Here is a 110,637-nt window from a genome sequence, read left to right as displayed (position 1 = left end):
CGCTGAGCAGGCCATCGCGGACCGGCTGCGCGGCAGTGGCCAGGCGGCCGCTGAGCGGCAGCAGCACGGCCATCTTCACCGGCGGCCGGTAGCCATCGCTCATCGCCGGCGGGCGCTTGCTGGTATCGAACTGCGAGGCACCTTCGCGATCGAACGGACGCGGCAGCGGCAGGCCGCGGGCGATCAGCGCACGGCCGGCGAAGTTGTACAGCGGCTCGTTGGCCGGCAAGGCCGCGGTGCGGGCGCGCAGGGTGGCATCGTCCAGCGTGCCAAGCAGGCCGGCGATGGCCTGCTGGTTGTCAGCGCGCGCCTTGCCGGTCAGCGCGGCGTGGGCACGGGCGCGCTCGAGCGCGGCACCGAGGTTGTCGCCGGTGGCCTGCAATGCGTTGGCGCGGGCCAGCTGCCAGCGCGTACGCAGCGCGGGCGTCACTGCTTCGGACGGTTCTTTCAGCGCGGCCAGCGCCTGTGCCGGCTGCTTGTCGGCCAGGGCCAGTTCGGCGGTGGTCAGCTGGTAACGCTGCAGGCTGGCGCCGCTGAGCTGGCGCGCGGTGACCTGGGCCAGCAGGGTGCGGGCGCGGGCGGCATCGCCGGCTTCGTGCCAGGCGAACGCGGCATCGGCCAGGGCGGCGCTGCGGGCACTGCCGCGCAGGGTATTGGCCAGCGCTTCCAGCTGGACCGCCGCATCGCGCGGCTTGCCCTGCTCGATCAGCGCCAGGGCCTGGCTCTGGGCCGGCGATTCCGGCGCACTGGTGAAGCTGGTCGTGGCGCAGCCGGCAAGCAGCATCAGCGACAACGAAAGGGCGGAGATCCGTACGACGGGCTTGTTCATGATCAGGTCCATTCGATGGGGGCAGCGGCCGTGGCCGGGGAACGGTACGATTCTACCCTTGACCATGGAAGAGCCGCTGATGAGTGCTGTCCCCACGCTGTATGTCGTTGCCACCCCGATCGGCAACCTCGCCGATCTGACCCCGCGGGCACAGGACGTGCTGCGTTCGGTGGCCGCGATCTGCGCCGAGGACACCCGCCGCTCCGGCCAGCTGCTGGCCCACTTCGGCATCCAGCAGCCGCTGGTAGCGCTGCATGACCACAATGAAGAAGCGTTGTCGCAGCGGATCGTGGCGCGCCTGCTGGCCGGCGAATCGTTGGCGCTGGTCAGTGATGCCGGCACGCCGCTGGTCAGCGATCCGGGCTATCGCCTGGTCCGCGCCGCGCGCGAAGCCGGGATCAAGGTCAGCCCGATTCCCGGCGCCTGCGCGGCGATCGCCGCGCTCAGCGTGGCCGGCCTGCCCAGCGATCGTTTCACCTTCGAAGGCTTCCTGCCGGCCAAGGCCTCCGGCCGCCGCGAGCGCCTGCATGCGCTGGCCGGTGAAACCCGCACCCTGGTGTTCTACGAATCCTCGCACCGGATCACCGAATCGCTGGCGGACATGGTCGCTGCGTTCGGGTCCGAGCGGCCGGCGGTGCTGGCGCGCGAGCTGACCAAGCTGTTCGAGACCGTGCTGGACGGTGACCTGGCCTCGCTGCTGCAGCAGGTCGAGGCGGACGACAACCAGCGCAAGGGCGAGTTCGTGGTGATGGTGCAGGGCGCGGCCGACGACGAGGAAGCCCAGCTGGCCGCCGGCCGCCGCATGTACGCCAAGCTCAGCGAACACCTGCCGCCATCCACCGCGGCCAAGCTCGCCGCGGAACTCACCGGCGCCCCCAGAAAAGCCCTGTACGGCGGTTGATCGCCCCACGTGGGCGGGTAGAGCCACCCCATGGGTGGCTGCACGTGGTGCCAAAGAAGGTAGAGCCACCCCATGGGTGGCTGCACGCGATGCCAGAACGTAAGGCAGCCACCCATGGGGTGGCTCTACCGCGCGTGCAGATTGAATGCCGCCCTACGCCAACCGTCTGGAGGCACAGCCCTCTTTAATAAAGGGGGCGCGGCGACAGCCGCGGGGAATTGGACGCTGGTGGCGCCCGGGGCCCACGGTTTGCATCGCAAACCGTGGAGCTTCTTCGCGGCATCGCGAAGAAAGGGCGGAGCCGGCCGATAAGCCGGGTTTTGTCGTGGACAGTCATTCTTCTAGGCGCTGCGTCACCGCAGCGCTCAAGCAACCTACCCGGACCCGACGCGGGCCACGCCATTAGGTCCCTATTTGGTCTTGCTCCAGGTGGGGTTTGCCGTGCCGGTCTGTTACCAGACTCGCGGTGCGCTCTTACCGCACCATTTCACCCTTACCGGCTTCCCGAAGGAAACGTAGGCGGTATCTTTCTGTTGCACTTTCCGTCGGCTCGCGCCGCCCAGGCGTTACCTGGCACCTTGCCCTGTGGAGCCCGGACTTTCCTCGGCATCCGCAAGGGATGACGCGACTGTCTGGCCGACTCCGCCGCGCGCATTGTCCCACATTCCCGTCACCTCGGCGCAGACAGCCGTGCGGTCGTCAGCCGGGTCTCGCCGCTGCAGTTGCCCTCCGCATCGAACCGCCGCTCGGCGATGAAGCCCTGGCCGTCGGCGTCCAGCGCGATGATCGTGCTGGCGCGGGTGCCGTACTCGGGGCTGCGGATGAAGGCGGACGACAGCCAGCGCTCGCGGTCCAGGCCGATCCCCGTATCCGGCAGCGCGCTGTCGTCGGCGCGGGTCTCATCGCGCAGGGCGTCCCACAGCGGGCTCAGGTCGTCGCTGGCCAGGTCCACCCATGCGCGCAGGGTGGCGTTCAATGTCACGGTTTTCGGCCACGGCGCGTCCAGCGGGCCGTTGGACATGCCGTGGATGCCCGGGGCCAGCGATTGCCGGTGCAGCGGGTGGTTGCCGAGGAACTGGCAGCTGCCGCGGTCGGCCAGCAGGAGGTTGAAGGGAGCGAACTCGACCGCCCGCCGGGCAAGCTGGTCGGCGAACAGGGCGGCGGGCGCGTCGTCGCGCAGGTAATCGGCCACCAGCGCTCCCCGGGACGGGCCGGTCTGCCGGGCGAGCGGGTCACGCACGTTGGTCACCACCGCCATGCGGCCGCCGGGTCCGACCCCGGCCCAGGTGCCGCCCGAGCGCAGGTCGCGTCCGGCGGCGATGCCGTCGTCCGGCGAGGCCCAGTGGTGCAGGGCGGCGGTAGGCCGCGCGTGGAATTCATCGCGGTTGCCGGCCATCACCAGCTGCCAGCGGGGGTGCGTTTTCCAGGCAAGGGCGAGCAGACACATGCCTCACATTGTGCCGGTTCTGCGCAGCACCGAGGCGATGACGACCCGGCCAGGACTGAATACGGGCCGATGTTTCACGCGGTCTCCACAGGCCTGAACTTCGGCGAAATCTCAAAAAATGAGACGAAACAGCAACTTGTGGATAAGCCTTGAACAAGTCTCTAAACATTGCTGCAAGCCCTTGATGTTCAAAGTGATTTCCCCTTCGCAAAGTTGTTGACAACCCAATCGGCACTGCTAAGGTGGGCATCAGAGGGGAAACCGGGTTTTTTGTGGTTTTTCGTGGTTCAATGTTTCACCGGGCGAAGGAAAGGTGAAAACGTCGTGTTTCAAGGCGAGACGGCCATCACTGTTGACGACAAAGGGCGCATGGCGGTTCCGACCGCGCATCGCGACCTTGTCGCGCGTGTGAGCAACAACCGTCTGGTCCTGACCTACAACCCGTTCGAGTCCGGCTGTCTGTGGCTGTACGCCGAACAGGAATGGGAACGCGTCCGTGACGACGTCATGTCCAAGCCCAACACACAGCGCGTCGTGCGTCTGCTGCAACAGAAGCTGGTCGGTTCGGCCGCGCATCTGGAGCTGGACGCCAACGGCCGCATCAGTATTCCCGCCAGCCACCGTGGTGCCGTTGGCATTGAAAAGAAGGCGGTGCTGCTCGGTATGGGCGACAAATTCGAATTGTGGAGCGAGCAGGCTCATCGCGCGTTGATCCAGCAGACGTTGTCTGACGAGGATCTCGGCGATGGGTTGCTCGACCTGAAGTTGTGAGCCGGGGTGCCCGGATGCGCGGAGCAGCGCAGACCGGTCACCTTCCGGTGTCGCAGTCGCCGGCGGGCCACCTGCCGGTCCTGTACACGCAGGTCCTGGATGGCCTGAAGGTGATCGAAAACGGAGTGTATCTCGATGGCACGTTTGGTCGTGGCGGTCACGCCCGCGGCGTGCTCGAGCAACTCGGTCCTGGAGGCCGGCTGCTGGTCATGGACAAGGATCCCGAGGCGATTGCGGTAGCCGAGCGTGATTTCGCGCCGGACCCGCGCGTCTCGATCTTCCGTGGCAGCTTCGCCGATCTGCTGCACTGGGACGCCACCGCCGGGGGACTGGACGGCGTGCTGTTCGACCTGGGCGTGTCCTCGCCCCAGCTGGATGTCGCCGAGCGCGGTTTCAGCTTCGGCAAGGACGGCCCGTTGGACATGCGCATGGACCCGGACAGCGGCGAAAGCGCGGCGCAGTGGCTCAACCGCGTTGAAGAGCGCGAGCTGATGGACGTGCTGTGGACCTACGGCGAAGAGCGCCAGGGCCGCCGCATCGCCAAGGCCATCGTCGCCCGCCGCGACAAGCAACCCTTCACCCGCACCGCCGAGCTGGCCGAGTTGATCGCCTCGGTGATGCCGCGTGGCAAGGACAAGATCCACCCGGCCACGCGCAGCTTCCAGGCGATCCGCATCCATATCAACCGCGAACTGGCCGACCTTGAGGCGGGCCTGGACGCGGCGATGGCGCGGCTCAAGCCCGGTGGCCGGCTGGCGGTGATCAGCTTCCATTCGCTGGAAGACCGTATCGTCAAACAGTTCATGAACCGCCACGCCAAAGCCCCGCCGAGCAATCGCCGGCTGCCCGAGCTGGCCGCGTTCGTGCCGACGCTGGACCTGCACGGTGGCGCCATCAAGGCAGAAGACGATGAGCTGGCGGTCAATCCGCGCTCGCGCAGCGCCGTGCTGCGCGTCGCCGAGAAGCGCGGGGTGGCCGGATGAGCCGCCTGCTGTTGATCGTGCTGCTGGCCTGCACCATCGCTTCGGCGATCGGCGTGGTGTTCATGCGCCATCGCCACCGCCAGACCTTCGTGGAGTTGTCGCGGGTCGAGCGTGCGCGCGATGAGATCAACATCGAGTTCGGTCGCCTGCAGCTCGAGCAGGCCACCCTGGCCGAGGCGACCCGGGTCGACCGCGTCGCGCGCGAGCGCCTGGGCATGAAGTTCCCCGAAGCCGCCGATGTCGTGGTGATCCGGCCATGAACAAGTCCGGCCGCAACCGTGCGCGCAACAGCTTCAACCTCCGCCAGCGCCTGAAGTGGGTGGGGCTGGCGCTCGGCCTGTGTTCGGTCTCGCTGGTCGGCCGCGCCGCCTACGTGCAGATCATCAACAGCGAGTTCTACCAGCGCCAGGGCGAAGCCCGTTACCTGCGCGAACTGCCGATCAACACCTCGCGCGGCATGATCACCGATCGCAATGGCGAGCCGGTGGCGGTGTCCACTCCGGTCGCCTCGATCTGGGTCAACCCGCAGGAACTGCTGCGCTCGCCGGACCGCATCCCCGAGCTGGCCACCGCGCTGGGCATGCCGCTGGACGAGCTGACCTCCAAGCTCTCGCAGAAGGCGGACAAGGAATTCATGTACCTGCGCCGCCGGATCAATCCGGACGACGCGGAAAAAGTGGTCGCGCTGAAGATTCCGGGCGTGGCCTCGCAGCGCGAGTTCCGCCGCTTCTACCCGCAGGGTGAGGCGATGGCGCACGTGCTCGGCTTCACCAACATCGACGACCGCGGCCAGGAAGGGCTGGAGCTGGCCTTCGACGAATGGCTGCGCGGCAAGGCCGGCGCCAAGCGCGTGATCCGCAACCGCAAGGGCGACACGGTGGAGAGCGATCTGCTGCGCGCCGCCGAGCCGGGCAAGGACCTCACCCTCAGCATCGACCGCCGCATCCAGTTCCTGGCCTTCAAGGAGCTGCGCAACGCGCTGATCGAGAACAAGGCCGCGGGTGGCTCGATGGTGATCATGGACGTCGCCACCGGCGAGATCCTGGCCATGGTCAACCTGCCGACCTACAACCCCAATGCCGTGGGCGGCGCGGCACCGGACACCCGTCGCAACCGCGCGGTGACCGACCTGGTCGAGCCGGGTTCGACGATGAAGCCGCTGACCATCGCCTCGGCGCTGCAGTCCGGCGTGGTCACCAAGGACACCACGGTGGACACCAACCCGGGCTACATGGCGCTTGGCCGCTACACCATCAAGGACGTGCCGCGGAACAATGGCGTGCTCAACGTCACCGGCGTGATCACCCGCAGTTCGAACATCGGCGCGGCCAAGATCGCGGCCAAGATGCCGGACCAGGTCTTCTACGACCACATCCACAGCTTCGGCTATGGCGTCGCCCCGCACAGCGGCTTCCCCGGCGAATCGGCCGGCGTGCTGCCGCGCCCGGCGCGCTGGAGTGGTCCGTCCAAGACCACCATGTCCTACGGCTACGGCCTGAATGTCAGCCCGCTGCAGATCGCGACCGCCTATTCGGCGCTGGGCAACGGCGGCAAGCTGATCGCGCCGACCTTCGTCAAGGGCCAGCGCAACGAAGGCAAGCAGATCATCGACGAGAACATCGCCAAGGATGTGGTGGCGATGATGGAAACCGTGGTCACCCAGGGCGGCGCCAAGCAGGCGGCGGTGCTGGGTTACCACGTGGCCGGCAAGACCGGTACCGCCCGCAAGGCGGGGCCGGGAGGGTACGAGCGCGGGCATTACAACGCGCTGTTCGCCGGCGTGGTGCCGGCCACCAATCCGCGCTTCGCCACGGTGATCGTGATCAACGACCCGCAGGGCGGCAAGTACTACGGCGGCCTGGTGTCCGCGCCGGTGTTCCACAACGTCATGGAGGGCGCGCTGCGCCTGATGGACGTGCCGCCGGATGACATCGAGTCGTGGCTGGCCGCGCAGCAGTCCGGAAAGCTGGGGCATACCGCCTCGTCGTTGCCGACGCCGCCACCGGAAACGGTGATCGCGCCCGACGCCGCCGCAGAATTCGATGCCGCGCTGCCCAGCGCGCACGCCACAGTGCCGCCCGCGCAGGGAGGCACGCAATGAGCCAGATGATGTTGCTGTCGCAGTTGCTTCCCGATGTGGCGCTGAGCCACGACCCGACCATCACCGGCCTGGTGCTGGACAGCCGCGCGGTGCGCCCGGGCAATGCCTTCGTGGCGATCGCCGGTTTCGGCGCGCACGGGCTGGGCTTTGTCGACCAGGCCCGCGCCAATGGCGCCGGGGCGATCCTGTTCGACCCGCCGGCCCCGGCCGAGCTGCCTGCGCCGGTCGATGCGATTGCCGTGCCGGGCCTGCGCCACCGCATGGGGGCGATGGCCGACCAGTTCCATGGCCATCCCTCGCGCGCGATGACGATGGTCGGCGTGACCGGCACCAACGGCAAGACCTCCACCGTGCAGCTGCTGGCCCAGGCCTGGCACCTGCTCGGCACCCGCAGTGGCAGCATCGGCACGCTGGGCGTCGGTCTTTATGGCGATGTCGTGCCGACCGGTTTCACCACGCCGCTGGTGCTGCAGATGCATGACGTTCTGGCCCAGCTGCGCGATGGCGGGGCACAGGCCGTGGCGATGGAAGTCAGTTCGCACGCGCTCGACCAGGGCCGCGTGGATGCCGTCCATTACGACGTGGCGGTGTTCACCAATCTCACCCGCGACCATCTGGACTATCACGGCGACATGGCGCAGTACGGCGCGGCCAAGGCCAAGCTGTTCCATCGCGACGGACTCAAGGCCGCCGTGGTCAATCTGGATGACAGCTTCGGCAGCGAACTGCTGCGCACCGTCGGCGACAGCGTGCGCCCGATCGGCGTGAGCTCGCGCGGTGCCGCGCAGGCCACTCTGCGCGCTGATTCGCTCACCCTGGACGGCCGCGGCATCGCCTTCGACCTGATGGTCGACGGCCAGCGGCATCCGGTGCAGTCGCCGCTGCTGGGGCGTTTCAATGTCGACAACCTGCTGGCGGTCGCCGGTGCGCTGTATGCGCTGGACCACGCCCCGGCCGCGATCGCGGGGCTGCTCTCGCAGCTGCAGCCGATCGCCGGCCGCATGAACCGCCTGGGCGGTGAGGGCGGCCTGCCCACCGTCGTGGTCGATTACGCCCACACCCCGGATGCACTGGAACAGGCCTTGACCAGCGTGCAGGGCCATCTGGCCGGGCGGCTGGTCTGCGTGTTCGGCTGCGGCGGCGAACGCGATACCGGCAAGCGTCCACAGATGGCCGCCATCGCGGAACGGCATGCCGACGTGGTCATCGTCACCGACGACAACCCGCGCGGCGAAGACGGCGACGTGATCGTGGCCGACATCCTCAAGGGATTTGATGCACCCGCTGCCGTCACCGTGCAGCGCGACCGCGCCGCCGCGATCGCCACCGCGATCGGCCAGGCCGGCGCGGGCGACATCGTGTTGATCGCCGGCAAGGGCCACGAGCCCTACCAGGAGATCCACGGGGTCAAGCACGCCTTCGATGACACCGAAGTGGCCGGCCGTGTGCTGGCCGCGCGCGCGGGGGTGAACGAATGAAGCGCACCCCGCTGTCGCTGATCGCCCACTGGGCCGGTGGCGAGATCCATGGCGAAGACACCGCCATCGATGCCATCAGCAATGACACCCGCACGCTCGCCCCGGGCAGCCTGTACGTGGCCCTGCGTGGCGAGCGCTTCGATGGCCATGACTTCGCGGCCGACGCGTTGGCGCGCGGTGCCTCGGCGATGCTGGTCGAGCGCCTGCTGGATGTGGCGCTGCCGCAGATCGTGGTCGCCGACAGCGAGCATGCCCTGGGGCGCATCGCCGCCGGCATGCAGCGCGACCGCGACACCGCGGTGTTCGCGATCACCGGCAGCAACGGCAAGACCAGCGTCAAGAGCCTGCTGCTGGCGATCCTGGAACAGGTCGCGCATGACGACCGCAAGGTGGTCTACGCCAACCCGGGCAACCGCAACAACGAGATCGGCCTGCCGCTGGCCGTGCTCGATGCGCCCGAAGACGCCGATTTCGCCGTCTACGAGATGGGCGCCGGCAAGCCGGGCGACATCGCCTACCTGACCGAGATCGTGCGCCCGCACTACGCGCTGGTGAACAACATCGCCCCGGCGCATCTGGAGCGCATGGGCAGCCTGCAGGGCGTGGCCACCACCAAGGGCGCAATCTATGCGGCGCTGCCCTCCGATGGCGTGGCCGTGATCAATGCCGATGACGCCTTCGGGATCTGGTTCGAACAGCACATCGTCGGCCAGCCACCGCGCTGCCGCGTGCTGCGTTACGGCCTGGACCACAGCGCCGATGTCAGCGCGCGTGCGATCCGTCCGGCCGCGCAGGGCAGCCAGTTCGTGCTGTCCACGCCGCAGGGCGATGCAGAGATCACGCTGGGCCTGCCGGGCCGGCACAACATCAGCAATGCGCTGGCCGCCGCCTCGCTGGCGCTGGCCGCGGGCATCACGGTGGCCCAGATCGCCGCCGGGCTGGCCCGCGCCGAGCCGGTCCCGGGCCGCCAGATCGCGCACCAGCTGCCGAGCGGTGCGGTGCTGGTCGATGACAGTTACAACGCCAACCCGGGCTCGCTGGCGGCCGCCATCGATGCCCTGGCCGGCGCGAAGGAAGAAGGCTGGCTGGTGCTGGGCGACATGCGCGAACTCGGCCCGGACGGCGAGGCGCTGCATGCCCAGGCCGGCCGCCGTGCCCGCGAGGTCGGCCTGAAGCGGCTGTACACGCTCGGCCCGCTGAGCGCCGCCGCGTCGACCGCCTTCGGTGAGGGCGGCCAGCATTTCCAGAGCCACCAGGCCCTGGCCGCCGCGCTCGCCAGCGAACTGCATGCCGGCGTGCGCTGCCTGGTCAAGGGCTCGCGTGGCAGCGCCATGGACACGATCGTCAAAGCGCTGCTCGCGCAAGGAGAGGAAACCCCCAATGTTGCTTGAACTGGCCCGATGGCTGCAGCAGTTGGAGAGCCTGTTCGGGCTGTTCGGCTACCTGACCCTGCGCGGCATCCTCGCGGCGCTGACCGCCCTGTTCCTGTCGCTGTGGCTTGGCCCGGCGATGATCCGCAAGCTCGCCCAGTTCAAGGGTGGCCAGCCGATCCGTACGGATGGTCCGCAGACCCATTTCGCCAAGGCCGGCACCCCGACCATGGGCGGCTCGCTGATCCTGCTGACGATCACGTTGTCGGTGCTGCTGTGGGCTGACCTGCGCAACCGTTATGTCTGGCTGGTGCTGGCCGTGATGCTGTGCTTCGGCGCGATCGGCTGGTACGACGACTGGATCAAGATCGTCCGCCGCGACCCGAACGGCCTGAAGTCGCGCTGGAAGTACCTGCTGCAGTCGATCTTCGGCCTGGCTGCGGGTCTGTTCCTGTTCTACACCGCCGATGTCCCGGCGGCGATGACGTTCTACATCCCGATGTTCAAGTCGATCGCGCTGCCGCTGGCCGGCATCAGCTTCGTGGCCATCGCGTATTTCTGGATCGTCGGCTTCTCCAACGCGGTCAACCTGACCGACGGCCTGGACGGGCTGGCGATCATGCCGACGGTGCTGGTCGCGTGCGCACTGGGCGTGTTCGCCTATGCCTCGGGCAACGTGGTGTTCTCCAGCTACCTGCAGATCCCGCAGATTCCGGGTGCCGGTGAGCTGGTCATCATCTGCGCGGCGATCGCCGGTGCGGGCCTGGGCTTCCTGTGGTTCAACACCTATCCGGCCATGGTCTTCATGGGCGACATCGGCGCGCTGGCGCTGGGTGCGGTGCTGGGCACGATCGCGGTGATCACCCGCCAGGAACTGGTGCTGGTGGTGATGGGCGGCGTGTTCGTGATCGAGACCCTGTCGGTGATGATCCAGGTCGCCTCGTTCAAGCTGACCGGCAAGCGCGTGTTCCGCATGGCGCCGATCCACCACCACTTCGAACTGAAGGGCTGGCCGGAGCCGCGCGTGATCGTGCGCTTCTGGATCATCTCGGTCGTCCTGGTCCTGATCGGCCTGGCCACGTTGAAGGTCCGCTGATGAACGACCTGTCGCGCCAAGCCACCCGCCTGGAAGCCATCGGAGGCCACTTCGACAAGTGGCTGCTGGGCGCGATCATCACGCTCACCGGGCTGGGCGTGGTGATGGTCGCGTCGAGCTCGATCGCGCTGATGAGCAGTCCGTTCTACTACCTCAACCGCCACCTGATCTTCCTGGCGGTGGGTATCGGCCTGGCGATCATCGCCATGCGCACCGAGCTCAAGAGCATCGAGCAGTACAACCAGATCCTGCTGCTGGGCTGCTTCGCGCTGCTGGTGGTGGTGTTCATCCCGGGCCTGGGCAGCAGCGTCAACGGTGCCCGCCGCTGGATCAACCTGGGCATCTCCAAGTTCCAGACCGTCGAAGCGGTCAAGGTGCTCTACATCGTGTGGCTGTCCAGCTATCTGGTCCGCTTCCGCGACGAGGTCAATGCCACCTGGCCGGCGATGCTCAAGCCGCTCGGCGTGGCCGGCGCGCTGGTCGTGCTGCTGCTGCTGCAGCCGGACTTCGGCTCCTCCACCCTGCTGCTGGCGATCACCGCCGGCATGCTGGTGCTGGGCGGGGTCAACATGCCGCGCATGTCCATGCCGGTGATCATCGGCATGGTCGGCATGAGCGCACTGGCGATCATCGAACCGTACCGCATGCGCCGCATCACCTCCTTCCTGGACCCGTGGGCCGATCAGCAGGGTGACGGCTACCAGCTGTCCAATGCGCTGATGGCCGTGGGCCGTGGCGAGTGGACCGGCGTGGGCCTGGGCAACTCGGTGCAGAAGCTCTATTACCTGCCCGAAGCACATACCGACTTCATCTTCTCGGTCACCGCCGAGGAGCTGGGCTTCCTCGGCACCTGCCTGATCATCTCGCTGTATGCGCTGCTGGTCGGCCGCACCTTCTGGCTGGGCATGCGCTGCGTGGAAATGAAGCGCCACTTCTCCGGCTACATCGCCTTCGGCATCGGCCTGTGGATCAGCATGCAGAGCTTCGTCTCGATCGGGGTCAACCTCGGCATCCTGCCGACCAAGGGCCTGACCCTGCCGCTGATCTCCTCCGGCGGCTCGAGCGTGCTGATGACCTGCGTGGCGATGGGCCTGCTGCTGCGCGTGTCCTATGAACTGGATCGCGCCGAGCGCCGCCAGGCCGTGCGCATGGGCGCCGACCAGGATGGCCCGCTGCCGGGCGACGTGCACAAGGCCGACAGCGCCAGCGCGATCGCCGCGGCGATGCAGGACAGCGCCGCGCGCGATGCCGCACCGCGTGACAGCGCGCCCCGTGGCACCAGCCGCATGCAGCAGCGCATCGAACCGACCCTGGGGAGGATGGGATGAGCACGCCTCGCCTCGATCCCTCTCAGCGCCCGGTCATGATCATGGCCGGCGGCACCGGTGGGCACATCTTCCCCGGCCTGGCCGTGGCCAAGGTGCTGCGCGAACGCGGCGTGCCGGTCACCTGGCTCGGTGCCGATGGCGCGATGGAAACGCGCCTGGTGCCGCAGCAGGGCATCCACATCGATACGCTGGCCATCGGCGGCCTGCGCGGCAAGGGCAGGCTGTCCCTGCTCGGCGCGCCGTTCCGCCTGCTGCGCGCGGTCCGCGCGGCCGGCTTCCTCATCCGTGATCGCCAGCCGCGTGCCGTGATTGCGTTCGGTGGTTACGCCTCCGGCCCCGGCGGCATCGCCGCGCACCTGCACGGCCTGCCGCTGCTGGTGCACGAACAGAACCGCGCCCCGGGCTTGACCAACCGCGTGCTGTCGCGCGTCGCGCGGCGCGTGTTGGCCGGCTTCCCGGGCAGCTTCGCGAAGCGGGAGGAGGCGGTCGGCAATCCGGTCCGCGCCGAGATCGCCGCGATCACCCCGCCCGAGCTGCGCCTGGCCAACCGGCAGGGCCCGTTGCGCCTGCTGGTGCTCGGTGGCAGCCAAGGGGCACGCGTGCTCAACAACGCGGTGCCCAAGGCCCTGGCCGCGCTGGGCACCGGCATGCCGGTGCAGGTACGCCACCAGAGCGGCGAGAAGCTGCACGCCGAAGCGCTGCAGGCGTACGCCGATGCCGGCGTGCAGGCCAGCGTGGAACCCTTCATTGCCGATATGGCCGAGGCATTCGCCTGGGCCGATCTGGTCGTGTGCCGCTCCGGCGCCTCCACCCTGGCCGAGCTGTGCGCGGTCGGCGTGGGCAGCGTGCTGGTGCCGTTCGCGGCGGCCGTCGACGATCACCAGACCCGCAATGCGGAGTATCTGGCCGAGCGCGGCGCTGCCGTGTTGCTGAAGCAGGATGAAACGCTGGCGACACAGCTGGAAGGCGTGTTGCGCGAATTGTCCGAACATTCCGCCCGACGCATGCAGATGGCCAACGCCGCGCGTGCCCTGGCCAAGGTCGATGCCGCTGAGCGCATCGCCGACATCATTCTCGAGGAATCCAAATGAACACCGCTACGCGCGCCAGCCTGGCGCGAGGCCGCGCATGATCCGCCGCCTCCACGACACCAACGACCTGGTACGCGCGTTCCCGCGCGTGCACTTCGTCGGCATCGGCGGCACCGGCATGAGCGGCATCGCCGAAGTGATGCTGACGCTGGGCTATGAAGTCTCCGGTTCGGACAACGCCGACAACGCCGCGACCCGCCGCCTGGCCAGCCTGGGCGCGCGCGTGATGCGCGGCCACTCGGCGGCCAACGTGCTCGGCACCGACTGCGTGGTCGTCTCCAGCGCGATCCGCGATGACAATCCGGAATTGATGGAAGCGCGCAGCCAGCGCATTCCGATCATGCCGCGCGCGGCGATGCTGGCCGAACTGATGCGGTTCCGCCGCGGCATCGCGGTGGCCGGTACGCATGGCAAGACCACCACCACCAGCCTCACCGCCGCGGTGTTGAGCGAAGGCGGGCTGGACCCGACCTTCGTGATCGGCGGCCAGCTGCTCGCCGCCGGTGCCAACGCCAAGCTCGGCGGTGGCCAGTGGCTGGTGGCGGAAGCCGACGAAAGCGATGGCAGCTTCCTGCGCCTGAACCCGCTGGTGTCCGTGATCACCAACATCGATTCGGACCACCTGGAAAACTACGGCAACGATTTCGCCCGGGTCCAGGCTGCGTTCGCCGAATTCCTGCAGCGCCTGCCGTTCTACGGGCTGGCGGTGCTGTGCATCGACGATCCGGAAGTGGCCGCATTGGCCGCGCAGACGCCGCGCCATGTCATGAGCTATGGCATGAGCAGCAACGCCGATGTGCGTGCCGAAGACGTGGTCCAGGACGGCCCGCGCATGCATTTCACCCTGCGCCTGCCGGAAGGCAGCAGCCACCCGGTAACGCTGGCCCTGCCGGGCGCGCACAACGTGCTCAATGCCCTGGCCGCCGCGGCCGTGGGCTGGCAGCTCGGCGTGGCGCCGGAAGCGATCGCGCGTGCGCTGGAAAGCTTCGCCGGCATCGGCCGCCGCTTCAATGACCTGGGCATCGTCACCACGCACACCGGCGCCAAGGTCCGCGTGATCGACGACTACGGCCACCATCCGCGTGAGCTGGCCGCCGTGTTCGCCGCCGCCCGTGGAGGCTGGCCGAGCCAGCGCCTGGTCGTGGCGTTCCAGCCGCACCGTTACAGCCGTACCCGCGATCAGTTCGATGCCTTCGCCGCGGTGCTGTCCGAAGTGGACGCGCTGGTGCTGAGCGAGGTCTACCCGGCCGGCGAAGCGCCGATCCCGGGCGCCGATTCGCGTTCGCTGGCCCGCGCCATCCGCGCGCGCGGCCGCAGCGAGCCGGTCGTGGTCGGCAATGCCGCCGAACTGGCGCACGTGCTGCCCGACGTACTGCAGGACGGTGACCTGCTGCTGATGATGGGGGCGGGTGACATCGGCTACATCGCCCAGCAGATCGCCGGCGAAGGCTTCCAGGAGACCCCGGCGGCATGAACGCGCTGATCTTCCCGCCGCTGCGAATCACCGACCCGGCCCTGTTCGGCCGCGTCGCCGTGCTGCTGGGCGGCACCTCCAGCGAGCGCAATGTCTCGCTGGATTCCGGCCGCAACGTGATCGAAGCGCTGCGCGCGCGCGGCGTCGATGCGATCGCGGTCGACGGCATCCCGGCCCTGGCGCTCGCGCTGGTCGAGAAGCGCTTCGACCGCGTGTTCAACATCCTCCACGGCCACAACGGCGGTGGCGAGGACGGCATCGTGCAGGGCTTGATGGAAGCCTTCGGCGTGCCGTACACCGGCTCGGACGTGCTCGGCTCGGCGCTGAGCATGGACAAGATCCGCACCAAGCAGGTGTGGTTGTCGCACGGCCTGCCGACCCCGCGCTTCATCGCGCTGGACGAGGCCGCCGATGTCCACGCCGCCGCCGCCGAACTCGGCCTGCCGGTGGTGGTGAAGCCGGCCAACGAAGGGTCCAGCGTCGGCATCAGCCGGGTCACCGAAGACGCCGGGCTGGATGAGGCGGTCGCGTTGGCGGTGCGTTACGACGGCCAGCTGCTGATGGAGCAGATGGTGGTCGGCGACGAGCTGACCGTGGCGATCCTGGGCGACCAGGCGCTGCCGTCGATCCGCATCGTGCCCAAGGGCCAGTGGTACGACTACAACGCCAAGTACATCGCCGAGGACACCCAGTACCTGTGCCCGGGCCTGGACGGCGAAGACGAAATCGAGATCCGCCGCATCGCACTGGCCGCGTTCCGCGCCGCCGGCTGCCGTGGCTGGGGCCGGGTGGACGTGATGCGCGACCGCGGCACGGGCCGCTTCCACCTGCTGGAAGTGAACACCGCGCCGGGCATGACCAGCCATTCGCTGGTGCCCAAGTCGGCGAGCCAGGCCGGGATCGGCTTTGAAGAGCTGGTCTGGCGCGTGCTCGAGCAGACCCTGCCGGGTCACGCAGCGCAGGAGAACAGCCACGCATGAACGCGGTGCTGCGCATCTTCGTCTGGTTGCTGGCCCTGTCGGTCGTGGCACTGCCCGTGGTGGCGGTGCTCAACGGCTGGGTCGGTGCCGAGCGGTGGCCGTTGGCCAAGCTGCGCGTGCACGGTGAGTTCAAGCGGGTGCCGGCCGAGCAGCTGCAGCAGGTCGTGCTGCCGTATGCGAAGTCCGGTTTCTTCGCGGTCAAGCTGCAGGATGCGCAGGACGCGATCGAAACCCTGCCGTGGGTCGAAAGCGCGCAGGTCCGCAAGCAGTGGCCCGACGTGCTGGAAATCACTCTGGTCGAGCACAAGCCGTTCGCGCGCTGGGGCAATGACCGCCTGCTCTCCGAGCAGGGCAAGCTGTTCGCCACGCCGAAGAAGCTGCAGGACCTGGAGCTGCCCGACCTCGATGGTCCGGACAGCCAGACCGAAGAAGTGGTGGCGCTCTACAACGACGCGCGTGCGCTGTTCGCGCCGGCCGGGGTGGACGTCAAGCGGGTCACCATGGACGCACGCGGCAGCTGGTCGCTGGTGTTGAGCAACGGCACCGAAGTGGTCGTCGGCCGCGACGATGCCCGTTCGCGCCTGCAGCGCTTCGTGCGCGTGCTGCCGCAGCTGGCCAACCAGGCGGCGCCGATCGAGCGCGCCGACCTCCGATACACCAATGGTTTCACGCTGAGCTGGGGTACCCCGGCTCCGGCCGCACCGGCCGCGCCGGCCAATGTGGCGCACAGGACGCAGGACAGGACATGAATCGCAAGGGTGACAAATCACTGATCGTCGGTCTGGATATCGGCACCTCCAAGGTGGTGGCGCTGGTCGGCGAGTATTCGCCGGGCAATCCGATCGAGGTCATCGGCATCGGCTCGCACGAATCGCGCGGTCTCAAGCGCGGCGTGGTGGTCGATATCGAATCGACCGTGCAGTCCATCCAGCGTGCGGTCGAAGAGGCCGAGCTGATGGCCGGCTGCGAGATCCGCTCGGTGTACGCCTCGATCTCCGGCAACCACGTGCAATGCAAGAACTCGCCCGGCATCGTGCCGATCCGCGACGGCGAAGTGACCTGGGGCGACCTGGATCGCGTGCTGGACGCGGCCAAGGCGGTGGCGATCCCGGCCGACCAGAAGATCCTGCATGCGATCCCGCGCGAGTATGTGCTGGACGATTCTCAGGAAGGCATCCGCAACCCGGTCGGCATGACCGGCGTCCGCCTGGAAGTGCACGCCCACCTGGTGGTGTGCGCACAGTCGGCCGCGGCCAACATCTCCAAGTGCGTGCAGCGCTGCGGCCTGCAGGTCGATGACCTGGTGCTGTCCTCGCTGGCCTCCAGCGTGGCCGTGCTGACCGCCGACGAGCGCGAGCTTGGCGTGGTACTGGTCGACATGGGCGCCGGCACCACCGACCTGGCCGTGTTCGTGCAGGGCGCGATCTGCCACACCGCGTCGTTGCCGATCGCCGGCGATCACGTCACCAACGACATCGCGCACATGCTGCGCACGCCGACCCCGGAAGCCGAGCAGATCAAGGTGCGCTATGCCTGCGCCCTGGCCCAGCTGGCCACCGCCGAGGAAAGCATCCAGGTGCCCAGCGTCGGCGATCGTCCGCCGCGCCGGATGCCGCGCCACGCACTCGCCCAGGCGGTGCAGGGCCGTTACGAGGAAATCTTCGAGATGGTGCAGGCCGAACTGCGCCGCTCCGGCTTCGAGGAACTGGTGCGCGCCGGCATGGTGCTCACCGGTGGCGCCTCGAAGATGGAAGGCGTGGTCGAACTGGCCGAGGAAATGCTGCAGATGCCGGTGCGCGTGGGCATCCCGCAGCACGTCACCGGGCTGGGCGAAGTGGTCGGCAACCCGGTGCATGCCACCGGCGTCGGCCTGCTGCTGATGGGCAGCCAGATCGAACACCCGCGTCGCCCGTCGCTGCCCACCGGTCGCGCCGGCAGCATGTTCAAGAAACTCAAAACCTGGTTCCGCGGCGAATTCTGATCGCGGTCGCAACACGCAGTACACATGCAATACGCGATAAGCAGTTCCCGAAAAATCCACGTAGTCCACGCAACACCGGCACCACCCGCAACGCGATGCAGCACCACCGGCCCCCGGGTCGTTCATTGAAGCAGGCAACACCGCCGCGGTTGGCTCTATCCGGCCCGGCATACCAACTACAACTCGCCGGCACGACGGTGGGGAGGACAGGAGAAGGATTCTCCGAAGCCCCCGTCCCGCGTAAACGGCAACAAGAGGACACGGACATGGCGCATTTCGAACTGATTGAAAAGATGGCACCCAATGCGGTGATCAAGGTGATCGGCGTGGGCGGCGGCGGCGGCAACGCCGTGGCGCACATGGTCAGCACCAGTGTGGACGGCGTGGAATTCATCACTGCCAACACCGACTCGCAGGCCATCAAGAACTGTGGTGCCAAGCTGCAGCTGCAGCTGGGTACCAACGTCACCAAGGGCCTCGGCGCAGGCGCGAATCCGGAAGTCGGCCGCCAGGCCGCGCTGGAAGACCGTGAGCGCATCATGGACGCCCTGCAGGGTGCGGACATGGTCTTCATCACCGCCGGCATGGGCGGCGGCACCGGTACCGGCGCAGCCCCGGTCGTGGCGCAGCTGGCCAAGGAGATGGGCATCCTGACCGTCGCCGTGGTCACCAAGCCGTTCCCCTTCGAAGGCCGTCGCCGCATGCAGGTCGCGCTGAAGGGCATCGAAGAGCTGAGCCAGCATTGCGACTCGCTGATCACCATCCCGAACGAAAAGCTGATCACCGTGCTGGGCCGCAACGCCACCATGATCCAGGCCTTCCGTGCCGCCAACGACGTCCTCCAGGGCGCCGTGCAGGGCATTGCCGACCTGATCGTGCGTCCGGGCCTGATCAACGTCGACTTCGCCGACGTCCGCACCGTCATGTCCGAAATGGGCCTGGCGATGATGGGCACCGGTACCGCGCGTGGCGATGACCGCGCCCAGGCCGCGGCCGAAGCCGCCATCCAGAACCCGCTGCTGGACGATGTGAACCTGGCCGGTGCCAACGGCATCCTGGTCAACATCACCGCCGGCGCCGACTTCACGATGGCCGAGTTCGACGAGATCGGCCGCACCATCGACGGCTTCGCTTCCGAAGATGCCACCGTGGTCGTGGGTACCGTGCTGGATCCGGACATGCAGGACGAAGTCCGCGTGACCGTGGTCGCCACCGGCCTGAACCGTGCCGTCACCGCCAAGACCCAGCGTCCGGGCGAGCGCGCACCGATCAAGCTGGTCCGCAACGCCACCACCGGCCAGCCGGAGTTCGGCGAGTTCGACAACGGCGGCGATGCGGTCTCCAAGGCCGTGGGCGGGATGGGCATGGGCATGGGCCTGCGTCGTCCCAGCGCCGACACCGTGGCGCCGACCGCCCCGAGTGCGTCGGGTCCGGCCGCTGCTGAACTGCCCAACGATTACCTGGACATCCCGGCGTTCCTGCGCCGCCAGGCGGACTGAGCCACGCATGCCGGGGCCTTGTCCTCCCCGGTAAGCGCCTCCATGTCCCATGCTGCCGGGCCAGGATCGGCCCGGCATCTGACCGCCGTCGTGCATCACGCACGTCCGGGCAGTGCTGTCGACGCACCACGGTTCACGGAAGGGACAGCGGTAGTGCGTGTTATTCTTGTTTGTCACAGCCGCGCTGACCGCGCGCTTTCTGGTCCTGCCCCCCGATGATTCCGCAACGCACCCTCAAGAACACGATCCGCGCCACCGGCGTTGGCCTTCACAGCGGTGACAAGGTCTACATGACCCTGCGCCCGGCCCCGGTCAACCATGGCATCGTGTTCCGTCGCGTCGATCTGGACCCGGTGGTGGAAGTGCCCGCACGCGCGGACCTGGTCACCGAAGTCACGCTGTGCACCGGCCTGACCTATCACGAGGCCAAGATCCAGACCGTCGAACACCTGATGTCGGCCCTGGCCGGCCTGGGTGTGGACAACATCATCGTGGAGCTGTCCTCGGCCGAGTTGCCGATCATGGACGGTTCCTCCGGCCCGTTCGTGTTCCTGCTGCAGTCGGCGGGCATCGCCGAACAGGACGCGCCGAAACGTTTCCTGCGCATTCTCAAGACGGTGGAAGTCACCGATGGCGACAAGGTCGCCCGCTTCGAGCCGTACGAAGGCTACAAGCTCGGTTTCACCATCCAGTTCAACCACCCGATGATCCCGGCCAAGCAGTCGCGGGCGGAAATCGAGTTCTCGACCCTGGCCTACACCAAGGAAATCTCGCGCGCCCGGACCTTCGGCTTCATGCGGGATCTGGAATACATGCGCGAGCGCAACCTGGGCCTGGGCGGTTCGATGGACAACGCCATCGTGCTCGACGAGTTCCGGGTGCTCAACGACGACGGCCTGCGCTACGCCGATGAGTTCGTGCGCCACAAGATCCTCGACGCGATCGGTGATCTGTACCTGGCCGGCGGCCAGGTGCTGGGTGCCTACGAAGGCTTCAAGTCGGGCCATGCGCTCAACAACAAGCTGGTGCGTGCCCTGCTGGCCGATGCCAGCGCCTGGGAGTGGGTCAGCTACGAGTCTCCGGCTGCTGCGGCGCCGGTGGTCTACGGCCTGCCGGCGTACGCCTGAGCGCGGTTTCGCTGCAACCCATTGATTTGGAATAAAAAAAGACGGCGCCCAAGGCGCCGTTTCTGTTTCCAGCGGTCACGGCGGGCTGAAACCGGCGTGATCTTGACGTCAATGAACCGTAGGGGTGCACAGCGCACAGATTTGTGAACCTCATCAAGGTTCTCGCCAGATTTAACGTTAATTTAATAAAACACTAACGACTGGCGGCGGTTCGGCCGCTACAGTGCAGACCGGCTCCCAGCCAAAGTTCACGTGATCGTGACGCGGCCGGGAAGGGGCGGGATGCCCCGATGGCTTCACGATTTGGAGGAATCCACATCGCGCAGACAAGCCAACGCGTCGCGTAGCCCTTTGTGCGTGGCGGCTGAAACAGCGTGGGGGCCATTCCTGTTGTCGATCGCTGGGGAGCGTGGGGGAGGGGCAGATGCTGTTTTGACGGTCACCTTGGTGACCTTCAGCCCGATGGACCGGGCCGCGTCGATCAACTGTGCTTCGGCAAGCCGGACCTTGGCGTGCCACACGGGAGATTCGACGAGAAAAACGAGGTGCTCGCCGTTTACATTCGCCAGCCGGCAACGGGTGGCCAGTGCAGGCGGCAAATGGGGGCGCAATTGACGGTCCAGCGCGTCGAGCCACAGGGCACGACGCAGCGGGTTACCGGCTTTGTCCGCCATGACCGCATCCAGCGCCGGCTTCGGCGTGGATGGGGAACGGGCACTGGATTTCGGCTCAGACATGAAAACTCACTGATGGCATTCAAAAAGATCGTAATCAAAACGCGTGAAGGACAGGCCAAGACGCCGCTGGCGCGTTTGCGTTTCTACTTCGAAGATTCCCCCCGTGCCCTGCTGGGCAGTGTGCTGGGGGTGGGCTGCCTGATCGGCTTCGGTGCCGGTATCGGTGGCAGCATGTTCAACGATTCCCGGCTCCACGCCAAGGTCGCACAGCAGGAACGCGAACTGGCGCAGGCCCAGAAGGACGCTCAGACCCAGGTCAACGCGCTGGCTGCGCGGATGGGCGAGCTGCAGGCGCAGGCCACCCGTCTCAATGCCCTGGGCGAACGACTCACCCAGATGGGCAAACTGGAGGACGGCGAATTCGACTTCAACGAGACCCCCGGCCTCGGTGAAGGCGAGCCCGGCCCGACCCAGGACATCCCGGTCAGCGCGGTCAACGCCGACTTACAGGTGCTGGAGCAGCGCTTCGCTGCTTCAGGCCGCCAGCTGTCGGTGATGGAATCGCTGATGTTCGACCACCAGCTCGAACAGAACGCGGTGCCCTCGCGCATGCCGATCCGCAATACCTACATCACCTCCAACTTCGGCACCCGCAGCGATCCGTTCGGTCGCGGTGCGGCCACCCACAAGGGCATGGATTTCCACGCCAAGGTCGGTGACCCGGTGATGTCGGTGGCCGACGGCGTGGTCAGCTTCGCCGGCGTGAAGGGCGGCTACGGCAACGTGGTCGATGTGGACCATGGCAACGGCTATGTGACCCGCTATGCGCACAATTCGCGCCTGGTGGTGAAGCCGGGCGACCTGGTCCGGGCCGGCCAGGAAGTGGCCAAGGCCGGTTCCACGGGCCGTTCCACCGGTGCCCACGTGCACTTCGAGGTCTGGGAACGCGGCCAGGTGGTCAATCCGCGCAAGTTCCTCGGTGATGGCGGCAACACCCCGGTCGGCCGCGTTTCGCGGGGCTGATCACGGTAACGAACTTGAACGGGGGTGCTTGAAACGCCGGACCCCCGTCCCAAGCTACAATGGGTGTTGCCATAGACAGGGCGCAGTGCGCCCTGTTTCGTTTGCGGCGTGCGCATCCCCCGGGGAAAGCGCCGCCGTTGGGGCGTCTCATTCCAACCGGTTCCTTCAATGATCAACAGCCTGCTTACCCGCGTCTTCGGCAGTCGTAATGAACGACAGCTGCGCCAGCTCAACCGCATCGTCGCCAAGATCAATGCGTTGGAGCCGGAAATCGAAAAGCTCTCCGACGAGCAGCTCAAGGCCAAGACCCCGGAGTTCAAGCAGCGCATCGCTGACGGTGAGGCCCTGGACAAGGTGCTGCCCGAAGCGTTCGCGGTCTGCCGTGAAGCCAGCCGCCGCGTGCTGGGCATGCGCCATTACGACGTCCAGCTGATCGGCGGCATGGTCCTGCACCTGGGCAAGATCGCCGAAATGCGCACCGGTGAAGGCAAGACCCTGGTCGCCACGCTGCCGGTGTACCTCAATGCGCTGGAAGGCAAGGGCGTCCACGTGGTCACCGTGAACGACTACCTGGCCCGCCGTGACTCGGCGCAGATGGGCAAGCTCTACAACTGGCTGGGCATGAGCGTGGGCGTGGTCTACCCGGGCATGCCGCACGGTGACAAGCGCGAGGCCTATGCCAGCGACATCACCTACGGCACCAACAACGAATTCGGCTTCGATTACCTGCGCGACAACATGGCGCTGTCCCGTGCGGACCGCCACCAGCGCGGCCTGCACTACGCGATCGTCGATGAAGTCGACTCGATCCTGATCGATGAAGCCCGTACCCCGCTGATCATTTCCGGCCCGGCCGATGATTCCCCGGAGCTGTACATCCGCGTCAACCGCATCGTCCCGAACCTGATCAAGCAGGAGGCCGAGGAAGGCGAGGGCGATTTCTGGGTCGACGAGAAGGGCAAGCAGGTCCATCTGTCCGAAGCGGGCATGGAGCATGCCGAGGCGCTGCTGGTCGAGGCTGGCATCCTCAATGCCGAGACCGAAGGCCTGTACGCCGCGCAGAACCTGACCGTTGTGCATCACCTCAATGCCGCCCTGCGCGCGCATGCGATCTACCAGCGCGACGTGGATTACATCGTGCGCGATGGCGAAGTGGTGATCGTCGATGAATTCACCGGCCGTACCCTGGCCGGCCGCCGCTGGTCCGATGGCCTGCACCAGGCGGTGGAAGCGAAGGAAGGCGTGCCGGTCCAGCGCGAGAACCAGACCCTGGCGAGCATCACCTTCCAGAACCTGTTCCGCATGTACAAGAAGCTGTCCGGCATGACCGGTACGGCCGATACGGAAGCCTACGAATTCCAGAGCATCTACAACCTGGAAGTGGTGGTGATCCCGACCAACCGCCCGACCATCCGCAAGGACGGTTCGGACCAGGTGTTCCTCAACCGCAACGGCAAGTTCAACGCGGTGCTGGCCGATATCCAGGCCTGCAACGAGCGTGGCCAGCCGGTGCTGGTGGGCACGACCTCGATCGAGACGTCGGAGATGCTGTCCGAGCATCTGCGCAAGGCCGGCGTGCACCACGAAGTGCTCAACGCCAAGCAGCATGACCGCGAAGCGACCATCATCGCCAACGCCGGCATGCCGGGCGCGGTGACCATCGCGACCAACATGGCCGGCCGTGGTACCGACATCGTGCTGGGTGGTTCGCTGGAAGCGCAGCTGCATGAGCTGGGCGAAGACGCGACGCCGGAACAGCGTGCCCAGGTCAAGGCCGAGTGGCAGGTCCGCCATGATGCCGTCAAGGCCGCCGGTGGCCTGCACATCGTCGGCACCGAGCGCCATGAATCGCGTCGTATCGACAACCAGCTGCGTGGCCGTTCGGGCCGCCAGGGCGATCCGGGTTCGTCCCGCTTCTACCTGTCGCTGGAAGACAACCTGATGCGCATCTTCGCCTCGGACTGGGTCCAGAAGGCGATGCGCATGATGGGCATGAAGGAAGACGACGTCATCGAGGATCGCCTGGTCAGCCGGCAGATCGAGAAGGCGCAGCGCAAGGTCGAGGCGCACAACTTCGACATCCGCAAGAACCTGCTGGACTTCGACGACGTCAACAACGATCAGCGCAAGGTGATCTACAGCCAGCGCGATGAGCTGCTGGATGCGGAGTCGGTGAAGGACAACGTGGATGGCATCCGCGGCGACGTGATCTTCGACGTGGTGGCGCGTTTCGTGCCGCCGAACTCGATCGACGAGCAGTGGGACCTGCAGGGCCTGGAAGCGACGCTGGCCTCGGACTTCGGCATCGACATGTCGCTGACCGAGCTGGTCAAGGCGCACGAGGAGCTGGATGCCGAGGGCATCGCCGAGAAGGTGCAGGCCAAGGTCGACGAGCACTTCGCCGCGAAGGAAGCCGGCGTGGGCGACGAGACCATGCGTGCGCTGGAGAAGCACGTGATGCTGACCGTGCTGGACCAGAGCTGGAAGGAGCACCTGGCGCGCATGGATTACCTGCGCCAGGGCATCTACCTGCGTGGTTACGCGCAGAAGCAGCCGAAGCAGGAATACAAGAAGGAAGCGTTCGAGCTGTTCTCGGAGATGCTGGAGAACGTGAAGCGCGAAGTGGTGACGTTGCTGGCGCGCGTGCGCATCCGCAGCGAAGAGGAAGTGGCGGCGCTGGAACAGGCCGAGCGCCAGCAGGCGGAGGCGCGTCTGCTGCAGTCGCAGTTCCAGCACCAGGACGCCGGCAGCTACAGTGCGGACGAAGAGGCAGCACAGGTGGAGGCGGCGCAGAATGGCGTGCCGCAGGTCACCCGCGACGAGCCGAAGGTCGGCCGCAATGATCCGTGCCCGTGCGGCAGCGGCAAGAAGTACAAGCACTGCCATGGTCAGCTGAGCTGATCGGCTGATTGGACGTGCCGAAGAAGCCCCGCCTTGTGCGGGGCTTTTTTTTGGTTCTTCTGCCCTCTGCAGGGAAGGCATGTGGGGCGTTCTGACCTTCTCCAGGGGCGGCGGTCGATGGGTCGGGCGCTGGGGCGCGATGCCGTTGTCGGCGACGCCCCCGGTGCCGGCCTGCGGCCGTCCCCTCCTCCTTGATTTCGCCCACAACGGCATCGCGCCCCACGTATCGAGACTACTGGCGCCCAACAGCAAGGTCCGCTTTTCCGCACTCCTACCGCGCGCGAGCCCCGTAGCGGCCGGCAGGCTCCTGGGCAAAATCAAGGAGGAGGCCGTCGCCGCCAGGCGGCGGCCGGGGGACATTTGCCGAGGGGCCTGCCGGTCGCTGCGGGGCCCTTGCGCTCGCGGCAGCTCCGAGCGGAGACGCCACCACGAGCCACAGCGAGCCCCCACAACTAACCGCAGGGGCATTGCGTCACGGGCCCCGGTTTGGGCATCCTCCGGGTATGTCATCTCCCCTTCGTTCGATCCATGTCGTGGCCGGCGTCATCACCGATGCCCGCGGCCGCATCCTGCTCAACCGTCGTACCGAGAACCGCGATATGGCGGGCCTGTGGGAGTTCCCGGGTGGCAAGCGGGAGCCCGGCGAGACCTCCGAGGAGGCGCTGGTGCGGGAGCTGCGCGAGGAGCTGGGGATCGAGGCCGAGGTCGGTGAGTGGATCATGGATGTACCGCAGATCTATCCGGACAAGCGGCTCCGGCTGGAGGTGCGCCGGATCCAGGGCTGGAAGGGCTCCCCGCGTGGCCGGGAGGGCCAGGCGATCACCTGGGTGGCGCCGGACAAGCTGCACCGGTATTCGATGCCGCCGGCGGACCTGCCGGTGGTCGCGGCGTTGCGGCAGCCGGACCGGTACCTGATCACGCCGGAGCCGGAGGGCGAGGAGGACAGCGTCCACCAGGCTTGGCTGGGGCGCCTGGCGCAGGCCCTGGAGAGCGGGGTGCGCCGGGTACAGCTGCGCACGCCGTCCAGCCCGGCGCGGGTGGCGCTGGCCGAGCGCGTGATCCAGCAGCATGGAGCGCGCACCCAGTGGCTGCTGAACCGGGACATCGACCTCGCCGGACGGCTGGGGGTCGGGGTGCATCTGGGCAGTGAGCAGCTGCTCGCGCTGGATGAGCGGCCGCTGCCGGCGGGTCAGCTGGTGGCGGCATCCTGCCACGATCTGGCGCAGCTGCAGGCAGCGCAGCGGCTGGGCTGTGATTTCGCGGTGCTGGGGCCGGTGCAGGCGACGGCCAGCCACCCGGACGCCACGCCGCTGGGCTGGGAGGCCTTCGAGGCGCTGCGCGAGCAGGTGTCGTTGCCGCTGTACGCGCTGGGCGGAATGGCCCCCGGCGATATCGGCGAGGCGCGCCGGCATGGCGCACAGGGCATCGCGGCGATCCGGTCGCTGTGGCCGGCTACAGCGTGATCCAGAAGCAGCCGTACTGACGGCGCAGGCCGAATACCGTGCGGGCCGGGGTGGCCGCGCTGCCGAGCGTCTGTTCGAGCCGCAGGCCGACCGGCCGCGGTCGTGCCGGTGCCTCCGTCGTGCCCACGGCGACGAGCCCGGGGTCGAGCGGCACCGGGGCGGCATCCGGGTAGACCGGGGCGATGTCGACCAAGGGGCGCTGCACGACGGATTCCAGCCGCCCGATGATCTGGTTCGCGGTGGCGTTGGAGACGTTGCTCCAGAGGTAGATCGAGGACAGCCGGTTGACGTCCTGGGCGCTGACCGCGTCGCGGATCTGCCCGGTCAATTCACTGAGCCGGCGCGCGCAGCCGGCGCGGTAGATGCCGGTGTTGCCCACGCTGGCCGTGCGCGCGGGAAGCCGCGAGGTCGCGCCCAGGGCATCGCAGCGGCGGTCGGTGAAGACGGTATCGCCCTGCGCGGTGGTGCAGCGGTTCACGCGCTGCACTGCCTGCGCCAGCGCAGGCGGCGAGGGCAGGGACAGCGCACACAGCAGGAGCCACACGAGCGGTTTCATCGCAGCAGCGTAGCGGCGTACGCGTTATCTGCAAGCGATGCGTCGCAGGCTCAGCTGCGCAGGAGTTTCAGCACCTGGGTGGTCGGCTTGGCCAGGTTGAGGGTGTAGAAGTGCAGGCCGGGCGCGCCGCCGGCGACCAGCCGTTCGCACAGGCTGGCCACCACCTCGGCACCGAATGCGCGCACCGATTCGGCATCATCGCCATAGGCCTGCATGCGCTTGCCGATCCAGCGCGGGATTTCCGCGCCGCACTGCTCGGAGAAGCGCCGCAGCTGGCTGAAATTGGAGATCGGCATGATGCCCGGCACGATCGGCACGGTGACGCCCAGCTTGCGCACTGCATCGACGAAGTGGAAGTAGGCGTCGGCGTTGAAGAAGTACTGGGTGATCGCCGCATCGGCGCCGGCGTCGATCTTGGTCTTGAAGTGCTTCAGGTCCAGCAGCGCGTCGTTGGCCTGCGGGTGGGTCTCCGGATACGCGCCCACTTCGATCCGGAACGCATCGCCGTGCTCGGCGCGGATGAAGCTGATCAGTTCGGAGGCATAGCGCAGGTCGCCGGGATGGCCCATGCCCGAGGGCAGGTCACCGCGCAGGGCGACGATACGGCGGCAGCCGATCGCGCGGTACAGCTTGAGCAGTTCGCGGATCTCCTCGCGGCTGCCACCGACACAGGACAGGTGCGGAGCCGCGTCGAAGCCATGGTGCTGCTTGAGGTGACGGACGGTCTCGGAGGTGTAGCTGAGCGTCGAGCCGCCGGCACCGAACGTACAGGACACATATTCCGGCGCGAACACCTTGAGCCTGGCCGCAGTCCGGTCCAGCTGGGCACGCTGCTCGTCGGTCTTGGGCGGATAGAACTCGAAGCTGATGGCAGTCATGGGCGGGGCGCGTCGGCGGGTGTGGGTGAATCATATCTCTTCATCGCGATGAATGTGAAGTACGTGGCATGTCGTCTGCACATGGCGCCGGGTACAGTGACGGTGAACTTCAACGGAGCACGACCATGCAGATTCTCGTCACCGGTGGCACCGGGTTCATCGGACGCCGCCTGTGCACGCGCCTGCTGGCCGACGGCCACGAACCGATCGTCCTGACCCGCCGCCCCGGCCATGACCCGCAGCCGGGCGTACGCAGCGTTGCGGCGCTGGCGGAGGTCGGCCCCGTCCAGGCCGTGGTCAATCTGGCGGGCGAGCCATTGATGGACGGCCGCTGGACCGATGCACGCAAGCAGGCGTTGCGCGATTCCCGGATCGGCACGACGCAGGCGCTGCTGGCGTGGATGGCCGCGCTGCCCGAGCGCCCCAGGGTGCTGGTGTCCGGCTCGGCGATCGGCTGGTACGGACCGCGCGACAGCGCACCGCTGGACGAGACCGCCTCGCCCGGCCATGACTTCGCCGCGATGCTGTGCCGGCAGTGGGAGGCCGAGGCGCTCAAGGCCGAGGATCTGGGCGTGCGCACCTGCGTGCTGCGGACCGGGATCGTGCTCGAACGCGAGGGCGGCGCGCTGCTGAAGATGCTGCCACCGTTCCGGATGGGGCTCGGCGGGCCGATGGGCGATGGCCGGCAGTGGATGAGCTGGATCCATCGCGAAGACCTGGTCGGGATGATCCTGTGGCTGCTGACCCGCGATCAGGCGCGCGGCGCCTACAACGGCACCGCGCCCGGCACGGTCACCAACCGGACCTTCGCCACCACGCTGGGCGAGGTGCTGCATCGTCCCGCGCGGCTGACCACGCCGGCCTTCGCGCTGAAGCTGGGCTTCGGTGAAATGGCCGGGTTGCTGCTGACCGGACAGAACGTGCAGCCGGTGCACGCCTTGGCCGAGGGCTTCGCGTTCCAGTATCCGACGCTGCCGGAGGCGCTGCAGGCGATCGTGGGCGCGCCGGAGCGCTGAGGCGCGGATGTTCATCCGCCTCACGCGACCGCTCATCGCCTGTCCACGGCCGCTGCTCATGTAATTACCCCCGCCGCCTCGACCCGCGCCAGTCTCCCTGCTCACCCAGCAGGAGCCTGCCATGTCGACCGTCCGCCACCGCCGTATCCACTCCCTCGCGCCGTTGGCCGCGCTTGCCCTCACCGCGTGGGCCACGCTGGTCAGCCCGGCCCACGCGGCGACCGAGCGCTTCCAGGATCTGCAGGTCGAGGTGATCGGCAGCGGCCGGCCGGTGCTGATGATCCCGGGCCTGAACAGCGGCGCCGAGGTCTGGCGCGAGACCTGCGTCGCGCTGCAGCCGCAGGTGCAATGCCATCTGATCCAGCTGCCGGGCTTTGCCGGTGCGCCTGCCGTGGCCAGCGCTGATTTCCTGAGCGCCATGCGTGACCGCCTGCTGGCCTACAGCGCGGACCGCAGGCTCGATCATCCGGCCGTGATCGGCCACAGTCTCGGCGGCGTACTGGCACTGCAGATGGCGATCGCGGCGCCACGGAAGATCGGGCCACTGGTGATCGTCGATGCCCTGCCGTACTTCGGCGCGGTCCAGAATCCGGCGGCAACGCCTGCGACGCTCAGGCCGATGGCCGAGCAGATGCGGGCCGGCATGCTCGCCGCCGACGCCACGCAGTACGCGGCACAGACCGATGCCGCGGTCGCCAACATGGCGCACGCCCCCGGGCAGGTCGCGACCTTGAAGCAGTGGGGGCGCGACAGTGACCGCGCCGCCACCGCCAACGCGATGTATTCGATGACGATGACCGACCTGCGCGAGCCGATCGCCGGCATCACCACGCCGGTGCTGGTGCTGGGCGCGTGGGCCGCCTATCAGCCGTTCGGTGCGACCGAAGCCAGCACGCGGCAGGTGTTTGCGACCCAGTACGCCGCGCTGCCCGGCGTGCGGATCAAGATGAGTCGGGCCGGCTACCATTTCCTGATGTGGGATGATCCCCGCTGGCTGCAGACGCAGATTCGGGGCTTCCTTGATCTGCCTGTGGCGCCCTGACCGGTAGCAGCGTGGAGACGATGAGCGAGAAGCGGACAGCACGCGATACCGGTTTCTGGTGGCGCAACAGCGCGTTCTGGTTGGTCTACCTTGGCGTGAGCCTGCTGCTCGGGTTCACCTACGGAGGGCACTGGTCCGGCATCGTCCTGATCTCTGTGATGGTGTCGCTTTCCCTGTGGGCGGGCAGCGCGTTCATCCGCGGCTGGGCGCTGCGGCATGACTGGTTGCAGCGCGATCTGCTTGGACTGACGTGGCGGCTGCTGCTCGCGGTGGTGATCGTGGCGGCGGCTACCCAGTTGCTCACCGCCACCGCGCTGTTGCCCGCGCTGGCCTGGGACTGGGTACAGCTGCCGGGACAGCGTGCGAACTATCGCCCGGCCGCGGTCTTCGGTTACTGGTTCAATACCGCCATCGTGCTGGGCGTGTGGTGCGCGCTGTGGACCGGCCGCCGCGCGCTGCAGCGTGCGCGGCACAGCGAGATGGCGCAGCTGCGCGCCGAAGCGCAGCGGGCGACGCTGGAGCACCAGGCGCTGCGTGCGCGGCTCAATCCCCACTTCGTGTTCAATGCCCTCAACAACCTGCGCGCGCTGATCAACGAAGATCCGGCACGGGCACGCGACATGGTCACCCATCTGTCCAGCACGCTGCGCCATGCTCTGGTGCATACCGATGGCGGCTGGGTCACCCTGGCCGAGGAGTGGCGCGTGGTGCAGGACTACCTGGCGGTGGAGTCGATCCATTACGAAGACCGCCTGCGGGTGCACACCGACATCGATCCGGCCGCGCTGTCCGCACGGCTGCCACCGATGGCGCTGCAGCTGCTGGTGGAGAACGCGATCAAGCACGGCATCGCGGTCCATCCCGGCGGTGGCGAGCTGCATCTCCGCGCGTACCTCGAGGGCGGCCGGCTGCGGGTGGAGCTGGACAATCCCGCCGCGCACGACGCCGGCAGCGAAGGCCACGGCATCGGGCTGGCCTATCTGCGCGCGCAGCTTGGCATCGATGCGGTGCCATCACCCTCCGGCCGGGGCACGTTCCTGCTGGAGCGTCAGGGCGAGCGCATGCTGGCCCGGTTGGAGGTGCAGCAATGAGTGCTTCACTGCGCGTGTTGATCGTGGACGATGCGCGGCTGGCGCGCCGCGAGCTGCGCACCCTGCTGGCGGCGATCCCGTGGGTGGAGTGTGTCGGCGAGGCCGACGACGTGCCCGCGGCACGCGAGGCGATCCTGCGCGAGCAGCCCGACCTGGTCCTGCTCGATGTGCAGATGCCCTCGGGCGAAGGCTTCGACGTGCTCGACGGACTGGAGACGGTGCCGATGGTCGTGTTCGTCACGGCCTACGACCAGTACGCGGTGCGCGCCTTCGAAACCAACGCGCTCGACTACCTGGTCAAGCCGGTGGAAGCAGGCCGCCTGCAGGCGGCGCTGGAACGCGGTCGGGAGCGCCTCCCGGCGCCGGCCGCCCCCGCTGCGACGGACAGTGTTCGCGATGCGCTGGGCGCCGACGATCAGGTGTTCCTGCGCGACGGCGAGCGCTGCTGGTTCGTCGCACTGGGCGAAATCCGCAAGGTCGTGGTCGACGGCAACTATGCACGGCTGTGGTTCCGCGACCAGAACGCGGTGCTGGCGCGCAGCCTCAGTACGCTGGAAGCGCGGCTGTCGCCGGCGCTGTTCTTCCGCGCCAACCGCAACACGCTGGTCAACCTGCGTCGCGTGCGGGCGATCGAGCCATCCCTGGGCGATGGCTACGACCTGACCCTGGATGACGGCAGCCAGGTCGAGGTGTCGCGGCGGCAGGCGCGCGAGCTGCGTGAGCGGCTCGCGCTGTAGGGCCCGCGCCGCACGCGTTACCCTGTGCGGGATCTCCACCGCCTGACCGTGCCCATGTCCATCGTCCTTACCGCGTTCGCCCGTCCCCGCCTGTTCCCGCGTGTCCCGCGCGGCAACACCATCCAGGACTGCAGCGCCGAGCAGTTCGAACAGCACCTCAATACGCATGCGCCGTTCAAGGTGCTCGATGGCTACGCGCCGTTCTGCAAGCTGCATGTGTATGAGAACTGGACCTCCACGCGTTGCCTGACCGTGCCGATCACCGACGCCAACAGCCACCAGCTGCGCAGCGGGTATGAGGCGCGCAACCGCGAGGAACTGCCGGTGCTGGTGCGCTGGTTTGAAGGCGTGGAATCGCCGCGTGCGAACTACCTGGTCGTCATCCTGTACAGCGCCGGGCAGTTGGCCAAAGAGGGCTCACCCATCGACGCGGACTGGGGCATCGTCGGCTGCATCTACACCGCCGAACCGGAAGAAGTGCCGATGGCGCCGATCACCATGATGCGCAATGCGCTGGGCGTGGAAGAGGGCGGCTCGGGCGTGCCGCTGGATCGCGAGGCGTATCAGCGCGCGGTGACGTTCTGGGACCGCAACGCCAACTGGCGGCCTTGAGGCGCAGGAGCCCGCAGTCGGGTAGTGCCGGCCGCTGGCCGGCTCCTCGCGTCCCTTGCTTCGTTCGTCAAACAGACTGAGGAGCCGGCCAGCGGCCGGCACTACCGTTCAACGTGGTTTTCCGATGGTCGCGTAGCTGCCCTCGGTGAGCTGCAGCAGATCGGCCGGTGCCAGCGCCACCTCCAGCCCACGCCGCCCGGCGCTCACGTGCACGTTGGGCAGCAACTGCGCACTCGCATCGAGGAAGGTGCGGTGCCTCTTCTTCTGCCCCAATGGGCTGATGCCCCCGACCAGGTAACCGGTCGCGCGCTGCGCCGCCTCGGCGTTGGCCATCCCGCACTTCCGGGAGCCGGCCGCGGCGGCGAGTGCCTTGAGGTCCAGGATGCCGCTCACCGGTACGATCGCCACCAGAAGCTCGTGCGTCTCGGTGCTTGCCAGCAGCGTCTTGAACACCTGCGCCGGATCCAGCCTAAGCTGCTGCACTGCCTCGCCACCGTAGGATTCGGCGGCGGCGTCATGGTGATAGGACAGCACGCTGTGCGCGATGCCGGATTTCTTCAATAGATTGATGGCGGGGGTCATGGCGGCATCGTAGCGTGGGGTACGGCCTGTCGGCTTGACCCAGGCTATCGGAACAGCCGTACCGACCAACGGTCGGTACCTACCGTGTTCTGCGCGCCGACCAACGGTCAATGTCCGCCACCTGGTAGGTCACGACCGTTGGTCGTGACGGCGTTCAACCCAACAAAAACGGGCGCCTTTCGGCGCCCGTCTGTTTTCAACGCAACTGGACCGGCATGCCGATCAGTAGCGGTAATGCTCCGGCTTGAACGGACCATCCACCGGTACGCCGATGTAGTCGGCCTGTTCCTGGCTCAGGGTGGTCAGCTTCACGCCGATCTTTTCCAGGTGCAGACGCGCGACTTCCTCGTCCAGCTTCTTCGGCAGCAGGTACACCTTCTTCTCGTAGCTGTCCTTGTTCGCCCACAGGTCGATCTGCGCGAGCGTCTGGTTGGCGAACGAGTTGGACATCACGAAGCTCGGGTGGCCGGTGGCGCAGCCCAGGTTGACCAGGCGCCCTTCGGCCAGCAGGAAGATCGCGTTGCCGTTCGGGAAGACGTACTTGTCCACCTGCGGCTTGATGTTGACGTGCTGCACGCCCGGGAAGCCGACCAGCGCATCGACCTGGATCTCGTTGTCGAAGTGGCCGATGTTGCAGACGATGGCCTGGTCCTTCATCGCGCTCAGGTGCTCGATGCGGATGATGTCCTTGTTGCCCGTGGTGGTGACGTACAGGTCGGCACGGCCCAGGGTAGATTCGATCGTGTTGACTTCGAAGCCTTCCATCGCGGCCTGCAGGGCACAGATCGGATCGATCTCGGTGACCACGACGCGCGCGCCGTAAGCACGCAGCGAAGCGGCGCAGCCCTTGCCCACGTCACCGTAGCCGCAGACCACGGCGACCTTGCCGGCCAGCATCACGTCCATCGCGCGCTTCAGGCCATCGGCCAGCGACTCGCGGCAGCCGTACAGGTTGTCGAACTTGCTCTTGGTGACCGAGTCGTTGACGTTGATCGCCGGGATCAGCAGGGTGCCGGCCTGGGCCAGCTGGTACAGGCGGTGCACGCCGGTGGTGGTCTCTTCGGAGACGCCCTTCCAGTCCTTGACCACGCGGCCCCAGTAACCCGGGCGCTCCTTGGCCACGCGCTTGAGCAGGTTCTTGATGACCTGTTCTTCGTGCGAGGCGGCCTTTTCATCGACCCAGGTGCTGCCGTTTTCAAGCTCGTAGCCCTTGTGGATCAGCAGGGTCACGTCGCCGCCATCGTCCACCACCAGTTCCGGACCGGTCAGGGTGCCGTCGGGCAGGGTGAAGGTCAGCGCGTCCAGGGTGCAGTCCCAGTATTCCTCCAGCGACTCGCCCTTCCAGGCGAACACGGGAGTACCGGACGCGGCGATCGCCGCAGCGGCGTGGTCCTGGGTCGAGAAGATGTTGCACGATGCCCAGCGCACGTCGGCGCCGATGTCCTTCAGGGTCTCGATCAGCACCGCGGTCTGGATGGTCATGTGCAGCGAGCCGGTCACGCGCACGCCCTTCAGCGGCAGGGTGGCGGCGTGCTTGCGGCGGATCGACATCAGGCCCGGCATTTCATGCTCGGCGATGTCCAGCTCCTTGCGGCCCCAATCGGCCAGGGAGATATCCGCAATCTTGTAATCGCCTTCGGTGGAGAAGGTCTTGGCAACAGCGTTCATTCAAAGCTCCGGTGTAATGACGAGTCGATACTCGTGTTCGCCGGGCGCCGTTGGAACCAATCCTGGCCACCGAGCCTGGCCGCCCCCGGACAAGGTCCGGAACGGTCGCAGCGCCCCTCGGTGGAGGGTCGCCCATTATATCGCGGCCCGCTGCATTGGCATGAATCGGCCCCTGCCCCCAACCATCGGCAGGGGGGCGATCGGCGCCCGGCTGTTAAGGTCGGGGGTTTGTATCAGCATAGGGACGGAACATGACACGCAACCATGGTCGACGCGCACCGCAATGGCGCCATACCTTGATCCTCGGCCTGGCCCTGCTGGCGGTGCCGCCGCTGGCGCTGGCCGCCGCCCCGGCCGCCAGGACCGCCGCGCAGGCCGTGGCCGCCAAGGGCGATCAGGGCGGCTACCAGCTGCCGTCGCCGGCCCTGCAGGCCGTGGTCGATGCGCCGCGTGCCCCGACCCTGAGCCTGTCCCCGCGCCGTGACCTGGCCGCGCTGCTGCAGACCCCGCCGCTGCCGTCGATCAACGACGTCGCCCAGCCCGAACTGAAGCTGGCCGGCCTGCGCATCAACCCGGCCACGCATTCGGCCAGCCGCTTCAGCTTCGCCGACAAGCTGTGGCTGATGAGCGTGGCCGACGGCAAGGAGCGTCAGATCACCGGACTGCCGCAGCCGTTGTCGATCGCCACGTTTGCCTGGTCGCCGGACCAGAAGTACATCGCCTTCAACCAGGTGCACGCCGCCACCGGGACCAATGAGCTGTGGATCGTCGATGTCGATGCCGGCTCGGCGCGCCGTCTGGTAGGTGATCTGAACACGGTGATGGGCGATGGCTACAGCTGGCAGCCCGACAGCCGCGGCCTGCTGGTGATGCAGCAGCTCAAGGGCCAGGGTCCGGCACCGGCCGCCGGCGGCATTCCGACCGGCCCGGCGATCCAGCAGACCGAGGCCGACGCCGGCGTCCGCACGATCCGCACCTACCAGGACATGCTCAAGAACGAGGCCGACGCGCGCCTGTTCGATTACTACGCCAGCGCGCAGCCGGCCAAGGTCGCGCTCAACGGCGTGACCACGCCGCTGTCCAGCGGTGGGGTCTACTGGGATGTCACCCCATCCCCGGATGGCCGCTACCTGCTGAGCGAGCGCGTCGTGCGCCCGTACTCCTACCTGGTGCCGGCGAGTGCGTTCGCGCGTCGCATCGAAGTGCTGTCCGCCGTGGACGGCAAGCTCGAACACACCGTCGCCAACCTGCCGTTGAAGGAAGGCCTGCCGACCGGCAACGATGCGGTGGCCACCGGCGTGCGCCGGATCGACTGGCGCGCCGATGCGCCGGCGACCCTGGTCTGGGCCGAAGCGCAGGACGGCGGCGACCCGAACCGCGAGGCCAAGGTGCGCGATGCGGTGCTGATGCAGGCCGCCCCCTTCGACACGCCGCCGGTCACGCTGGCGCAGCTGGGCAGCCGCTATGCGGGCATCCAGTGGGGCCGTGGCGATCTGGCCCTGCTCAACGAATCGTGGTGGAAGAACCGCGAGGTCAAGCAGTGGCGGATCGCACCAGATCAGCCGGAGAAGGCGGCCGAGCTGCTGTCGGCGCGCTCATCGCAGGACCGCTACAACGACCCGGGCCGCCCGGGCCTGGTGCGCGACGTCAACGGTCGCTCGCGTCTGCAGGTCAGTGCCGATGGCCGCAGCATCTTCCTGTACGGGCTGGGCGCCTCGCCGGAAGGCGACCGTCCGTTCGTGGACCGTTTCGATCTGGACAGCAAGCAGACCACGCGTCTGTTCCACTCGCAGGCCCCGTCCTATGCCGCGCCGGTGGCACTGCTCGACCAGGAAGGCACCTCGCTGCTGCTGACCCGTGAATCGCCCGATGAGCCGGCCAACTTCTACGTGCAGTCGCTGGCCGATGCCACCGCGGCGCCGACGGCGTTGACCCACTTCCAGCACCCGCTGCCGCAGCTGCGTGGGGTGAGCAAGGAGCAGATCCGCTACAAGCGCAACGATGGCGTCGACCTGACCGCCACGCTGATGCTGCCGCCGGGCTACAACGCGAAGAAGGACGGTCCGCTGCCGTTGCTGATGTGGGCCTACCCGGGCGAGTTCAAGACCGCCGAAGCCGCCAGCCAGGTGACTGACTCGCCGTACCGTTTCAACGCGATCAGCTACTGGGGCCCGCAGGCGTTCCTGGCCAAGGGCTACGCGGTGCTGGTCAGCCCGTCGATGCCGATCATCGGCGAGGGCGACAAGGAACCGAACGACACCTACCTGCCGCAGCTGATCGCCAATGCCGAGGCGGCCGTGAACGAAGTGGTGCGGCGTGGCGTGACCGATCGTGAGCACATCGCGATCGGCGGCCATTCCTATGGGGCGTTCATGACCGCCAACCTGCTCGCGCACACCCGCCTGTTCAAGGCCGGCATCGCCCGCAGCGGCGCGTACAACCGCACGCTGACCCCGTTCGGCTTCCAGGCCGAAGAGCGCAACTACTGGCAGGCGCAGGACGTCTACCAGAAGATGTCGCCGTTCAACTACGCCGACAGGATCAAAGACCCGATCCTCTTCATCCACGGCGTGGACGACAACAACTCCGGCACGTTCCCGATCCAGAGCGAGCGCATGTTCGCCGCGGTGAAGGGGCTGGGCGGCACCTCGCGGCTGGTGATGCTCCCGAACGAATCGCATGCCTACCGCGCGCGCGAATCGATCATGACCATGCTGGCGGAAAGCGAGCGCTGGCTGGAGCAGACCGTCGGCGAGGGCAAGCCGGTCAAGAAGAAGCGCTGACCACACCCGGCCGGTCCCGCCGCGGCGGGACCGGCTACGAGCCGATGCAGATCATGATCGTGGATGCCGACCGGTTGGCCGGCACGGAAAATGACGGGTAGGTACCGGCCGTTGGCCGGTACCAGAAATGATCGGCACCTGCCGGCCAGCGGCCGGCACTACCAGATGTAACTATTTGCGCGACGCAGCAACGACCCCAATGTGGGGTAGGCTTGAGCGGATTCCGTTCCCGAGGCCAGTGCGTCGCAGATGAACGAGTACCGTAGCAGCATCGTTTTTGCCACTCCCGATATTCCCCTGCGTGACGATGTACGCCGACTCGGCGCACTGGTCGGCGACCTGCTCGCCGAGCAGGTCTCCACGCAGTTTTTCGATGATGTGGAACAGGTGCGTACGCGCGCCATTGCCCGCCGCGAAAGCGACGCCCCCCTGTCCGATCTCAACGATGCACTGACCGGCCTGCCGCCGGCGCGCGCCGAAGCGATGGTGCGTGCGTTCAGTACCTATTTCCAGGTGGTGAACATCGCCGAGCGCGTGCACCGCATCCGCCGCCGACGCGACTACCAGCGCGCCGGTACTGCTACGCCGCAGCCGGATGGCCTGCAGGATGCACTGGTCAACCTCAAGGCGCAGGGCGTGACCCTGGCCGAACTGGCCGAGTGGCTGCCGCGCATCGACATCGAGCCGGTGTTCACCGCGCATCCGACCGAAGCGGTCCGCCGCGCGCTGCTGGAAAAAGAGCAGTTGATGGTGGCCAGCCTGGTCGACAACCTCGACGGCCAGCGCACGCCGGGTGAAGCCGCCGCCGATGCCGCGCGCTTCCGCATGGCGCTGACCGCCTCCTGGCAGACCACCGATTCTTCGCCGGTGCGCCCGACCGTGGAAGACGAGCGCGAACACGTCGGCTTCTATCTGGTGCAGGTGCTGTACCGGGTGATCCCGGTGCTGTACGAATCGCTGCAGCAGGCGCTGCTGGATACGTATGGCGAAGAACTGCCGCTGCCACGCCTGCTGCGCTTCGGCACGTGGGTGGGCGGCGACATGGACGGCAATCCGAACGTCGATGCCGGCACCATCCGCAATACGCTCGATGCCCAGCGCCAAGCCGTGCTCGGCCGCTACCAGAAAGACCTGCTGCAGCTGGCCAGTCTGCTCAGCCAGTCCACCGAACGGGTGGCAGTCAGCGATGAACTGCAGGCGCGCGTGGATCATTACAAGGCATTGCTGCCCAAGGTCACCTCGCGGCCGCGGCATGCCGACATGCCCTATCGCCTGCTCAACGACCGCATGCGTGCGCGCGTGCAGGCGACGATGGAGGACGCGGACGGTGCGTATGCATCGCCACAGGAACTGACCGACGACATCGAGCTGATCCTGCGCAGCCTGCACGACAACAAGGGCGACCACGCCGGCGGCTTCGCGGTGCGCCGCCTGCTGTGGCGGGTACGCACCTTCGGCTTCCACCTGGCGCGGTTGGATGTGCGCCAGGAATCCAGCGTGCATGGCCGCGCGCTGGCCAGTGTGCTGGATGGGCAGGACGCCTGGGACGCCGCCGATGCGGTTACCCGCGCGGCGCGCCTGGCCCCGTTCGCCAGTGGCGAGCAGGCACTGCCGGCGAGCAGCGAAGAGGGCGGGCAACGCCTGGATGCGGTGTTCGCGGCATTGGCCGATGCACGCCACCGGCACGGTGCCGACGCGCTGGGCAGCTACATCATCTCGATGGCGCATGACCGCAGCGATGTGCTCGCCGTTCTCGCGCTGGCGCGCCGCGGTGGCCTGGTGGATGACGCCGGCGCGGTGCCGCTCGACATCGCCCCGCTGTTTGAAACGGTGGACGATCTCAAGCGCGGCACGGATACCCTGCGTGATCTGCTCGCCGATCCGGTCTACCGCACGCACCTGGCGTCACGTGGCGATGTGCAGATGGTGATGCTCGGCTATTCGGACAGTGGCAAGGATGGTGGTATCGCGGCCTCGCGCTGGGGCCTGCAGCGCGCCCAGGTGGAACTGCTGGACGTCGCCGCCGAGAACGACATCCGGCTGACCTTCTTCCACGGCCGTGGCGGCTCGATCAGCCGCGGTGGCGGCAAGACCACGCACGCCGTGGATGCCTCGCCGCGCGGCAGCATCGATGGCCGCCTGCGCGTGACCGAACAGGGCGAAGTGATCCACCGCAAGTACGGCATCCGCGCGCTGGCGCTGCGTTCGCTGGAGCAGTCCACCGGTGCGGTGCTGCGCTCCAGCCTGCGGCCGCGCGCAGCGGAACCGCGCGAGGACCAGTGGCGCCCGGTGATGGACCTGATCGCGCAGAAGAGTGCGGAGGCGTACCGCGCGTTCGTCGGCCAGAAAGACTTCATGCAGTACTTCCGCCTGGCCACGCCGATCGACGTGATCGAGCGGATGACCTTGGGCTCACGCCCCTCGCGCCGTCTGGGCGAGGATGCCGCACTGACCAACCTGCGCGCGATTCCGTGGGTGTTCGCCTGGAGCCAGGCGCGTGCCGTGATCCCGGGTTGGTATGGGGTCGGCAGTGGCCTGCAGGCGGCGATCGACGCTGGCCACGAAGACATCCTGAAAGAGATGGCGCGCGACTGGCCGTTCTTCAGCACCTTCCTGGACGACATTGCGATGGTGCTGTCCAAGGGCGACCTGACCATCGCCGAGCAGTTCTCGCAGCTGTCCGGCGCGTTGCATGGCCGCTTCTTTCCGCAGATCCGGGGTGAACTCGAGCTCACCTCGCAGTGGATCCTCGCGCTGACCGGGCAGGACGAGCTGCTCCAGCACGATCAGCGCCTGGCGCTGTCGATCCGGCTGCGCAACCCCTACATCGATCCGATCAGCGTGCTGCAGGTGGACCTGCTGCGGCGCTGGCGCGACAGCGGGGGCGAAGACGATGACGTGCTGCGTGCGCTGGTGGCCTGCGTGAATGGTGTCTCGCAGGGCGTACAGAACACCGGGTAACCCATGACCGGTAGTGCCGGCCGCTGGCCGGCAGCCCGCGCCATCTGGCATGCATCGACCAACGGTCGATACCTACCGGGTAGGCCATGACCGTTGGTCATGGCGCATCGCCCGGCGCAGGCGGATTGGACGCCAGCAGCTCCAGGTGGCGCTGCTCCATCTCCTCGCGCAGCTGGCGGCGGATCAACGCGGCGGCGTGCCGGCGGCGTTCGTCGCTGGTGTCCAGTTGCAGTGGCGGTACCGGCGTGGGCTTGCCGTCCTCGTCCACCGCGACCATGGTGAAGAAGCAGCTGTTGGCATGGCGCACGCTGCGCTTGAGGATGTCCTCGGCCACCACCTTGACCCCGATCTCCATCGAGGAGGTGCCGGTGTAGTTCACCGAGGCCAGGAAGGTGACCAGCTCGCCGACCGCGATCGGCTGGCGGAACATCACCTGGTCCACCGAGAGCGTGACCACGTAGCTGCCGGCATAGCGGCTGGCACAGGCGTAGGCGACCTGGTCGAGCAGGCGCAGCACCGCACCGCCGTGTACCTTGCCGGAGAAATTGGCCATGTCCGGCGACATCAGCACGGTCATGGACAGCTGGTTGGATTTGAATTCGGGCATGGGCCGATTGTAGCGGCCGATCGGAGGCCCGGTAGTGCCGGCCGCTGGCCGACAACCAGGCAGATCCTGCCGGACGTCACGAGGTTGCCGGCCAGCGGCCGGCACTACCGCAAAAGATGAAGGGCCGCTTGCGCGGCCCTTCGTGTTTCTTATTTCAGCTTCGCATCCGCGCGCAGGGCGGCGGCGCGATCGGTCTTCTCCCAGGAGAAGGCGGTCGCGTTGACCTGTTCGCCAGCACCGTTGGTGTAGCTGAACTCCTTGGCCTTGCGGCCGAAGTGGCCGTAGGCGGCGGTCTGCTGGTACATCGGGTGGATCAGGTCCAGCATCTGGATGATGCCGTACGGGCGCAGGTCGAAATGCTTGCGGATCAGCTTTTCGATCTTGTCATCGCTGATCTTGCCGGTGCCGAAGGTGGTGACCGAGATCGAGGTCGGCTCGGCCACGCCGATGGCGTAGGAGACCTGCACTTCGCAACGGTCGGCCAGGCCGGCGGCAACGACGTTCTTGGCGACGTAACGGGCCGCGTAGGCGGCCGAACGGTCGACCTTGGACGGATCCTTGCCCGAGAACGCACCACCACCGTGACGGGCCCAGCCGCCGTAGGTGTCGACGATGATCTTGCGGCCGGTCAGGCCACAGTCGCCCACCGGGCCGCCGATCTCGAACTTGCCGGTCGGGTTGATGTGGAACTTGGTGCCCTTGTGCAGCCACTTGGCCGGCAGCACCGGCTTGATGATCTCTTCGCGGACGGCCTCGATGAGGTCCTTCTGCTTCACGCCCGGGGCGTGCTGGGTCGACAGCACCACCGCGTCGATGGCCGAGACGGCGCCGTTTTCATAGCGCAGGGTGACCTGGCTCTTGGCGTCCGGGCGCAGCCAGGACAGCGGCGAGTTCTTCTTCTTGCGGATCTTGGCCTGCTGCTCGACCAGGCGGTGCGACAGGTGGATCGCGGCCGGCATGTAGCTGTCGGTCTCGTTGGTGGCATAGCCGAACATCAGGCCCTGGTCGCCAGCGCCCATTTCTTCGGGCTTCTTGCGGTCCACGCCCTGGGCGATGTGCGGCGACTGCTTGCCGATCAGGTTCAGCACGCCGCAGGTCGCGCCGTCGAAACCGACGTCGGAGCTGTCGTAGCCGATGTCCAGGATCACCTTGCGGGTCAAGGCTTCCAGGTCGATCCAGGCGCTGGTGGTGATTTCACCGGCGACGATCGCCACGCCAGTCTTGACCATGGTTTCGCAGGCCACGCGCGCACGCTTGTCCTGGGTCAGGATCGCGTCCAGCACCGCATCGGAGATCTGGTCGGCAATCTTGTCCGGATGGCCTTCGGAGACCGATTCGGAGGTGAACAGGTAGCTGGACATCAGGCGTAATATCCTTTGATTCGGATGGAAAGATGGGCGCGAATGATACACGGCAAGTCGCGCACTTGCATTGTGCGCCAGCACGGGTTGCCCGTGGTTAAGCCCGCGTGCCCGTCGCAGGGCCCGGTGTGACGGGATTGAGGGCCAGCGTCACCGCCCAGTGTTCCACCAGCGTGACAGTGGGCGGCAGCGGTCCGCAGCCCGGGCCTCCCGGCGCCCAAGGGCCGCGCAGCCGGCGCACAAGCCGCGGCCGATCGTCATCCCGCTGTCGTTGAACCGCCATCGGCTTGTCGTGCGTCTGGCGCAGGCTTCGGCGCATCCGGCCGCCGGGCATGAGGAGTACGCCATGCAGGATTTCGAGCAGCGCGACGTGCGGGAGGCCGCCAAGCGGCCCGTGACGACCCTGGCGCCCCATCGGCGGGCCGTCTTCCTTTCCGACGTGCACCTGGGCTCACGCCACTGCCACGCCGCCGAACTGGCCCGGTTCCTGGCCGACCTGCGCTGCGAGCGCCTCTATCTGGTGGGCGACATCATCGACCTGTGGTGGATGGCACACCGCCGGGCCAGTTGGCGGCCGGCCCACAGCGACGTGATCCAGGCCCTGCACGCGCTGCAGCGGGCGGGCACCGAGATCATCTACATCCCCGGCAACCACGATGCCTCGCTGCGCAAGGTCTGCGGGCTGATGCTGCCGGCCATGCAGGTGCGTCGCCGGGCGATCCACGTGACCGCCGACGGGCGGCGTCTGCTGGTCGTGCACGGCGACGACTACGACGGCATCACCCACTTCGGCGGCCTGCAGGAAAAGTTCGGCGACTGGCTGTATTACCGCATCCTCACCGGCAACCACCTGCTCAATGCGGCGCGGCGGCGGCTCGGCCAGCGCTACTGGTCCCTGTCCGAATTCCTGAAGAAGCGCAGCGGCGCGGCCGAGCGCTACATCGAGCGCTTCGTCCAGGCCGGGCTGGACGACGTGCGCCGGCGCGGCCTGGATGGCATCGTCTGCGGGCACATCCACCGCGCGGCGCTGGTGGAGCGCGACGGACTGATCTATGCCAACGACGGCGACTGGGTCGAAAGCCTGACCGTGCTCGCCGAGGATCCGGACGGCACCCTGCGACTGCTGGATCACACCGGGCGGACCCTGGTGGCGCTGCCCGGCAACGCCGCATGGGCCAGAGCCGCCTGAGCACGACGCCCCCGGCGCACGCACGCTCGCGGCTGCTAGCATCGGCCGATGGACTCCTTTACCCAGATCGTACTCGGCGGCGCAGTGGCCGCCGCCATCGCCCCGGCCGGCCATCGCCGCGCTGCTCTGTTGGCCGGTGCCGCACTCGGCACCCTGCCGGACCTGGACGCGCTGGTGCTGGCCTTCACTGCTGCCGATCCGGTGGCGCTGATGGTCGAGCACCGCAGTTACAGCCACTCGCTGCTGGTGCTGCCGTGGGTCGCCGCGCTGATCTGGTGGCTGTTCAAACGCTTTGGTCACGGCCGCGTGGCGCAGGCGCCGGGCCGCTGGTTCTGGGCGATCCTGCTGGCGCTGATCACCCATCCGCTGCTGGATGCCTTCACCGTCTACGGTACCCAGCTGTGGTGGCCGTTCACCCCGCACCCCACGATGTGGGCCAGCGTCTTCATCATCGACCCGCTGTACACGGTGTGGCTGCTGATCGCCTGCGCGGTGGCGTGGTTCGCGCGGGCGCGGCCGTTGGCGCAGAAGGCGCTGGTGGCCGGCCTGGTGCTCAGCAGTGGCTACCTGGGCTGGTCGCTGCTGGCCAAGCACACCGTTGATCGTGAAGCTGATCGTGTGCTGGCCGCGATGGGGCTGGGCGATGCGCCGCGCTTCTCGGTGGCGATGCCGTTCAACACGCTGCTCTGGCAGGTCGTCGCGATGACGCCCAACGGCTACGTGATCGGCGAGCGCTCGCTGATCGCCGACCGTGGCCCGATGACCTTCGAGGGCCATCCCTCCAACGTGCAGGCCCTGCGCCAGGCGGCCACGCTGCCGGCCGTGCAACGACTGAACTGGTTCAACCGCGGCTTCATGCGTGCGCAGGTGGTCGATGGCGAGCTGCGGCTCAGCGACCTGCGCATGGGCCTGGAGCCGGACTACACCTTCACCTTCGCGGTGGCGCGGGCCGACGGCGAAGGCTGGGCGGCGATCACGCCGCGACAGCTGCGTCCGGCGTATGAAGGGGAGCAGGGCAGGGCGATGGTGAAACGCCGGTTCGCGGCGATGTGGCAACGCATCTGGCACGCACCGACGAACGCCGAGGTCATCGCACCCAAGGCAGGATGGACGGAGGCACCGTGACCGAGCGGTTCGACATGGAAATCAATGGCACGCGCTACACCCGGCTGGCCGATGTGCCGCCGGAGTATCGCGCCCTGTTGCTGGAGCTCACCCCGGGCCGGTCCGCCGAGCAGCCGGCGGTGCCGTTGCGCGAGATCATGCGCAAGGCCAAGGCGCAGCCGGACCGCGAACGCCAGCAGCAGGTGCTGCTGGACGAGCTGCGCAAGGTCGATCCCGAACGCGCGCGACGCATGCAGAACAAGATCACCGAGCGCAGCCAGCGGCCGGCCACCGGTACGCTGGAAGTGGGCAGCACGCCGACCGCACGGCCGCGCGAAGGCGCCCGCAACACCGTCGGTGGCAGCACGGTGGCCCCGGGGGACCGGGGCGGACTCGGTATCTGGTTGCTGCTGGCCGCTGCGGTCGTGGTGACCGTGATCGCCTGGGCCACGCGGTAGGTCCGCGACGCGATCAGTACACGGTCGCGCGGGCCTGCACGAAGGAGAAGAAGAACACCGCGTTCGGGTCGTTCTGGACCAGGCTGAACTCGCGGCGCATGCCGTCCACCGTCTCCTGGTCGACCAGACCGGCTTCCAGCAGCGGATCGGCGGCCGACAACAGCAGCTGCTCCCAGAACGCGATCATGGTCTTGCGACGCGCCGGTTCGCGGTTGTCCAGGTGGATGGTCTTGATCTCGGTGTGCACGTCGCGGAAGCCGCCGGCCAGCAGCAGGTTGCCGAGCTTGGCGCCGACGAACGGATCGCCCCCGTGGTCGTACTGGAAATCATTGAAGGCCATCCAGTAGCGCCAGATGTGCGGCGAATACGGATCGAGCAGGAACGAGGCGTTCATCACTTCGGTGACATACACCGGCGAGCCGGGCACCAGCACGCGGCGCACTTCGTTGAGTACCCGCGCCGGTGACGGCACATGCTCCAGCACCCAGCACAGGAACGCCGAGTCGAACTCGCGGGCGCCGAACGGCAGGTTGCCGGCATCGGCCTGCAGCAGCGTGTAACGCTCGCGGCACCACGGCGTCTTGGCCAGGTTGGTGGCGGCGGTGGCGAGCTGCGTCTCGCTCAGGTCCACGCCGGTGACATGCAGCTCCGGGAAGCGCCGCAGCAGGATGTCCGTCTGTGCCCCGACGCCGCTGCCGACTTCCAGCAGACGCTGCGCGCCGCTGTAATCGATGCCGCTGAAGATGCTCGATTCGAACAGGCGCGACTGGGTGACCAGGCGGTGCTGCTCGGTGTCGGAGAAGCCGTGGAGGTAGGTCGGTGCAGTGATCGGCGGGGTCATGGCGGAAGGCTCAGGCAGCGGACGACAACGGCTCGCCGGCAGCGAGGGCATCGAAATAGTCGGTGGTCAGGGCGACCTGGCTGGCGGCGTCCTCGGCGCGGTTGACCACCGCACGGAAGGCGGCGTTCTCCGGCCGGTCCTTGGCGTACCAGCCCAGGTGCTTGCGCGCGATGCGCACGCCCTGCTGCTCGCCGTAGAAATCGTGCAATGCGTGCAGGTGCCCCAGCAGCAGGTCGCGTACCTCGGCGATCGAGGGCGGCGCCAGCAGCGCGCCGGTGGCCAGGTAGTGCGCCACCTCGCGGAAGATCCACGGGCGCCCCTGGGCGGCACGCCCGATCATCACCGCGTCCACGCCGGTCTGCTTCAGCACCTGCGCGGCTTTCTGCGGTGAATCGATGTCGCCATTGGCGATCACCGGAATGCGCAGCGCGGCCTTGATCGCGGCGATGGTCTCGTATTCGGCGGTGCCGGTGTAGTGCTGGTCGCGGGTACGGCCATGCACGGCCAGCGCGGCGATGCCGCTGTCTTCGGCGATGCGCGCGATCAGCGGGCCATTGCGGTGGTCGCAATCCCAGCCGGTGCGGATCTTCAGCGTGACCGGCACGTCCACCGCGTTGACCACGGCGGTGAGGATGCGCGCGACCAGGTCTTCATCGCGCATCAGGGCCGAGCCGGCCCAGGCGTTGCAGACCTTCTTGGCCGGGCAGCCCATGTTGATGTCGATGATCTGCGCGCCGTGGTCCACGTTGTAGCGCGCCGCCTCGGCCAGCTGCTGCGGCTCGGTACCGGCGATCTGCACGCTGATCGGGTCCGGCTCGCCGGCATGGTCCATGCGGTGGAGCGATTTGCGGGTGTTCCAGAAGCGCGGATCGGAGATGGTCATCTCCGAGGCGGCCAGACCCGCGCCCAGCCGTTTGCACAGCAGGCGGAAGGGCTTGTCGGTGACACCGGCCATCGGCGCCAGCACCACGTTGGGCTGGATGTTGTAGGGGCCAATCTGCATGTGCGCATTGTAGTGCCGGCCGCTGGCCCGCAACCAAGCAGACACCGACGCGCGTTCAGGCCGATCCGGAAGGGCCTGATGCGCTCCAGTCATGAGCATATGCTTGACGATTGCTTCCACCGCCCCCAGCGGCGGCTGATGCTGGCGGGTTACCGGTCGCGGTCATGCGCAAAAACGTACCGACCAACGGTCGCGCTCAGGGCGCCGGACCACAGGCATAGGCCAGCACGGCCAGATGCCGCTGCGGGTCGAGCCCGAGCAGGGCCAGCACGGCGGCGTCCTCGAACGAGCCGATCGCGCAGCCGGCGGCATGCATCGCCGCCACTTCCTGCCCCAGCGCCCCCAGCCAGACCCCGGCCTCGATCAACACGAAGCGGCCACCGCGTTCGCCGTACTTGGCCAGCGTGCCGGCCGGTTCGGCGATCAGGAACAGCACGGCCGCCGGCCGCTCCGGCCAGTCCACGCCGAGCAGCGTGGACAGCGCCGGCCATGCCGGGCAGGGCGCCACCGGCACCAGCGCATGCCCGATCGGGTCGTACCAATGGATGCCCGGTTCTGCGGCGATCGCATCGTCGGTGCCGTAGAGCGCGGCATACGCCTGGATCGGGTACTTGGCACCGCCGGACGGCAGCCGCCGCGTGTCACTGTCGCCGGGCCGGGCCCGCAGCGGGGCAAGCACGCGCCCGAGTTCCTGCGCGCCCCAGCGTGCGTCACCGAAACGACGGCCACTGTGGCGCTGCGCCAGGGCATCGCCGGGGTGTACCGGGTCTGGCAGGGCGACGCCGGCCGCTGCATGCAAGGGCCGCGGCGGCGACCAGGCGCGTGCGGCATCCTCGGCGATGCGCGCGCGCATCACTTCAGCGCGCGCGGGATTGAGCTCGCCGTTGTGCCAGAACAGATGGAACAGCGGGGCATCCTGCCAGGGGGAAGGCGGTGACGGCATGCGGTTCTCGGGGATCAGCCCAATGGATGCGGGAAGGGGTTCGGAAACGCGCCGCTGTGCGGCACGCCGGGGTACCGCCAGGCCACGTCCTGGCAACGGCCGCCGAGGAACGGCGCACGCTCGTCGGCATGCAGGCCGCTGAGCTGCGGCGACAGCACCCGCATCACCCGCAGGCCGGCCGCGGCCACATCGGCGGTGGTCAACTCGCGGTAGTACAGCGTGATGCCGGCATGGCCCAGCCGGCGCCGCAGCAGATCGAGCTCGGCGATGGCGCGCGGCGCAGCGGGACGCATCACCTCGCCTGGTGGCGGCAGCTGCAACGTGCTGTCGCCCGCCTCCCGCAGCAGCGGCAGCTGCGGCCACAGATCCGGGCGCAGAGTGTAGAACGCGGCATGTTCGTCAAAGCTGCGCAGTGCCGCCGGTTCACGCGGAAGCCGCGCGCTTTCGCGGCCACACAGATGCGCGGCGAAGGTCAGCGCCTGCTGCCATTCCAGCAGCGCCTTGTGCAGCGCCTCACCCGGATCGGCGCGGCAGGCGATGCCGAGGACGTGCCGGGCGCGGCCTTCGAACGGGATGCCGCCCGCGACCGCGATCACCGGGTGCGGGTTCCAGTGCTGTGTCAGGTCGAAGGCCCGCAGTTCGCCCCCGCGCGCGTCTGCGAATGCCTGCCATTGGGCGGGCAGCGCGATTCTCCGGCCGGCCACGCCGTTGAGCCAGGTCACCGCCAGCGCATCGCGCTCCAGCAGCTCCTGGGCCGCGCGCAGCAGCGCCAGCCAGGCGCCATCGCGGCCATCCCGCCAGGCCGCCAGGCCACTGGACGTCGACGGCAGTCGCGCCTGGCCGCTGCGCGGCCCCAGTCCGACCAGTTCCTGCGGCACCCAGGCCACCCGGTTGTCATCCAGCGCATGCACCGCCGCGAACAGATCGTCGTCGCGTTCGGGCATCGGCCATGGAAAACCCGGCGTTGCACGTTGGCGGGCCGAGAACAGCGCGAAGGCCGATTCGTCCAGGCGTTGTGCGGGCGTCAGCGCATCGCGGCGCCGCACTTCCAGGCTCGCCTGCGCCGCCGCCAGTCGCTCCAGGGCTTCGGCGACCGCGCCATCGGCGGCCGCATCGGCCTCCAGCGCGACCGCCCCCGAAACGCCCTGCCAGGGATTGGCCGGGTCGGCCGGGGTGGCGGCATTGTGTACGCGCCGTCCCTCGAACAAGGGGCCGGTGGCATCGCAGGGGTTGGCCTCGATCGGCTGGGCCGGGCGCACCAGACCGCAGCGCGGACGCGCCGCGCCATGCAGCAGGTGCGACGACAGCGTGGGCGTGTCCAGCGCCGCCGCCTGCTCGGCGGCGCGGCTCATTTCAACACGCTCAGCCAGAGCATCATCTCGAGCGCGCCGACGGCGAACAGGCCCAGCAGCAGCCCGATGGCGATGCCGATGCCGCGCCCGAGCGAACGCCCCGCGCGTTCGTAGACGAGGGCATAGATGCCCAGATACAGCCCGACGGCGACGAACAGCCCGAAGATCGGGTTGGAGGTGCTCATGAAAATGCCACCGCCGATCGCGGCCAGCGGCAAGGCAAACAGGCCCAGCAGCACCCGGCTCGTGCGGCTCAGACCGGCCGTCGGCACTGTAGGCGTGGCTGACGCTGATGCCGTCTCCGGACGGTCCGGCTCCGCAGCAAGCGGCGGCTCCGGGAGCGGGGGAGGCTGCGGGGCGTGAACACCGGTGCCGGTATCGACGGGAACTGCCGTGGCGTGCGCTTCGCTGCTGTTGGCGGCGGGCGCAACGGGGTCCAGCCTGCCGAGCACCACGGCGGACAGCACCGAGGTGCCGAGCAGGGTGACGACGCAGGAACTGCAGGTGGTCGAGGTCGAGCCGCCGCCTGCGGCGGCAAGGTCCTGGCGCGAAGCACTGGCATCGAACTGGGTCGGCAGGCGATACATGGGGTCACTCCCTTGACCGAGGCGGAAACGCCCGGCGCGGGAGGCACATTATCACGGGCGCGCGGCGTCCCAAGGCAGCGGCAGCGGTGCCGGCAGCGACGCCTCGCCGCCCTGGCAGGCAGGGCACCACGGCAGCCGCAGCACCCGGTCGCGCTCCCCGTGCAGGCGATGCAGGTCGAGCCAGACGCTGCGTTCGAGATAGCCCAGCAACAGCTGGGGCTGATCCAGCAAGGGGGCGACCAGCGCCGCGATCCGCGCCGGCTGCGCCGCGACGGCGGGCAGCGCCGGCACCACGGCGTCGCCCCAGCGGCGCAGCACCCGGTTGCCCAGGCAATACACGCAGGCGCTCTGGCCCGGCACCACATAGGGCCCGAGCGCGAGCGTGTGGTGATAACTGAGGTCGAGCAGCAGATGCGGCTGTGCCGGCATCCGTGCGCGGTAACGGGTGAGGGCCTGTTCCCAGCCGAGCCCATGCCGGACCAGGACCAGCAGATCGGCGTCCGCAACGGCATCCACGCGCTGCAGATCCGCGCTCGCGTGCTGGTCGAAGGCGTCGGCCAATCCGGGCAGGGGTTCGCCGAGCCAATCGATCGCATAGCGGCGCACGCTGCGCACCGCCTGCAGCGGCACCAATACACCGAGGCGTATCAACTGGCGGACCGCCGGGCCACAGTCGGGATCGTTCTCGAGTATCGCCAGCGTGTCGTCCTGCCAGTGGCCGAGGATTCGATCGACGACCGTCGGCGTATCCGCCTCATCGACCACGTAGAGCTCGTCGGCGCCACCGGAGACCAGCAGCAGCGGGCGCTGCGCATGGGTCTGCGAGAACACGGCCCAGGCCGGATTGCGCGTCCAGCGCAGTGCGTCCGCGTGTGGGCCTGCGTGTTGCTGACTGCCTGCTGCTGCCACTGCGTACAGTCCCTGTATCCGCGAAAGCGCAAGGATAGCGGCAAACAGGCGTGCCACGTTCTGCTAGGGTGCGCGCGTGCCCCTACCGCCCCATGCCAACCCTTCGGTCTCCCAGCCGCCCTGGCGCGAGGCCATGCTGTGGATGCTGCTGCTCGGCGCGATGTTCATCCACGGCTACAGCTGGACCAACCACTGGGCCGCCAGCCAGGCGCAGACGTACAGCCTGCACGGTCGCTGGGACGAGGTGATGCCGTTCTGGGCCTGGACGATCTTGCCGTACCTGGCGCTGAACCTGCTGTACCCGCTGACGTTCTTCCTCTGCCCGACCCGATCCGCCCTGCGCCGCCATGCGCTGGCCATCGCGCTGGTGCAGGCCGCCTGCATGCTCGCCTTCGTGTGCTGGCCGACCGGCAACGTGCGTGTTTTGCCGCAGCCGGATGGCGTGAGCGGGCTGTTGTTCGCACAGCTGCGCGCGTTCGAGGCGCCGTTCAACATGGCGCCGTCGCTGCATGCCGCGGTATTGGTGGTGGTCTGGCAGGCATGGCGGCAGTGGCTGCAGGCCGATGCGAGGGCACTGCGCTGGCTGTGGCACGGCGCGTGTGGGCTGATCCTGCTCTCGACGCTCACCACCTGGCAGCACGATCTGCTGGACGTGCTTGCCGGACTCCTGGTCGGCGCGCTGGCGCTGTGGATCACGCGCTGTATGCCGACGTCGCGCGGGCCTGATAGCTGACCGGCGCGAGACGGCGAGGCACAAAAAAGGCCAGCGCGAACGCTGGCCTCTCGGTATGCACCTCGGTGACGCTTACTTGCTTTCGGCGTCTGCCGGGGTGAAGTGCGGCATCGCCGCGGCGGCGCCTTCCTTCTCGGTCGAACGGCCCGCGAACTGATTGGCGAAACGCACATGGCGGGCAAACGCCGCCTCCGGGTCCTGGGCGATCGAAGCGACCAGGGCGCCGTTGAACGCATCGCCCGCACCGGTGGTGTCCAGCACCTGCACCTGCTCGGCGCCCACGCGGTAGTACGGCTGGGTGTCGCCACGCAGGTTCTCTTCGGCGTGCGAAACGAACACCCCGACCGAACCCAGCGTCACCACCACGGTGCCGTTGCCGACCAGCTTGCGGCACAGCGCATGCAGGCTGGCGCCATCCAGCGCGGCAACGTCGTTGGCCTCCACGCGCTCGCCGACATGACGGCCGAGCAGGGCGGCGAACTCGGTCTCGTTCGGGGTCAGCACGTCCGCCAGCTTGAGCAGGCCGATGCTGGAGGGCGCATCGGCGGGGGCCACGTTGAGCACGGTGGTGGCACCGGCCTCACGCGCGATCGCCAGGGCGGCCTCGATGGTTTCCACCGGCGATTCCAGCTGTGCCAGCACCACCTTGGCGCCGGCCAGCAGCGCGCGCTGCTGTTCGACGAAGTCCAGGCTCAGCGCTGCGTTGGCACCCGGGCCGATCACGATGGTGTTGCGGCCACGGCTGTCGACATAGATGCCGCCGGTGCCGGTCGGCTCGCTGCTGGCCTCGGCGGTCAGCGCGAAGCCGTCCTGCTCGGCCAGCCCACGGGCCATTGCACCGCCGGCGTCATCGCCCAGCGCGCACAGGAACGTGGTCGGCGCGCCGGCACGGCAGGCGGCCACGGCCTGGTTGAAGCCCTTGCCGCCGGGACCGGTGCTGTAGCGGCCGGCAATGGTCGCACCCGGGGCCGGGAGCGACTCACAACGCCAGACATGATCCACATTGAAGGAACCGATTACGACGACACTGCTACTCATAAAGACTGTTTCTCAAGGAACGGATATCAGCTGAAATGCGTCAGCACGCCGGCGATGGTCGCCGTCATGAAGGTGGCAATGGTACCGCCGAGCACCGCGCGCAGGCCGAACTTGGCCAGATCGTGGCGACGCTCCGGCGCCAGGCCACCAATACCACCGATCTGGATCGCGATGGAGCTGAAGTTGGCAAAACCGCACAGCGCGTAGGTCGCGATCAGGCGGCCCTCGTCGGAAAGCACCATCCCCGGCACCTGGCCGTTGACGATCTTGGACAGCTCCGAGTACGCCACGAACTCATTGATCACGACCTTCTGGCCGATCAGCGAACCCACGGTGGTGGCATCGGCCCACGGCGTACCGATCACCCAGGCGATCGGGGCCAGCAGGTAGCCGAACAGGGTCGACAGGTCGGTCGGGCGGCCGATGATCGCGGCCAGGCCGGTCACGTCGCCCAGCCAGGTCAGCGGGGCGTTCAGCAGTGCGATCAACGCGATGAAGGCCAGCAGCATCGCACCGATGTTCAGCGCCAGCTTGAGGCCGTCGCCGGCACCGGCCGCGGCGGCGTCGATGATGTTGCTGGAGGTCTTCTCCACTTCCATCTTGACCGTGCCGCGGGTAAGCGGGGTGCCGGTTTCGGGCACGAGCAGCTTGGCCACCACCAGGGTCGCCGGGGCGGCCATGATGCTCGCCGCCAGCAGATGCTTGGCGTAGAACGCCTGCTGCACCGGGTCGTTGCCGCCGAGCATGCCCACGTAGGCTGCCAGCACGCCGCCGGCGATGTGCGCCATGCCGCCGATCATCATGGTGATCAGCTCGGACTGGGTCATCTTGGCGATGTACGGGCGGACCGTCAGCGGCGCCTCGGTCTGGCCGATGAAGACGCTGGCGCAGACGCTGGTGGTTTCCGCACCGGACACGCGCATGATCTTGGTGATCGCCCAGGCCATGCCGCGCACGATCATCTGCATCACGTTGAGGTGGTACATGACCCCCATCAGCGCCGAGAAGAAGATGATGGTCGGCAGCACCTGGAAGGCGAAGATGAAACCGAACTGGCTGGTGTCCATCAGGCTGCCGAAGATGAAGCCGGAGCCCTCGTTGACGAAGCTCAGGATCTTGACGAAGCCCTTGCCCAGCGCGTCGAACACGTCACGGCCACCCGGGACCAGCAGCACCACCGCCGCGAAGGCGATCTGCAGTGCGATACCGGTGACGACCAGGCGCCAGTCGACAGCCCGTTTGTTGTTCGAGAACAACCAGGCAATGCCGATCAGCACTGCCAACCCGAACAGGCCGAAGCCAATCCTGCCTAAACCTTCGACCATGAGACTTCCCTTGGGGTGCCGCGAAAAACGGGAAGCCTAGAGCAGCGGCAAGGGCGGGGCAAGGAAAAGCAGCGTCCGCGAGCCGATCGGTCGTGATCGGGCCTGTATCGGCAAGGGATGGCCCGGTTTCCGCGAGGCGTGTCATGGGCCATGAGATCAGGGCGTGCGGCCTGCGCGCGCTGCGCGCCACCCTCTACACTTACCGGTATCGATCCGGCCCGGTCGCGGGCCCGCAGCAGGAGAACCACATGCTCTATCGCCGTCTTGGCTCCACCGGCCTGAAGCTCTCGGCCCTGTCCTTCGGGGCCTGGGTGACCTTCGGCGATCAGATCGGCCGCGACGAGGCCCGCAAACTGATCGCCACCGCCTGGGATGCCGGGGTCAACTTCTTCGACAACGCCGAGGGCTATGCCCGCGGTCGCGCCGAGCAGGTGATGGGGGATGTGATCGCCGACCTGCGCCTTCCACGCGACGGCTTCTGCGTCTCCAGCAAGGTGTTCTTCGGTGCGGTCGACGACCCGCGTCCGACCCAGCACGGCCTGTCGCGCAAGCACGTGACCGACGCCTGCCACGCCGCGCTCAAGCGCCTGCGGGTGGAATACCTGGATCTTTATTACTGCCATCGCCCGGATCCGGACACCCCGATCGCCGAGACCGTGCAGGCGATGGATACCCTGATCCGCCAGGGCAAGGTGCTGTACTGGGGCACCTCGGAGTGGTCGGCCGCGCAGATCCAGGAGGCGGTGGACATCGCCCGCGCGCGCAACCTGCATGCGCCTTCGATGGAGCAGCCGCAGTACAACCTGCTGCACCGTGAGCGGGTCGAGCGCGAGTACGCCCCGCTGTACGCGGAGGCCGGCCTGGGCACCACGATCTGGTCGCCGCTGGCCTCCGGCCTGCTGACCGGCAAGTACAACGCGGGGATCGACCCGCAGTCCCGGCTGGGCCAGGAACAGCTGGGCTGGTTGAGGACGCAGGTGCTCGACGACGGCAGCGACCGCATGGAACGGGTGCGCCGCTATACCGCACTGGCCGCGCAGCTCGGTGTTTCACCGGCGCAGCTGGCGATCGCCTGGTGCCTGCGCAACCCCAATGTGTCCAGCGTGATCCTCGGCGCCAGCCGGGTCAGCCAGCTGGAAGAAAACCTGGGGGCGCTGGCCCTGCTCGAACAGCTGGATGAGAGCGTGTGGCAGCAGGTGGATGCGGTGTTTGGTTGATCGGTCGGTTTGGATGCGGGGGAGCCGGCCAGCGGCCGGCACTACCGGTCCGGGTGCGGCGGGACATCGAGGCCCCTGCATGTGGGAGGGAAGTGCCGGCCGCTGGCCGGCTCCCAACCCTCAGAAACAGCACGCCTCCCTCAGTGCGATTGACAAAACCTATTGATAGCTGGAGTTCGATCATTAATGCCATCTATCAAAGTGAGAATGGTTGTTGATTGTCAACTGAGAATCATTATCATTTGACTCGCCCCTCGCAACGAGTCCAGACGATGAACACTCAAGCTGCTGTACTGCTGCGCCCCGAAACGCTGACCCTCCGCGACCGTCCGGTCCGCGTCGTCCCGCCGGAAGAAGTGATCGACAGCGAAGCCCTGCTCAAGGGACGTCGCGAAATCCTGATCCAGCACGGCGACCGGTTCTATCGCCTGCGCCATACCAGCAACGACAAGCTCATTCTGACCAAGTAATGCCGGCCCGCTGGCCGACTGCTTCAGCGGTCAGCGACCGTGGTCCACATCCATGCGGGTCCCGCACCTCCCCCCGCGACTCGGCATGGTCCCAGCTCTCTCCCCCTCGACACTCCGCCGTCGACTCCGGTCTCCGGCGTTGGTCGAGGGTCTCCCCCGCAACCGCCGATTGCAGGTAGATCGCCATGAGCCGCGCCCTCTCCGTCGGCCGCCCACCGGGCCGCCATCCCATCGCCGGTCTACCCTCGGCCACGCAATTGGCCTCGCTGGGTACCGTGCTGTGCCTGTACCGTCCCGACAGCAGTGAACTCGGTGGCTGGAAACACGCCGTCTCCGCGCATGCCTGCCAGGGCATGGACAGCGAAGGCATCCGCGAAAGCCTGTGCTTCGTCGATGCCCGCGGGCGCTGCTGCTGGCGCCTGTATCTGCTGCCGGACAGCGACTTCCTCGCCTGGGACCGCCTGGTCTCCGCGTTCCCCGCGCGGCCCGAACCAGTCAACGACGCGGGTGTCGCCGAACGTCTGTGGCGCCGCCTCGCGGTGCGCCTGGGCAACGACGCCTGGCGCATGTGCGCGCTGCGCCTGCAGGTGGGGGAAGGCCGCGAACTCGCCGCCAGCCTGGCCTCGTTGTCGTCCCTGGGCGCCACCACCGCACGCCGGATCGGCAACGTGGAAGGTGCCGAAGGCGAGCTGTGGGTCGATGACTGCTGCTGCGCCATCGCCGCCCGCCGCGGCGGACCGTGGACTGCCGATGGCATGCCGGTGATCCAGCTGTAATGACGCACTCACTCGCCCTCGCAGGGCTGCTGCTCGCGCTCACCGCCAGTGCGCACGCCGTACCGGCCGACCCTGCGCGCGACCACGCCAGCATCCTGGCGATGCAGGGCGAATACACCGTCGACTTCGCCTTCGACGAAACCGTCCTGCTCGCACCCGACTACGAACGCGCGCCGGCCGTGCGAACCGGCGGCAACGAAGTGGTGATCGTGGTCGAAGACACTCCGACGCGGGTGGTGCTGCAGCACCTGCTGGTCGAACCCAAGAGTGGCCACGTCACCAAGCACTGGCGTCAGGACTGGGTGTACCAGGCACCGCACCGGTTCGAGTTCAGCGCCGAACAGACCTGGCAGGTGCGCCCGATTCCCGCAGCGCTCACCCGCGGCGCCTGGACCCAATGCGTCTATGAAGTCAGCGACGCACCGCGCTACTGCGGCACCGGCCGCTGGACCTACGACAACGGCATCACCGCTTGGACCAGCGACCTCAGCTGGCGCCCCCTGCCGCGCCGCGAATACACCCGCCGCAGCGACTACAACGCGCTCGCGGTGATCAACCGGCACACGCGCACACCGAACGGTTGGACCCACGAGCAGTTCAACACCAAGATACTGCGGCGCCCCGACGGCACGCAGACACCGATCACGCGTGAGTTCGGCTTCAACGATTACAACAAGACCACCGAGGTGGACTTCAAGCCCGCCTACGATTACTGGGCAGCCACCGCGGGTTACTGGGCGAAGGTGCGCCAGCGCTGGGACGGCTTCCTCGGGCAGGCACCGGGCGTGCACCTGAAAACCACACCCGACGGCATGTCCATGATCATCCCGCTGTTCACCCAGGCCCAGGACATCCAGGACGGCAAGACCGTGGCGGACACCGAGATCGACGCCGTCTTCCAGCAGTGGGTGGAAAAAGCACCGACAGAACGCGCGCGCTGACGCAGACGCAACCGGCGGCGCTTGCCTCCATCGCCAAACGTCGAAGCAGCACACTGCCCGATCGATTGTCGTGCCAACTGCGGACCAAACGCTTGCCTGTCCGCCCAAGGCTATCCATCGGGAAGGATGGCGGGTAGCCCTGCCCAGGACCGTCAGGGCGCCAAGGATGGCGCCCACGAGCCCCCAGGGATGGGTTCACGGCGCGTCCTGGGCAGGGCTGCCCGCCAGCCTTCAGGCCATGAACGCCAAGACGCCGTCGCTTTCGCTTTGACGCCGTCGCTTTCGCTTTCAGTGCAACGGCGCCCCAAACTCACGCCTCCCGAAGCGCCAACGCCGGCGGCGTATGCAGGATCCGCCGCGTGCCCCACCAGCCGGCCAGCATGCTCAACCCAACCCCCAGCGCGCCGCCCACCATCAACGGCACCCACGGCGGGCTCAGCGTCAACTCGAACACCTGCCGTGCCACCACGCTGCCCAGCAGCGCCGCCGTGCCCACGGCCAACAACGCCGACAACAGGCCGAGCGCACCAAACTCCACCAGCACCGCACCGCGCAGCTGACGGCGCGTCGCCCCCAGCGTACGCAGCACCGCACTGTCGTAGCGCCGCTCGCCGGCCGTGGCCTGCAACGCCGCCAGCAACACCAGCAGACCGGCCAACAGGCTGAAGCCCATCACCAGCTGCACCGCCTGCGTCACCCGGTTGATCACTTCGCGCACCCGCTCCAGGATGCCATCGATATCCAGCAGCGAAATGTTCGGGTACTCCCGCGTCAGCCCGGCCAGTGCCGGCGCCTGCGCGCGCGGCAGATGGAACGCGGTGATCAGGTTGTAGGGCGCATCGGCCACCGCGCCTTCGTTGAGCAGCAGGAAGAAATTGACCCGGAACGAATCCCAGTCCGCCTTGCGGATGCTGGTGACCGTGAAGCTGCGCTCCTGGTCGCCCATCTGCAGCGTCACCGTATCGCCCAGCTTCATCCCGTAGCGCTCGGCCCAGCCCTGCTCGATCGAGGCCTCGGCGGCCGTGCTTCCAGCCTTCCAGAACGTTCCGCTGAGCAGCGTATTGGCCGGCGGGAAATCGTGCCGCCACGAGAAGTTGACCGGCCGGTTGGCATCGTCATCCTCGTTGCTGTTGTCCTCGCGCGCCTGCCGCTGCGGCGGCCGGTCGTTGACCGCCAGCAGGCGGCCGGTACTGAACGGCTCGATGCCCGGCGCGACCACCCCGAGCCCACCCAACGTGGCCAGCACCGCGTCGCGCTGCTCGGGCTGGATGTTCATCAGGAAGTAGTTCGGCGTATCGGTCGGCAGACGGTCGCGCCACTGCGCCAGCAGCCCCGGGCCGATCACCGACAGCAACAACAATGCACACAGCGACAGCGACAGGCCGACCAACTGCATCACCGCCAGCCCGCGCCGGCGCGTCAACGAGGCCAGGCCCAGCTTCCAGCGCCCACGCAGGCGTGGCTGCAGCCCACGCAGCAGCCACAGCAGCAGCGCGCCGAGCGCACCGGCGAGGGCCGCCAGCGCCGCCAGCCCACCCAGCACCCACGTCGCCAGTTTCACATCGCCGGTGGCCTGCACGGTCAGTGCCACGGTCGCGGCCAGCGCGGCGGCATAGACCAGCATGGAACTCGGCGGCAGCGCGGCGAAGCTGCGGTTGAGCACGCGCATCGGCGGCACGCTGCGCAGGCGCAGCAGCGGCGGCAGGCCGAAGCCCAGCAGCAGCACCAGTCCGATGCCCGCTCCACTCAGCGCCGGTGTGGCCTGCGGCAGCGGCAGGCGGTTCGGAATCAACCCGCCCAGTGCCTGCACCAGCCCGGCCTGTGCGGCCATGCCCAGGCCGATGCCGACCAGGCACGCCGGTACCGCCAGCATCACCAGCTGCAGCGCCATCGCCGAAAGGATGTCGCGCTGGCGCGCGCCCAGGCAGCGCAGGATCGCGACCTGGTCGATGCGTCGCATCGCGAAGCGGTTGGCCGCCAGTGCGGTGGCGACACCGGCCAGCAACACCGCCAGCAACGCGGCCAGCGAGAGGAAGCGCCCGGCCAGATCGAACGCGCCGCGTACACCGCGCTGGGCGTCGGCGATGCCGACAATGCGGTAGCCCTTGGCCTGCGGTGTGAGCCATTCGCGGAAGGCCTCGATCTGCGCCTGGTCACCCGCGAACATCATGCGATAGGACGCGCGGCTGCCCGGCCCGAGCAGGCCGGCGCGATCGACATCGATGCGGTTCACCAGCAGCGGCGGCGACAGCTGCATGAGCTCACCGGAGGTGTCCGGCTCGGCTTGCAGCACCCGGGTCACGGTCAACGCGCCCGCACCGAACTCCAGTGCATCGCCCACCTGCAGGCCAAGCGCCTGCATCAGCCGTGGATCGGCATACGCTTCGCCCGGCGGCGGCGTTCCCGCGGTTTCACTGGCGCTGTCGTGCAGGGTGCGGCTGACCCGCAGTTCGCCACGCAGCGGATAGCCGTCGGCGACCGCCTTGATGTTGGCCATCTGGCTGTCATCGCCGTGGAACAGCACGCTGGGGAAACTGACCATGCGCGTCGTGGCCAGGCCGCGCTCGCGCGCTGCATCGGCGAAGGTCTGCGGAACATCCTCGCGCCCGCTCAGGCCGAGGTCGCCGCCGAGCATTTCCGCCGCGCTGCTGGTCAATGCCAGCGTGACCCGGTTGACCAGGGTCCCGACCGCGGTCATCACCGCCACGCCCAGCACCAGCGCGGCGAACACGGTCAGCAGGTCACCGGCGAGGAACTCGCGGCGCAGCGCACGCGCCGCGTGGCGCACGACGTTCATGCGCCCGCGCCGGCAACGGTGTCGGCCAGGCGGCCACCGTCGAGCTGGTAGATGCGCTCGCAGCGCCGGGCCAGGCGCAGGTCGTGGGTGACCAGCACCAGGGTGGTATCGCTGGTCGCGTTGAGCGCGAACAGCAGGTCGCTGATCTGCTGCCCGGTGGCCTGGTCCAGGCTGCCGGTCGGCTCATCGGCGAACAGGATGCGCGGCCGCGCCACGAACGCGCGGGCCAGCGCCACACGCTGCTGCTCGCCGCCGGAGAGCTGGCGCGGGTAATGGCGTGCACGGTGGCCCAGGCCGACCTGCTCCAGCACCTCGCGCACGCGCGCGGCATCCTCGCGGCCGGCAAGTTCCAGCGGCAGCGCGATGTTCTCTTCGGCGGTCAAGGCCGGCAGCAGGTGGAAGCTCTGGAAGACGAAGCCGACCTCGCGGGCGCGCAGCTGCGCGCGGGCTTCCTCATCGAGCGTGTTGAGCTCGGCACCGGCCAGCGCGATCGTGCCGTGGCTGGGCAGGTCCAATCCAGCGAGCAGGCCGAGCAGGGTGGTCTTGCCCGAACCTGAAGCGCCGACGATCGCCACGCTCTCGCCTTCATGGACGGTCATGTCAATGTTGTCCAGTATGTGGACTTCACCCTCCGGGCCACGTGCGGACTTGCCCACGTTGTGGGCGGCGATGGCGACGGGCGCGCTGCGGGGGGACAGGCTGTCGATGAGGATTCTCCAATGAACCAAGCAAACGGAAGGGGCCGCGCGGCCTCGATGGGCTGGCTGCTGGCATGGTTGCTGCTGATGCCGATGCTGGCCTGTGCCAAAGGTCCGGACACCCGTGCGGCGGTGCTGGTGGTCGGCGACAGCCTCAGTGCCGCCCACAATATCCCGGCCGCGTCGGGCTGGGTAAACCTGCTTCAGCAGCGGGTCAAACAACAGATCACGCCCCCGCCGGCGATCATCAATGCCAGCATCAGCGGCGAAACCACCGCCGGCGCGCTGACCCGCCTGCCCGGGTTGCTGGAGAAGCACCGGCCGTCCGTGGTGGTGATCGAGCTGGGCGGCAACGATGCGCTGCGCGGGCTGACCCCGGCGCAACTGCGCGGCAACCTGGAAAAGATGATCGTGGCCAGCCAGAAGGCGGGCGCGAAGGTGCTGCTGCTGGGCATCGACGTGCCGCCCAACTACGGCCCGGCCTACCGCCAGCGCCTGCGCCAGACCTATGCGGAGCTGGCCAAGGCGTACAAGGTGCCGCTGCTGCCGTTCCTGCTGGAAGGCGTGGCGTTGAAGCCGAACCTGATGCAGGCCGACGGGTTGCACCCCACCGCGGCTGCGCAGCCGCAGGTGCTGGAGAACGTCTGGCCGCTGCTCAAACCCCTGCTGTGATCGATGTGCGGTGAACTTCACGCCGCGTCCACCGGCGATGCGGCATGTTTCACAAAGCTGAAGAAAGAGGGAATCCCATGCGTCAGACAAAGGAGACCTCCGGCCTGGTGCTGGTGGTCGAAGACAACCGTAATATTTCCGAGATGATCGGCGAGTACCTGGAAGGGCGCGGCTTCGAAGTCGACTACGCCCAGGATGGGCTGGACGGTTATCGTCTGGCGGCCGAGAACAGCTACGACGTGGTCGTGCTGGACCTGATGCTGCCGCGTCTGGACGGCATCGAAGTCTGTCGCCGGCTGCGCAACGACGCCCGCAAGTCGACGCCGGTGCTGATGCTGACCGCGCGCGACACGCTGGACGACAAGCTCACCGGCCTGGGGTTCGGCGCCGATGACTACCTGACCAAGCCGTTCGCGATCCAGGAACTGGAAGCCCGCCTGCGCGCGCTGATCCGCCGCGAGCGTCGCCAGGTCGGCTCGGAAGTGCTCAAGGTCGCCGACCTCGTGCTCGATCCGGTCAGCATGCGCGCCACCCGTGCCGGGACCGAACTGCAGCTCTCGCCGATCGGCCTGCGCCTGCTGACGATCCTCATGCGCGAATCGCCGCGCGTAGTGACCCGCCAGGAAATCGAACGCGAGATCTGGGGCAATGGCCTGCCCGACTCGGACACCCTGCGCAGCCATCTGTACAACCTGCGCAAGATCATCGACAAGCCGTTCGACCGCCCGCTGCTGCACACCGTGCAGAGTGCCGGTTACCGTATTGCCGATATCGCCCAGCCGATGAGCTGATGGGCGGTCGATCGCCGCTCGGCCGCCTGCGGGCGGCATGAGCGATCCGATCCTCCGGGACCCTCTGGAGCATGACGGCCCGGCGTTTGCCGGGCCGTTGTCATGGTTTGCACGATGGACTCACGGCAAGCTTTCCTATAATCGCCGCGAACCGCCCTGGACCCCGTAATGCCGCACGGTCTGCCGCGCAAGATCCGTATCGTCTTCATCCTCCAAGCCGTGCTCGCCAGCCTGGGCATCCTGCTGGGCGCCTGGCTGGTATCGCTGGTGATCAAGCACAGCCTGGTCAGCAGCGCACTGAAGGAAGAGGCCGGCTACTACTGGCAACTGCACGAGGCCTCGCCGGTGCAGCCGCCGCCCAATACCCAGAACATCCGCGGCTACCTGCTCGAGACAGGTCAGTCGCCGCTGAGCCTGCCGGCCAATCTGCGCACGCTTACCCCCGGCTTCCATGAGCTCAAGGACGACGACCAGCTGGTACTGGTCGATGCGCGCCCGGAAGGCCGCCTGTACCTGGTGTTCCTGCGTTCGCGCGCGGAGATGCTGGCGTTCTGGTTCGGCATCGTGCCGGTGCTGCTGACGCTGCTGGCCGTCTATGGCGCCTCGTGGATCACCTACCGCGCGTCCAAACGCCTGGTGTCACCGGTCAACTGGCTGGCCCGGCGCGTTTCGCGCTGGGATCCGGGGCACCCGGAAGCGGCCGACCTGGCCCCGGCCAAGCTGCCCGCCGACATGCAGGGCGAGACCCGCCAGCTCGCGGCCGCGCTGCACTCGCTGGCGACCAAGGTCACCGCGCATGTCGCGCGCGAGCGCAACTTCACCCGCGATGCCAGTCACGAACTGCGCACGCCGCTCACCGTGATCCGCGTGGCCAGCGACATGGCGCTGGGCGACCAGGACATGACGCCGCGGCTGCGTCGCGGCCTGCAGCGCATCCAGCGCGCCGGACGCGACATGGAGGCGGTGATCGATGCCTTCCTGATCCTCGCCCGCGAGGCCGATGTCGAGCCGCAGGTCGAGCTGTTCGACGTCAACGAGATCGTCCGCTACGAGGTGGACAACGCCCGCGAGCTGATCGCCGGGCGGCCCGTGGAAATCCATCTGCACAGCAGCGGCCCGGTGATGCTGCACGCACCGCCGCGGGTGCTGCAGGTGGTGGTCAGCAACCTGCTGCGCAACGCCTGCAGCTATACCGACGAAGGCCGCATCGACGTCGACGTCGAAGCCGACCGCGTGGTCGTGCGCGACACGGGGATCGGCATGTCCGCCGAAGCGCTGGGCCGTGCCTTCGAGCCGTTCTATCGCGCCGAGCCCAGCCGCCCGCAGGGCACCGGGCTGGGGCTGTCGATCGTGCGCCGGCTGTGCGACCGCTTCGGCTGGAAGATCGGCCTGGCCAGCGAGCCCGGGCAGGGCACGCAGGCCACGATCCACTACCGCTGAGCCGCGCTCAGTCGCACTGCACCTTGGGCGCCAGCGCGGCCCGCCAGATCGCATAGCCTTCCGACGTCATGTGCAGCATGTCCTCGCGGAACAGCGCGGCACGCGGCTGGCCGTCGGCACCGAGCATCGGCGTGTAGACATCGGTGTAGCCGGTGTTGGGCAGGGTGGCCAGCGCCTTCCTGATCAGCCCGTTGGCCTCCACCACCGCCGGCAGCAGCTGCGCGCGCGAGGGGCTGGGCTTGATCGAGATGATCTCCACCGTGGTCTTCGGCAGGTCGCGGTGCACGCGGTTGACGAAGGCCACCACGTCGTCGCGGACCTGCGCCGGGCTGCGGCCGCTGTTGAGGTCGTTGTCGCCGGCGTAGAAGAACACCTTGCACGGCGCATACGGGATCACGATGCGGTCGGCATACCAGGTGCTGTCACGCACTTCCGAACCGCCGAAGCCGCGGTTGAACACCGGCTGGCCGGGGAAATCCGCGGCCAGGCTCTCCCACATCCGGATCGACGAGCTGCCGATGAACTCGATGCCGCCGCGCGGCGGCGGATTGGCCGCGTCCTGTGCCGCGAACTGCGCCATGTCGCCGGCCCAGGCTACGTTGGAGACCTGGGTCGGCACCTGCGGCGCGGCAGGGGCCGGCGTGCGCGCCAGTGCGGGCAGGGTGGCGCCCAGGGCAAGGGCGAGCAGAAGGGGGCGGGCACGGCGGTGCAGCATGAACGACTCCTGTGGTGGGGCACCGAAGGCGCCCGGACGGGTAGGTGTTCATCATAGAAGCTGCCGCCGGGCCGCGCTTTACCACGGACGGGCGTTGGCCGCCTTCGACAATGCCCCGACCGGCTTATGGCAAAATGAGGGATTGCCTGCCCCATTCAGCGATGCCCATGACCGTCTGCCGTGTGCTGTTCCTGCCGTTCCGGCCCGCGTTGTCGACCGGGGTGCCTGCCCATGGCGGATGAAATCGGGCACCTGCCGCGCGGCCCCCGGCGCATCTTCAAGGCGGCGGTCTGGTCCTGGCAGGGGCTGCGTGCGGCCTGGCTGCACGAGTCCTCGTTCCGGCTGGAGGTGTACCTGCTGATCGTGCTCGCCCCATTGGCGCTCTGGCTCGGCCAGACCCCGGTGGAGCGCGCGCTGATGATCGGTTCGTTGCTGCTGGTGCTGGCCATGGAACTGGCCAACTCGGCGATCGAGGCGGTGATCGAACGCTACGGCGCCGAGTTCCACGAGCTCGCCGGGCGCGCCAAGGACATGGGCTCGGCCGCCGTGTTCGTGCTGATGATGAACGTACTGGTGTGCTGGACCCTGATCCTGCTGCCGCAGATTTTCTGACCTAAAACTTCTGGCGCGTCACCCGCGTCATCCCCCCTGTAAGGATGGAAGTCCATGTTTCTTGAGTTGTTGTCCGACCCCAATGTCTGGTTGACCCTGCTGACCCTGAGCGCACTGGAAATCGTGCTGGGCATCGACAACCTGGTGTTCATCTCGATCGCGGTGAGCAAGCTGCCCGAAGCGCGTCGTCCGTTCGCGCGCAAGCTCGGCATCGCCGTGGCCTGCATCACCCGCATCCTGCTGCTGGTGTCGCTGGCGTACCTGGCGCACATGCAGGCCAACCTGTTCACGGTAGCCGGGATGGGCATCTCGATCCGCGACCTGGTGCTGATCGTCGGTGGCCTGTTCCTGATCATCAAGGGCGGCATGGAAATCCGCGAGCTGATCACCGGCGGCGAGGATGAGGATCCGACCACCACCAAGGCGTCGGCCGTGTTCGGCATGGTCATCGCGCAGATCGCCATCATCGACATCGTGTTCTCGCTGGACTCGGTCATCACCGCGGTCGGCATCGCCGAACATGTGCCGGTGATGGTCGCCGCGATCCTGTTGTCGGTCGCCGTCATGCTGCTGGCCGCCAATCCGCTGGGCCGCTTCATCGACGCCAACCCGACCGTGAAGATGCTGGCGCTGGCCTTCATCCTGCTGATCGGCGCGGTACTGATCCTGGATGGCCTGGACGTCCATGTGCCCAAGCCCTACATCTACGCCGCGATGGGCTTCTCGGTGCTGGTGGAGTGGCTGAACCTGCTGATGCGCCGTCGCGCCGTGGCCCACCACGTGCCGGGTGCCGGCAACTGGTAAGGGGGTAGGTGCCGACCGTTGGTCGGCACTCCCTGGGTACCGACCCACCGTCGTTACCACATCTGCTTTACCCAAGACGTGGCATGCTCCGGATCCCGTTCATCGAGATCCGGAGCCGGCCATGCGATCGTTCTCCCGTTTGTTGTGCCTGGCCGTGCTGGCCTCCCTGTTGTCCGGTTGTGGCTACAACGCCATCCAGCAGAAGGATGAGCAGGTCAAGGCCGGTTGGGCCGAGGTGCTCAACCAGTACAAGCGCCGCGCCGATCTGATCCCCAACCTGGTGCAGACCGTGGAAGGCTATGCCAACCAGGAACGCCAGGTCCTGACCGATGTCACCAACGCCCGTGCGCGCGTGGGGCAGGTCAACGTCAACGCCGACGATGCCGACTCCCTCAAGCAGTTCCAGCAGGCCCAGGGAGAGCTGAGCGGTGCGCTGTCACGCCTGCTGGTGGTCACCGAGAACTACCCGAACCTCAAGTCCGACCAGGGCTTCCGCGATCTGCAGGCGCAGCTGGAAGGCACCGAGAACCGCATCACCGTGGCGCGCGGCCGCTATATCCAGATGGTGCAGGACTACAACACCTACATCCGCCAGTTCCCGCAGGTGATCACCGCCAAGCTCTTCGGCTATGCGACCAAGCCGAACTTCACGGTGGAGAACGAAGCGCAGATCTCGCAGCCGCCGGCGGTCAAGTTCGGCTCGCAGGCCCCGGCGCCGGCCCAGGCCCCGGCGCCCGCACCGCAGCCGCCCGCGCCGCAGCCGCAGCCGCAGCCGCAGCCGGCGAACTGAGCCCGTGACCACGCGCCTGCTGCGCTGCTTCCTGCTGCTCTGCCTGGCGCTGGCGTTGCCGGCCTGGGCGCAGCGCCAGGCCGCGATCCCGCCGATGTCCTCGCCGGTGGTGGACACCACCGGCACCCTGGACGCGGCGCAGATCCAGGCGTTGGAGGCGCAGGCGCTGGCCCTGCAGCAGCGCAAGGGCAGCCAGCTGCAGATCCTGATGGTGCCGGGCACCGCGCCGGAAACCATCGAGCAGTACACCCAGCGCGTGTTCGAGCAGTGGTCCATCGGCCGCAAGGGCGTGGATGACGGCGTGCTGCTGGTGGTGGCCAAGGACGATCGCCGGGTCCGCATCGAGCCGGGCTACGGCCTGGAAGGCGCGATCCCGGATGCGATCGCCAACCGGGTGATCCAGGAGTACCTGGCCCCGCGGTTCCGCAGCAACGACTACGCCGGTGGCCTCACCGATGCCAGCGCTGCGCTGGTCAAACTGATCGACGGCGAGGCGCTGCCTGCGCCGGTCAGCACACATCGCGCCCAGGACGCCCCTGCGGGTGGCAACTGGACGATGGCGCTGGGCATCGGCCTGTTCGCCGGCCTGTTCCTGCGCGGCATCCTGGGCTGGCTGCCGCGCCCCCTGCGCGCGCTGGCGAGCGGTGCCGGGGCCGGGGTGGCCGCGTTCCTGTTCACCTCGCTGGTGGTCGCCAGTGGCGCGGCCGCCGTGGTGGGCCTGCTGGTCGGCCTGACGTCGGCCGGTCGCGGCGGCGTGTTCGCGCGTAGTGGCGGCTGGGGTGGGGGTGGCTGGGGCGGTGGCGGGTTCGGTGGCGGCGGGGGTGGCTTCGGCGGCGGTGGAGGCGGCTGGGGCGGGGGTGGTGGACGTTCGGGAGGCGGTGGCGCCTCGGGAGGCTGGTGATGCGCTGGCTCCGGCACGTGTTCTCCCCATCGGTGCGGCGCGCCTTCCCACCCGCACATCTGCAGGCGATCACCGAGGCGATCACGGCGGGCGAGCGCCGTCACGGTGGCCAGGTGATGTTCGCGGTGGAAGCGGATCTGCCGCTGGCCGCGTTGTGGCAGGGCATCACCGCACAGCAGCGCGCCGGGCAGGCCTTCGCCCAGCTGCGGACCTGGGATACCGAACACAACAACGGCGTCCTGATCTACCTGCTGCTGGCCGACCATGCGATCGAGCTGGTCGCCGATCGCGGCCTGCGCGGGCGGATCGGCGAGGCGCAGTGGCTGGCCATCTGCGCGCACATGCAGCAGCGGCTGCGCGAGGGCGCCCTGCAGGAGGCCGTGCTGCTGGCGATCGAAGAGGTCTCGGACCTGCTGGCCGGGCACTATCCGCCCGTTCCGGGGTCACAGGGTGACGGCCTGCCGGACACGCCGCAGATTCTGGGCTGAAGCCCGGCAATCGCGCGATCGCGGCCGCCGCGAGGCCGCTCCCGGGCGGCGCTAGAATATCCGCATCCCTGCAAGGCGCCCTTCATGATCTATTTCCACGATATCGACCCCATCGCCATCTCGCTCGGGCCGATCAAGGTGCACTGGTACGGCATCATGTACCTGCTCGGCTTCACTGCCGCCTGGTGGCTGGGGCGCAAGCGGATCGCGGCCGGGCGCCTGCCCGGGGTCGATGCCAACGGCTTCTCCGACCTGCTGTTCTACGCGATGCTCGGCGTCGTCGTCGGTGGGCGCGTGGGTTACATGCTGTTCTACGCGACCTCGGAATTCCTGCACAACCCGCTGCTGCTGTTCAAGGTCTGGGACGGCGGCATGAGCTTCCATGGCGGCCTGCTCGGCGTGCTGTTCGCCTCGTGGTGGTGGTCGCGCAAGCATCGCCTGCATCTGTTCGACACCCTCGATTTCATGTCGCCGCTGGTACCGCTGGGCCTGGGCTTCGGCCGCATCGGCAACTTCATTGGTGCCGAACTGTGGGGCAAGTACACCGATGGCAGCTGGGGCGTCGTGTTCCCGAGCGGCCTGCCGGCCCCGTTGAACGGGCTGGACCTGGCCACCCTCAAGGCCGAGTTCGCCACCGGCGCGCTCAACCAGTACGCCCGCCATCCGTCGCAGCTGTATGAAGCGCTGCTGGAAGGCCTGGTGATGTTCGTGGTGCTGTGGGCGGTGTCGGCCAAGCCGCGCCATCGCTACGTGATCGCCGGCCTGTTCGCGCTGATGTATGGCCTCTTCCGCTTCGCGGTGGAGTTCGTGCGCATGCCGGACAATGGCGTCTACCTTGCCTTCGACTGGTTCACCCGTGGCCAGCTGCTCAGCCTGCCGCTGGTGGCCTTCGGCCTGGTGTTGCTGGCGCTGTCGCGTCGCGCACCGGTGCTGCAGCCGGTGCTGCCGGTCGCCGCTGCCGGAGCCAAGGCATGAAGGCCTATCTGGACCTGCTCGCGCATGTGCTGGAGCACGGCACGGAAAAGTCGGATCGCACCGGCACCGGTACGCGCAGCGTGTTCGGCTGGCAGATGCGCTTCAACCTCAACGACGGCTTCCCGCTGGTTACCACCAAAAAACTGCACCTGCGCTCGATCATCCACGAGCTGCTGTGGTTCCTGAAGGGCGATACCAACATCGGGTACCTCAAGGACAACCAGGTGCGGATCTGGGACGAGTGGGCCGATGCCAACGGCGACCTCGGCCCGATCTACGGCAAACAGTGGCGCAGCTGGGGCACCGCCGATGGCGGCGCGATCGACCAGATGCAGTGGCTGGTGGACGAGATCAAGCGCAACCCCGATTCGCGCCGGCTGGTGGTCAGCGCCTGGAACGTGGGCGAGCTGTCGCAGATGGCCTTGATGCCGTGCCACAACCTGTTCCAGTTCTATGTGGTGGACGGCAAGCTCAGCTGCCAGCTGTACCAGCGCAGCGGCGACATCTTCCTGGGCGTGCCGTTCAACATCGCCAGCTACGCGCTGCTCACCCACATGGTGGCGCAGGCGACCGGGCTGGGCGTCGGCGATTTCGTGCATACCCTCGGCGATGCGCACCTGTACTCGAACCACTTCGAGCAGGCGCGCGAACAGCTCGCGCGTGAACCGCGCGCGCTGCCGAAACTCTGGTTGAACCCCGAGGTGACAGATCTGTTCGGTTTCCAGTTTGACGATATCCGCATCGACGGCTACGACCCGCACGCGGCGATCAAGGCCCCGGTGGCGGTGTGAGCGGCACGCCCCTGAAGCTTTCGCTGATCGCCGCGCTGGACACCGACCACGGCATCGGCCGCGACAACGACCTGCCGTGGACGCTGCCCGATGATCTCAAGCGCTTCAAGGCGCTGACCGTCGGCAAGCCGATCCTGATGGGGCGCAGGACCGCGCAGTCGCTCGGGCGGGCCTTGCCCGGCCGGTTGAACCTGGTACTGACCCGCAGCGGGCAGGTGCCGTTCGACGGCATGCAGGCGGTGGCCTCGATCGAGCAGGCGCTGCAGGCAGCGGCGGACACCGACGCGGAAGAACTGTGCGTGATCGGCGGCGGCGAAATCTATCGCCTGGCGATGGCCCAGGCCACCGATCTGCACCTGACCTGGGTGCACACCACCGTGCCGGCCGATACCCACTTCCCGCCGGTCGATCCGGCGCTGTGGGTGGAAGTGGCGCGCGAACACCACGCGGCCGACGAGCGGCACGCGTACGCGTTCGATTTCGTGGATTACCGCCGCGCCTGAGCGGGCGCTGCAGGCAGGCCGGTCGCACTGACCGGCCTGCGGCTCATTCGGCGTCGCTGGTGACGTCGTTTTTCTGCGGCTGTTGCTGCGGCTGCTGCTCGGCGTTCTGCGCGGGCTTCGCACCACCGCCCTGGCGGCCCTGGCCACCCCGGCCACGATCACGGCCCTGGCCTTGACCCTGACGCGGTGGACGCCCGCTCGGCGGCGCACCCTCGGCGGCCGGCCGGCGTGCCGGCGGACGCGGCGCGGAGACCGGCTTGGGCACATCGCGGCCCGGCACCTGCACCACGCGCAGTTCTTCGGTATCCAGCTGCAGCGCGGTGAGCTTGCCTCCCCATACGGCACCGGTATCGATCGCGTGCACGCCCTGGGTGATGGTGAGGCCCAGCGCGGACCAGTGTCCGCAGACGATCTTCAGATCGCGCTCGGCGCGGCCCGGCACTTCGAACCAGGGATACAGCCCCTGTTCCTGGGTGCCCGGCGTGCCCTTGTCCTCGATCCCGATCCGGCCCCGCGGCGTGCAGTAACGCATGCGCGTGAACAGATTGATGATCGCGCGCGAGCGGTCGTAGCCGGCCAGGCCGGGTGACCAGCTCGGCTTGTCGCCGTACATGTTGCGGAACAGCTTGCGGTAGCCGCTGCCGTGCAGCTGCTGCTCGACCTCGCGGGCGTGCTTCTCGGCCAGCTGGGTGGTCCACTTCGGGGCCAGCCCGGCGTGGATCATCATCCAGCCCAGCTCACGGTCCACGTGGGCCAGCTTCTGCAGGCGCAGCCACTCCAGCAGCTCATCGCGGTCCTCGGCCTGCACGATCCGCAGCAGATCCGGGTTGACCTTGCGCTGCTCTTCCTCGGTGCGGGCACCGACGGCAAGCAGGGACAGGTCGTGGTTGCCCAGCACGATCACGCTGCTCTCGCGCAGCGAATGGACCAGACGCAGGGTTTCCAGCGATTGCCCGCCCCGGTTGACCAGGTCGCCGCAGAACCAGAGTTTGTCGACCGCGGGGTCGAACTTGATTTTTTCCAGCAACCGCTGGGTGACGTCGTAGCAGCCCTGCAGGTCGCCGATGGCCCAGACACTCATGCGTGCGCCTCCATCAGTGCAGTGTGCGCGGAACGGTCAGGACGAACGGCGCGATGGCGGCGGCGAACTCGGTGCCGTCGTCGGCCACCATGTCGTAGTGCCCCTGCATCGTGCCGTGCTCGGTCTCCAGCATGACACCGGAGGTGTAACGGAAGTCTTCACCGGGGCGCAGCCGCGGCTGCTCGCCGATCACTCCATCCCCGTCGACATGCTCGATGCGGCCGTTGGCATCGGTGATCCGCCAGTGGCGGGCCACCAGCCGTGCCGCGACGCGGCCCCGGTTGAGGATGCGGATCGTGTAGGCGAACGCGTAGCGGCCGTCCTCCGGCGTGGACTGGTCATCGAGGAAGCGGGGGGCGACCTCGACGGAGATCGCGTAGTTTGCAGCGTCGTTCATGCAGGCAGTTTAGTGAATGTTGTGCACGATGAGATGAGTGCCGCCCGGCCGGGTGGCGCTCCCGTCATGAAGGTCGGGCGGTTCCACGTGCGCGCGGCCGGTCAGGGCCGCCGGCGGCGCGCTCACTCTTGCGGAGCGGCATCACCGTCGGCGCAGGGTACGTTCGCCAGCGCGATGAACTGCGCCACGTCCAGCTGCTCGGCGCGCGCATCGCTGCGCACGCCGGCGGCGTCGAACTGCTCGGGCGTGCACACGTTCTGCAGCGCGTTGCGCAGGGTCTTGCGGCGCTGCCCGAAGGCGGCCTTGACCACGTGGGCGAAGCGCTTGCGGTCCAGGATGCCGACCGTGGCCGGATCGCGCGGGACCAGCCGCACCACGGCCGAATCGACCTTCGGCGGCGGCCGGAACGCACCCGGCGGCACCACGAACAGCGAGGTCACCTTGCAGAAGGCCTGCAGCATCACGCTCAGCCGGCCGTAGACCTTGCTGCCCGGATCGGCGGCCATGCGGTCGACCACTTCCTTCTGCAGCATGAAGTGCATGTCGGTGATCACCGCCGCGTGGTCCAGCGCATGGAACAGGATCGGCGAGGAGATGTTGTAGGGGAGATTGCCGACCAGGCGGATCGGGCTGCCCGCGGCCAGTTCGGTGAAATCCACCTGCAGCACGTCGCGGTGGATGATGGTCATCTCGCCCAGCGGTTCGGCGGCGGCGGCCAGCGGCCCGACCAGATCCCGGTCGAACTCGATCACGGTCAGCTTCGGGTGGCGGCGCAGCAGCGGCAGGGTGATGGCGCCCTGGCCCGGGCCGATCTCGACCAGGCGGTCGCCGTCCTTCGGGTTCACCGCCAGGACGATCTTGTCGATGTAGCTGCGGTCGGCGAGGAAGTGCTGGCCGAGCTGCTTCTTGGCGGGGCCGGAGAAACCGGGCGCGCCGGAGGAGGAATACGAAGAAGTCATGGCACCAGTGTACGTTGGCGCGCCAGCCGGGCACACAGCGCGGTGGCAGCGAGGAGGCTGGAGGGGTCGGCGATGCCGCGGCCGGCCAGATCCAGGGCGGTGCCGTGGTCGACCGCGACGCGCGGGTAGGGCAGGCCCAGGGTGATGTTGACGGCCTGCTCGAAGCCGCTGTACTTGAGCACCGGCAGGCCCTGGTCGTGGTACATCGCCAGCACCGTGTCGAAGCCGGCCAGCTTGGCCGGCAGGAACGCGGTATCGGCCGGCAGCGGCCCGACCAGGTCCATGCCCCGGGCGCGCAGGCGCTCCAGCAGCGGGATGATCAGGTCGAGCTCTTCACGGCCGAGATGGCCGTCTTCGCCGGCGTGCGGGTTGAGGCCGAGCACGGCGATACGCGGCGAAGCGAGGCCGAAATCGCGCTGCAGGGCATCGTGGATGATCTGCAGGGTCAGCGCCAGGCCATCGGCGGTGATCGCATCGGCCACCGACCGCAGCGGCAGGTGGGTGGTCGCCAGGGCGACCCGCACGATCGCGTTGGCCAGCATCATCACCACCGGGGTGCGGGCCTGGTCGGCCAGCAGTTCGGTGGTGCCGCTGTAGGCGATGCCGCCTTCGTTGATGACCGCCTTGTGCACCGGGCCGGTGACCACTCCGGCCAGTTCACCGGACAGGCAGGCCTGGCCGGCCTGGCGCAGGGCACCGATCACCGCGCCGGCGTTGGCCGGGTCCGGGGTGCCGAAGCGCGAGGGGACGGCATTGCGCACCGCGCGCAACGGCAGATCGCCCGGCTGGCGGGCGATGGCGTCTTCAGGCAGGAGCTGCAGCGGCAGCGACAGCGCGGCGGCGGCAGCCTGCAGCGTGTCCGGGTCGGCGAAGGCCAGCAGCCGGCAATCAGGGCGCGGCTGCTGGATCAGTCGAAGGCAGAGCTCCGGGCCGATCCCCGCCGGCTCGCCCGGTACCAGCGCGAGCTGCGGGAGCATGGATCAGGACTGCGGCGGGGTGGCGGCCGCGGCGCCGCCCGGGGCGTAGCCGCGCATGTCCACGTAGGCTTCGCCACGCAGTTCCTGCAGGAAGCGGTTGTACTCTTCTTCCAGCTTGCGGCGGCCGATCGTTTCACGGATCTGGGCGCGCTGGTTGTCGGTGGTGGCATCGGTCTGGCGCGTGGCGACGCGCTGGACGATGTGCCAGCCGGCATCGGTGCGGAACGGCTGGCTCACGCCGCCGTCGGCGACGCCTTCAACCTGCTTGCCGAAGTCCGGGCCGAACGCGTCGGCCGGGAACCAGCCCAGATCGCCGCCCTGGCCCTTGCTGTTGTTGTCTTCCGAGGATTCCTTGGCGACCGCGTCGAACTCGGCGCCGCCGGCGATGCGGGCGCGCAGGGTATCGATCTTGGCCTTGGCCGCGGCATTGTCCTGCTGGTCGGTGATGCGGACCAGGATATGACGGGCGTGGTACTCGGTGATGGTGTGACCACCGCCGGCGGCGGCGCTGGCATCACGCACTTCCACCAGCTTCAACAGCTGGAAGCCACTCGGGCCACGCAGCGGACCGACCACGTCGCCGGACTTCATGTCTTTCATCATCTGCGCGAACGCGTTCGGGATTTCGTCCAGCGAACGCCAGCCGAGGTCGCCGCCTTCCAGCGCGTTCGGGCTGTCCGAATAACGGACGGCGGCCGCGTTGAAGTCGATCTCGCCTTTGTCCAGCAGTGCCTTGACGCCATCGGCCTTCTTCTGGCCGGTAGTGATCTGCTCGGCGGTGGCGCCTTCGGGCAGGCCGATCAGGATATGGGCCAGGTGGTACTGGGTACCGACCGCCGCCTGCTGCTTGAGCGCGCCATCCACTTCACCCTCGCTGACGCTGATCCGGCTCTGCGCGAAGCTCTGGCGCAGGCGCTGGACGGTGATCTCGTCGCGCACCGAATTGCGGAAATCATTGAAATCCAGGCCATCGCTGGCCAGGCGCTGGCGCAGGGCGTCCAGCGTGGAGCCGTTCTGCTGGGCGATGGCGTTGATCGCCTGGTTCAGTTCCTGGTCGCTGACCTTGATGCCGCTGCTCTCGGCGCGCGCCACCTGCAGCTTGACCAGGACCAGACGCTCGAGCACCTGGCGGCTCAGCACGTCATCGGGCGGCAGCTGGTTTTCACGACCGGCGTACTGGGCCTTGATGTTCTGGACGGCGCGGTCCAGTTCGCTCTGCAGCACGACGTCCTCATCGACGATCGCCGCGATGCGGTCCAGCGGCTGACTCTGCTGGGCCAGCACCTGCAACGGGGCCGTCGCGGAGGAGACCGCCAGCAGGGAGGCGAGGAGTACGGGAAGGGTCTTGGTCATGGGATCTGATTCGGATCGTAGTCGTCGCGGGCTGCACCGGTGTTGCTGGGCGGCACCAGATAGAGGTCGTCTCGGTAGTACCCGAGAATAGCACGGCGCAAGGTGCGGTCCGTGTTCTGGCCGATGGAGCTCAGGCCCTTGAGCACGAACTCGATCTGGAAGGAGTTGTTGAGTTCACCCTCGCGGTTGCGCACGTAGCGGCGGGCGATCGCGCGGACGGCGAGGCAGCAGCTGTCCCACTGCACGCCGCCGATGATTTCCAGCGGGGCGCGGTCCTGGATGGAGTAGTAGTAGCGGCCGACCAGGCTCCAGCGCTCGTTGAGCGGGTAGAGGAAGGACAGGTCGGCCTGCTCCAGCAGCGTCCGGTCGCGGCGGGTCGCCGTGGTCGACGCCTGCGGGTTCAGACGGCTGCGGTAGGTCAGGTTGACGATGCCGTCGTTGGACATCAGGTAGCGCGCACGAACGCTGGCCAGGTCCTCGCGCTTGTACTTTGGATCCCACTGATAGGTGGCGCCCAGCGTCCAGCGGTCGTTGATCATGTAGTTCGTATCGGCGATCCAGGCCGACTTGCCCTGCTCGACCGGGGTTTCCCCGCTGTTGAGCGTGACCCGGGAATCATCGAAGTACAGGATCTGGCCGATGCTGCCCGAGAAGCGTTCCTTGCCCGTGTCCTGGTCGATGAAGCGGGTGCTCAACGCCAGGGTCAGCTGGTTCGCATCGTTCTGGCGGTCGGCGCCGGAGTAGCGCGAATCGCGGAACAGCTGGCCCCAGCTGAAGGTGAAGTCACGCGTATCGAAGACCGGCAGGTCGCTCTGGTCGCGGTAGGGCGTACGCAGGTAGAACAGGCGCGGTTCCAGCGTGTGCAGGAAGCGGGTGTCGCCGATGGTGGTCTCGCGGTCGAAGAACAGCCCGGCGTCGATGGTGCCGATCGGCAGGCTGCGGCTCGGCGAAGTGTTGCCGCGCAGCTGGTCCGGGGTGGCGGTGGCCGGGTCGATGCCGGCCGCGATCAGGTTCTGCCGGCGGATGTCGTCGGCCAGCCCGCGCTCCAGGTCGTACCCGGTGTAGCGGTAGGCCAGGGTCGGGGTGACGTACCACGCCGCGCCACTGAAGGGCATGGACACATACGGTTTGATGTCCAGGCGGGAGCCGCCGTCCATCTGACGCGATACGCCGGTACGTTCGTATTCCTGGTCCGCGCCGAACTTCTCATGCACATCCAGATGCGTGAAGTTCACCGCTTCGGCATACACGCCGGTTTCCAGCCAGGGCAGCAGCGGCTTGTCCCAGTTGACGAACAGGCGCGGCTGGCGCGCGTACGGCAGGGCCGCTTCGGTCAGGGTGTAGTCGGTGAGCTGCCAGTAGTCGGCCATCAGGCCGCCGGTCCAGTTCTCGCCGGTGCCGTAGATGCCGATCTGGCTCTGCAGGTTGGAGGTGGTCACCCCGAGCAGCCGATTGGAGAAATCCTCCAGATAGCGCTCATCGCTGACCCAGGCCAGGCTGGCGCGGGCCTGCCAGTTGGCGTTGATGTTGTGGTACCCGCTGAACTCCACGCGGCCGCGATCCTTGTCGCGCAGCTTGTCATTGGGCAGGTAGGCGGTCAGCAGCTCGCCGCGGCCACCGTCGTAGAGATAGCGGAATTCGTTGTCGAGCATGAAACCGCGCTTGCTCATGTAGCGCGGCATCAGGGTGTCGTCGAAGTTCGGCGCCAGGTTCAGATAGATCGGCTGGGTATAGTCGAAGCCGTTGCGGCCGGACAGGCCGATCTGCGGGTACAGCAGGCCGGTCTGACGGCGATCATCGATCGGGAACTTGAAGTACGGCGCCCACAGCACCGGCACCTTGCCGATACGCAGCACGGCGTTGCGCGCGGTACCGAAGCCGGCGTCGTTGTCGACCTCGATCTGCGGCGCCGACAGCTTCCACACCGGCTGCGAGGGGTCGCAGGTGGTGTAGGTGGAGCGGTGCATCTGGCCGACCGCACCCTGCAGGTCGATCGACTCGGCACCGCCGTTGCCACGGCGGGACACCAGCTGGTACTGGATGTCGCTGATCTTGTGGGTGTCGCTTTCCTGGTTGCCTTCGGCGCGACGGGCCTTCATCCGGATCGAGGAGTCCTGGTAGCGGACGTTGCCCTCGGCGATGTAGTTGCCGCTTTCGGTATCGAAGCTCAGGTTGTCGGTGCCCAGGAACTGGTCGCCGCGCTTGAGCGCGACATTGCCCTGGTAGTTGGGCACCACGGAGGTCCCGGTCAGTTGGTCGCCTTCGATGTCCGTCGGCTGCTGGTCACGCGTCGCGGCCGCGGCTTTGTCGGCCTTGGGCGCATCGTCGAACACGGGCAGCACGTCGGTCACCGGGCACAGGCCCCAGTTCACCGGCTTGTCGTCGGCCAGGGCCGGCAGGCAGATGGCGATACTGAGGGGGAGGGGCAGCAGGCGGAGGGCTCGGCGCACGCGGTATCGGATTCGGGCGAAAACGGATCGTAGCTTGCCCCATCCCTTGCATAGGGGCAATGAAGGTCCCGCCCACGCAGGGGCCCGGGTTCATTCGTCGGCCCGGTCCGCGCGGATCAGCGCAGCTGGCCGACGTGGGCCACGCTGCATTCCGCAAGGGCCTGCAGGTCGTATCCGCCCTCCAGCATCGACACGATCCGGCCGGCCCCGTGGCGGCGGGCCAGCCCGCGCAACTCGGTGGTGATCCAGGCGAAATCCTCGGTTTCCAGCATCAGATCGGCCTGCGGATCGCGCATGTGCGCATCGAAACCGGCCGAGATCAGCAGCAGCTGGGGTCGGAAATCGTCGATGGCCGGCAGCATCTCGTCGGCCCAGGTGTTGCGGAAACGGAAGCCGCCACTGCCCGGCGGCAGCAGGATGTTCATCAGATTGCCGGCCCCGCGGTCGCGGCGCAGGCCCGAGTTGGGGAACAGCCCGGCCTGGTGGGTGCTGTAGTAGGCCACGCCGGGATCGGCGATGAAGATGTCCTGGGTGCCGTTGCCGTGGTGGACATCGAAATCGACGATGGCGATCCGCTCCAGCCCATAGCGGTCGCGCGCATAGGCGGCGGCAATGGCGATGTTGTTGAACAGGCAGAAGCCCATCGCGGTGCTGGCGCTGGCGTGGTGGCCGGGCGGGCGCACCGCGCAGAAGGCCACCGGGTCCTCGCCCAGCATCACCGCATCGACCGCCGCCACGCCGGCACCGGCCGCGTGCAGGGCCGCGCTGGCCGAGCCGGGCGAGGTCATGGTGTCCATGTCGATCAGGCGCAGCGGCTCGGTCTGGGGCTTGAGCACCAGGTCGATCAGTTCGCTGTCATGGACCCGCGCCAGCTCACCGAGCTTGGCCGGCGGAGCCTCGCGCCAGTCCAGCTGGTCCGGATAGGCCGCCTTCAGCGCATCGAGCACCCCCTGCAGACGGGCCGGGCATTCGGGATGGCCGCGGCCGGGATCGTGTTGCAGACAGGCGGGGTGGGTGAAAACCAGCATGCGGGCAGGATATCCGGTGGGGCGGCAGGGCCGCTCAGGCGTGGCGGCGCTCGTGGCGCCAGAGCACCTCGCCGTGGCCATCCGCCCGGGCCAGGACGCGCGCGAGCACGTACAGCAGGTCGGACAGGCGGTTGAGGTAGTGCAGTGCTTCCGGGCGGACGGTCTCCCGGCGCGCCAGCGTGACCGTCTCGCGCTCGGCGCGGCGCACGATGGTGCGGGCCAGGTGGCAGCGTGCGGCGGCCTCACCCCCGGCCGGCAGGATGAATTCCTTCAGCACCGGCAGGTCGGCGTTGTGGTGGTCCAGCTGGCGTTCCAGCGCCTCGATGTCGGCGGCGTGGATGGCGGCATGGCCGGGAATGCACAGCTCGCCGCCCAGATCGAACAACTGGTGCTGGATCATCGTCAGCAGGGCGCGGACATCCTCCGGCAGCGGCACCGCCAGCAGCACGCCGAGCGCCGAGTTGGCCTCGTCGACCGTGCCGTAGGCGGCCACCCGGGCGTCGTCCTTGGCCACGCGGCTGCCATCGCCGAGGCCGGTGCTGCCATCGTCACCGGTGCGTGTATAGATGCGGGACAGGCGATTGCCCACGAACGAGGCCGGCCGCGCTCAGTGCAGCACGTCGCGGCGCGCCTGCAGCAGCTTGCCGACCTGTTCGGTCGCCAGCTGCAGCGCGGCCGCCAGGCCGACGTAGACCGCCGCGGTGCGCAGGTAGGGCAGGAACCAGTCGCCGTAGTTCTTCGCCCAGCCGTCGAGGGTGGGGGCGGTCACGTTGTCGCTGGTCCAGTAGAAACCGCCCTGGGCGAACAGATGGCAGACCGCCACCGCCGCGACCAGCAGCAGCGCGCCCTTGCCCAGCGCGGCCCAGCTGGCGCCGTGGTAGCCGCGGCGCAGCAGCAGGCCGCCGCTCCACATCGCGAAATAGGCCGGCAGCAGCATCCAGTAGCCCGGCGAGACGCAGTAGTGCTGCCAGAAATCCAGGCCGCTGCGGCGGATCACGAGCCAGTCGACCAGCACCGCCAGCGCCATCAGCAGCGGGAACGCCCAGCGGGTCCACGCGCGCAGGTAGAAGCCGCCGATGAAGAACACCGCCCAGGATGCATCCGGAATCGCCGCGAAATGGTTGACCCGCGTGGCCGCCATCAACAGCACGAGCACGGACAGGACGAAGGCGCGTTGGGCAGTGGAGGTCATGGCGGTGACGGGTGGGGGCAGGCATTCATTCTAGCGCCTGCTGCGGCAGCCCGCCGCACGCCGCCCGAACGGGCGAACCCTTATCATGGCGGGCATGAGTGAACGACATGATGTAGTGATCGTAGGCGGCGGGCTGGTGGGTGCCAGCCTGGCCATCGCCCTGGACCGTGCCGGCCGCGATGTCGGCCTGGTGGAGGCCTCGCCGCTGGGCGCGCTGCCGGCGGTGTTCGACCAGCGCAACCTCAGTTTCGCCGCCGCGACCGTCAACGCGCTGACCGCGCTGGGCGTAATGCAGACGCTGGCCGGTGCGCCGGGCGCGATCACCCGCATCCACGTCAGCCGCGCCGGCGATTTCGGCCGGGTGCAGATGGAGGCCGCGCAGTACCAGCGCCCGTGGTTCGGACAGGTCGTGGTCGCCCGCGATTTCGGCCAGGCGCTGGAGGCGCGGCTGGAGACGCTCACCCGGCTGACCCGCTATCGTCCGGCGCGCTTCGTGCGCCTGGGCAGCACGGTGGACGGCTACCGTCAGGTCTTCATCGCCGATGACAGCGGCGAGCGCTGTCTACTGGCGCGTCTGGTGGTCGGCGCCGACGGGACCCGCAGTGGCGTGCGCGAGGCACTCGGCATCGGCGTGGATGAACATGATTTCGAGCAGACGCTGTTCGTGTCGCGGGTCCGCGCCGCGCGTGCGCCGGACGGCACCGCGTACGAGCGCTTCACCGACACCGGGCCGACCGCGCTGCTGCCGCGTGGCGACCGTCATTTCGGCGCGGTGCACGGGGTTGCCCGTGACCAGGCCGAGGCCGTGATGGCGCTGGACGATGCCGCCTGGGTGAACCGCCTGCAGGGCGCCATCGGCTGGCGTGCCGGCCGCCTGCTGGAGACTGGCCCGCGCAGCGCCTATCCCTTGATCCAGGTGCTGTCGCGCGCGCTGGTCGGCGAACGCACCGTGCTGCTCGGCAATGCCGCGCAGACCATCCACCCGCTGGGCGCACAGGGCTTCAACCTGGGCCTGCGCGATGCATTGACGCTGGCCGAACTGGTGGCCGGGGCCGACGATGCCGGCAGCGATGCGCTGCTGCAGGAACACGTGGCACGCCGGCTGGAAGACCGCGAGCAGACCATCGCGTTCTCCGGCGGGCTGGCGCGCCTGACCAGCAATCCGGCACCGCTGATGCGCCCGCTGCGTTCGCTCGGCCTGTTGGCCGCGCAGGCCACGCCGATGCAGTCGATGCTGGTCGGGGGCGCGATGGGCTTCCGCGGCCAGGTCCCGGCGCTGTGCCGCGGAGCCGGCCTGTGAGCCGGCGCCCGCAGGACGTGGTGGTGGTCGGTGGTGGCGTGGTCGGCGCGGCCTGCGCACTGGCGCTGGCCGATGCCGGGCTGTCGGTAACGCTGGTCGAAGGCCGCGAGCCGGCGGCCTGGCAACCACAGCAGCCGGACCTGCGCGTGTACGCGTTCGCGCCGGACAACGCCCAGTTGCTGGCCACGCTCGGCGTGTGGCCGGCGGTGACGGCCGCGCGCGCCTGTGCCTACCGCCGCATGCGGGTCTGGGATGCGGCCGGCGGCGATGAACTGCGCTTCGATGCCGACAGCCTCGGCCGCGAACAACTGGGCTGGATCGTCGAGAACGATCTGCTGGTGGACCGCCTGTGGGCGGCGCTGGCGGCGGCCGGCGTGCAGCTGTGCTGCCCGGCGCGGGTCGAGGCGCTGGAGCAGGACGCCAACGGGGTGCGCCTGCGCCTGGACGACGGCCGTCGGCTTGAGGCATCGCTGGCGATCGCCGCCGACGGTGCCGAATCCACCCTGCGCCGCCTGGCCGGGCTGGAGGTGACCCGCCAGGATTACGGCCAGCGTGGCGTGGTGGCGTATGTCGACACCGAAAAGAACAACGAAGCCACCGCGTGGCAACGCTTCCTGGTGACCGGGCCGCTGGCGGTGCTGCCGATCAGCGCGCAGCGCAGTTCGATCGTGTGGACGCTGCCCGATGCCGATGCCGACGCCGAGCGCGTGCTGGCACTGGATGACGCGGCATTCGGGCGCGAACTCACCAACGCCTTTGCCGGCCGCCTGGGCGCGATGACACTGGCCTCCAGGCGGGCGGCCTTCCCGCTGCGCCGGCAGCTGGCCACGGGTTACGTGGCCGGCCGCGTGCTCGCACTCGGTGATGCAGCGCACGTGGTGCATCCGTTGGCCGGGCAGGGCGTCAATCTCGGTCTGCGTGATGTTGCTGCGTTGCGGGCGCTGGTGCTGGCTGCGCAGCAGCGCCGACAGGACTGGATGTCGCCGCACCGGCTGCAGCGCTGGGCACGCGAACGCCGCAGTGAGAACACCGTCGCTGCGTACAGCTTCGATGCGATCAACACGGTGTTCTCCAATGATGAGATGCACCTGACCCTGGCGCGCGGTCGCGCGCTGGGCTGCGCCGGCAAGCTGCCGCCGCTGGTGTCGATGTTCTGGAAGCGCGCGGCGGGGGTGTGACCCGCGCGCTCAGTCGATCAGCCAGCCGGCCAGGTCGGCGCGGTCCAGTTTGCCGCGCCGCTTCACGTCCAGCGCGTTGAATTCATCGGCCAGGGTCGGGTTGGCCTGCGCCTCGGCGCGGCTGATGAAGCCATCGCCGTCGACATCCAGCGCCGCGAACGCGATGCGGTACTGGCCGACCACGCTCACCGGCTGCACCGAACGCACCGTCACCGCCGCCTCCCCGGCCGGGGCGGCCAGCGTCACCTGATGGGTGACCTCGCCCTGCGACAGCGGCTGCGCGCGCACGCTCACCGGCACCTCGCGCAACGGTTCGCTGACCGCCGGTGACGGGGCGCGGACCTGGGCGAGGGCGAGCGTGGGCAGCAGCGTCAGCAGCAGGATGAGGCTTGATCGGCGTCGCATGGAAACTCCGTACTTGACGTGGGGAGGGGCGCCGGGCGACCGGCGCGTGCTTCGATCATTGCCGCGCGTTGCGCGGCCAGCCGGGCATGGCCCGGCCCTACCATTGGTGCGCGTGGATCAGCGCAGCGGCGAGGCCAGCACCGTGATCTCTTCGCGGTCGTGGTACAGCTGCTTGGCGCGCAGATGCAGCGGCTTGCCCGCCTGCTCCTGGAACAGCTCCAGGCACATGCGGGTTTCATCCCAGCGCTTTTTCATCGGCAGCTTGAGATTGAAGATCGCGTGCCTGCACCAGCCTTCGCGGAACCAGGTGGCCATGCGTTCGGCCACGCGGCGCGGTTGTTCGACCATGTCGCAGACCATCCAGTCCAGCGGCGTCTCCGGCTGCCAGTGGAAACCATCGGCGCGCAGATGTTCGACCAGGCCGGTCTCCAGCACGTGCTCGCGCAGCGGGCCGTTGTCGACGCTGATCACCCTGACGTGCTGGCGGGTCAGCACCCAGGTCCAGCCTCCCGGGGCGGCGCCCAGATCGGCCGCGCGCATGCCCGGCTTGACCAGCAGTTCGCGCTCTTCCGGTGTCATCAGCGTGAGCAGTGCTTCATCCAGCTTCAGCGCCGAGCGCGAAGGCGCGTCGGGCAGCAGCTTCAGGCGCGGGATGCCCAGCGGCCACGGCGCGCTGTCGCGGGTATCGGCCACGCACACGAAGGCATGGCGTCCATCGACGAACACGATGTGCAGGCGCGGCAGGCCGGTGTTCGGCTTGTCGGTCAGCAGACCGGCCTTGCGCAGCGCCGGGCGCAGCGCATTGCCGAATGCGCGGGCCAGGCCGGCCAGCGGCTTGCCTTCGTCCGAATCGGGATGCTCGACCCACATGTCGCCGAAGCGCTGCTGGCCCTGCAGGGCGGCGATGATCGGGGTGATGCGGTCGGCGGCATCGAGCTGGGGCAGCTCGGCCAGCACCTGCAGCTTCTGCCGGGCGAAGATCAGCGAACGCCAGGACAACGCCTTGGACAGCGCCGCGGCTTCCTCGGTGACGAACACCACGTAGCCGTCATTGCGCTGGGTGCGCGCATAGCCGGCGACGTTGGCATAGGCCGCGCGCTCGGACAGCTCGGCGGCCAGTTCCGGCTCAAACCCCTGGCGGCACAGGCACAGCAGGCCGCTCATCGCTTCGCGCCTGAAGCGCGGGAATCAGTAATGTGCACCGTTGGTTTCTCCATACTGGCGCAGGACCGCGCGCGCTGCATCGCGCTCGATGTCGCGCACGACCTCGATGCCACGCTTGTTGAGTTCGCCGATCCAGTCCGCCGGCAGCGGGCCTTCATCGAACGGGGTGAGTTCTTCCACATCCTGGGCGCTGGCACCGATCAGCAGGCGATCGATGCCGGCCCAGACGGTCGCGCCGTAGCACTGGCAGCACGGCTGCGAGGAGGTCGCCAGGGTGATCGGCGACAGCACATCGTTCAGGCGCGGGGTCTGCAGGCGCTGCTGGGCCAGCATGTAGGCCATGTTCTCGGCATGTGCCAGCGAGGTCGTATGCGGGACCACGCGGTTCACGCCAGCGGCGATCACACGATGATCCGGCCCAAACACCACGGCGCCGAACGGGCCGCCGGTCTGCGCCTCGACATTCAGGCGCGACAGCTCGATCGCCAGCGCGACCTTGTCGGCGTCCTCGGGATAGACACGGCCCAGATCGATCTGGTCGTGGATCCAGGCGGGCAGGGTGAGATGGACTTGCGCGTACAGCATCGGGACATGGACCTCGTGGAAGATGGAGCAGCGGCAGTGTATCGGGCCGTGCGTAGGGATGCCGTGCCCGCGCTGAACGCGGCCACGCGGGCGCCGGCGCAGGGCTGCGCCGATCGCAGGAGTGCTGGAGCGCAGGCCCTGCCGTGGCAGGGCCGCGCTGGAATGACACGGTGGCCGGTGCCAGGCACCGGCCGGGTGCAGCTTACGCCGACCAGGTATCGCGCAGGGTCACGCTGCGGTTGAACACCGGCGTGGCCGCGGTATGGTCGCGGCGATCGGCGACGAAGTAGCCCGTGCGCTCGAACTGGAACGACTGCTCGGGCGTGGCGCTGGCCGCGGCCGGTTCGACATACCCGGTGACGGTGCGGCGCGAGTCCGCATTGAGGTAATCGCGGTAGGTCTTGCCGTCGGACTCGTCGTCCGGGTTCGGCACCGAGAACAGGCGGTCGTACAGACGGATCTCGGCCGGCACCGCGTGCACGGCGCTGACCCAGTGGATGGTGCCCTTGACCTTGCGGTTGGCGCCTTCCATGCCCGGGCGCGATTCCGGATCCAGCCAGCCGCGCAGCTCGGTGATGGTGCCGTCGGCGTCCTTGATCACCTCATCGCAGCGGATGATGCCGGCGCCGCGCAGGCGCACTTCGCCACCCGGCACCAGGCGCTTCCAGCCCTTGGGCGGGACCTCGGCGAAATCCTCGCGCTCGATCCACAGCTCACGTGCGAACGGCACCTCGCGGGTCCCGAACGCCTCATCCTTGGGATGGTTGGCGAAGGTCAGGGTTTCTGCGTGGCCCTCCGGCAGATTGGTCAGCACCAGCTTGACCGGATCGACCACCGCCATGCGGCGTGCGGCGGCACTGTCCAGGTCTTCGCGCAGCGCGCCTTCGAGCACGCTGAAATCGATCAGCGAGTTCTGCTTGCTGATGCCCACGCGCTCGGCGAACAGGCGCATCGCCGCCGGGGTATAGCCACGACGACGCAGGCCCTGCAGGGTCGGCATGCGCGGGTCTTCCCAGCCGTCCACCAGCTGCTCGGTGACCAGCGCCATCAGCTTGCGCTTGCTCATCACCGTGTAGTTGATGTTCAAGCGCGAGAATTCGATCTGGCGCGGCTTGGCGGCTTCACGCGGCAGGCCGCGATCGACCAGCGGCTGGGTCAGCACATCGTCGTGGGCGAAATCGACGTTGTCCACGCACCAGTCGTACAGCGGGCGGTGGTCTTCGAACTCCAGCGTGCACAGAGAATGGGTGATGCCCTCGATGGAATCGCCGAGTGCATGCGCGAAGTCGTACATCGGGTAGATCGGCCACGCACTGCCGGTGTTCTGGTGTTCGACGTGCTTGATCCGGTACAGCGCCGGGTCGCGCAGGTTGATGTTGCCGCTGGCCATGTCGATCTTGGCGCGCACGGTGCGCGCACCATCCGGGAATTCGCCCGCGCGCATGCGGCGGAACAGATCCAGGTTCTCTTCGACGCTGCGCTCGCGGAACGGCGACGGACGGCCCGGCTCGGTCAGGGTGCCGCGGTAGGCGCGCACTTCTTCGGCGGACAGGTCGCACACGTATGCCTTGCCATCGCTGATCAGCTTCTGCGCGGCCAGGTAATAGGCATCGAAATAGTCCGAGGCATGGCGCAGCTCGTTCCACTCGAAGCCCAGCCAGCGCACGTCATCCTGGATCGCGGCCACGTACTCCGGATCTTCCTTGGCCGGGTTGGTGTCGTCGAAGCGCAGGTTGCACACACCGTTGAACTCGCCGGCGATGCCGAAGTTCAGGCAGATCGACTTGGCGTGGCCGATGTGCAGGTAGCCGTTGGGCTCCGGCGGGAAGCGCGTCTTGATCGCGACATGCTTGCCGGCCGCCAGGTCCTCGCGGACGATCTGACGGATGAAATCCCGTTTTTCCTGGGCTTCCGGAAGGGCGTCGGTGGGGGCGGCGGTAGACTCGGACATGATGCGCGGTCGCAGTTAAAAGGCAGAAAGACCAACAGTTTAGCCTGTCGGGGGTGGGCTTGCCCGGCCGCGTGGGTCGGCACGCCTTCAGCCCCCGGGCGTATGCTGGCCCCATGCCCTCCGGAGCCCGCCCATGCACGTGATCTACCAGGCCGACAACCTGTTCGATGCCCATCTGGTCAAACACGCCCTGGAGGACGCCGGCATCCCTGCGTTCGTCTTCGGGGAATCGCTGCTGGGCGGGATGGGCGAGCTCCCGCTGTTCGGCGTCCTGCGCGTCTGCGTTCCCGATCTGGCCCGTCCCGAAGCGGAAGACATCGTCGCCCAACTGGACTTGGGCACGGCCCCGGACGACCCCATATTCGACGGAGACGAAAGCGCCGGCCTGTTGCCGGCCTAGGAGAACGCCATGTTGGGTATTGGAAACGGTCTGTTGGGCATCGGCGCCTTCAAGCAGCGCCTGCCGCGCCCGGAAGAAGCGTTGCCGGGCCGCGACCAGCCCCTGCCGCTGCTGCACAACCAGCATTACGTCAACAGCCATCCCCTCAAGGACAGCTTCACCGGCCTGGCGCGCATCCGCTTCGCCATGGGCTGTTTCTGGGGCGCCGAGCGCAAATTCTGGACCATCCCGGGCGTCTACTCGACCTCGGTCGGCTACGCCGGCGGCGTCACACCGAACCCCACCTACGAAGAAGTCTGCTCCGGCCTCACCGGACACACCGAAATCGTCGAGGTCGTCTACGACCCCGCCGTCGCCCCGCTCGAGCGCCTGCTCCAGGTCTTCTGGGAAAGCCACGACCCCACCCAGGGCATGCGCCAGGGCAACGACACCGGCACCCAGTACCGCTCCGCGATCCACGCCACCACCCAGGCCCAGCTCGACACTGCCCTGGCCAGCCGCGACGCCTACCAGCAGCGCCTCAACGACAGCGGCTACGGCCCGATCACCACCGACATCGCCTTCCCCGCGCCCGAGTACTACTACGCCGAGGATTACCACCAGCAGTACCTTGCCAAGAACCCCAACGGCTACTGCGGCATCGGCGGCACCGGCGTCAGCTGCCCCATCGGCGTGGACGCCTGATACCCAAGAGCCGACCAACGGTCGGCTCTACCAGGTTCGTCACCTGCGTTTCGCACCACTCCCCGACGCTCCGTGCCCCGTGCTCTCCCCAACGCACCAGCCAAGTGTCGACGGTGCGGTGTGGGTGGGTTTGCAGGACCGTTGGAGCGGCATGGATGCCGCTCACGAGCCCCCAGGGATGGGTTTACGGCGCGTCCAGCAAACGCGCCCACACCGCGCCAACCCAGACGAAAGTGAGCGGTTGCCGTTGCCGTTGCCGTCCGCGCAAAAAAACAAAAGGCCCCGCAGAGCGGGGCCTTTCGTCATCAAGCCAACCGCCAGCGCTTACAGCCGCTCGCGGATCGTCTGGCGCAACGCCTCCAGATCCTTGGCGAACGCATCGATGCCGCTCGCCAGCTTCTCCGTGGCCATCGGGTCGGCTGCCAGATCCGCCGCAAACCGCGCGCCATCGATCGGCGTCACCTGGACGGATTCCGCCGCACCGGCCACCAGCCTGCGCGGCAGCTCGCCGTGATCGGCGTCCAGCTTCTCCAGCAGGTCCGGCGAGATCGTCAGCCGATCACAGCCCGCCAGCGCCTCGATCTGCGCCGTCGAACGGAACGACGCACCCATCACCACCGTCGGCGAACCGCGGCGCTTGAACTCGGCATACACGCCGCGCACGAACACCACGCCCGGGTCCTCATCGATGCTGGCCGGCGACTGGCCATTGGCCACATACCAATCCAGGATGCGGCCGACGAACGGCGAAATCAGGAACGCGCCGGCCTCGCTGCAGGCCAGCGCCTGGGTCGGGTTGAAGATCAGCGTCAGGTTGCAGTCGATCCCCTCGGCCTGCAGCTGGCGTGCCGCTTCCACGCCTGCCCAGGTCGCCGCGATCTTGATCAGCACCTTGCTGCGCGGCACGCCGGCCGCTTCGTACATCGCGATGAACTGGCGGGCCTTGGCCACCGTCGCCGCCGTATCGTGCGCCTGGTCCGCATCGACCTCGGTCGAGACCCGGCCCGGTACCAGCGTGCTGAGCAGCGTACCCACGCCCACGGTCAGCCGATCCGCCACCGCGTGCACGATGGTCTCGCGCTCACCGCCCTGCTCGCGGCCCCAGGCCAGCGCGCTGTCGATCAGATCGGCGTACACCGGCAGATCCAGCGCCTTCTTCACCAGGGTGGGATTGGTCGTGCAGTCGACCGGCTTCAAGCGCTTGATCGCTTCGTAATCGCCGGTATCGGCAACCACCACGGACAGATCGCGCAGCTGGGAGAGTTTGGACAGCGAAACGGTGCTCATTGCAACTCCTGGGACGAATCGGTGGAACCTGCGCGACGACGCAGCAGGCGGGATCAGGCGTGGGACTGGTGATGGACGGCGGTCACCCGCAGGCGCAGCTTGCGCCCACCCGGGGCCACCCAATCCATGGTCTGGCCGATCGACAGGCCCAGCAGGGCGGTACCCACCGGTGCCAGGATCGAGACCTTGCCCTGTTCAACATCGGCCTCACGCGGATAGACCAGCGTCAGAACGTGCTTTTCGTTCTGCAGCTCATCTTCGCACTCCACGCGCGAATGCATCATGACGGTGCCCTCGGGAACCTCGTCCGGCGCCACGACGGTCGCGCGGTTGAGCTCCTCGGCCAGGGCGATCCCGGCGGGCGTCTGGCTGACAGCGGGAGACTCGAGCATGGCGTCCAGGCGGTCCATGTCGTGGCTTGAAACGATGATCGAGGGGGGCAGTCCGCTGGAAGTGGACATGGTGTAGCTCCTTGCGTTTGTGGAAGACCCATGCAAAAAGGCGGCGCCTGCTGGCACCGCCTCGTTCTATTGTGCTGACAATCGTAGACGGATGCGACCCGTCCGGCGTATCGGCCGCGTCGGCCGGTTCAGGCAGGCTCAGCCGGCGCGTGGCAACGGCGTGGCGGCGGCCACCGGGACATCGGTGGACTCCAGCGCGAACAGGCCCTGCGGCAGCCGTTTGAACTGCTGGGCCAGCTGCTCCAGGAAGCCGGTCATCGCCGAACTGCGGCGCCATGCCATCGCGATGCGGCGGCTGGGGCGGTCATCGCCGCTGAAATCCAGCAGACGGATGTTGTCCGAGCGGGGCACCGGCGGCTTGACCGAGAGCGTCGGCAGCAGGGTGATGCCCACATCGGCGGCCACCATCTGCCGCAGCGTTTCCAGGCTGGTCGCGCGGAACTCGGATTTCTCGTTGGCCCCGAACAGCCGGCACACCGCCAGCGCCTGGTCGCGCAGGCAGTGCCCGTCCTCGAGCAGCAGCAGCTTCTGCGACGACAGCTCCTGCACATCCAGGTGCTGGCGGCGCGCCAGCGGGTGCTGCTGCGAGACCGCCAGCAGGAAGGGCTCTTCGAACAGGAATTCGGCATGCAGCTGGTCATCGTCCAGCGGCAACGCCAGCAGGGCGGCGTCCAGCTTGCCCTCGCGCAGGCGGGTCAGCAGCTCGTCGCTCTTTTCCTCGACCAGCAACAGCTCCAGCTGCGGGAAGCGCTCGCGGATGTTGGGGATCACATGCGGCAGCAGGTACGGACCCAGTGTCGGGAAGATGCCGAGCCGGACGGTGCCGGCCTCGGGATCGCGACTGCGCCGCGCGGCTTCTTTCATCTGCTCCACTTCAGCCACGATCGTGCGTGCACGCGCGGCGGCCTCCACCCCGGCCGGGGTCAGCATGACTTTGCGCGGTGCGCGCTCCACCAGCGGCAGACCCAGCTCATCCTCGAGCTTGCGGATCTGGGTGGACAGGGTGGGTTGGCTGACGAAGCAGGCAGCGGCGGCCTTGCCGAAATGGCGATGGTCGGCCAGCGCCACCAGATATTTCAAATCACGTAGGTTCATTTCCTTGGACCTCTCACGGCAATGGACCGGGTGATGGCGTGGCTACCCAGCAGACAGACAAGGTTCCCGGCGAACCGGGAACCGGACGTTTCAGGCAGCTTCGGCGACAGCGCCGCTGCTCTTGGGAACGGAGGTGCGGATCAGGTGATCGAAGGCGCTCAGTGCCGCAGTGGAACCGGCGCCCATCGCGATGACGATCTGCTTGTACGGAACGGTCGTGCAATCACCTGCGGCAAAGACACCCGGCACGCTGGTCTGGCCGCGGTCGTCGATCAGGATCTCGCCACGCGGTGACAGTGCCACCGTGTCCTTCAACCATTCGGTATTCGGCAGAAGACCGATCTGCACGAAGATGCCTTCCAGTTCCACCCGGTGCGAGTCGCCCCCGATGCGGTCCTGGTAGACCAGGCCCGTCACCTTCTGGCCATCGCCCAGCACTTCCTGGGTGAGGGCGCTGGTGATGATGGTGACATTGCCCAGACTGCGCAGCTTCTTCTGCAGCACTTCATCGGCCCGCAGTTTGTCATCAAATTCCAGAAGGGTCACATGCGTCACCAGACCCGCCAGATCGATCGCCGCTTCCACGCCGGAGTTGCCCCCGCCGATCACCGCGACACGCTTGCCCTTGAACAACGGACCGTCGCAATGCGGGCAGTACGCTACGCCCTTGTTGCGGTACTGGTCTTCGCCGGGCACGTTCATCTGGCGCCAGCGTGCGCCGGTGGACAGGATCACCGAACGCGACTTCAGCGACGCGCCGTTCTCCAGCTTGATCTCCACCAGACCATCGTCGCCCGCCGGCACCAGTGCGGTGGCGCGCTGCAGGTTCATGATGTCCACCTCGTACTCGCGCACATGCTGTTCCAGCGCCGCGGCCAGCTTCGGACCTTCGGTTTCCTTGACCGAGATGAAGTTCTCGATCGCCATCGTATCCAGCACCTGGCCACCGAAACGTTCGGCCGCCACACCGGTGCGGATGCCCTTGCGCGCGGCATAGATCGCCGCGGCCGCGCCGGCCGGACCGCCGCCCACCACCAGCACGTCGAACGGTGCCTTGGTGCTGAGCTTTTCGGCATCGCGCCTGGACGCACCGGTGTCCAGCTTGGCGACGATCTGCTCGAGCGTCATGCGGCCCTGGTCGAACACTTCACCGTTGAGGTACACGGTCGGCACGGACATGATCTGGCGCGCTTCGACCTCGGCCGGGAACAGCCCGCCATCGATCGCCACGTGCTGGATGCGCGGGTTCAGCACCGCCGCCAGGTTCAGCGCCTGGACCACGTCCGGGCAGTTCTGGCAGGACAGCGAGAAGTAGGTTTCGAAGCGGTATTCGCCCTCCAGGTTGCGCACCTGCTCGATCAGCTCGGCCGTGGCCTTGGAGGGGTGGCCGCCGACCTGCAGCAGCGCCAGCACCAGCGAGGTGAACTCATGGCCCATCGGCAGGCCCGCGAACACCAGGTGGATGTCCTGGCCCGGCGTGGTCAGCGCGAACGAGGGCGTGCGCTCGCTGCTGTCGCGACGCACGTCCAGGCTGATCTGCGTCGACAGCGAGGTCAGCGTGTTCAGCAGCTCGAGCATCTCCTGCGACTTGGCGCCGTCATCCACGTGCGCCGTGATCTGGATCGGACGGGTGACACGTTCCAGATAGGTTTTCAGCTGGGACTGGAGGTTGGCATCCAACATCGAAAAACTCCTTGATTCAGGCAAGGGAACAGCGTCGACGAACCCCGCGGGTGCATCTGCGCGACATGGGGGTGAACCGAAACCGGCGCGTGGGGCACCGGCTTGGGTTCACCCCCACCCCCGGCGGGCGGGGATGGGGATGAGAAGCGGCTTAGATCTTGCCGACCAGGTCCAGCGACGGGGTCAGGGTCTTTTCGCCTTCCTTCCACTTCGCCGGGCACACCTGGTTCGGGTTGGCGGCGGTGAACTGGGCAGCCTTCAGCTTGCGCAGGGTCTCGGAGACGTCACGGGCGATCTCGTTGGAGTGGATCTCCAGGGTCTTGATCACGCCTTCCGGGTTGATGATGAAGGTGCCGCGCAGGGCCAGGCCTTCTTCCGGAATATGCACGCCGAAAGCGTTGGTCAGCTGGTGGGTCGGGTCGCCGACCAGCGGGAACTGCGCCTTGCCGACGGCCGGCGAGGTTTCGTGCCACACCTTGTGCGAGAAGTGCGTATCGGTGGTGACGATGTAGACCTCGGCACCGGCCTTCTGGAACTCGGCGTAATGATCGGCGGCGTCTTCGATTTCGGTCGGGCAGTTGAAGGTGAACGCGGCCGGCATGAAGATCAGCACGGACCAGTGACCCTTCAGGGTGGCGTCGGAGACCTTGATGAACTCGCCGTTCTGGTAGGCGTTGGCTTCGAACGGCTGGATCTGGGTGTTGATGAGCGACATCGTTGTTCCTCTTGGTGAAAGGGGGTGGGTGAAGCGACCAACACAGGTTAGCGGCTCCGTTCCCATAAGGACAATCCATTGATTGCATCTATGCGATAGCCATAGACTATCAAAAGCAGCTGATCCTGCGATGAAGGGTGGCGGCCCTAACCGTCAGAACCGTTGCAGCGCAATGACCACGCCCGAACAGGCGGCGGGCGGTGCCATAGTTTCTGCATATCCGGGGGAGCAGCAACCTGAACGGTCGCGCGGGCCGGGCGGCCGACGGCCCCGGATTTCGGACTGAATTCGATAGTGGTCACAGATCCATATATGAGTGTCGATGCGTGGATTCAATCGGTTGCCGGTCGCGGACAGCCCCGGCGCGGGGCCGGCCCCCAGGGCCCCGTGGACTACACTGCGCGCCCCACCGCTGTTCCGTCCCGCCATGACCGCCGCCCCTGACATCCGCCAGCTGCTCGCCGATGCCGCCGCCCGCCTGCCTGGCGTGGAAGGCCGGCACGAAGCGGAACTGCTGTTGCTGCACGTCCTGGAGCGCGAGCGCAGCTGGCTGTTCGCGCACGCCACCGATCCGGTCGAGCCGGCGCATGCCGCGGCGTTCGAGGCCCTGCTCGCCAAGCGCGTGGCCGGCGCGCCGGTGGCCTACCTGCTGGGCCGCCGCGGTTTCTGGACGCTGGATCTGGAGGTCAGCCCGGCCACGCTGATCCCGCGCCCGGAGACCGAGCTGCTGGTCGAGCTGGCGCTGGCCCGGTTGCCGGAGAACCGCCCGCTGCGGATCGCGGATCTGGGCACCGGCAGCGGCGCGATCGCCTTGGCGCTGGCCAGCGAACGGCCGCAGGCCACTGTCATCGCCACCGACTTCAGCGAGGCCGCATTGGCGGTCGCGGCGCGCAACGCGCAACGTCACGCGCTGGGCAACGTCAGCGTCCGGCAGGGCGCGTGGTATGCCCCGCTGGCCGGTGAGCGGTTCGATCTGATCGCGACCAACCCGCCGTATATCGCCAGCGACGACCCGCACCTGGTGCAGGGTGACCTGCGTTTCGAGCCGGCCACCGCGCTGGCCTCCGGCCTTGATGGGCTGGACGACATCCGGCTGATCATCGCCGGTGCGGCAGCGCACCTGCTTCCCGGCGGCTGGCTGCTGATCGAACACGGCTGGGACCAGGGCGAGGCGATCCGCGCGCTGCTGCGGGACGCCGGTTTCCAGTCGGTCGCCACCGAGCGCGATCTGGAACAGCGCGACCGGGTGAGCCTGGGCTGTCTGCCGGCCTGACCGCGCGCCGTCCCTGCGGTGACCCCGAGGCTAGAATGACCTGTCCACCGGGCCGCCGCGCAGCGTGATGCGGCGACTGTCATTCCACATGGAGTTCCTGTCATGCGTACGCTGTATCCCGCCATCACCCCTTACGACGTCGGCACCCTGAAGGTCGATGACCGCCACACGCTGTACTTCGAGCAGTGCGGCAATCCCGACGGCAAGCCGGTGGTGATGCTGCACGGTGGCCCGGGCGGCGGCTGCAGCGACAAAATGCGCCAGTTCCACGACCCGGCCAAGTACAGGATCATCCTGTTCGACCAGCGCGGTGCCGGCCGTTCCACGCCGCATGCGGACCTGGTCGACAACACCACCTGGGACCTGGTCGCCGATATCGAGAAGCTGCGCGAGCACCTCAAGGTGGATCGCTGGCAGGTCTTTGGCGGCAGCTGGGGCTCGACCCTGGCGCTGGCCTATGCCCAGACCCACCCGCAGCGCGTGACCGAGCTGGTCCTGCGCGGCATCTTCATGCTGCGCCGCTGGGAGCTGGAATGGTTCTACCAGGAAGGCGCCAACCGCCTGTTCCCGGATGCGTGGGAGCATTACCTCGAGCCGATCCCGGCCGTGGAGCGCCACGACCTGATCTCCGCTTTCCACCGCCGCCTGACCAGCGACGATGAAGCCACCCGCTTGGCCGCGGCCAAGGCGTGGAGCGTGTGGGAAGGCGCGACCAGCTTCCTGCACGTGGACGATGATTTCGTGAACAGCCACCAGGATCCGCAGTTCGCGTTGGCCTTCGCCCGCATCGAGAACCATTACTTCGTCAACGGCGGTTTCTTCGAGGTGGAAGAACAACTGCTGCGCGACGCGCACCGCATCGCCGATATTCCGGGCGTGATCGTGCACGGCCGCTACGACGTGGTCTGCCCGCTGCAGAGTGCGTGGGAACTGCACAAGGCGTGGCCGAAATCGACGCTGGAGATCAGCCCGGCGTCGGGTCACTCCGCGTTCGAAGCCGAGAATGTCGACGCGCTCGTGCGTGCGACGGATCGCTTCGCGGGTTGATGGTGGTGTGCCGACCAACGGTCGGCACCAACCGGGCAGCCCCGTGCGTCGCCCGGCCGATCACGACCGTTGGTCGTGATCGCCATCGCCCCGTGCACCATGCGGTAGATCACGACCGTTGGTCGTGATGCGGCGGGTTACCAATCACCGCCCAACAACGCCTCCGCCAACACCTGCAGCTTCGGCGAGGCCTGCCGCGAGGGCGGGTACACCAGCGACAGCACCCGGCTGCGCCCCTCGAACGCTTGCAGCACCCGCTGCAGCCGGCCGTCGGCGAGCGCATCGGCCACCGCGAAATCCATCACCTGCACGATGCCGATCCCGGCCAGCGCGCCTTCCACCAACGGGTCGCCGCTGTCGAACACCATCCGCGCCGGCGGGGTGAACTCGCGCAGCTGACCGTCGGCCTCGCGGAACTGCCAGTCCACCAACCGCCCGCTGCGCAGATTGCGGACCGCCAGGCAGGCGTGATCGTGCAGCGCATCGACGCTGGCCGGTTCTCCGTGCCGCGCGATATAGGCCGGCGAGGCGACCGTGACCCAGTTCAACGGCCGCAGGGGCCGCGCCACCATGCGCACATCGCTGATCGGCCCGGTGCGCAGCGCCGCATCGAAACCTTCCTCGACCAGATCGACCAGCCGGTCGTTGAGCACCAGCTCGAACTGCAGCTGGGGATGGGTGGCCATCAGCTGCCCGGCCAGCGGCACCAGCACCTTGCGCCCGAACATCGACGGCGCGGTCAGCTTCAACACGCCCGACGGCGTGGACGGCCGATCGCCCAGGCGCCGCTCGGCATCCTCCAGCCCGCTCAGCAGCGGCGCGCAATGTTCGACGAACTGGCGGCCATCCGGGGTCAGGCTGACGTTGCGGGTATTGCGGTGGAGCAGGCGCACACCGAGCGCGCTTTCCAGCCGCCCGATCGCCCGCGACAGCCCGGACTGGCTGATCCCCAGCTGGCCGGCGGCGACCGTGAAGCTGCGTGCTTCGGCCACCTGCACCAGCATGCGCACGGCGTTGAGGTCCATCGCTCCTCCGATTCATGCGGATATGCATGACAGATATCGAAGTATCCGGGTTTATTTATGCAGCGTCATCAATGAGACTGCCCACCTTTCTTACGTCCCACCGAGTCGGCATGACCTCCCCCCTGTCTCCCGCTGGCGCCCCGGCGCTGGCGTTCCCCCGCCTGGCCCTGGCCCTGCTCGCCACCGCCCAGCTGATCATCGCGCTGGATTCCACGATCATCTTCGTCGCCCTGCACGAGATGGGCGCGCAGCTGCACATCAATGCCCAGCAGCTGCAGTGGATCGTCAGCGGCTACACGGTGGCGTTCGGCGGGTGCCTGCTGCTGGGCGGCCGTGCGGCCGATCTGCTGGGGCGCCGCCGGGTCTATCGGCTGGGCATGGCACTGTTCGCGCTGGCCTCGCTGGTCGGCGGCTTCAGCAACAGCGCCTGGCTGCTGATCGCCGCCCGCGCGGTGCAGGGCATCGGCGCGGCGCTGCTGTTCCCGGCCACGCTGGCGCTGATCAACACGCTCTACGCCGAAGGCGCGCCACGCAATCGCGCGCTGGCGATCTGGTCGATGGCCAGCGCCGGCGGCCTGGCCTTGGGCACGTTGCTCGGTGGCGTGCTGACCCAGAGCTTCGGCTGGGCCTCGGTGCTGCTGGTGATCGTGCCGTTCGCCGGCGGCTGCGCGCTGCTCGGTGGCTGGTGGCTGCCGCGCGACCCCGCGCCGCTGGCCGGCCGCTCGTTCGATCTGGCCGGCTGTATGACGGTGACCGTCGGCGGCAGCCTGCTGGTGACCACGCTGGTGCAGGGCCCGGAGTGGGGCTGGCTGGCGCCACGCACGCTGATCTGCCTGGTCGTGTCGGCCGTGATGCTGGCGGCCTTCGTGCAGATCGAACGCCGCAGCCGCGACCCGCTGATGCAGTTCGCGCTGCTGCGCCTGCGCAGCCTGCGTGCGGCGATGCTGCTGACGATGCTGTTCATGAGCAGCTACGGCGTGCAGTACTACTTCCTGGCGCTGTACTACCAGGATGGCTATGGCTGGAGCGCGCTGCAGGCGGGCCTGGCGTTCCTGCCACCGACCCTGGTGTGCACGTTCGGCATCCGCATCGCCGAGCGCATGCTCGCCCGGCGTTCGCCGCGCCAGGTGCTGACGGTTGGCATGCTGGCCGGCGCGGTCGGCATCGCCGCGGTCGCCGTCGCGCTGCCCCATGGCGCGACCTACTGGGCGCTGCTACCGGGCATCGTGGTGCTCAGCCTGGGCCAGGGCATCACCTGGACCTCGATGTGGATCGTGGCCGGGCAGGGCGTGCCGGCCGCGCAGCAGGGCGTGGCCTCCGGCATGGCCGCCACGGCACAGCAGATCGGTGGCGCGCTGGGCCTGGCGCTGCTGGTAATGGTGGCCAATGCCGGTCGTGGCAGCGCGGGTGCCAGCAGTGACGCGGCCCTGCAGGGCATGATCAACGCGCAGTACGGCGCGGCGCTGTTCGCGCTGCTGGGCGTGGGCGTCGCGCTGTGGCTGCGGCCGCAGGAAGATGCCGCGACGCCGGCGCCGACGCCGGTGTGCGCGGGTGAAGGATAAGCCGATGACCGACCTTCTTGCCTTGGGCCAGGCACTTGAGGCCATCGCGGGATGCAGCAACGATCGTGACGTGTGGGACCGGTATGGCTGGGTCTACGCAACCGACGGCGACGAACGTGATGCCCGGTTCTGGTTGTCCGACCATGACGCTGAGCATGACGACCCCAGCGTTGAAGCGTTCGCCGGCCAGCATGCGCTGAGCACGTACCTGGAGGCCGCCACCTTCGCTGATGTGCTGGACGTGCAGAAGCGCCAGCGTCCGTTGTCCACGCTGGACGACTACGCGCAGGCGCTGGCGTACTACAGCGAGTACGACGCGTTCCTGCAGGTGGCGGGCATCGATGAGGCCCTGGGCGAGGCGACGGCCGAGGCACGACAGGCCGCGCGTGCGCTGGGCGTGGGGCGCGGGATTTTCGCCGCGTTCGACGTGGCGCTGGTGCAGTGCCCGGCATCGAAGGTGAAGGACGCTGCCCGCATCGTTGCAGCGGTGCTGGATGTCCCGGTGGGCCGGGCGTTGGCGTCGTGCCGTGACCTGCCTGTGGAACTCGGTCGTGACCTGGAGCGCCCGCGTGCCGCTGCCATTGCGGCGGACTTCCAGGCGGTCGGCATCACGCTGGAGATGCGGGGATACCGCGCGTTTCCGTGGATGGAGGCGCCTGCGCTGGGGTGATGTTGGGTTGCCGGCCAGCGGCCGGCACTACCGGCGCTGGTTGACAGTACGCCTTATGCCGCTGGCACTGCGACCAGCTGCGGCTGCAGGGTGGTGAAGATGCGCGCCAGGCGCTGCGCCCAGGCCTGCTGGCCGGCGGCATCGGCAATCAGGTCCTGGCGGATTTCCAGCTCCACGTGCAGCAGCCTGCGGCCTTCGCCATGCACCGGCACGGCATAGTCGCTGGTGCTGCTGACCGCGTAGGGCTGGTTGTCGCCCACCACCAGGTCGCCTTCATCGCCCAGCGCATCGAGCAGGCGATGTGCGAACCGCGTGTCGCGGTGGTACAGCACGCCGGCATGCCACGGCCGCTCGGCGTCATTCATGACAGGGGTGAAGCTGTGCATCATCACCAGCAACGTCGGCCGGGCCTGCGCCTGGCGCGTGTCCAGCTCGGCATCGATGCGCGCATGGTAGGGCGCATGGATCGCCGCGATACGCTGTTGCCGCTGCAGCGCCGACAGGCCCTGGTTGCCGGGCACCACGGTGAGGTCGCTGACCGCCGGCATCAGCGTGGGCGAGGCCAACGGCCGGTTGCAGTCGATCACCAGCCGCGAGTACGTCTGCGTGATCGCCCACGCATCCAGCAGGCGCGCCAGTTCCACGGTGACCCCTGCGATACCGATGTCCCAGCCGATGTGGCGGTCCAGTTCGGCCTGCGGCAGGCCGAGCCCGGCCAGTGACGCCGGCACCTGCTGCCCGGCATGGTCGGCGATCAGCAGGAACGGTGAGTGGCCCTGCGCCTGGTGCACGGTGAACGGCGCCGGATCGGCCGGCCCCAGCAGGGCCGTGGCGGTGTCCGGATGGGCGAACGAATCAGCCACGCGGGGTGCCGTCCAGGTGATGTTCGATCATCCACAGGCCGGCCCACAGCTTGGCATCCAGCTCGTAACCCTGGCCCATCTTCTCGACCAGCCATGCCGCGGCGCGGGCGCGCGGAATCTCGTGCACGGTGATGTCTTCGCTGGCATCGCCACCGCCCTCACCCACCTTGCGCAGGCCGGTGGCGCGCACGAAGGCGATCTTCTCGCTGCTCGCACCGGAGGAGGTCGGGCCGATCATCAGCACCTCGGCGTGCTCGGCGGTCCAGCCGGTTTCTTCCTCCAGCTCGCGCACGGCGGAAACCTCGATCGACTCGCCGGCATCGATGTCGCCGACCAGCCCGGCCGGCATCTCGATGGTCCTGGCCTGCAGCGGGATGCGGAACTGTTCGACGAACAGCACGGTGTCTGCCGGGGTGACCGCGATGATGATCGCGGCCAGGCCGCCGGCGTGGGTGCGCTCGCTGTACTCCCAGGTGCCGCGCACGACCATGCGCTGGTACTTGCCTTCAAACACAACCTTCGGGTCTTGCGTAGTAGGGCTCATGCGAACTCGCTGGCAACGGAAGAGGAATCGGACAGGCCGGCGGCGGTGAACAGGCGGCGACGGGTCAACGGCCCGAACCGCAGTGCATCGCACAGGCCCTGCAGCATCTGCGCATCGGCCACGCCGCGGCTGAAATCAACGGCGGCGCCCTCCAGCGGGGCATCCAGCGCGATGGTGGTCAGCTGGCGCCACAGCAGCGCATGCTCGCGCTGTTCGCGCAGCCGCACCGCCATCTGCGCCGCACCGCGCAGGCGCAGGAAGGGCACTTCGTCCAGGCGCTCATACAACACGTCCATGCTGCCGAAATGCGCCAACAGAACGGCGGCCGATTTGGCGCCCACGCCGGTCACGCCCGGGATGTTGTCGACCGCATCGCCGCACAGCGCCAGGTAGTCGGCGATCTGGTGCGCATGCACGCCGTGGCGGGCTTTGACACCGGCCATGCCCCAGCGCTGGTTGCGCGCGTAATCCCACTGCTCGTCATGCTCGAACAGCAGCTGCGAGAGGTCCTTGTCGGCGGAGATGATCACCCCGCGCATGCCGGCGTCGCGGCGCGCGTGCAGGGCGCTGCCGATCAGGTCGTCGGCTTCGTATTCGTGGTGGGCCAGCACCGCCAGGCCGAGCGCGGTGCACAGCGCCTTGCAGTGCGCGAACTGGCGGCGCAGCGCATCCGGCGCGGGATCGCGGTTGGCCTTGTAGGCGGCATAGATGCGGTGGCGGAAGCAGCTGTCCAGCGCTTCATCGAACGCGATGGCGATGTTCGCCGGCCGCTCGCGCTCGAGCAGGTCGAGCAGGAAGCGCGCGAAGCCGTGCACGGCATTGGTCGGCCAGCCCTGCTGGTCCTGGAACTCATCCGGCATCGAATGCCAGGCGCGGAACACGTACAGGCTGGCATCGACCAGGTACAACGGCGCACGCAGCGGCGGCGGGGCCATGCCGGGGCCGGCAGCAAGGGCGGACATCTCAGCCCTCCCAGTCCTGCAGCAGCGCGGCGGGATCCGGGCGCTCGCGCTCGGGAACCGCGGTCTTCGGCGTGCCGATGTGGATGAAGCCGGCGATCTGCTCGCCCTCGGCCAGGCCGAGGTGGGCGTGCACGGCGGGGTCGAAGGCCATCCAGGCGGTCAGCCACTGGGCGCCGAAGCCCAGCGCCTGCGCGGCCTGCAGCAGGGCGAAGCAGACGCAGCCGGCGGTCATCAGCTGTTCGGCCTCGGGCACCTTGGGGTTCGGGCGCGGGCTGGCGATGACGGTGATGACCAGCGGGGCATGGGAGAAACGCTGGCGGTCCTTGTCCAGCTGGGCCGGCGACACCTGGGGGTCGCGCTGGACGGCGCGCTCGGCGAGGAACGCGCCCAGACTGTGACGCGCATCGCCGGTGATCCGCAGGAAGCGGTAGGGCACCAGCTTGCCGTGGTCGGGTACGCGCACGGCCGAGGCCAGCATCCGCAGCAGGGTCGCCGGGTCGGGGCCGGGCTCGCCGAGTTGCTTGGCGGGGACCGAACGGCGGGCGTCCAGGGCATGCAGCGCGGGGGGAACGGACATGGGCTCTCGATCTGGCTTCACGGTGCCCTGATTATAGTCGCGACCGTTTGTGACACGGTCCTGGGTATCTCGGTGCAATTTGCGACAAAGCGTGATGAACATCACCTAATCAGCGGACTTCCTTCACGTGGCTGTACTCGCTTCCCGGGCCTGCTGCGCTTACGATACAAAGCCTGCCGGGCCACCGGTAACGAGGTTTAAAGTGTCGACTGTTTCACTGTCTCTGACCGGTCGGCCGGCCTACCATCCGAACGTGGGCGCATGGGGTGCGCCGGCGATCGTTGTTTCCATGCTGTACTCAGTGCCTGCGAGGGTGGGGAGCCTTTTCGCATGATTGCCACGCCCAATGTAGGGGGGCACCCGGGCCGTGACCCGGCGTTGTTGAAGATGGCCCGCGAGGCCGTGCTGCCGGGGTTGGTCGAGTCGTTCTCGACGGTGCTGGCGCGCTTCGATGATGTGCTGTTCGACCGTGCCGGCACCGCCGGCGCGTCGCAGTTGCTGTTCCTGGATGGCATGCGCGAACTGCGCCGCCGCCGGGAGGACATCGTGTCCGGCTTCCGCGCCCACCTGGCCCAGGCCTGGGACGCGCTGGAGCGGGGCGAGCCGCTGTCGGCCGAGGCCACCCTGGCCGGCCAGATCGAGGACGGGCTGAGCCTGGTGCCCGAACACGTGCTGGAATCCCGGCTGGCGGTGCGCAACTTCGCCACCGTGCTGCTGCGCGACTTCAAGCCGGTGCTGTCGCGGCTGGACCGCCGCCTGGGCGTGATCGCCGGCGGCCTGGAACTGCAGGCCGATACCAACCCGATCAGCCCCGAGCACCTCGGCGTGGCCATCCATGAGGCCTTCGCCGACTGTGAACTGGCCCCGGAAGTGCGGCTGGTGCTGATCAAACTGTGCGAGCGCGACCTGCAGCAGCCGATCGGCAAGCGGTACGACTATCTGGACGAACAACTGGCCGCGGCCGGCGTGATGCCGCAGATGGCCGCGCGTCGGCCTGCGCCGCGCGCACCGTCGCCGCCACAGCGCGATGACCGCGACGCCTTCGATGGGTTCGAGACCGAGGCCGGGCTGGGCGCGGCGGGCGACGAGGGGCAGGCACCGGCCTGGGCCCGTCGTTTCGCCGACCGCTGGGCCGAGAGCCGTGGCCGCCTCCAGGGTAGCGGAGGCGCGCAGGCCGCGCAGGACGCGCATGGCGAGGGCGGTGAGAGCCTTGGCGGCAACCAGGGCATGCTGCTCGATGCCCTGCATGAACTCCTGCAGCAGACCCGTCACGTGCGCGAGGACGCCACGTCGGCGGCCAGCGTCGCGGTGGGCCAGCAACGCCCGTTGAGCCAGCGCGAGATGATGTCGGTGCTCTCGCTGCTGCAGGCCACGCCGAGCGCGACCCTGCGCGCGGCGATCGGCGAGGACGGCGAATCGCTGGCGCAACGCCTGAAGAGTGAAGTGCTGTCCGGCGCGACCCGGCTCGGGGTCGATCCCGCGCAGGCGCGGCTGGACCCCCAGGACGAGGATGCGATCGACCTGGTCGGCATGCTGTTCGACGTGATGCTCGACGAGCGCGACCTGGAGGGCCGCTCGCGTGAGCTGATCGGCCGGCTGGTGGTGCCCTTCGTCAAGGTCGCCATGCTCGATCGCCGCATGTTCGTGCAGAAGACCCACCCGGCGCGCAAGCTGCTCAACTCGCTGGCCGAGGCCTGCGAAGGCAATACCGGCGAGAGCCAGGCCGAGCGCGTGCTGATGGGCAAGGTCGAGGAAATCATCGAGCGCCTGGTCGCCGAGTTCAACGAGAACCTGGCGATCTTCCTGACCCTGGAAGAAGAATTCCGCGATTTCCTGACCCAGCACCGGCGCCGGATCGAGATCGCCGAGCGGCGTGCCGCCGAAACCCAGCGCGGTCAGGAAAAGCTCGAAATGGCCCGCCAGCGCGCCAGTGCCGAACTGGACCGCCGCATCGGCGATACCACCTTGCCGCAGGCGATCGGTGAGTTCCTGCGCCAGCCGTGGCAGCACCATCTGACCCTGACCGTGCTGCGCGAAGGCGAAGACGGGGCGTCGGTCGGCGAGGCACTGAGCCTGGCCGATGGCATGCTGGAAGAAGTAGCCGAGGCGCGCCGCCATATCGTCGGCAAGCCTTGGCTGCAGGCCTGGCATCCGGCGCTGCGCAAGGTGTTTGCCAGTGTCGGCGTACATGCCGATGCGGCGACCAGCGCCATCGATGCGCTGCACGACACCCTGCAGGGCATCGCCGAATCGCGCCCCGAGCTGGAACGCGCGCTGCCCGAACTGCCGCAGGTGGCGCTGCCGTCGCCGCCGACGCAGGAATCGGCGGCGGTCGAGCTGGGCAGCAAGGTTGATGTCAGCGATTTCGACAATGCCGATGCCGACCGCTTCCGCGGCCTGGAGATCGGCACCTGGCTGGATTTCGTCGACAAGGACGGCAAGGTCCAGGCCGGCAAGCTGTCCTGGGTGAGCCCGATTTCCCAGCGCCTGCTGTTCGTCAACCGGCGCGGGGTGCGCTTCTGCGTGGCCTCGCCGGAAGAACTGGCGGTGATGGTGCGCCTGGGTCGCCTGCGGGCGCATATCGACGATGGCGCGTTCGACAGCGCCATGCAGGGCGTGATCGATCGGCTGGATACCAGGAACGCCACCGTGCATTGAGCCCCCGGGCCGCGCTGGCCCGGCGATCAGGTTACGATCAGCCCACAATCCGCTGATCGTCGGGGACAGGCATGGCTGTCGAGGTGTTGGTGGTAAAGGAACATGCGCCGGGGGAACGGCGCGTGGCGATGACGCCGGAAACGGCGCGGAAGCTGATCGCGCTCGGCGCGGGCGTGTCGTTCGAGCCAGATGCCGGGTTGGCTGCCGGCTTCCCCGATGCGGTGTATCAGGAGGTGGGTGCGCAGCCCGCCGATGACACCCGCCTGGGCCAGGCCGACATCGTGCTGTGCGTGCAGCCACCGTCCAACGACCGCCTTGCGCGGTTGAAATCCGGCGCCAGCCTGATCGGCATGCTGCACCCGCAGGCCGATGCCGAGCGGGCTGGCCTGATCCAGTCGCGCGGCCTGCAGGCGTTTCCGCTGGAACGCTTGCCGCGCACTACGCGGGCGCAATCGATGGACGTGCTCAGTTCGCAGGCCGGCATGGCCGGTTACAAAGCCACGTTGATCGCCGCCCAGCGCGCACCACGCTTCTTCCCGATGCTCACCACCGCCGCCGGCACGATCCGTCCCTCCAAGGTGCTGGTGGTCGGCGCCGGCGTGGCGGGCCTGCAGGCGATCGCCACGGCGCGTCGCTTGGGCGCGCAGGTGGAAGGCTTCGATGTGCGCCCGGAAACCCGCGAGCAGATCGAATCGCTGGGCGGCAAGTTCCTCGACCTGGGCGTCAGCGCGGTCGGCGAGGGTGGCTATGCGCGCCCGTTGACCGATGAAGAACGCGCCGAGCAGCAGCGTCGCCTCGGCGAGCATCTGCGTACGGTGGATGTGGTGATCTGCACCGCCGCAGTGCCAGGGCGGCCGGCGCCGAAGATCGTCAGCACCGCGATGGCGCGTGGCATGAAGCCGGGCAGCGTGATCATCGATCTCGCCGCGGAAACCGGCGGCAATTGCGAGGCCACGCGACCGGGCGAGGTGGTGGACCTGGACGGCGTGCTCATCGATGGCCCGCTCAACCTGGCCAGCCAGGGCGCGGTGCATGCCAGCGAGATGTACGCCCGCAACGTCTACAACTTCGTCGCCCTGTTCCTGAAAGAGGGCGCCGTCACCTTCGACTGGGACGACGAACTGCTCGCGAAAACCCGCTGGGTCGCCGCCTGAAAAAACGCTCAGCGCTTCGGCGGCGGGGCGGGGTTCGCCTTGAGCCAGGCCTTGCGTTCGTCCGGGGTCATCCGCGCCCACCGGTCGCGCAGGTCCTGGCGCTGTTCCGGGGTCATGCTGCGCATCTGACCGAACAGTGCGCGCGCCTGCTCGCGCTGCTCCGGCGTCATGTTCTCGAAACGGTGCCGGCCCCGGTGCGCCTGCGCGCGCTGTTCCGGGGTCATGCTCAGCCAGCGCTGGCCGTGCTGCAGCATGCGCTCGCGCTGCGGCGCCGGCGCGTCGTTCCAGCGGTCACGCACGGGCGCGATCAACGCCTCGCGCTGCTGCGGGCTGAGTTTGTCCCAGTCCGGCAGCGGGGCGGTCTGGGCCCAGCCGGCCGCACTCAGCGTCAGCAACACCAGCCCCAGGGGCAGTCGCAGTTTCATCATCACTCCATTGCCAGGTCGGTACTGCCCAGCCACACATACAGATCGGGATTTTCGTCGAGGACATCGCTGCCGTCATCGGCCGCGCTCGCCACGACCGCTGCCGGCGGGGCGGTCGATTCGCCGAGGAGGAAACTGTAGCCCAACGCGAGCGCGACCACCGCCGACCAGGCGGTGGCCATCCACCAGGAGGGGGCATGCCGCCTGGCCGGTGAGGCGGCATGACGCGCGCCGCGCAGCCGCGCCAGCGTAACCGGCGAGAGGGTATCCAGCGCCTGCGCATGCAGCTGCCGCAGGGCGGCATCGTCATGCATCGAAGGGGGCAGGGGGCGGTTCACAGGGCGATCTCCAGAGACTGCTGCAGCGCCTGGCGGGCGCGCGAAAGATGGGTTTTGACCGCGCCTTCGCTGCAGCCCATGGCCTTGGCCGTGGTGGCGCCGTCCAGGTCCTGCAGCACGCGCAGGGTGAAGGCCTCGCGCTGGCGGGCGGGCAGCTCCCGCAGCGCCTGGACCAGCTGCGCGTACTGGTCGCGCTGCTCGTGGGCCTGGGCCGGGCCGGGCGCGTGGTCGGCCCAGTCGATGTCATGCTCGCCGCCGGTATCGTCGCCGCTGCGCCAGAACTTCAGGCGGAAGCCACGGCGGCGCTGCAGATCCACCACGCGGCGGCGCAGGATGCTCCAGAACAGTGGCGCCCACTCGGCGGCGGGTTTGTCGCGGTAACCGAGCATCTTCAACATGCTGTCCTGCACCGCATCCAGCGCGTCGTCGCGCTGGCGCAGGCCGGCCTCGGCGAAACGGAACGCGCGCGGGCCGATCCCGGCCAGGAACGCATCCAGCGACACCGGCAGCGCCACCTCGGGCGTGGCAGGCAGGTCGGCATCCGTCGACGGTAGGGGAGAGCTCACCAGCACAGGGTAGCGTTCCGGCAGGGGGATACCGTGAGAACGCGCCAGGGCGGCTGCGGTTGACCGGCCTGCCCGATTGGTTCAGCGCATGGTTATGATGCAGGGGACGGGATGACCGCCTGGGAGAGTGACTGCAATGAGCGACGGGTTCGTGGCGTTGTACATCTTCATGCTGGCCGCCATTGCCGGCCACGTGATCATTTCACGGGTGCCGGTGATCCTGCATACCCCTTTGATGTCCGGCTCCAACTTCATCCACGGCATCGTGCTGATCGGCGCGATGGTGGTGCTGGGGCACGCACAGACCCCGCTGGAGAAGATCATCGGCTTCATCGCGGTGGTGCTCGGCGCGGGCAACGCGGCCGGCGGTTACGTAGTGACCGAACGCATGCTCGACATGTTCAAGCCCAGCGCCAAGCGCGACGCCGGGGAGAAGACGCCTTGAACGTGACCACCGCGCAACTCCTGCAGTGGCTGGTCCAGGTGAGCTATCTGGTCGCCGCGACCCTGTTCCTGCTTGGCCTGCAGCGCATGGCCTCGCCGATGACCGCGCGCAGCGGCATCCGCTGGGCCGGCCTGGGCATGCTGATCGCCACGGTGGCGACGTTCTTCCTGCCCGAGCTGCACAACATCCCGCTGATCCTGGCGGCGGTGGCGATCGGCACCGGCGTGGCGTGGTGGTCGGCCAAGCGCGTGGCGATCACCGACATGCCGCAGATGGTGGCGCTCTACAACGGCATGGGCGGTGGCTCGGCGGCGGCGATCGGCGCGGTCGAACTGCTGCGCTTCTCGTTCCTGGCCAACCGCGATACCACCCATTGGAGCGAGCAGGCGCTGGCTGATCTCGCCGCGCGCCAGCCGTCGGCCACCGTGCTTGCGCTGGCCGTGATTGGTTCGGCGATCGGCGCGGTCTCGCTGTCCGGCTCGATCATCGCCTGGGCCAAGCTCGACGGGCGCCTCGACCGCCGCGTGACCTTCCCGGGGCAGCAGGCATTCAATCTGCTGGTCGCGCTGGCGATGGTGGTGCTGGGCATCTGGGCGGCGGTCACCCTGAGCCCGGTGGCGATCATCAGCTTCTTCGTGGTCGCGCTCGCACTCGGTGTGCTGATGACGCTGCCGATCGGGGGCGCCGACATGCCGGTGGTGATCTCGCTGTACAACGCGTTCACCGGCCTGGCCGTGGCCTTCGAGGGCTACGTGCTCGGCAACGAGGCGCTGATCATCGCCGGCATGATGGTCGGCGCGGCCGGCATCCTGCTGACCCGCCTGATGGCCAAGGCGATGAACCGCCCGATCAGCGGCGTGCTGTTCTCCAACTTCGGCGGCGGCGGGGTCGCGCAGGAAATCAGCGGCGCGCAGAAGCCGATCGAGGCCAGCGATGTCGCCGCGATGCTGGCCTTCGCCGAGCGCGTGGTGATCGTGCCCGGCTACGGCATGGCCGTGGCCCAGGCACAGCACAAGGCATGGGAGCTGGCGCAGCGCCTGATCGATCGCGGCATCAAGGTGAAGTTCGCGATCCACCCGGTCGCCGGGCGCATGCCGGGCCACATGAACGTGCTGCTGGCCGAAGCGGGCGTGCCCTACGATCTGATCGCCGACATGGACGACATCAACCCGGAATTCCCGAACACCGATGTGGTGCTGGTGATCGGCGCCAATGACGTGGTCAATCCGGTCGCGCGCACGGACCCGGCCAGCCCGATCTACGGGATGCCGATCCTGGACGTGGTCAACGCCCGCAACGTGGTGGTGATCAAGCGCGGCAAGGGCACCGGCTTTGCCGGCATCGAGAATGCGCTGTTCTACGCCGACAACGCCCGGATGCTGTACGGCGATGGTGCCGGTGCGGCGAGCGCGCTGGTCAGCGAACTGAAGGCGCTCGACGGCGGGCATTGAGGCGGATGCAAGGGTCACGACCAACGGTCGTGACCTGCCGGCGTCCGTGCGCGGTCATCCGGTCATCGGTAGGCCACGACCGTTGGTCGTGGGGCGATTACCTCGCCACCCACCAGCCCACGACCAGCGCCACGCCCAGCCACAGCCATTCGACCGCGCCGTTCGCCAGGCCGCTCAGGGTCCAGGCCAGATAGGGCCCCATGCGCAACGCTGATTCCCACGGCGTGAGCCCCATCGCGCCGCCGAGGTAGGCCGAGGCGATGCCCCAGTTGGCGGCCAGCGCCACCAGCACGGTGGCCAGCAGGGTCAGCACCACCCGGGCAGCACCCGCGCGCAGGGTCCCCAGGCGCAGCATGAATGCGATCTCCAATGCCGCAATAACCGCCATCCAGCCGGCCTGGCGGCCGGTGAGCAGGGCGATGAACAACCAGGCCAGCGTGGCCGTGACGACACCAAGCAGAAACAGCGGGGGCCAGAGCCAGTGGCGGCTCCGGACAGGCACGGACGTGGGCGACATGCAATCTTCCTGTAAGTCCGGACAGGATACCGGCTTGCGGGGTGACCGGCGCATGGGCGGCCACTGGGCTAAAATGGTCGCCTTGCGGGAATTGGCCGCGACCCCCATATCGATCCACATGTATTCCCGTAGCAGTGAACCTGTCCACTTCGAACGCGACTGCGAGGCCGTCATGGTCCCGCAGGGCGAAACGGTCACGCTGCCGGCTGGCAGCTATGGCTATATCACCCAGGCCCTGGGTGGCAGCTATACCGTCTTTGTCGAAGGCAATCTGTTCCGCATCGCCGGCAAGGATGGCGATGCCATCGGCAAGGAAGCGCCCCCGGCGCTGGAACTGCCCGCCGATGCCTCCGACGAGGAGGTCGAAAAACTGGTGTGGCAGCAGCTGCGCACCTGCTTCGACCCGGAGATCCCCTTCAATATCGTCGATCTGGGTCTGGTCTATGAAGTGGACCTCAAGCACCTGGACGACGGCCAGCGCGAGGTCGACATCAAGATGACCCTGACCGCGCCCGGCTGCGGCATGGGCGAGATACTGGTCGATGATGTGCGCAGCAAGCTGGAAATGATCCCGACGGTGGCCGAGGCCGACGTCGAGCTGGTGTTCGACCCGCCGTGGGGCCGCCACATGATGTCCGAGGCCGCCCGGCTCGAAACCGGCATGCTGTAACCGCCCATCGCCAGCCGGCGTCACGGCGTTCCCCGTAACCAGAACAGGAAATATCCGGTGTCCCAGTCTTCCGTGAGCTTCAACACCACCCGTTCCGCCCAGCCGCGCAGCAGCGAGGAGCGTGAGCGCATCCTGGCCGCCCCCGGTTTTGGTCTGCACTTCACCGATCACATGGTGGAAGTGCGCTGGGACAAGGACACCGGCTGGCACGATGCGGTGGTGCGCCCGTATGGCCCGCTGCAGCTGGACCCGGCCGCCGCGGTGCTGCATTACGGCCAGGAAATCTTCGAAGGCATCAAGGCCTACCGCCACGCCGACGGTTCGATCTGGACCTTCCGCCCGGAGGCCAACGGCCGCCGCCTGCAGCGTTCGGCGCAGCGCCTGGCGCTGCCGGAACTGCCGGTCGACATCTTCGTCGAATCGCTCAAGCAGATGATTGCGGTGGACGCCAGCTGGGTGCCGTCGGCCGACGAATCCAGCCTGTATTTCCGTCCGTTCATGATCGGCGATGAAGCCTTCCTCGGCGTGCGCGGCGCGCACAAGGCCGGCTACTACGTGATCGCCAGCCCGGCCGGCCCGTACTTCGCCAAGGGCGTGGCCCCGGTGTCGATCTGGCTGTCCACCGAATATGCACGCGCGGGCAAGGGCGGCACCGGCGCGGCCAAGTGCGGTGGCAACTACGCCGCCTCGCTGCTGCCACAGCAGAAGGCGCAGGCGCAGGGCTGCTCGCAGGTGCTGTTCCTGGATCCGGTCGAGGGCAAGTACCTGGAAGAACTGGGTGGCATGAACGTGTTCCTGGTCTACAAGGACGGCACCCTGGTGACCCCGTCGCTGTCGGGCAGCATCCTGGAAGGCATCACCCGCGAGAGCATCCTGCAGCTGGCGCGCGACCGCGGCATGAAGGTCGAAGAGCGCAAGGTCACCCTTGATGAGTGGAAGGACGGCGTGACCTCCGGTGAGATCGTGGAAGCGTTCGCCTGCGGCACCGCTGCGGTGGTCACCCCGATCGGCCAGCTCAAGGGCGAAGGCTTCTCGGTGGGCGACATCAACGCCCCGGCCGGCGAAGTGACGATGTCGCTGCGCAAGGAACTGACCGACATCCAGTACGGCCGCCTGCCGGACCGTCATGGCTGGCTAGTCCGCCTGGACGCCTGAGTCCTCGGGGTCTGAGCTGAAGCATCGAAACCCGCCTGGCGACAGGCGGGTTTTTTGTTGCCCGTTCGAAATCGGTAGTGCCGGCCGCTGGCCGGCTCTGCAGGAGTCCGTGG

At 68.1% G+C, this 110,637-nt stretch carries 106 protein-coding genes, 1 other RNA gene and 1 riboswitch (1 of these 108 only partly in view); of the genes, 59 read left to right on the top strand and 48 right to left on the bottom strand.

The window, feature by feature from the left end; all coding sequences use genetic code 11:
• Positions 1-829: the 5' end (the start) of a penicillin-binding protein activator gene (locus tag ABE434_RS06940; protein WP_346478302.1), read on the bottom strand. It extends 893 nt beyond the left edge of the window; only the first 829 of its 1,722 coding nucleotides appear in the window; the start codon lies at positions 827-829; its stop codon lies beyond the left edge, outside the window.
• Between the two features lie 79 nt (positions 830-908).
• Here ABE434_RS06940 and rsmI point away from each other — a divergent pair, with 79 nt between their 5' ends.
• Positions 909-1,730: a 16S rRNA (cytidine(1402)-2'-O)-methyltransferase gene (gene rsmI / locus ABE434_RS06935; RefSeq protein ID WP_346478301.1), complete on the top strand. Its 822-nt coding sequence runs from the start codon at positions 909-911 to the stop codon at positions 1,728-1,730.
• Positions 1,731-2,023: 293 nt separating this feature from the next.
• On the opposite strand, the gene rnpB is transcribed toward rsmI, so the two are convergent.
• Positions 2,024-2,374: RNase P RNA component class A (gene rnpB / locus ABE434_RS06930), an RNA gene on the bottom strand.
• 26 nt (positions 2,375-2,400) lie between these two features.
• Positions 2,401-3,177 (bottom strand): NRDE family protein, encoded by a 777-nt coding sequence (locus ABE434_RS06925; RefSeq protein WP_346478300.1) that lies wholly within the window; start codon positions 3,175-3,177, stop codon positions 2,401-2,403.
• A gap of 324 nt (positions 3,178-3,501) precedes the next feature.
• Here ABE434_RS06925 and mraZ point away from each other — a divergent pair, with 324 nt between their 5' ends.
• From mraZ to lpxC, 15 genes are all read left to right on the top strand, one after another.
• Entirely contained in the window at positions 3,502-3,948 is a 447-nt protein-coding gene (mraZ, locus tag ABE434_RS06920) for a division/cell wall cluster transcriptional repressor MraZ (protein ID WP_176990404.1), read from the top strand.
• Positions 3,949-3,962: 14 nt separating this feature from the next.
• Positions 3,963-4,931 carry a 16S rRNA (cytosine(1402)-N(4))-methyltransferase RsmH gene (rsmH, locus tag ABE434_RS06915; RefSeq protein ID WP_176990403.1) on the top strand — a complete coding sequence of 323 codons (969 nt, stop codon included), beginning with the start codon at positions 3,963-3,965 and terminating at the stop codon, positions 4,929-4,931.
• Complete coding sequence (gene ftsL, locus ABE434_RS06910; protein WP_123728341.1) at positions 4,928-5,191, top strand: cell division protein FtsL; 264 nt, start codon at positions 4,928-4,930, stop codon at positions 5,189-5,191. The genes rsmH and ftsL overlap by 4 nt, the downstream gene beginning before the upstream one ends.
• The gene (locus tag ABE434_RS06905; RefSeq protein ID WP_346478299.1) at positions 5,188-7,032 is read left to right on the top strand and encodes a penicillin-binding transpeptidase domain-containing protein; all 1,845 of its coding nucleotides are present in this window, start codon (positions 5,188-5,190) and stop codon (positions 7,030-7,032) included. The genes ftsL and ABE434_RS06905 overlap by 4 nt, the downstream gene beginning before the upstream one ends.
• Positions 7,029-8,510 carry a UDP-N-acetylmuramoyl-L-alanyl-D-glutamate--2,6-diaminopimelate ligase gene (locus ABE434_RS06900; protein WP_346478298.1) on the top strand — a complete coding sequence of 494 codons (1,482 nt, stop codon included), beginning with the start codon at positions 7,029-7,031 and terminating at the stop codon, positions 8,508-8,510. Before ABE434_RS06905 ends, ABE434_RS06900 begins: the two co-directional genes overlap by 4 nt.
• A complete protein-coding gene (gene murF, locus ABE434_RS06895) occupies positions 8,507-9,901 on the top strand; it encodes a UDP-N-acetylmuramoyl-tripeptide--D-alanyl-D-alanine ligase (protein WP_346478297.1) in 1,395 nt (464 codons plus the stop codon). The genes ABE434_RS06900 and murF overlap by 4 nt, the downstream gene beginning before the upstream one ends.
• Entirely contained in the window at positions 9,891-10,976 is a 1,086-nt protein-coding gene (gene mraY / locus ABE434_RS06890) for a phospho-N-acetylmuramoyl-pentapeptide-transferase (protein ID WP_088433957.1), read from the top strand. Before murF ends, mraY begins: the two co-directional genes overlap by 11 nt.
• Positions 10,976-12,304: a putative lipid II flippase FtsW gene (gene ftsW / locus ABE434_RS06885; RefSeq protein WP_346478296.1), complete on the top strand. Its 1,329-nt coding sequence runs from the start codon at positions 10,976-10,978 to the stop codon at positions 12,302-12,304. The genes mraY and ftsW overlap by 1 nt, the downstream gene beginning before the upstream one ends.
• Positions 12,301-13,395 (top strand): undecaprenyldiphospho-muramoylpentapeptide beta-N-acetylglucosaminyltransferase, encoded by a 1,095-nt coding sequence (gene murG / locus ABE434_RS06880; protein ID WP_346478295.1) that lies wholly within the window; start codon positions 12,301-12,303, stop codon positions 13,393-13,395. The genes ftsW and murG overlap by 4 nt, the downstream gene beginning before the upstream one ends.
• 37 nt (positions 13,396-13,432) lie before the next feature.
• Positions 13,433-14,869 (top strand): UDP-N-acetylmuramate--L-alanine ligase, encoded by a 1,437-nt coding sequence (gene murC / locus ABE434_RS06875; RefSeq protein ID WP_346478294.1) that lies wholly within the window; start codon positions 13,433-13,435, stop codon positions 14,867-14,869.
• On the top strand, positions 14,866-15,849 hold the full coding sequence (locus ABE434_RS06870) for a D-alanine--D-alanine ligase (RefSeq protein ID WP_346478293.1): 984 nt from the start codon (positions 14,866-14,868) through the stop codon (positions 15,847-15,849). Before murC ends, ABE434_RS06870 begins: the two co-directional genes overlap by 4 nt.
• Entirely contained in the window at positions 15,846-16,598 is a 753-nt protein-coding gene (locus ABE434_RS06865) for a cell division protein FtsQ/DivIB (protein WP_293984920.1), read from the top strand. The genes ABE434_RS06870 and ABE434_RS06865 overlap by 4 nt, the downstream gene beginning before the upstream one ends.
• Positions 16,595-17,830 (top strand): cell division protein FtsA, encoded by a 1,236-nt coding sequence (gene ftsA, locus ABE434_RS06860; protein WP_017355446.1) that lies wholly within the window; start codon positions 16,595-16,597, stop codon positions 17,828-17,830. The genes ABE434_RS06865 and ftsA overlap by 4 nt, the downstream gene beginning before the upstream one ends.
• A 266-nt stretch (positions 17,831-18,096) precedes the next feature.
• Positions 18,097-19,329 (top strand): cell division protein FtsZ, encoded by a 1,233-nt coding sequence (ftsZ, locus tag ABE434_RS06855; protein ID WP_176990394.1) that lies wholly within the window; start codon positions 18,097-18,099, stop codon positions 19,327-19,329.
• A 215-nt stretch (positions 19,330-19,544) separates the two neighbouring features.
• Positions 19,545-20,456, top strand: coding sequence for a UDP-3-O-acyl-N-acetylglucosamine deacetylase (gene lpxC / locus ABE434_RS06850; protein ID WP_176990393.1), 912 nt, complete (start codon positions 19,545-19,547; stop codon positions 20,454-20,456).
• A gap of 296 nt (positions 20,457-20,752) precedes the next feature.
• Here lpxC and ABE434_RS06845 read toward each other — a convergent pair whose 3' ends face one another.
• Entirely contained in the window at positions 20,753-21,193 is a 441-nt protein-coding gene (locus ABE434_RS06845) for a DUF721 domain-containing protein (protein WP_026069663.1), read from the bottom strand.
• A gap of 12 nt (positions 21,194-21,205) precedes the next feature.
• On the opposite strand from ABE434_RS06845, the gene ABE434_RS06840 reads away from it, so the two are divergent.
• The 3 genes from ABE434_RS06840 (at position 21,206) to ABE434_RS06830 (ending at position 26,520) form a co-directional block, all read left to right on the top strand.
• Positions 21,206-22,156, top strand: coding sequence for a M23 family metallopeptidase (locus ABE434_RS06840; protein WP_019182479.1), 951 nt, complete (start codon positions 21,206-21,208; stop codon positions 22,154-22,156).
• A gap of 168 nt (positions 22,157-22,324) precedes the next feature.
• Positions 22,325-25,057, top strand: a complete 2,733-nt coding sequence (gene secA, locus ABE434_RS06835) for a preprotein translocase subunit SecA (RefSeq protein WP_346478292.1) — start codon at positions 22,325-22,327, stop codon at positions 25,055-25,057.
• A gap of 503 nt (positions 25,058-25,560) precedes the next feature.
• Positions 25,561-26,520 carry a Nudix family hydrolase gene (locus tag ABE434_RS06830; protein WP_346478291.1) on the top strand — a complete coding sequence of 320 codons (960 nt, stop codon included), beginning with the start codon at positions 25,561-25,563 and terminating at the stop codon, positions 26,518-26,520.
• Here the strand turns inward: ABE434_RS06830 and ABE434_RS06825 are convergent.
• Positions 26,510-27,076, bottom strand: coding sequence for a hypothetical protein (locus ABE434_RS06825; RefSeq protein ID WP_346478290.1), 567 nt, complete (start codon positions 27,074-27,076; stop codon positions 26,510-26,512). The two genes, ABE434_RS06830 and ABE434_RS06825, sit on opposite strands and share 11 nt — an antisense overlap.
• A gap of 50 nt (positions 27,077-27,126) precedes the next feature.
• On the bottom strand, positions 27,127-27,954 hold the full coding sequence (metF, locus tag ABE434_RS06820) for a methylenetetrahydrofolate reductase [NAD(P)H] (protein ID WP_179460769.1): 828 nt from the start codon (positions 27,952-27,954) through the stop codon (positions 27,127-27,129).
• 125 nt (positions 27,955-28,079) lie between these two features.
• Here metF and ABE434_RS06815 point away from each other — a divergent pair, with 125 nt between their 5' ends.
• The 5 genes from ABE434_RS06815 to ABE434_RS06795 all read left to right on the top strand — a co-directional run bounded on the left by ABE434_RS06815 (position 28,080) and on the right by ABE434_RS06795 (position 32,452).
• Positions 28,080-28,970, top strand: coding sequence for a TIGR01777 family oxidoreductase (locus ABE434_RS06815; RefSeq protein WP_346478289.1), 891 nt, complete (start codon positions 28,080-28,082; stop codon positions 28,968-28,970).
• Between the two features lie 121 nt (positions 28,971-29,091).
• Positions 29,092-30,012 carry an alpha/beta hydrolase gene (locus tag ABE434_RS06810; RefSeq protein ID WP_346478288.1) on the top strand — a complete coding sequence of 307 codons (921 nt, stop codon included), beginning with the start codon at positions 29,092-29,094 and terminating at the stop codon, positions 30,010-30,012.
• A gap of 20 nt (positions 30,013-30,032) precedes the next feature.
• The gene (locus ABE434_RS06805) at positions 30,033-31,103 is read left to right on the top strand and encodes a histidine kinase (protein ID WP_346478287.1); all 1,071 of its coding nucleotides are present in this window, start codon (positions 30,033-30,035) and stop codon (positions 31,101-31,103) included.
• Positions 31,100-31,840 carry a LytTR family DNA-binding domain-containing protein gene (locus ABE434_RS06800; RefSeq protein WP_346478286.1) on the top strand — a complete coding sequence of 247 codons (741 nt, stop codon included), beginning with the start codon at positions 31,100-31,102 and terminating at the stop codon, positions 31,838-31,840. Before ABE434_RS06805 ends, ABE434_RS06800 begins: the two co-directional genes overlap by 4 nt.
• A 54-nt stretch (positions 31,841-31,894) precedes the next feature.
• Positions 31,895-32,452: a DUF3228 family protein gene (locus ABE434_RS06795; protein ID WP_346478285.1), complete on the top strand. Its 558-nt coding sequence runs from the start codon at positions 31,895-31,897 to the stop codon at positions 32,450-32,452.
• Positions 32,453-32,560: 108 nt separating this feature from the next.
• Here ABE434_RS06795 and ybaK read toward each other — a convergent pair whose 3' ends face one another.
• Together ybaK and ahcY are read right to left on the bottom strand one after the other, a co-directional pair.
• Positions 32,561-33,034: a Cys-tRNA(Pro) deacylase gene (ybaK, locus tag ABE434_RS06790; RefSeq protein WP_346478284.1), complete on the bottom strand. Its 474-nt coding sequence runs from the start codon at positions 33,032-33,034 to the stop codon at positions 32,561-32,563.
• Between the two features lie 222 nt (positions 33,035-33,256).
• Complete coding sequence (gene ahcY, locus ABE434_RS06785; RefSeq protein ID WP_176990380.1) at positions 33,257-34,702, bottom strand: adenosylhomocysteinase; 1,446 nt, start codon at positions 34,700-34,702, stop codon at positions 33,257-33,259.
• 35 nt (positions 34,703-34,737) lie between these two features.
• Positions 34,738-34,827: riboswitch (S-adenosyl-L-homocysteine riboswitch) on the bottom strand.
• Positions 34,828-34,953: 126 nt separating this feature from the next.
• Here ahcY and ABE434_RS06780 point away from each other — a divergent pair.
• Positions 34,954-37,485, top strand: coding sequence for a prolyl oligopeptidase family serine peptidase (locus ABE434_RS06780; RefSeq protein ID WP_346478283.1), 2,532 nt, complete (start codon positions 34,954-34,956; stop codon positions 37,483-37,485).
• Positions 37,486-37,734: 249 nt separating this feature from the next.
• Positions 37,735-40,446: a phosphoenolpyruvate carboxylase gene (gene ppc, locus ABE434_RS06775; protein WP_346478282.1), complete on the top strand. Its 2,712-nt coding sequence runs from the start codon at positions 37,735-37,737 to the stop codon at positions 40,444-40,446.
• A gap of 97 nt (positions 40,447-40,543) precedes the next feature.
• Here ppc and ABE434_RS06770 read toward each other — a convergent pair whose 3' ends face one another.
• Entirely contained in the window at positions 40,544-41,053 is a 510-nt protein-coding gene (locus tag ABE434_RS06770) for an acyl-CoA thioesterase (protein ID WP_179460780.1), read from the bottom strand.
• Between the two features lie 149 nt (positions 41,054-41,202).
• On the bottom strand, positions 41,203-42,414 hold the full coding sequence (gene metK / locus ABE434_RS06765; RefSeq protein ID WP_019182462.1) for a methionine adenosyltransferase: 1,212 nt from the start codon (positions 42,412-42,414) through the stop codon (positions 41,203-41,205).
• 346 nt (positions 42,415-42,760) lie between these two features.
• Between metK and ABE434_RS06760 the strand changes: the two genes are divergently transcribed.
• From ABE434_RS06760 to ABE434_RS06750, 3 genes are read left to right on the top strand one after another with little or no spacing between them, the layout of a single operon-like run.
• Positions 42,761-43,603, top strand: a complete 843-nt coding sequence (locus ABE434_RS06760; protein ID WP_346478281.1) for a UDP-2,3-diacylglucosamine diphosphatase — start codon at positions 42,761-42,763, stop codon at positions 43,601-43,603.
• Between the two features lie 48 nt (positions 43,604-43,651).
• Entirely contained in the window at positions 43,652-44,728 is a 1,077-nt protein-coding gene (locus tag ABE434_RS06755; RefSeq protein ID WP_346478280.1) for a metal-dependent hydrolase, read from the top strand.
• On the top strand, positions 44,725-45,165 hold the full coding sequence (locus ABE434_RS06750) for a hypothetical protein (protein ID WP_346478279.1): 441 nt from the start codon (positions 44,725-44,727) through the stop codon (positions 45,163-45,165). The genes ABE434_RS06755 and ABE434_RS06750 overlap by 4 nt, the downstream gene beginning before the upstream one ends.
• Before the next feature lie 13 nt (positions 45,166-45,178).
• On the opposite strand, the gene ABE434_RS06745 is transcribed toward ABE434_RS06750, so the two are convergent.
• From ABE434_RS06745 to ABE434_RS06720, 6 genes are all read right to left on the bottom strand, one after another.
• Positions 45,179-46,006, bottom strand: a complete 828-nt coding sequence (locus tag ABE434_RS06745) for a methyltransferase domain-containing protein (RefSeq protein ID WP_176990373.1) — start codon at positions 46,004-46,006, stop codon at positions 45,179-45,181.
• Positions 46,007-46,016: 10 nt separating this feature from the next.
• Positions 46,017-47,009 (bottom strand): tRNA dihydrouridine synthase DusB, encoded by a 993-nt coding sequence (gene dusB / locus ABE434_RS06740; protein ID WP_179460784.1) that lies wholly within the window; start codon positions 47,007-47,009, stop codon positions 46,017-46,019.
• 196 nt (positions 47,010-47,205) lie between these two features.
• Positions 47,206-47,952 (bottom strand): SagB/ThcOx family dehydrogenase, encoded by a 747-nt coding sequence (locus ABE434_RS06735; RefSeq protein ID WP_346478278.1) that lies wholly within the window; start codon positions 47,950-47,952, stop codon positions 47,206-47,208.
• 14 nt (positions 47,953-47,966) lie between these two features.
• Entirely contained in the window at positions 47,967-49,304 is a 1,338-nt protein-coding gene (locus tag ABE434_RS06730) for a YcaO-like family protein (RefSeq protein WP_346478277.1), read from the bottom strand.
• Positions 49,301-49,891, bottom strand: coding sequence for a hypothetical protein (locus ABE434_RS06725; protein WP_346478276.1), 591 nt, complete (start codon positions 49,889-49,891; stop codon positions 49,301-49,303). The genes ABE434_RS06730 and ABE434_RS06725 overlap by 4 nt, the downstream gene beginning before the upstream one ends.
• A 51-nt stretch (positions 49,892-49,942) precedes the next feature.
• Positions 49,943-50,722: a hypothetical protein gene (locus ABE434_RS06720; protein WP_346478275.1), complete on the bottom strand. Its 780-nt coding sequence runs from the start codon at positions 50,720-50,722 to the stop codon at positions 49,943-49,945.
• A gap of 211 nt (positions 50,723-50,933) precedes the next feature.
• Here ABE434_RS06720 and ABE434_RS06715 point away from each other — a divergent pair, with 211 nt between their 5' ends.
• On the top strand, positions 50,934-51,533 hold the full coding sequence (locus ABE434_RS06715; protein WP_346478274.1) for a phosphatase PAP2 family protein: 600 nt from the start codon (positions 50,934-50,936) through the stop codon (positions 51,531-51,533).
• Positions 51,534-51,605: 72 nt separating this feature from the next.
• On the opposite strand, the gene ABE434_RS06710 is transcribed toward ABE434_RS06715, so the two are convergent.
• Together ABE434_RS06710 and ABE434_RS06705 are read right to left on the bottom strand one after the other, a co-directional pair.
• A complete protein-coding gene (locus ABE434_RS06710; protein WP_346478273.1) occupies positions 51,606-52,571 on the bottom strand; it encodes a ribokinase in 966 nt (321 codons plus the stop codon).
• A 26-nt stretch (positions 52,572-52,597) separates the two neighbouring features.
• On the bottom strand, positions 52,598-53,896 hold the full coding sequence (locus ABE434_RS06705) for a nucleoside transporter C-terminal domain-containing protein (protein ID WP_176990364.1): 1,299 nt from the start codon (positions 53,894-53,896) through the stop codon (positions 52,598-52,600).
• Positions 53,897-54,144: 248 nt separating this feature from the next.
• On the opposite strand from ABE434_RS06705, the gene ABE434_RS06700 reads away from it, so the two are divergent.
• The 4 genes from ABE434_RS06700 (at position 54,145) to ABE434_RS06685 (ending at position 57,300) form a co-directional block, all read left to right on the top strand.
• Entirely contained in the window at positions 54,145-55,113 is a 969-nt protein-coding gene (locus tag ABE434_RS06700) for an aldo/keto reductase (protein WP_346478272.1), read from the top strand.
• Positions 55,114-55,385: 272 nt separating this feature from the next.
• Positions 55,386-55,583: a hemin uptake protein HemP gene (locus ABE434_RS06695; protein ID WP_019182448.1), complete on the top strand. Its 198-nt coding sequence runs from the start codon at positions 55,386-55,388 to the stop codon at positions 55,581-55,583.
• Positions 55,584-55,768: 185 nt separating this feature from the next.
• Complete coding sequence (locus ABE434_RS06690; RefSeq protein ID WP_346478271.1) at positions 55,769-56,359, top strand: Hemin transport protein; 591 nt, start codon at positions 55,769-55,771, stop codon at positions 56,357-56,359.
• On the top strand, positions 56,359-57,300 hold the full coding sequence (locus ABE434_RS06685) for a DUF6607 family protein (protein ID WP_346478270.1): 942 nt from the start codon (positions 56,359-56,361) through the stop codon (positions 57,298-57,300). Before ABE434_RS06690 ends, ABE434_RS06685 begins: the two co-directional genes overlap by 1 nt.
• Positions 57,301-57,610: 310 nt before the next feature.
• Here the strand turns inward: ABE434_RS06685 and ABE434_RS06680 are convergent, their stop codons facing one another.
• Both ABE434_RS06680 and ABE434_RS06675 read right to left on the bottom strand, forming a co-directional pair.
• On the bottom strand, positions 57,611-60,097 hold the full coding sequence (locus ABE434_RS06680) for an FtsX-like permease family protein (RefSeq protein ID WP_346478269.1): 2,487 nt from the start codon (positions 60,095-60,097) through the stop codon (positions 57,611-57,613).
• Positions 60,094-60,696 (bottom strand): ABC transporter ATP-binding protein, encoded by a 603-nt coding sequence (locus tag ABE434_RS06675; RefSeq protein WP_346478268.1) that lies wholly within the window; start codon positions 60,694-60,696, stop codon positions 60,094-60,096. The genes ABE434_RS06680 and ABE434_RS06675 overlap by 4 nt, the downstream gene beginning before the upstream one ends.
• A 120-nt stretch (positions 60,697-60,816) precedes the next feature.
• On the opposite strand from ABE434_RS06675, the gene ABE434_RS06670 reads away from it, so the two are divergent.
• From ABE434_RS06670 to ABE434_RS06660, 3 genes are all read left to right on the top strand, one after another.
• Entirely contained in the window at positions 60,817-61,467 is a 651-nt protein-coding gene (locus ABE434_RS06670) for an arylesterase (RefSeq protein WP_176990358.1), read from the top strand.
• Positions 61,468-61,544: 77 nt separating this feature from the next.
• Positions 61,545-62,258, top strand: a complete 714-nt coding sequence (locus tag ABE434_RS06665) for a response regulator transcription factor (RefSeq protein WP_019182442.1) — start codon at positions 61,545-61,547, stop codon at positions 62,256-62,258.
• A gap of 168 nt (positions 62,259-62,426) precedes the next feature.
• A complete protein-coding gene (locus tag ABE434_RS06660; protein ID WP_346478267.1) occupies positions 62,427-63,698 on the top strand; it encodes a HAMP domain-containing sensor histidine kinase in 1,272 nt (423 codons plus the stop codon).
• Positions 63,699-63,705: 7 nt separating this feature from the next.
• Here the strand turns inward: ABE434_RS06660 and ABE434_RS06655 are convergent, their stop codons facing one another.
• Complete coding sequence (locus ABE434_RS06655; RefSeq protein WP_346478266.1) at positions 63,706-64,413, bottom strand: SGNH/GDSL hydrolase family protein; 708 nt, start codon at positions 64,411-64,413, stop codon at positions 63,706-63,708.
• A gap of 231 nt (positions 64,414-64,644) precedes the next feature.
• Between ABE434_RS06655 and ABE434_RS06650 the strand changes: the two genes are divergently transcribed.
• The 8 genes from ABE434_RS06650 (at position 64,645) to ABE434_RS06615 (ending at position 70,277) form a co-directional block, all read left to right on the top strand.
• Positions 64,645-65,025 carry a diacylglycerol kinase gene (locus ABE434_RS06650; protein WP_179460797.1) on the top strand — a complete coding sequence of 127 codons (381 nt, stop codon included), beginning with the start codon at positions 64,645-64,647 and terminating at the stop codon, positions 65,023-65,025.
• A 54-nt stretch (positions 65,026-65,079) separates the two neighbouring features.
• Complete coding sequence (locus ABE434_RS06645; protein WP_123728386.1) at positions 65,080-65,829, top strand: TerC family protein; 750 nt, start codon at positions 65,080-65,082, stop codon at positions 65,827-65,829.
• A 121-nt stretch (positions 65,830-65,950) separates the two neighbouring features.
• The gene (locus ABE434_RS06640; protein ID WP_346478265.1) at positions 65,951-66,619 is read left to right on the top strand and encodes a LemA family protein; all 669 of its coding nucleotides are present in this window, start codon (positions 65,951-65,953) and stop codon (positions 66,617-66,619) included.
• A gap of 4 nt (positions 66,620-66,623) precedes the next feature.
• A complete protein-coding gene (locus ABE434_RS06635) occupies positions 66,624-67,520 on the top strand; it encodes a TPM domain-containing protein (RefSeq protein WP_346478264.1) in 897 nt (298 codons plus the stop codon).
• Positions 67,520-68,008 (top strand): TPM domain-containing protein, encoded by a 489-nt coding sequence (locus ABE434_RS06630; protein ID WP_346478263.1) that lies wholly within the window; start codon positions 67,520-67,522, stop codon positions 68,006-68,008. Before ABE434_RS06635 ends, ABE434_RS06630 begins: the two co-directional genes overlap by 1 nt.
• A gap of 84 nt (positions 68,009-68,092) precedes the next feature.
• Positions 68,093-68,983 carry a prolipoprotein diacylglyceryl transferase gene (gene lgt / locus ABE434_RS06625; protein WP_346478262.1) on the top strand — a complete coding sequence of 297 codons (891 nt, stop codon included), beginning with the start codon at positions 68,093-68,095 and terminating at the stop codon, positions 68,981-68,983.
• Positions 68,980-69,774 (top strand): thymidylate synthase, encoded by a 795-nt coding sequence (locus ABE434_RS06620; protein ID WP_346478261.1) that lies wholly within the window; start codon positions 68,980-68,982, stop codon positions 69,772-69,774. Before lgt ends, ABE434_RS06620 begins: the two co-directional genes overlap by 4 nt.
• A gap of 11 nt (positions 69,775-69,785) precedes the next feature.
• Positions 69,786-70,277, top strand: coding sequence for a dihydrofolate reductase (locus ABE434_RS06615; protein WP_346478383.1), 492 nt, complete (start codon positions 69,786-69,788; stop codon positions 70,275-70,277).
• 43 nt (positions 70,278-70,320) lie between these two features.
• Here ABE434_RS06615 and ABE434_RS06610 read toward each other — a convergent pair whose 3' ends face one another.
• The 9 genes from ABE434_RS06610 to ABE434_RS06570 all read right to left on the bottom strand — a co-directional run bounded on the left by ABE434_RS06610 (position 70,321) and on the right by ABE434_RS06570 (position 79,714).
• A complete protein-coding gene (locus tag ABE434_RS06610; RefSeq protein WP_346478260.1) occupies positions 70,321-71,358 on the bottom strand; it encodes a symmetrical bis(5'-nucleosyl)-tetraphosphatase in 1,038 nt (345 codons plus the stop codon).
• Positions 71,359-71,371: 13 nt separating this feature from the next.
• Positions 71,372-71,755: a Co2+/Mg2+ efflux protein ApaG gene (gene apaG / locus ABE434_RS06605; RefSeq protein WP_176990348.1), complete on the bottom strand. Its 384-nt coding sequence runs from the start codon at positions 71,753-71,755 to the stop codon at positions 71,372-71,374.
• 122 nt (positions 71,756-71,877) lie between these two features.
• Positions 71,878-72,714, bottom strand: a complete 837-nt coding sequence (gene rsmA, locus ABE434_RS06600; RefSeq protein WP_176990347.1) for a 16S rRNA (adenine(1518)-N(6)/adenine(1519)-N(6))-dimethyltransferase RsmA — start codon at positions 72,712-72,714, stop codon at positions 71,878-71,880.
• A complete protein-coding gene (gene pdxA / locus ABE434_RS06595; RefSeq protein WP_346478259.1) occupies positions 72,711-73,691 on the bottom strand; it encodes a 4-hydroxythreonine-4-phosphate dehydrogenase PdxA in 981 nt (326 codons plus the stop codon). The genes rsmA and pdxA overlap by 4 nt, the downstream gene beginning before the upstream one ends.
• A 3-nt stretch (positions 73,692-73,694) precedes the next feature.
• Positions 73,695-75,044, bottom strand: coding sequence for a peptidylprolyl isomerase (locus tag ABE434_RS06590; protein WP_346478258.1), 1,350 nt, complete (start codon positions 75,042-75,044; stop codon positions 73,695-73,697).
• Positions 75,041-77,494, bottom strand: coding sequence for an LPS-assembly protein LptD (gene lptD / locus ABE434_RS06585; RefSeq protein ID WP_319211211.1), 2,454 nt, complete (start codon positions 77,492-77,494; stop codon positions 75,041-75,043). Before lptD ends, ABE434_RS06590 begins: the two co-directional genes overlap by 4 nt.
• A 116-nt stretch (positions 77,495-77,610) precedes the next feature.
• Positions 77,611-78,522, bottom strand: coding sequence for a histone deacetylase family protein (locus tag ABE434_RS06580; RefSeq protein WP_346478257.1), 912 nt, complete (start codon positions 78,520-78,522; stop codon positions 77,611-77,613).
• Between the two features lie 34 nt (positions 78,523-78,556).
• Positions 78,557-79,111, bottom strand: a complete 555-nt coding sequence (locus ABE434_RS06575) for a cob(I)yrinic acid a,c-diamide adenosyltransferase (RefSeq protein WP_346478256.1) — start codon at positions 79,109-79,111, stop codon at positions 78,557-78,559.
• A gap of 18 nt (positions 79,112-79,129) precedes the next feature.
• Positions 79,130-79,714 carry a hypothetical protein gene (locus ABE434_RS06570; protein ID WP_346478255.1) on the bottom strand — a complete coding sequence of 195 codons (585 nt, stop codon included), beginning with the start codon at positions 79,712-79,714 and terminating at the stop codon, positions 79,130-79,132.
• A gap of 94 nt (positions 79,715-79,808) precedes the next feature.
• Here ABE434_RS06570 and ubiH point away from each other — a divergent pair, with 94 nt between their 5' ends.
• Both ubiH and ABE434_RS06560 read left to right on the top strand, forming a co-directional pair.
• A complete protein-coding gene (ubiH, locus tag ABE434_RS06565; RefSeq protein WP_346478254.1) occupies positions 79,809-81,014 on the top strand; it encodes a 2-octaprenyl-6-methoxyphenyl hydroxylase in 1,206 nt (401 codons plus the stop codon).
• Entirely contained in the window at positions 81,011-82,192 is a 1,182-nt protein-coding gene (locus tag ABE434_RS06560; RefSeq protein WP_346478253.1) for a UbiH/UbiF family hydroxylase, read from the top strand. Before ubiH ends, ABE434_RS06560 begins: the two co-directional genes overlap by 4 nt.
• A gap of 9 nt (positions 82,193-82,201) precedes the next feature.
• On the opposite strand, the gene ABE434_RS06555 is transcribed toward ABE434_RS06560, so the two are convergent.
• The 4 genes from ABE434_RS06555 to ABE434_RS06540 all read right to left on the bottom strand — a co-directional run bounded on the left by ABE434_RS06555 (position 82,202) and on the right by ABE434_RS06540 (position 86,297).
• Positions 82,202-82,597, bottom strand: a complete 396-nt coding sequence (locus tag ABE434_RS06555) for an EF-hand domain-containing protein (RefSeq protein ID WP_346478252.1) — start codon at positions 82,595-82,597, stop codon at positions 82,202-82,204.
• Between the two features lie 117 nt (positions 82,598-82,714).
• Positions 82,715-83,761, bottom strand: coding sequence for a 23S rRNA (cytidine(2498)-2'-O)-methyltransferase RlmM (gene rlmM / locus ABE434_RS06550; protein ID WP_346478251.1), 1,047 nt, complete (start codon positions 83,759-83,761; stop codon positions 82,715-82,717).
• A gap of 24 nt (positions 83,762-83,785) precedes the next feature.
• Positions 83,786-84,346, bottom strand: coding sequence for a nucleoside deaminase (locus ABE434_RS06545; protein WP_179460815.1), 561 nt, complete (start codon positions 84,344-84,346; stop codon positions 83,786-83,788).
• 202 nt (positions 84,347-84,548) lie between these two features.
• A complete protein-coding gene (locus ABE434_RS06540; protein WP_346478250.1) occupies positions 84,549-86,297 on the bottom strand; it encodes a glutamine--tRNA ligase/YqeY domain fusion protein in 1,749 nt (582 codons plus the stop codon).
• A gap of 133 nt (positions 86,298-86,430) precedes the next feature.
• Here ABE434_RS06540 and ABE434_RS06535 point away from each other — a divergent pair, with 133 nt between their 5' ends.
• Both ABE434_RS06535 and msrA read left to right on the top strand, forming a co-directional pair.
• A complete protein-coding gene (locus ABE434_RS06535; RefSeq protein WP_176990334.1) occupies positions 86,431-86,697 on the top strand; it encodes a DUF2007 domain-containing protein in 267 nt (88 codons plus the stop codon).
• Between the two features lie 30 nt (positions 86,698-86,727).
• The gene (msrA, locus tag ABE434_RS06530; protein ID WP_346478382.1) at positions 86,728-87,381 is read left to right on the top strand and encodes a peptide-methionine (S)-S-oxide reductase MsrA; all 654 of its coding nucleotides are present in this window, start codon (positions 86,728-86,730) and stop codon (positions 87,379-87,381) included.
• Between the two features lie 324 nt (positions 87,382-87,705).
• Here the strand turns inward: msrA and ABE434_RS06525 are convergent, their stop codons facing one another.
• From ABE434_RS06525 to ahpC, 5 genes are all read right to left on the bottom strand, one after another.
• Positions 87,706-88,668: a transaldolase gene (locus ABE434_RS06525; protein WP_346478249.1), complete on the bottom strand. Its 963-nt coding sequence runs from the start codon at positions 88,666-88,668 to the stop codon at positions 87,706-87,708.
• 53 nt (positions 88,669-88,721) lie between these two features.
• A complete protein-coding gene (rnk, locus tag ABE434_RS06520) occupies positions 88,722-89,129 on the bottom strand; it encodes a nucleoside diphosphate kinase regulator (RefSeq protein WP_346478248.1) in 408 nt (135 codons plus the stop codon).
• A gap of 138 nt (positions 89,130-89,267) precedes the next feature.
• On the bottom strand, positions 89,268-90,224 hold the full coding sequence (gene oxyR / locus ABE434_RS06515) for a DNA-binding transcriptional regulator OxyR (RefSeq protein WP_346478247.1): 957 nt from the start codon (positions 90,222-90,224) through the stop codon (positions 89,268-89,270).
• Between the two features lie 90 nt (positions 90,225-90,314).
• The gene (gene ahpF, locus ABE434_RS06510; protein ID WP_346478246.1) at positions 90,315-91,907 is read right to left on the bottom strand and encodes an alkyl hydroperoxide reductase subunit F; all 1,593 of its coding nucleotides are present in this window, start codon (positions 91,905-91,907) and stop codon (positions 90,315-90,317) included.
• 151 nt (positions 91,908-92,058) lie between these two features.
• Complete coding sequence (ahpC, locus tag ABE434_RS06505) at positions 92,059-92,622, bottom strand: alkyl hydroperoxide reductase subunit C (protein WP_176990330.1); 564 nt, start codon at positions 92,620-92,622, stop codon at positions 92,059-92,061.
• Between the two features lie 427 nt (positions 92,623-93,049).
• On the opposite strand from ahpC, the gene prmC reads away from it, so the two are divergent.
• Together prmC and pip are read left to right on the top strand one after the other, a co-directional pair.
• Positions 93,050-93,895, top strand: coding sequence for a peptide chain release factor N(5)-glutamine methyltransferase (gene prmC, locus ABE434_RS06500; RefSeq protein ID WP_346478245.1), 846 nt, complete (start codon positions 93,050-93,052; stop codon positions 93,893-93,895).
• Positions 93,896-93,997: 102 nt separating this feature from the next.
• Positions 93,998-94,942 carry a prolyl aminopeptidase gene (pip, locus tag ABE434_RS06495; protein WP_346478244.1) on the top strand — a complete coding sequence of 315 codons (945 nt, stop codon included), beginning with the start codon at positions 93,998-94,000 and terminating at the stop codon, positions 94,940-94,942.
• 137 nt (positions 94,943-95,079) lie between these two features.
• Here the strand turns inward: pip and ABE434_RS06490 are convergent, their stop codons facing one another.
• A complete protein-coding gene (locus tag ABE434_RS06490; RefSeq protein WP_346478243.1) occupies positions 95,080-95,967 on the bottom strand; it encodes a LysR family transcriptional regulator in 888 nt (295 codons plus the stop codon).
• Between the two features lie 110 nt (positions 95,968-96,077).
• On the opposite strand from ABE434_RS06490, the gene ABE434_RS06485 reads away from it, so the two are divergent.
• Both ABE434_RS06485 and ABE434_RS06480 read left to right on the top strand, forming a co-directional pair.
• Positions 96,078-97,529, top strand: a complete 1,452-nt coding sequence (locus ABE434_RS06485; RefSeq protein ID WP_346478242.1) for an MFS transporter — start codon at positions 96,078-96,080, stop codon at positions 97,527-97,529.
• Positions 97,530-97,533: 4 nt separating this feature from the next.
• Positions 97,534-98,199, top strand: a complete 666-nt coding sequence (locus ABE434_RS06480; protein WP_346478241.1) for a hypothetical protein — start codon at positions 97,534-97,536, stop codon at positions 98,197-98,199.
• Positions 98,200-98,252: 53 nt separating this feature from the next.
• On the opposite strand, the gene ABE434_RS06475 is transcribed toward ABE434_RS06480, so the two are convergent.
• Genes ABE434_RS06475 through ABE434_RS06460 form a run of 4 tightly spaced genes read right to left on the bottom strand, consistent with a single transcriptional unit; the run spans position 98,253 to position 101,145 of the window.
• Positions 98,253-99,062, bottom strand: a complete 810-nt coding sequence (locus ABE434_RS06475) for an N-formylglutamate amidohydrolase (RefSeq protein WP_346478240.1) — start codon at positions 99,060-99,062, stop codon at positions 98,253-98,255.
• Positions 99,055-99,606 (bottom strand): NUDIX hydrolase, encoded by a 552-nt coding sequence (locus tag ABE434_RS06470; RefSeq protein ID WP_346478239.1) that lies wholly within the window; start codon positions 99,604-99,606, stop codon positions 99,055-99,057. The genes ABE434_RS06475 and ABE434_RS06470 overlap by 8 nt, the downstream gene beginning before the upstream one ends.
• Positions 99,603-100,541 carry a 5'-3' exonuclease H3TH domain-containing protein gene (locus ABE434_RS06465; RefSeq protein WP_179460999.1) on the bottom strand — a complete coding sequence of 313 codons (939 nt, stop codon included), beginning with the start codon at positions 100,539-100,541 and terminating at the stop codon, positions 99,603-99,605. The genes ABE434_RS06470 and ABE434_RS06465 overlap by 4 nt, the downstream gene beginning before the upstream one ends.
• A gap of 28 nt (positions 100,542-100,569) precedes the next feature.
• The gene (locus ABE434_RS06460) at positions 100,570-101,145 is read right to left on the bottom strand and encodes a nitroreductase (protein WP_176990322.1); all 576 of its coding nucleotides are present in this window, start codon (positions 101,143-101,145) and stop codon (positions 100,570-100,572) included.
• A gap of 330 nt (positions 101,146-101,475) precedes the next feature.
• On the opposite strand from ABE434_RS06460, the gene ABE434_RS06455 reads away from it, so the two are divergent.
• The gene (locus ABE434_RS06455; protein ID WP_346478238.1) at positions 101,476-103,803 is read left to right on the top strand and encodes a DUF1631 domain-containing protein; all 2,328 of its coding nucleotides are present in this window, start codon (positions 101,476-101,478) and stop codon (positions 103,801-103,803) included.
• A 71-nt stretch (positions 103,804-103,874) separates the two neighbouring features.
• A complete protein-coding gene (locus ABE434_RS06450) occupies positions 103,875-104,957 on the top strand; it encodes an NAD(P) transhydrogenase subunit alpha (RefSeq protein WP_346478237.1) in 1,083 nt (360 codons plus the stop codon).
• A gap of 8 nt (positions 104,958-104,965) precedes the next feature.
• Here ABE434_RS06450 and ABE434_RS06445 read toward each other — a convergent pair whose 3' ends face one another.
• From ABE434_RS06445 to ABE434_RS06435, 3 genes are read right to left on the bottom strand one after another with little or no spacing between them, the layout of a single operon-like run.
• Positions 104,966-105,385 (bottom strand): DUF3106 domain-containing protein, encoded by a 420-nt coding sequence (locus tag ABE434_RS06445; RefSeq protein ID WP_346478236.1) that lies wholly within the window; start codon positions 105,383-105,385, stop codon positions 104,966-104,968.
• A complete protein-coding gene (locus tag ABE434_RS06440; RefSeq protein ID WP_346478381.1) occupies positions 105,385-105,696 on the bottom strand; it encodes a hypothetical protein in 312 nt (103 codons plus the stop codon). Before ABE434_RS06440 ends, ABE434_RS06445 begins: the two co-directional genes overlap by 1 nt.
• A gap of 20 nt (positions 105,697-105,716) precedes the next feature.
• The gene (locus ABE434_RS06435) at positions 105,717-106,292 is read right to left on the bottom strand and encodes an RNA polymerase sigma factor (RefSeq protein ID WP_346478235.1); all 576 of its coding nucleotides are present in this window, start codon (positions 106,290-106,292) and stop codon (positions 105,717-105,719) included.
• A gap of 130 nt (positions 106,293-106,422) precedes the next feature.
• On the opposite strand from ABE434_RS06435, the gene ABE434_RS06430 reads away from it, so the two are divergent.
• Both ABE434_RS06430 and ABE434_RS06425 read left to right on the top strand, forming a co-directional pair.
• On the top strand, positions 106,423-106,731 hold the full coding sequence (locus tag ABE434_RS06430) for an NAD(P) transhydrogenase subunit alpha (RefSeq protein WP_121044596.1): 309 nt from the start codon (positions 106,423-106,425) through the stop codon (positions 106,729-106,731).
• The gene (locus ABE434_RS06425) at positions 106,728-108,182 is read left to right on the top strand and encodes an NAD(P)(+) transhydrogenase (Re/Si-specific) subunit beta (protein ID WP_346478234.1); all 1,455 of its coding nucleotides are present in this window, start codon (positions 106,728-106,730) and stop codon (positions 108,180-108,182) included. The genes ABE434_RS06430 and ABE434_RS06425 overlap by 4 nt, the downstream gene beginning before the upstream one ends.
• Positions 108,183-108,279: 97 nt before the next feature.
• On the opposite strand, the gene ABE434_RS06420 is transcribed toward ABE434_RS06425, so the two are convergent.
• A complete protein-coding gene (locus ABE434_RS06420; protein WP_346478233.1) occupies positions 108,280-108,699 on the bottom strand; it encodes a hypothetical protein in 420 nt (139 codons plus the stop codon).
• A 118-nt stretch (positions 108,700-108,817) separates the two neighbouring features.
• On the opposite strand from ABE434_RS06420, the gene sufT reads away from it, so the two are divergent.
• Positions 108,818-109,369 carry a putative Fe-S cluster assembly protein SufT gene (sufT, locus tag ABE434_RS06415; protein WP_019182393.1) on the top strand — a complete coding sequence of 184 codons (552 nt, stop codon included), beginning with the start codon at positions 108,818-108,820 and terminating at the stop codon, positions 109,367-109,369.
• A 57-nt stretch (positions 109,370-109,426) separates the two neighbouring features.
• The gene (locus ABE434_RS06410) at positions 109,427-110,524 is read left to right on the top strand and encodes a branched-chain amino acid aminotransferase (RefSeq protein ID WP_346478232.1); all 1,098 of its coding nucleotides are present in this window, start codon (positions 109,427-109,429) and stop codon (positions 110,522-110,524) included.
• The last annotated feature ends 113 nt before the right edge of the window (positions 110,525-110,637 follow it).

This window comes from Stenotrophomonas sp. TWI1183, from assembly GCF_039673115.1.
In the GTDB taxonomy this organism is placed as follows: Bacteria; Pseudomonadota; Gammaproteobacteria; order Xanthomonadales; family Xanthomonadaceae; genus Stenotrophomonas; species Stenotrophomonas maltophilia_AA.
The sequence above is the reverse complement of the archived record's forward strand: the minus strand, read 5'-3'. Positions and strand labels throughout refer to the sequence as shown.

What these genes read in the sequence shown, in the direction of transcription:
- ftsL (WP_123728341.1), top strand. Translation starts at nt 4,928, where the DNA reads ATGAGCCGCCTGCTGTTGATCGTGCTGCTGGCCTGCACCATCGCTTCG.
- ABE434_RS06610 (WP_346478260.1), bottom strand. Translation starts at nt 71,358, where the DNA reads ATGAGTGTCTGGGCCATCGGCGACCTGCAGGGCTGCTACGACGTCACC.
- prmC (WP_346478245.1), top strand. Translation starts at nt 93,050, where the DNA reads ATGACCGCCGCCCCTGACATCCGCCAGCTGCTCGCCGATGCCGCCGCC.
- ftsW (WP_346478296.1), top strand. Translation starts at nt 10,976, where the DNA reads ATGAACGACCTGTCGCGCCAAGCCACCCGCCTGGAAGCCATCGGAGGC.
- ABE434_RS06795 (WP_346478285.1), top strand. Translation starts at nt 31,895, where the DNA reads ATGTCCATCGTCCTTACCGCGTTCGCCCGTCCCCGCCTGTTCCCGCGT.
- ABE434_RS06695 (WP_019182448.1), top strand. Translation starts at nt 55,386, where the DNA reads ATGAACACTCAAGCTGCTGTACTGCTGCGCCCCGAAACGCTGACCCTC.
- rsmA (WP_176990347.1), bottom strand. Translation starts at nt 72,714, where the DNA reads ATGACTTCTTCGTATTCCTCCTCCGGCGCGCCCGGTTTCTCCGGCCCC.
- ABE434_RS06905 (WP_346478299.1), top strand. Translation starts at nt 5,188, where the DNA reads ATGAACAAGTCCGGCCGCAACCGTGCGCGCAACAGCTTCAACCTCCGC.
- ahpF (WP_346478246.1), bottom strand. Translation starts at nt 91,907, where the DNA reads ATGTTGGATGCCAACCTCCAGTCCCAGCTGAAAACCTATCTGGAACGT.
- ABE434_RS06570 (WP_346478255.1), bottom strand. Translation starts at nt 79,714, where the DNA reads ATGACCTCCACTGCCCAACGCGCCTTCGTCCTGTCCGTGCTCGTGCTG.
- ABE434_RS06715 (WP_346478274.1), top strand. Translation starts at nt 50,934, where the DNA reads ATGCTGTGGATGCTGCTGCTCGGCGCGATGTTCATCCACGGCTACAGC.
- murG (WP_346478295.1), top strand. Translation starts at nt 12,301, where the DNA reads ATGAGCACGCCTCGCCTCGATCCCTCTCAGCGCCCGGTCATGATCATG.
- ABE434_RS06640 (WP_346478265.1), top strand. Translation starts at nt 65,951, where the DNA reads ATGCGATCGTTCTCCCGTTTGTTGTGCCTGGCCGTGCTGGCCTCCCTG.
- ABE434_RS06535 (WP_176990334.1), top strand. Translation starts at nt 86,431, where the DNA reads ATGCACGTGATCTACCAGGCCGACAACCTGTTCGATGCCCATCTGGTC.
- metF (WP_179460769.1), bottom strand. Translation starts at nt 27,954, where the DNA reads ATGACTGCCATCAGCTTCGAGTTCTATCCGCCCAAGACCGACGAGCAG.
- ABE434_RS06670 (WP_176990358.1), top strand. Translation starts at nt 60,817, where the DNA reads ATGAACCAAGCAAACGGAAGGGGCCGCGCGGCCTCGATGGGCTGGCTG.
- ABE434_RS06690 (WP_346478271.1), top strand. Translation starts at nt 55,769, where the DNA reads ATGAGCCGCGCCCTCTCCGTCGGCCGCCCACCGGGCCGCCATCCCATC.
- ABE434_RS06735 (WP_346478278.1), bottom strand. Translation starts at nt 47,952, where the DNA reads ATGCCGTCACCGCCTTCCCCCTGGCAGGATGCCCCGCTGTTCCATCTG.
- ABE434_RS06760 (WP_346478281.1), top strand. Translation starts at nt 42,761, where the DNA reads ATGCAGGATTTCGAGCAGCGCGACGTGCGGGAGGCCGCCAAGCGGCCC.
- ABE434_RS06845 (WP_026069663.1), bottom strand. Translation starts at nt 21,193, where the DNA reads ATGTCTGAGCCGAAATCCAGTGCCCGTTCCCCATCCACGCCGAAGCCG.
- ABE434_RS06680 (WP_346478269.1), bottom strand. Translation starts at nt 60,097, where the DNA reads ATGAACGTCGTGCGCCACGCGGCGCGTGCGCTGCGCCGCGAGTTCCTC.
- ahcY (WP_176990380.1), bottom strand. Translation starts at nt 34,702, where the DNA reads ATGAACGCTGTTGCCAAGACCTTCTCCACCGAAGGCGATTACAAGATT.
- pdxA (WP_346478259.1), bottom strand. Translation starts at nt 73,691, where the DNA reads ATGCTCCCGCAGCTCGCGCTGGTACCGGGCGAGCCGGCGGGGATCGGC.
- ABE434_RS06485 (WP_346478242.1), top strand. Translation starts at nt 96,078, where the DNA reads ATGACCTCCCCCCTGTCTCCCGCTGGCGCCCCGGCGCTGGCGTTCCCC.
- ABE434_RS06620 (WP_346478261.1), top strand. Translation starts at nt 68,980, where the DNA reads ATGAAGGCCTATCTGGACCTGCTCGCGCATGTGCTGGAGCACGGCACG.
- metK (WP_019182462.1), bottom strand. Translation starts at nt 42,414, where the DNA reads ATGTCCAGCTACCTGTTCACCTCCGAATCGGTCTCCGAAGGCCATCCG.
- secA (WP_346478292.1), top strand. Translation starts at nt 22,325, where the DNA reads ATGATCAACAGCCTGCTTACCCGCGTCTTCGGCAGTCGTAATGAACGA.
- ABE434_RS06705 (WP_176990364.1), bottom strand. Translation starts at nt 53,896, where the DNA reads ATGGTCGAAGGTTTAGGCAGGATTGGCTTCGGCCTGTTCGGGTTGGCA.
- ABE434_RS06445 (WP_346478236.1), bottom strand. Translation starts at nt 105,385, where the DNA reads ATGATGAAACTGCGACTGCCCCTGGGGCTGGTGTTGCTGACGCTGAGT.
- ABE434_RS06870 (WP_346478293.1), top strand. Translation starts at nt 14,866, where the DNA reads ATGAACGCGCTGATCTTCCCGCCGCTGCGAATCACCGACCCGGCCCTG.
- ABE434_RS06465 (WP_179460999.1), bottom strand. Translation starts at nt 100,541, where the DNA reads ATGGCCCCGCCGCCGCTGCGTGCGCCGTTGTACCTGGTCGATGCCAGC.
- rlmM (WP_346478251.1), bottom strand. Translation starts at nt 83,761, where the DNA reads ATGAGCGGCCTGCTGTGCCTGTGCCGCCAGGGGTTTGAGCCGGAACTG.
- ABE434_RS06430 (WP_121044596.1), top strand. Translation starts at nt 106,423, where the DNA reads ATGAGCGACGGGTTCGTGGCGTTGTACATCTTCATGCTGGCCGCCATT.
- ABE434_RS06725 (WP_346478276.1), bottom strand. Translation starts at nt 49,891, where the DNA reads ATGTATCGCCTGCCGACCCAGTTCGATGCCAGTGCTTCGCGCCAGGAC.
- rsmI (WP_346478301.1), top strand. Translation starts at nt 909, where the DNA reads ATGAGTGCTGTCCCCACGCTGTATGTCGTTGCCACCCCGATCGGCAAC.
- ABE434_RS06700 (WP_346478272.1), top strand. Translation starts at nt 54,145, where the DNA reads ATGCTCTATCGCCGTCTTGGCTCCACCGGCCTGAAGCTCTCGGCCCTG.
- lgt (WP_346478262.1), top strand. Translation starts at nt 68,093, where the DNA reads ATGATCTATTTCCACGATATCGACCCCATCGCCATCTCGCTCGGGCCG.
- ABE434_RS06650 (WP_179460797.1), top strand. Translation starts at nt 64,645, where the DNA reads ATGGCGGATGAAATCGGGCACCTGCCGCGCGGCCCCCGGCGCATCTTC.
- ABE434_RS06660 (WP_346478267.1), top strand. Translation starts at nt 62,427, where the DNA reads ATGCCGCACGGTCTGCCGCGCAAGATCCGTATCGTCTTCATCCTCCAA.
- ABE434_RS06730 (WP_346478277.1), bottom strand. Translation starts at nt 49,304, where the DNA reads ATGAGCCGCGCCGCCGAGCAGGCGGCGGCGCTGGACACGCCCACGCTG.
- ABE434_RS06665 (WP_019182442.1), top strand. Translation starts at nt 61,545, where the DNA reads ATGCGTCAGACAAAGGAGACCTCCGGCCTGGTGCTGGTGGTCGAAGAC.
- ABE434_RS06755 (WP_346478280.1), top strand. Translation starts at nt 43,652, where the DNA reads ATGGACTCCTTTACCCAGATCGTACTCGGCGGCGCAGTGGCCGCCGCC.
- ABE434_RS06865 (WP_293984920.1), top strand. Translation starts at nt 15,846, where the DNA reads ATGAACGCGGTGCTGCGCATCTTCGTCTGGTTGCTGGCCCTGTCGGTC.
- rnk (WP_346478248.1), bottom strand. Translation starts at nt 89,129, where the DNA reads ATGTCCACTTCCAGCGGACTGCCCCCCTCGATCATCGTTTCAAGCCAC.
- ftsZ (WP_176990394.1), top strand. Translation starts at nt 18,097, where the DNA reads ATGGCGCATTTCGAACTGATTGAAAAGATGGCACCCAATGCGGTGATC.
- pip (WP_346478244.1), top strand. Translation starts at nt 93,998, where the DNA reads ATGCGTACGCTGTATCCCGCCATCACCCCTTACGACGTCGGCACCCTG.
- ABE434_RS06450 (WP_346478237.1), top strand. Translation starts at nt 103,875, where the DNA reads ATGGCTGTCGAGGTGTTGGTGGTAAAGGAACATGCGCCGGGGGAACGG.
- ABE434_RS06805 (WP_346478287.1), top strand. Translation starts at nt 30,033, where the DNA reads ATGAGCGAGAAGCGGACAGCACGCGATACCGGTTTCTGGTGGCGCAAC.
- sufT (WP_019182393.1), top strand. Translation starts at nt 108,818, where the DNA reads ATGTATTCCCGTAGCAGTGAACCTGTCCACTTCGAACGCGACTGCGAG.
- ABE434_RS06815 (WP_346478289.1), top strand. Translation starts at nt 28,080, where the DNA reads ATGCAGATTCTCGTCACCGGTGGCACCGGGTTCATCGGACGCCGCCTG.
- ABE434_RS06555 (WP_346478252.1), bottom strand. Translation starts at nt 82,597, where the DNA reads ATGCGACGCCGATCAAGCCTCATCCTGCTGCTGACGCTGCTGCCCACG.
- ABE434_RS06540 (WP_346478250.1), bottom strand. Translation starts at nt 86,297, where the DNA reads ATGTCCGAGTCTACCGCCGCCCCCACCGACGCCCTTCCGGAAGCCCAG.
- ABE434_RS06830 (WP_346478291.1), top strand. Translation starts at nt 25,561, where the DNA reads ATGTCATCTCCCCTTCGTTCGATCCATGTCGTGGCCGGCGTCATCACC.
- ABE434_RS06900 (WP_346478298.1), top strand. Translation starts at nt 7,029, where the DNA reads ATGAGCCAGATGATGTTGCTGTCGCAGTTGCTTCCCGATGTGGCGCTG.
- ybaK (WP_346478284.1), bottom strand. Translation starts at nt 33,034, where the DNA reads ATGACCCCCGCCATCAATCTATTGAAGAAATCCGGCATCGCGCACAGC.
- apaG (WP_176990348.1), bottom strand. Translation starts at nt 71,755, where the DNA reads ATGAACGACGCTGCAAACTACGCGATCTCCGTCGAGGTCGCCCCCCGC.
- ABE434_RS06810 (WP_346478288.1), top strand. Translation starts at nt 29,092, where the DNA reads ATGTCGACCGTCCGCCACCGCCGTATCCACTCCCTCGCGCCGTTGGCC.
- ABE434_RS06480 (WP_346478241.1), top strand. Translation starts at nt 97,534, where the DNA reads ATGACCGACCTTCTTGCCTTGGGCCAGGCACTTGAGGCCATCGCGGGA.
- ppc (WP_346478282.1), top strand. Translation starts at nt 37,735, where the DNA reads ATGAACGAGTACCGTAGCAGCATCGTTTTTGCCACTCCCGATATTCCC.
- ABE434_RS06455 (WP_346478238.1), top strand. Translation starts at nt 101,476, where the DNA reads ATGATTGCCACGCCCAATGTAGGGGGGCACCCGGGCCGTGACCCGGCG.
- murC (WP_346478294.1), top strand. Translation starts at nt 13,433, where the DNA reads ATGATCCGCCGCCTCCACGACACCAACGACCTGGTACGCGCGTTCCCG.
- ABE434_RS06645 (WP_123728386.1), top strand. Translation starts at nt 65,080, where the DNA reads ATGTTTCTTGAGTTGTTGTCCGACCCCAATGTCTGGTTGACCCTGCTG.
- lpxC (WP_176990393.1), top strand. Translation starts at nt 19,545, where the DNA reads ATGATTCCGCAACGCACCCTCAAGAACACGATCCGCGCCACCGGCGTT.
- ABE434_RS06580 (WP_346478257.1), bottom strand. Translation starts at nt 78,522, where the DNA reads ATGCTGGTTTTCACCCACCCCGCCTGTCTGCAACACGATCCCGGCCGC.
- ubiH (WP_346478254.1), top strand. Translation starts at nt 79,809, where the DNA reads ATGAGTGAACGACATGATGTAGTGATCGTAGGCGGCGGGCTGGTGGGT.
- ABE434_RS06800 (WP_346478286.1), top strand. Translation starts at nt 31,100, where the DNA reads ATGAGTGCTTCACTGCGCGTGTTGATCGTGGACGATGCGCGGCTGGCG.
- mraY (WP_088433957.1), top strand. Translation starts at nt 9,891, where the DNA reads ATGTTGCTTGAACTGGCCCGATGGCTGCAGCAGTTGGAGAGCCTGTTC.
- ABE434_RS06440 (WP_346478381.1), bottom strand. Translation starts at nt 105,696, where the DNA reads ATGCATGACGATGCCGCCCTGCGGCAGCTGCATGCGCAGGCGCTGGAT.
- ABE434_RS06590 (WP_346478258.1), bottom strand. Translation starts at nt 75,044, where the DNA reads ATGACCAAGACCCTTCCCGTACTCCTCGCCTCCCTGCTGGCGGTCTCC.
- ABE434_RS06655 (WP_346478266.1), bottom strand. Translation starts at nt 64,413, where the DNA reads ATGCTGCACCGCCGTGCCCGCCCCCTTCTGCTCGCCCTTGCCCTGGGC.
- ABE434_RS06470 (WP_346478239.1), bottom strand. Translation starts at nt 99,606, where the DNA reads ATGAGCCCTACTACGCAAGACCCGAAGGTTGTGTTTGAAGGCAAGTAC.
- ftsA (WP_017355446.1), top strand. Translation starts at nt 16,595, where the DNA reads ATGAATCGCAAGGGTGACAAATCACTGATCGTCGGTCTGGATATCGGC.
- ABE434_RS06925 (WP_346478300.1), bottom strand. Translation starts at nt 3,177, where the DNA reads ATGTGTCTGCTCGCCCTTGCCTGGAAAACGCACCCCCGCTGGCAGCTG.
- ABE434_RS06840 (WP_019182479.1), top strand. Translation starts at nt 21,206, where the DNA reads ATGGCATTCAAAAAGATCGTAATCAAAACGCGTGAAGGACAGGCCAAG.
- dusB (WP_179460784.1), bottom strand. Translation starts at nt 47,009, where the DNA reads ATGCAGATTGGCCCCTACAACATCCAGCCCAACGTGGTGCTGGCGCCG.
- ABE434_RS06770 (WP_179460780.1), bottom strand. Translation starts at nt 41,053, where the DNA reads ATGCCCGAATTCAAATCCAACCAGCTGTCCATGACCGTGCTGATGTCG.
- ABE434_RS06825 (WP_346478290.1), bottom strand. Translation starts at nt 27,076, where the DNA reads ATGAAACCGCTCGTGTGGCTCCTGCTGTGTGCGCTGTCCCTGCCCTCG.
- ABE434_RS06745 (WP_176990373.1), bottom strand. Translation starts at nt 46,006, where the DNA reads ATGACCCCGCCGATCACTGCACCGACCTACCTCCACGGCTTCTCCGAC.
- ABE434_RS06675 (WP_346478268.1), bottom strand. Translation starts at nt 60,696, where the DNA reads ATGACCGTCCATGAAGGCGAGAGCGTGGCGATCGTCGGCGCTTCAGGT.
- oxyR (WP_346478247.1), bottom strand. Translation starts at nt 90,224, where the DNA reads ATGAACCTACGTGATTTGAAATATCTGGTGGCGCTGGCCGACCATCGC.
- ABE434_RS06710 (WP_346478273.1), bottom strand. Translation starts at nt 52,571, where the DNA reads ATGAGTAGCAGTGTCGTCGTAATCGGTTCCTTCAATGTGGATCATGTC.
- ABE434_RS06525 (WP_346478249.1), bottom strand. Translation starts at nt 88,668, where the DNA reads ATGAGCACCGTTTCGCTGTCCAAACTCTCCCAGCTGCGCGATCTGTCC.
- ABE434_RS06420 (WP_346478233.1), bottom strand. Translation starts at nt 108,699, where the DNA reads ATGTCGCCCACGTCCGTGCCTGTCCGGAGCCGCCACTGGCTCTGGCCC.
- ABE434_RS06630 (WP_346478263.1), top strand. Translation starts at nt 67,520, where the DNA reads ATGCGCTGGCTCCGGCACGTGTTCTCCCCATCGGTGCGGCGCGCCTTC.
- murF (WP_346478297.1), top strand. Translation starts at nt 8,507, where the DNA reads ATGAAGCGCACCCCGCTGTCGCTGATCGCCCACTGGGCCGGTGGCGAG.
- ABE434_RS06780 (WP_346478283.1), top strand. Translation starts at nt 34,954, where the DNA reads ATGACACGCAACCATGGTCGACGCGCACCGCAATGGCGCCATACCTTG.
- ahpC (WP_176990330.1), bottom strand. Translation starts at nt 92,622, where the DNA reads ATGTCGCTCATCAACACCCAGATCCAGCCGTTCGAAGCCAACGCCTAC.
- ABE434_RS06490 (WP_346478243.1), bottom strand. Translation starts at nt 95,967, where the DNA reads ATGGACCTCAACGCCGTGCGCATGCTGGTGCAGGTGGCCGAAGCACGC.
- ABE434_RS06460 (WP_176990322.1), bottom strand. Translation starts at nt 101,145, where the DNA reads ATGTCCGTTCCCCCCGCGCTGCATGCCCTGGACGCCCGCCGTTCGGTC.
- ABE434_RS06685 (WP_346478270.1), top strand. Translation starts at nt 56,359, where the DNA reads ATGACGCACTCACTCGCCCTCGCAGGGCTGCTGCTCGCGCTCACCGCC.
- rsmH (WP_176990403.1), top strand. Translation starts at nt 3,963, where the DNA reads ATGCGCGGAGCAGCGCAGACCGGTCACCTTCCGGTGTCGCAGTCGCCG.
- ABE434_RS06545 (WP_179460815.1), bottom strand. Translation starts at nt 84,346, where the DNA reads ATGCTGTACGCGCAAGTCCATCTCACCCTGCCCGCCTGGATCCACGAC.